This is a genomic window from Streptococcus sp. 4094, from assembly GCF_013277125.1.
Lineage (GTDB): Bacteria > Bacillota > Bacilli > Lactobacillales > Streptococcaceae > Streptococcus.
The window spans coordinates 1-104,497 of record NZ_VMMI01000033.1 but is presented as its reverse complement, the minus strand read 5'-3'; the positions used below and the strand labels follow the sequence as shown (position 1 = coordinate 104,497).

Annotated in this window: 124 protein-coding genes, 4 pseudogenes and 1 riboswitch; of the genes and pseudogenes, 26 read left to right on the top strand and 102 right to left on the bottom strand. The window is 40.2% G+C overall.

Annotation, left to right across the window (positions count from 1 at the left end):
• Positions 1-64 precede the first annotated feature (64 nt).
• From HT721_RS07970 to HT721_RS07725, 51 genes and pseudogenes are all read right to left on the bottom strand, one after another.
• Positions 65-934: a collagen-like protein gene (locus HT721_RS07970; RefSeq protein ID WP_173214428.1), complete on the bottom strand. Its 870-nt coding sequence runs from the start codon at positions 932-934 to the stop codon at positions 65-67.
• Between the two features lie 5 nt (positions 935-939).
• Complete coding sequence (locus HT721_RS07965; protein ID WP_173214426.1) at positions 940-1,260, bottom strand: hypothetical protein; 321 nt, start codon at positions 1,258-1,260, stop codon at positions 940-942.
• 6 nt (positions 1,261-1,266) lie between these two features.
• Positions 1,267-1,743, bottom strand: a complete 477-nt coding sequence (locus HT721_RS07960) for a hypothetical protein (protein ID WP_173214424.1) — start codon at positions 1,741-1,743, stop codon at positions 1,267-1,269.
• 13 nt (positions 1,744-1,756) lie between these two features.
• The gene (locus HT721_RS07955) at positions 1,757-2,194 is read right to left on the bottom strand and encodes a hypothetical protein (RefSeq protein WP_172934639.1); all 438 of its coding nucleotides are present in this window, start codon (positions 2,192-2,194) and stop codon (positions 1,757-1,759) included.
• A gap of 10 nt (positions 2,195-2,204) precedes the next feature.
• Complete coding sequence (locus HT721_RS07950) at positions 2,205-2,357, bottom strand: hypothetical protein (RefSeq protein WP_173214422.1); 153 nt, start codon at positions 2,355-2,357, stop codon at positions 2,205-2,207.
• Positions 2,350-2,946, bottom strand: a complete 597-nt coding sequence (locus HT721_RS07945) for a hypothetical protein (protein ID WP_173214420.1) — start codon at positions 2,944-2,946, stop codon at positions 2,350-2,352. The genes HT721_RS07950 and HT721_RS07945 overlap by 8 nt, the downstream gene beginning before the upstream one ends.
• Complete coding sequence (locus HT721_RS07940) at positions 2,943-3,149, bottom strand: hypothetical protein (RefSeq protein ID WP_173214418.1); 207 nt, start codon at positions 3,147-3,149, stop codon at positions 2,943-2,945. The genes HT721_RS07945 and HT721_RS07940 overlap by 4 nt, the downstream gene beginning before the upstream one ends.
• A pseudogene (locus tag HT721_RS11180) lies at positions 3,142-4,053 on the bottom strand (tail fiber domain-containing protein); the annotation flags it as partial. The pseudogene HT721_RS11180 and the gene HT721_RS07940, both read right to left, overlap by 8 nt.
• A 189-nt stretch (positions 4,054-4,242) precedes the next feature.
• Positions 4,243-4,620: pseudogene (locus HT721_RS11175) on the bottom strand (gp58-like family protein); the annotation flags it as partial.
• Between the two features lie 3 nt (positions 4,621-4,623).
• Positions 4,624-5,025 (bottom strand): hypothetical protein, encoded by a 402-nt coding sequence (locus HT721_RS07930; protein ID WP_050365290.1) that lies wholly within the window; start codon positions 5,023-5,025, stop codon positions 4,624-4,626.
• Between the two features lie 8 nt (positions 5,026-5,033).
• The gene (locus HT721_RS11310; RefSeq protein WP_112445601.1) at positions 5,034-5,822 is read right to left on the bottom strand and encodes a collagen-like protein; all 789 of its coding nucleotides are present in this window, start codon (positions 5,820-5,822) and stop codon (positions 5,034-5,036) included.
• Positions 5,819-7,657, bottom strand: a complete 1,839-nt coding sequence (locus HT721_RS07920) for a phage tail spike protein (RefSeq protein ID WP_173214415.1) — start codon at positions 7,655-7,657, stop codon at positions 5,819-5,821. The genes HT721_RS11310 and HT721_RS07920 overlap by 4 nt, the downstream gene beginning before the upstream one ends.
• Positions 7,657-8,379, bottom strand: coding sequence for a phage tail protein (locus tag HT721_RS07915; RefSeq protein WP_173214413.1), 723 nt, complete (start codon positions 8,377-8,379; stop codon positions 7,657-7,659). Before HT721_RS07915 ends, HT721_RS07920 begins: the two co-directional genes overlap by 1 nt.
• Entirely contained in the window at positions 8,376-11,453 is a 3,078-nt protein-coding gene (locus tag HT721_RS07910; protein ID WP_173229526.1) for a phage tail tape measure protein, read from the bottom strand. Before HT721_RS07910 ends, HT721_RS07915 begins: the two co-directional genes overlap by 4 nt.
• 278 nt (positions 11,454-11,731) lie before the next feature.
• Positions 11,732-12,151 (bottom strand): hypothetical protein, encoded by a 420-nt coding sequence (locus HT721_RS07905; RefSeq protein WP_173214411.1) that lies wholly within the window; start codon positions 12,149-12,151, stop codon positions 11,732-11,734.
• Positions 12,152-12,161: 10 nt separating this feature from the next.
• Positions 12,162-12,743, bottom strand: a complete 582-nt coding sequence (locus tag HT721_RS07900; protein WP_173214410.1) for a major tail protein — start codon at positions 12,741-12,743, stop codon at positions 12,162-12,164.
• 11 nt (positions 12,744-12,754) lie between these two features.
• Positions 12,755-13,078 carry a hypothetical protein gene (locus HT721_RS07895; protein ID WP_173214409.1) on the bottom strand — a complete coding sequence of 108 codons (324 nt, stop codon included), beginning with the start codon at positions 13,076-13,078 and terminating at the stop codon, positions 12,755-12,757.
• Positions 13,075-13,434: an HK97 gp10 family phage protein gene (locus tag HT721_RS07890; protein WP_173214408.1), complete on the bottom strand. Its 360-nt coding sequence runs from the start codon at positions 13,432-13,434 to the stop codon at positions 13,075-13,077. Before HT721_RS07890 ends, HT721_RS07895 begins: the two co-directional genes overlap by 4 nt.
• Positions 13,431-13,733 carry a phage head closure protein gene (locus HT721_RS07885; protein ID WP_173214407.1) on the bottom strand — a complete coding sequence of 101 codons (303 nt, stop codon included), beginning with the start codon at positions 13,731-13,733 and terminating at the stop codon, positions 13,431-13,433. Before HT721_RS07885 ends, HT721_RS07890 begins: the two co-directional genes overlap by 4 nt.
• A 3-nt stretch (positions 13,734-13,736) precedes the next feature.
• Positions 13,737-13,988: a hypothetical protein gene (locus HT721_RS07880; protein ID WP_112445584.1), complete on the bottom strand. Its 252-nt coding sequence runs from the start codon at positions 13,986-13,988 to the stop codon at positions 13,737-13,739.
• 2 nt (positions 13,989-13,990) lie between these two features.
• Positions 13,991-14,260: a hypothetical protein gene (locus HT721_RS07875; RefSeq protein WP_173214406.1), complete on the bottom strand. Its 270-nt coding sequence runs from the start codon at positions 14,258-14,260 to the stop codon at positions 13,991-13,993.
• Positions 14,261-14,271: 11 nt separating this feature from the next.
• Complete coding sequence (locus tag HT721_RS07870; protein WP_173214404.1) at positions 14,272-15,438, bottom strand: phage major capsid protein; 1,167 nt, start codon at positions 15,436-15,438, stop codon at positions 14,272-14,274.
• The gene (locus HT721_RS07865) at positions 15,435-16,010 is read right to left on the bottom strand and encodes an HK97 family phage prohead protease (RefSeq protein ID WP_049543890.1); all 576 of its coding nucleotides are present in this window, start codon (positions 16,008-16,010) and stop codon (positions 15,435-15,437) included. The genes HT721_RS07870 and HT721_RS07865 overlap by 4 nt, the downstream gene beginning before the upstream one ends.
• On the bottom strand, positions 15,994-17,196 hold the full coding sequence (locus HT721_RS07860; protein ID WP_173214401.1) for a phage portal protein: 1,203 nt from the start codon (positions 17,194-17,196) through the stop codon (positions 15,994-15,996). Before HT721_RS07860 ends, HT721_RS07865 begins: the two co-directional genes overlap by 17 nt.
• A gap of 21 nt (positions 17,197-17,217) precedes the next feature.
• A complete protein-coding gene (locus HT721_RS07855; RefSeq protein ID WP_173214399.1) occupies positions 17,218-18,948 on the bottom strand; it encodes a terminase large subunit in 1,731 nt (576 codons plus the stop codon).
• Positions 18,941-19,333 (bottom strand): P27 family phage terminase small subunit, encoded by a 393-nt coding sequence (locus HT721_RS07850; protein ID WP_001118282.1) that lies wholly within the window; start codon positions 19,331-19,333, stop codon positions 18,941-18,943. The genes HT721_RS07855 and HT721_RS07850 overlap by 8 nt, the downstream gene beginning before the upstream one ends.
• A 140-nt stretch (positions 19,334-19,473) precedes the next feature.
• Positions 19,474-19,800 (bottom strand): endonuclease, encoded by a 327-nt coding sequence (locus HT721_RS07845; RefSeq protein WP_033686226.1) that lies wholly within the window; start codon positions 19,798-19,800, stop codon positions 19,474-19,476.
• Between the two features lie 455 nt (positions 19,801-20,255).
• Entirely contained in the window at positions 20,256-20,798 is a 543-nt protein-coding gene (locus tag HT721_RS07840; RefSeq protein WP_049505458.1) for a site-specific integrase, read from the bottom strand.
• A gap of 189 nt (positions 20,799-20,987) precedes the next feature.
• A complete protein-coding gene (locus HT721_RS07835; protein WP_173214397.1) occupies positions 20,988-21,389 on the bottom strand; it encodes a transcriptional regulator in 402 nt (133 codons plus the stop codon).
• A 17-nt stretch (positions 21,390-21,406) separates the two neighbouring features.
• Positions 21,407-21,595, bottom strand: coding sequence for a hypothetical protein (locus HT721_RS07830; protein WP_173214395.1), 189 nt, complete (start codon positions 21,593-21,595; stop codon positions 21,407-21,409).
• A 6-nt stretch (positions 21,596-21,601) separates the two neighbouring features.
• Complete coding sequence (locus HT721_RS07825) at positions 21,602-21,997, bottom strand: helix-turn-helix transcriptional regulator (RefSeq protein WP_173229524.1); 396 nt, start codon at positions 21,995-21,997, stop codon at positions 21,602-21,604.
• Positions 21,990-22,166 (bottom strand): hypothetical protein, encoded by a 177-nt coding sequence (locus HT721_RS07820; protein WP_173214391.1) that lies wholly within the window; start codon positions 22,164-22,166, stop codon positions 21,990-21,992. Before HT721_RS07820 ends, HT721_RS07825 begins: the two co-directional genes overlap by 8 nt.
• On the bottom strand, positions 22,159-22,392 hold the full coding sequence (locus HT721_RS07815) for a DUF3310 domain-containing protein (RefSeq protein ID WP_173214389.1): 234 nt from the start codon (positions 22,390-22,392) through the stop codon (positions 22,159-22,161). The genes HT721_RS07820 and HT721_RS07815 overlap by 8 nt, the downstream gene beginning before the upstream one ends.
• A complete protein-coding gene (locus HT721_RS07810; protein ID WP_173214387.1) occupies positions 22,389-22,814 on the bottom strand; it encodes a YopX family protein in 426 nt (141 codons plus the stop codon). The genes HT721_RS07815 and HT721_RS07810 overlap by 4 nt, the downstream gene beginning before the upstream one ends.
• Entirely contained in the window at positions 22,811-23,302 is a 492-nt protein-coding gene (locus HT721_RS07805; protein ID WP_173214384.1) for a MazG-like family protein, read from the bottom strand. The genes HT721_RS07810 and HT721_RS07805 overlap by 4 nt, the downstream gene beginning before the upstream one ends.
• Positions 23,303-23,310: 8 nt before the next feature.
• Positions 23,311-23,769: a hypothetical protein gene (locus HT721_RS07800; RefSeq protein WP_173229522.1), complete on the bottom strand. Its 459-nt coding sequence runs from the start codon at positions 23,767-23,769 to the stop codon at positions 23,311-23,313.
• The gene (locus tag HT721_RS07795; RefSeq protein ID WP_049515369.1) at positions 23,769-24,029 is read right to left on the bottom strand and encodes a DUF1372 family protein; all 261 of its coding nucleotides are present in this window, start codon (positions 24,027-24,029) and stop codon (positions 23,769-23,771) included. Before HT721_RS07795 ends, HT721_RS07800 begins: the two co-directional genes overlap by 1 nt.
• Positions 24,026-24,220, bottom strand: coding sequence for a hypothetical protein (locus HT721_RS07790; RefSeq protein ID WP_173214380.1), 195 nt, complete (start codon positions 24,218-24,220; stop codon positions 24,026-24,028). The genes HT721_RS07795 and HT721_RS07790 overlap by 4 nt, the downstream gene beginning before the upstream one ends.
• The gene (locus HT721_RS07785) at positions 24,220-24,702 is read right to left on the bottom strand and encodes a DUF1642 domain-containing protein (RefSeq protein ID WP_112445635.1); all 483 of its coding nucleotides are present in this window, start codon (positions 24,700-24,702) and stop codon (positions 24,220-24,222) included. The genes HT721_RS07790 and HT721_RS07785 overlap by 1 nt, the downstream gene beginning before the upstream one ends.
• A complete protein-coding gene (locus HT721_RS07780) occupies positions 24,695-25,006 on the bottom strand; it encodes a hypothetical protein (RefSeq protein ID WP_173214378.1) in 312 nt (103 codons plus the stop codon). The genes HT721_RS07785 and HT721_RS07780 overlap by 8 nt, the downstream gene beginning before the upstream one ends.
• Positions 25,007-25,173: 167 nt before the next feature.
• Positions 25,174-25,341, bottom strand: coding sequence for a hypothetical protein (locus HT721_RS07775; RefSeq protein ID WP_173214375.1), 168 nt, complete (start codon positions 25,339-25,341; stop codon positions 25,174-25,176).
• 15 nt (positions 25,342-25,356) lie between these two features.
• Positions 25,357-25,752: a single-stranded DNA-binding protein gene (ssb, locus tag HT721_RS07770; RefSeq protein ID WP_000609556.1), complete on the bottom strand. Its 396-nt coding sequence runs from the start codon at positions 25,750-25,752 to the stop codon at positions 25,357-25,359.
• An 86-nt stretch (positions 25,753-25,838) separates the two neighbouring features.
• Positions 25,839-26,066, bottom strand: a complete 228-nt coding sequence (locus tag HT721_RS07765) for a hypothetical protein (protein WP_031222755.1) — start codon at positions 26,064-26,066, stop codon at positions 25,839-25,841.
• 9 nt (positions 26,067-26,075) lie between these two features.
• The gene (locus HT721_RS07760; protein ID WP_000975313.1) at positions 26,076-26,750 is read right to left on the bottom strand and encodes a DNA methyltransferase; all 675 of its coding nucleotides are present in this window, start codon (positions 26,748-26,750) and stop codon (positions 26,076-26,078) included.
• On the bottom strand, positions 26,750-26,944 hold the full coding sequence (locus HT721_RS07755) for a hypothetical protein (RefSeq protein ID WP_050234594.1): 195 nt from the start codon (positions 26,942-26,944) through the stop codon (positions 26,750-26,752). The genes HT721_RS07760 and HT721_RS07755 overlap by 1 nt, the downstream gene beginning before the upstream one ends.
• On the bottom strand, positions 26,944-27,837 hold the full coding sequence (locus tag HT721_RS07750; RefSeq protein WP_173229520.1) for a DnaD domain protein: 894 nt from the start codon (positions 27,835-27,837) through the stop codon (positions 26,944-26,946). The genes HT721_RS07755 and HT721_RS07750 overlap by 1 nt, the downstream gene beginning before the upstream one ends.
• Positions 27,828-28,076, bottom strand: coding sequence for a hypothetical protein (locus tag HT721_RS07745; RefSeq protein WP_240149596.1), 249 nt, complete (start codon positions 28,074-28,076; stop codon positions 27,828-27,830). Before HT721_RS07745 ends, HT721_RS07750 begins: the two co-directional genes overlap by 10 nt.
• 65 nt (positions 28,077-28,141) lie before the next feature.
• Positions 28,142-28,462: a hypothetical protein gene (locus HT721_RS07740; RefSeq protein WP_112445619.1), complete on the bottom strand. Its 321-nt coding sequence runs from the start codon at positions 28,460-28,462 to the stop codon at positions 28,142-28,144.
• 85 nt (positions 28,463-28,547) lie between these two features.
• Complete coding sequence (locus tag HT721_RS07735; RefSeq protein ID WP_000370958.1) at positions 28,548-28,805, bottom strand: hypothetical protein; 258 nt, start codon at positions 28,803-28,805, stop codon at positions 28,548-28,550.
• Positions 28,806-28,817: 12 nt separating this feature from the next.
• A complete protein-coding gene (locus HT721_RS07730; protein ID WP_173214367.1) occupies positions 28,818-29,525 on the bottom strand; it encodes an ORF6C domain-containing protein in 708 nt (235 codons plus the stop codon).
• A 72-nt stretch (positions 29,526-29,597) separates the two neighbouring features.
• Positions 29,598-29,741: a hypothetical protein gene (locus HT721_RS07725; RefSeq protein ID WP_173214365.1), complete on the bottom strand. Its 144-nt coding sequence runs from the start codon at positions 29,739-29,741 to the stop codon at positions 29,598-29,600.
• Between the two features lie 117 nt (positions 29,742-29,858).
• On the opposite strand from HT721_RS07725, the gene HT721_RS07720 reads away from it, so the two are divergent.
• A complete protein-coding gene (locus HT721_RS07720) occupies positions 29,859-30,329 on the top strand; it encodes a hypothetical protein (protein ID WP_173214363.1) in 471 nt (156 codons plus the stop codon).
• Here HT721_RS07720 and HT721_RS07715 read toward each other — a convergent pair.
• The gene (locus HT721_RS07715) at positions 30,312-30,482 is read right to left on the bottom strand and encodes a hypothetical protein (RefSeq protein WP_173214361.1); all 171 of its coding nucleotides are present in this window, start codon (positions 30,480-30,482) and stop codon (positions 30,312-30,314) included. The genes HT721_RS07720 and HT721_RS07715 overlap by 18 nt on opposite strands.
• A 162-nt stretch (positions 30,483-30,644) precedes the next feature.
• Complete coding sequence (locus HT721_RS07710) at positions 30,645-30,854, bottom strand: helix-turn-helix transcriptional regulator (RefSeq protein ID WP_173214359.1); 210 nt, start codon at positions 30,852-30,854, stop codon at positions 30,645-30,647.
• Positions 30,855-30,955: 101 nt separating this feature from the next.
• Here HT721_RS07710 and HT721_RS07705 point away from each other — a divergent pair, with 101 nt between their 5' ends.
• The 6 genes from HT721_RS07705 (at position 30,956) to HT721_RS07680 (ending at position 34,820) form a co-directional block, all read left to right on the top strand.
• The gene (locus tag HT721_RS07705) at positions 30,956-31,045 is read left to right on the top strand and encodes a type I addiction module toxin, Fst family (protein ID WP_073177132.1); all 90 of its coding nucleotides are present in this window, start codon (positions 30,956-30,958) and stop codon (positions 31,043-31,045) included.
• 769 nt (positions 31,046-31,814) lie between these two features.
• Positions 31,815-32,165 carry a helix-turn-helix transcriptional regulator gene (locus HT721_RS07700; protein ID WP_173214357.1) on the top strand — a complete coding sequence of 117 codons (351 nt, stop codon included), beginning with the start codon at positions 31,815-31,817 and terminating at the stop codon, positions 32,163-32,165.
• A 9-nt stretch (positions 32,166-32,174) separates the two neighbouring features.
• Positions 32,175-32,558, top strand: a complete 384-nt coding sequence (locus HT721_RS07695) for an ImmA/IrrE family metallo-endopeptidase (protein ID WP_173214355.1) — start codon at positions 32,175-32,177, stop codon at positions 32,556-32,558.
• A gap of 12 nt (positions 32,559-32,570) precedes the next feature.
• Entirely contained in the window at positions 32,571-33,074 is a 504-nt protein-coding gene (locus HT721_RS07690; RefSeq protein WP_173229518.1) for a hypothetical protein, read from the top strand.
• Between the two features lie 14 nt (positions 33,075-33,088).
• Positions 33,089-33,496, top strand: a complete 408-nt coding sequence (locus tag HT721_RS07685) for a DUF4429 domain-containing protein (RefSeq protein WP_173229516.1) — start codon at positions 33,089-33,091, stop codon at positions 33,494-33,496.
• Positions 33,497-33,671: 175 nt separating this feature from the next.
• Entirely contained in the window at positions 33,672-34,820 is a 1,149-nt protein-coding gene (locus tag HT721_RS07680; protein WP_055314763.1) for a site-specific integrase, read from the top strand.
• Between the two features lie 436 nt (positions 34,821-35,256).
• On the opposite strand, the gene HT721_RS07675 is transcribed toward HT721_RS07680, so the two are convergent.
• From HT721_RS07675 to HT721_RS07665, 3 genes are all read right to left on the bottom strand, one after another.
• Positions 35,257-35,613, bottom strand: coding sequence for a hypothetical protein (locus HT721_RS07675; RefSeq protein ID WP_173229514.1), 357 nt, complete (start codon positions 35,611-35,613; stop codon positions 35,257-35,259).
• A gap of 69 nt (positions 35,614-35,682) precedes the next feature.
• On the bottom strand, positions 35,683-37,032 hold the full coding sequence (locus tag HT721_RS07670) for a sensor histidine kinase (protein ID WP_173214346.1): 1,350 nt from the start codon (positions 37,030-37,032) through the stop codon (positions 35,683-35,685).
• Between the two features lie 13 nt (positions 37,033-37,045).
• Positions 37,046-37,783: a LytTR family DNA-binding domain-containing protein gene (locus HT721_RS07665; protein ID WP_173214345.1), complete on the bottom strand. Its 738-nt coding sequence runs from the start codon at positions 37,781-37,783 to the stop codon at positions 37,046-37,048.
• A gap of 295 nt (positions 37,784-38,078) precedes the next feature.
• Here HT721_RS07665 and HT721_RS07660 point away from each other — a divergent pair, with 295 nt between their 5' ends.
• The gene (locus HT721_RS07660; protein ID WP_004257513.1) at positions 38,079-38,408 is read left to right on the top strand and encodes a hypothetical protein; all 330 of its coding nucleotides are present in this window, start codon (positions 38,079-38,081) and stop codon (positions 38,406-38,408) included.
• 62 nt (positions 38,409-38,470) lie between these two features.
• Here HT721_RS07660 and HT721_RS07655 read toward each other — a convergent pair whose 3' ends face one another.
• Together HT721_RS07655 and HT721_RS07650 are read right to left on the bottom strand one after the other, a co-directional pair.
• Positions 38,471-39,520 carry an ABC transporter permease gene (locus HT721_RS07655; protein ID WP_173214344.1) on the bottom strand — a complete coding sequence of 350 codons (1,050 nt, stop codon included), beginning with the start codon at positions 39,518-39,520 and terminating at the stop codon, positions 38,471-38,473.
• Positions 39,517-40,248, bottom strand: coding sequence for an ABC transporter ATP-binding protein (locus HT721_RS07650; RefSeq protein WP_049511542.1), 732 nt, complete (start codon positions 40,246-40,248; stop codon positions 39,517-39,519). The genes HT721_RS07655 and HT721_RS07650 overlap by 4 nt, the downstream gene beginning before the upstream one ends.
• Positions 40,249-40,315: 67 nt before the next feature.
• Between HT721_RS07650 and HT721_RS07645 the strand changes: the two genes are divergently transcribed.
• The gene (locus tag HT721_RS07645; protein ID WP_173214343.1) at positions 40,316-40,726 is read left to right on the top strand and encodes an HIT family protein; all 411 of its coding nucleotides are present in this window, start codon (positions 40,316-40,318) and stop codon (positions 40,724-40,726) included.
• 9 nt (positions 40,727-40,735) lie between these two features.
• Entirely contained in the window at positions 40,736-41,023 is a 288-nt protein-coding gene (locus HT721_RS07640; protein WP_049487998.1) for a hypothetical protein, read from the top strand.
• A 393-nt stretch (positions 41,024-41,416) separates the two neighbouring features.
• Here the strand turns inward: HT721_RS07640 and dnaJ are convergent, their stop codons facing one another.
• The 13 genes from dnaJ to HT721_RS07575 all read right to left on the bottom strand — a co-directional run bounded on the left by dnaJ (position 41,417) and on the right by HT721_RS07575 (position 53,164).
• Positions 41,417-42,553 (bottom strand): molecular chaperone DnaJ, encoded by a 1,137-nt coding sequence (gene dnaJ / locus HT721_RS07635; RefSeq protein ID WP_173214342.1) that lies wholly within the window; start codon positions 42,551-42,553, stop codon positions 41,417-41,419.
• A 199-nt stretch (positions 42,554-42,752) separates the two neighbouring features.
• Positions 42,753-43,385, bottom strand: a complete 633-nt coding sequence (locus tag HT721_RS07630; protein WP_173214340.1) for a DJ-1/PfpI family protein — start codon at positions 43,383-43,385, stop codon at positions 42,753-42,755.
• Positions 43,386-43,804: 419 nt separating this feature from the next.
• Positions 43,805-45,628 carry a molecular chaperone DnaK gene (gene dnaK, locus HT721_RS07625; RefSeq protein WP_000034661.1) on the bottom strand — a complete coding sequence of 608 codons (1,824 nt, stop codon included), beginning with the start codon at positions 45,626-45,628 and terminating at the stop codon, positions 43,805-43,807.
• Positions 45,629-45,887: 259 nt separating this feature from the next.
• Positions 45,888-46,412: a nucleotide exchange factor GrpE gene (grpE, locus tag HT721_RS07620; protein ID WP_000046038.1), complete on the bottom strand. Its 525-nt coding sequence runs from the start codon at positions 46,410-46,412 to the stop codon at positions 45,888-45,890.
• Positions 46,413-46,438: 26 nt separating this feature from the next.
• Positions 46,439-47,473, bottom strand: a complete 1,035-nt coding sequence (hrcA, locus tag HT721_RS07615) for a heat-inducible transcriptional repressor HrcA (RefSeq protein ID WP_173214435.1) — start codon at positions 47,471-47,473, stop codon at positions 46,439-46,441.
• Positions 47,474-47,632: 159 nt separating this feature from the next.
• On the bottom strand, positions 47,633-48,145 hold the full coding sequence (locus HT721_RS07610; protein WP_173214339.1) for a DUF2812 domain-containing protein: 513 nt from the start codon (positions 48,143-48,145) through the stop codon (positions 47,633-47,635).
• A 34-nt stretch (positions 48,146-48,179) separates the two neighbouring features.
• On the bottom strand, positions 48,180-48,755 hold the full coding sequence (locus tag HT721_RS11395) for a DUF2812 domain-containing protein (protein ID WP_173214433.1): 576 nt from the start codon (positions 48,753-48,755) through the stop codon (positions 48,180-48,182).
• Positions 48,755-49,075, bottom strand: a complete 321-nt coding sequence (locus HT721_RS07600) for a PadR family transcriptional regulator (RefSeq protein ID WP_049510185.1) — start codon at positions 49,073-49,075, stop codon at positions 48,755-48,757. Before HT721_RS07600 ends, HT721_RS11395 begins: the two co-directional genes overlap by 1 nt.
• Before the next feature lie 120 nt (positions 49,076-49,195).
• Positions 49,196-50,542, bottom strand: a complete 1,347-nt coding sequence (gene glnA, locus HT721_RS07595; RefSeq protein ID WP_173214338.1) for a type I glutamate--ammonia ligase — start codon at positions 50,540-50,542, stop codon at positions 49,196-49,198.
• Between the two features lie 36 nt (positions 50,543-50,578).
• A complete protein-coding gene (gene glnR, locus HT721_RS07590; protein ID WP_000659547.1) occupies positions 50,579-50,935 on the bottom strand; it encodes a transcriptional repressor GlnR in 357 nt (118 codons plus the stop codon).
• A 76-nt stretch (positions 50,936-51,011) separates the two neighbouring features.
• Entirely contained in the window at positions 51,012-51,539 is a 528-nt protein-coding gene (locus tag HT721_RS07585; protein WP_000119914.1) for an aromatic acid exporter family protein, read from the bottom strand.
• 135 nt (positions 51,540-51,674) lie between these two features.
• Positions 51,675-51,836 (bottom strand): hypothetical protein, encoded by a 162-nt coding sequence (locus HT721_RS07580; protein WP_173229513.1) that lies wholly within the window; start codon positions 51,834-51,836, stop codon positions 51,675-51,677.
• A 131-nt stretch (positions 51,837-51,967) separates the two neighbouring features.
• Positions 51,968-53,164 (bottom strand): phosphoglycerate kinase, encoded by a 1,197-nt coding sequence (locus tag HT721_RS07575; protein ID WP_173214337.1) that lies wholly within the window; start codon positions 53,162-53,164, stop codon positions 51,968-51,970.
• Positions 53,165-53,403: 239 nt separating this feature from the next.
• Here HT721_RS07575 and HT721_RS07570 point away from each other — a divergent pair, with 239 nt between their 5' ends.
• On the top strand, positions 53,404-55,035 hold the full coding sequence (locus HT721_RS07570; RefSeq protein WP_173229511.1) for a Na/Pi cotransporter family protein: 1,632 nt from the start codon (positions 53,404-53,406) through the stop codon (positions 55,033-55,035).
• A 371-nt stretch (positions 55,036-55,406) separates the two neighbouring features.
• Here HT721_RS07570 and HT721_RS07565 read toward each other — a convergent pair whose 3' ends face one another.
• The 11 genes from HT721_RS07565 to HT721_RS07515 form a co-directional block, all read right to left on the bottom strand.
• On the bottom strand, positions 55,407-57,014 hold the full coding sequence (locus HT721_RS07565) for a CTP synthase (RefSeq protein ID WP_061438751.1): 1,608 nt from the start codon (positions 57,012-57,014) through the stop codon (positions 55,407-55,409).
• Positions 57,015-57,250: 236 nt separating this feature from the next.
• Positions 57,251-57,838 carry a DNA-directed RNA polymerase subunit delta gene (rpoE, locus tag HT721_RS07560; protein WP_173214332.1) on the bottom strand — a complete coding sequence of 196 codons (588 nt, stop codon included), beginning with the start codon at positions 57,836-57,838 and terminating at the stop codon, positions 57,251-57,253.
• Positions 57,839-57,965: 127 nt separating this feature from the next.
• Positions 57,966-58,445 carry a GNAT family N-acetyltransferase gene (locus HT721_RS07555; RefSeq protein WP_173214330.1) on the bottom strand — a complete coding sequence of 160 codons (480 nt, stop codon included), beginning with the start codon at positions 58,443-58,445 and terminating at the stop codon, positions 57,966-57,968.
• The gene (locus HT721_RS07550) at positions 58,420-58,839 is read right to left on the bottom strand and encodes a chromosome partitioning protein ParB (protein ID WP_173214328.1); all 420 of its coding nucleotides are present in this window, start codon (positions 58,837-58,839) and stop codon (positions 58,420-58,422) included. Before HT721_RS07550 ends, HT721_RS07555 begins: the two co-directional genes overlap by 26 nt.
• A gap of 27 nt (positions 58,840-58,866) precedes the next feature.
• Positions 58,867-59,517 carry a phosphatase PAP2 family protein gene (locus tag HT721_RS07545; protein ID WP_138704046.1) on the bottom strand — a complete coding sequence of 217 codons (651 nt, stop codon included), beginning with the start codon at positions 59,515-59,517 and terminating at the stop codon, positions 58,867-58,869.
• Positions 59,507-60,070: an ECF transporter S component gene (locus HT721_RS07540; RefSeq protein ID WP_000185834.1), complete on the bottom strand. Its 564-nt coding sequence runs from the start codon at positions 60,068-60,070 to the stop codon at positions 59,507-59,509. Before HT721_RS07540 ends, HT721_RS07545 begins: the two co-directional genes overlap by 11 nt.
• 164 nt (positions 60,071-60,234) lie before the next feature.
• Positions 60,235-60,453, bottom strand: a riboswitch (FMN riboswitch).
• Between the two features lie 59 nt (positions 60,454-60,512).
• On the bottom strand, positions 60,513-61,016 hold the full coding sequence (locus HT721_RS07535; protein WP_173214326.1) for a tRNA (cytidine(34)-2'-O)-methyltransferase: 504 nt from the start codon (positions 61,014-61,016) through the stop codon (positions 60,513-60,515).
• Between the two features lie 192 nt (positions 61,017-61,208).
• The gene (locus tag HT721_RS07530; protein WP_173229509.1) at positions 61,209-62,039 is read right to left on the bottom strand and encodes an energy-coupling factor transporter transmembrane component T; all 831 of its coding nucleotides are present in this window, start codon (positions 62,037-62,039) and stop codon (positions 61,209-61,211) included.
• The gene (locus HT721_RS07525) at positions 62,024-63,706 is read right to left on the bottom strand and encodes an ABC transporter ATP-binding protein (RefSeq protein WP_173229507.1); all 1,683 of its coding nucleotides are present in this window, start codon (positions 63,704-63,706) and stop codon (positions 62,024-62,026) included. The genes HT721_RS07530 and HT721_RS07525 overlap by 16 nt, the downstream gene beginning before the upstream one ends.
• Positions 63,707-63,988: 282 nt before the next feature.
• Positions 63,989-64,534 carry an ECF-type riboflavin transporter substrate-binding protein gene (locus HT721_RS07520; protein ID WP_033684338.1) on the bottom strand — a complete coding sequence of 182 codons (546 nt, stop codon included), beginning with the start codon at positions 64,532-64,534 and terminating at the stop codon, positions 63,989-63,991.
• A 15-nt stretch (positions 64,535-64,549) separates the two neighbouring features.
• Positions 64,550-65,398, bottom strand: coding sequence for an S-adenosyl-l-methionine hydroxide adenosyltransferase family protein (locus tag HT721_RS07515; RefSeq protein WP_173229505.1), 849 nt, complete (start codon positions 65,396-65,398; stop codon positions 64,550-64,552).
• A 188-nt stretch (positions 65,399-65,586) separates the two neighbouring features.
• Here HT721_RS07515 and trkA point away from each other — a divergent pair, with 188 nt between their 5' ends.
• Positions 65,587-66,936, top strand: a complete 1,350-nt coding sequence (gene trkA / locus HT721_RS07510) for a Trk system potassium transporter TrkA (protein WP_173229503.1) — start codon at positions 65,587-65,589, stop codon at positions 66,934-66,936.
• Between the two features lie 3 nt (positions 66,937-66,939).
• Entirely contained in the window at positions 66,940-68,379 is a 1,440-nt protein-coding gene (locus HT721_RS07505; RefSeq protein WP_173229501.1) for a TrkH family potassium uptake protein, read from the top strand.
• 124 nt (positions 68,380-68,503) lie between these two features.
• On the opposite strand, the gene HT721_RS07500 is transcribed toward HT721_RS07505, so the two are convergent.
• From HT721_RS07500 to HT721_RS07480, 5 genes are all read right to left on the bottom strand, one after another.
• A complete protein-coding gene (locus HT721_RS07500) occupies positions 68,504-70,183 on the bottom strand; it encodes a PTS transporter subunit EIIC (RefSeq protein WP_173229499.1) in 1,680 nt (559 codons plus the stop codon).
• 69 nt (positions 70,184-70,252) lie between these two features.
• Positions 70,253-71,665 carry a 6-phospho-beta-galactosidase gene (gene lacG, locus HT721_RS07495; protein WP_173229497.1) on the bottom strand — a complete coding sequence of 471 codons (1,413 nt, stop codon included), beginning with the start codon at positions 71,663-71,665 and terminating at the stop codon, positions 70,253-70,255.
• A gap of 9 nt (positions 71,666-71,674) precedes the next feature.
• Positions 71,675-72,019 carry a PTS lactose/cellobiose transporter subunit IIA gene (locus HT721_RS07490; protein WP_000836780.1) on the bottom strand — a complete coding sequence of 115 codons (345 nt, stop codon included), beginning with the start codon at positions 72,017-72,019 and terminating at the stop codon, positions 71,675-71,677.
• Between the two features lie 167 nt (positions 72,020-72,186).
• Positions 72,187-74,073 (bottom strand): DUF4838 domain-containing protein, encoded by a 1,887-nt coding sequence (locus HT721_RS07485; protein ID WP_173229495.1) that lies wholly within the window; start codon positions 74,071-74,073, stop codon positions 72,187-72,189.
• Between the two features lies 1 nt (position 74,074).
• Entirely contained in the window at positions 74,075-75,397 is a 1,323-nt protein-coding gene (locus HT721_RS07480; RefSeq protein WP_001059751.1) for a PTS sugar transporter subunit IIC, read from the bottom strand.
• A gap of 167 nt (positions 75,398-75,564) precedes the next feature.
• Between HT721_RS07480 and HT721_RS07475 the strand changes: the two genes are divergently transcribed.
• The 3 genes from HT721_RS07475 to HT721_RS07460 all read left to right on the top strand — a co-directional run bounded on the left by HT721_RS07475 (position 75,565) and on the right by HT721_RS07460 (position 78,703).
• On the top strand, positions 75,565-76,788 hold the full coding sequence (locus tag HT721_RS07475) for an ROK family transcriptional regulator (protein WP_173229493.1): 1,224 nt from the start codon (positions 75,565-75,567) through the stop codon (positions 76,786-76,788).
• A gap of 1,080 nt (positions 76,789-77,868) precedes the next feature.
• Positions 77,869-78,153: a hypothetical protein gene (locus tag HT721_RS07465; protein WP_000384127.1), complete on the top strand. Its 285-nt coding sequence runs from the start codon at positions 77,869-77,871 to the stop codon at positions 78,151-78,153.
• Positions 78,146-78,703: a DUF6036 family nucleotidyltransferase gene (locus tag HT721_RS07460; RefSeq protein WP_000359824.1), complete on the top strand. Its 558-nt coding sequence runs from the start codon at positions 78,146-78,148 to the stop codon at positions 78,701-78,703. The genes HT721_RS07465 and HT721_RS07460 overlap by 8 nt, the downstream gene beginning before the upstream one ends.
• A 366-nt stretch (positions 78,704-79,069) precedes the next feature.
• On the opposite strand, the gene pflB is transcribed toward HT721_RS07460, so the two are convergent.
• Positions 79,070-81,394: a formate C-acetyltransferase gene (gene pflB, locus HT721_RS07455; protein WP_000260628.1), complete on the bottom strand. Its 2,325-nt coding sequence runs from the start codon at positions 81,392-81,394 to the stop codon at positions 79,070-79,072.
• 238 nt (positions 81,395-81,632) lie between these two features.
• On the opposite strand from pflB, the gene dinB reads away from it, so the two are divergent.
• The gene (gene dinB, locus HT721_RS07450; RefSeq protein WP_173229491.1) at positions 81,633-82,694 is read left to right on the top strand and encodes a DNA polymerase IV; all 1,062 of its coding nucleotides are present in this window, start codon (positions 81,633-81,635) and stop codon (positions 82,692-82,694) included.
• A 32-nt stretch (positions 82,695-82,726) separates the two neighbouring features.
• Here the strand turns inward: dinB and HT721_RS07445 are convergent, their stop codons facing one another.
• Both HT721_RS07445 and HT721_RS07440 read right to left on the bottom strand, forming a co-directional pair.
• Entirely contained in the window at positions 82,727-83,572 is an 846-nt protein-coding gene (locus HT721_RS07445) for an undecaprenyl-diphosphate phosphatase (protein ID WP_050242207.1), read from the bottom strand.
• A 61-nt stretch (positions 83,573-83,633) separates the two neighbouring features.
• A complete protein-coding gene (locus HT721_RS07440) occupies positions 83,634-85,523 on the bottom strand; it encodes a DUF2207 domain-containing protein (RefSeq protein WP_173229489.1) in 1,890 nt (629 codons plus the stop codon).
• A 138-nt stretch (positions 85,524-85,661) separates the two neighbouring features.
• Between HT721_RS07440 and HT721_RS07435 the strand changes: the two genes are divergently transcribed.
• Positions 85,662-87,227 carry an ABC transporter substrate-binding protein/permease gene (locus tag HT721_RS07435; protein ID WP_173229487.1) on the top strand — a complete coding sequence of 522 codons (1,566 nt, stop codon included), beginning with the start codon at positions 85,662-85,664 and terminating at the stop codon, positions 87,225-87,227.
• Positions 87,227-87,967 (top strand): amino acid ABC transporter ATP-binding protein, encoded by a 741-nt coding sequence (locus HT721_RS07430; RefSeq protein WP_000189477.1) that lies wholly within the window; start codon positions 87,227-87,229, stop codon positions 87,965-87,967. Before HT721_RS07435 ends, HT721_RS07430 begins: the two co-directional genes overlap by 1 nt.
• 106 nt (positions 87,968-88,073) lie before the next feature.
• On the opposite strand, the gene HT721_RS07425 is transcribed toward HT721_RS07430, so the two are convergent.
• The 10 genes and pseudogenes from HT721_RS07425 to rpmB all read right to left on the bottom strand — a co-directional run bounded on the left by HT721_RS07425 (position 88,074) and on the right by rpmB (position 96,625).
• On the bottom strand, positions 88,074-88,289 hold the full coding sequence (locus tag HT721_RS07425; protein WP_001130036.1) for a hypothetical protein: 216 nt from the start codon (positions 88,287-88,289) through the stop codon (positions 88,074-88,076).
• A gap of 106 nt (positions 88,290-88,395) precedes the next feature.
• Positions 88,396-88,509: pseudogene (locus HT721_RS11165) on the bottom strand (SPFH domain-containing protein); the annotation flags it as partial.
• A 538-nt stretch (positions 88,510-89,047) separates the two neighbouring features.
• Positions 89,048-90,298, bottom strand: coding sequence for a threonine ammonia-lyase IlvA (gene ilvA, locus HT721_RS07420; RefSeq protein WP_173229485.1), 1,251 nt, complete (start codon positions 90,296-90,298; stop codon positions 89,048-89,050).
• 50 nt (positions 90,299-90,348) lie between these two features.
• Positions 90,349-90,705, bottom strand: a complete 357-nt coding sequence (locus HT721_RS07415) for a hypothetical protein (protein WP_001027897.1) — start codon at positions 90,703-90,705, stop codon at positions 90,349-90,351.
• A gap of 83 nt (positions 90,706-90,788) precedes the next feature.
• Entirely contained in the window at positions 90,789-91,811 is a 1,023-nt protein-coding gene (ilvC, locus tag HT721_RS07410; RefSeq protein WP_000290683.1) for a ketol-acid reductoisomerase, read from the bottom strand.
• Positions 91,812-91,876: 65 nt separating this feature from the next.
• Complete coding sequence (gene ilvN / locus HT721_RS07405) at positions 91,877-92,353, bottom strand: acetolactate synthase small subunit (RefSeq protein WP_001253803.1); 477 nt, start codon at positions 92,351-92,353, stop codon at positions 91,877-91,879.
• Entirely contained in the window at positions 92,346-94,046 is a 1,701-nt protein-coding gene (locus HT721_RS07400; RefSeq protein WP_060805182.1) for an acetolactate synthase large subunit, read from the bottom strand. The genes ilvN and HT721_RS07400 overlap by 8 nt, the downstream gene beginning before the upstream one ends.
• Before the next feature lie 200 nt (positions 94,047-94,246).
• Complete coding sequence (locus HT721_RS07395; protein ID WP_173217927.1) at positions 94,247-95,914, bottom strand: DAK2 domain-containing protein; 1,668 nt, start codon at positions 95,912-95,914, stop codon at positions 94,247-94,249.
• 2 nt (positions 95,915-95,916) lie between these two features.
• Entirely contained in the window at positions 95,917-96,282 is a 366-nt protein-coding gene (locus tag HT721_RS07390) for an Asp23/Gls24 family envelope stress response protein (protein ID WP_050089938.1), read from the bottom strand.
• Positions 96,283-96,436: 154 nt separating this feature from the next.
• Positions 96,437-96,625 (bottom strand): 50S ribosomal protein L28, encoded by a 189-nt coding sequence (gene rpmB, locus HT721_RS07385; protein WP_001140948.1) that lies wholly within the window; start codon positions 96,623-96,625, stop codon positions 96,437-96,439.
• Between the two features lie 203 nt (positions 96,626-96,828).
• Between rpmB and HT721_RS07380 the strand changes: the two are divergent.
• Positions 96,829-96,990: pseudogene (locus HT721_RS07380) on the top strand (helix-turn-helix domain-containing protein); the annotation flags it as partial.
• A 130-nt stretch (positions 96,991-97,120) separates the two neighbouring features.
• Here the strand turns inward: HT721_RS07380 and HT721_RS07375 are convergent.
• Positions 97,121-97,387 carry a glycosyltransferase gene (locus tag HT721_RS07375; RefSeq protein WP_240147164.1) on the bottom strand — a complete coding sequence of 89 codons (267 nt, stop codon included), beginning with the start codon at positions 97,385-97,387 and terminating at the stop codon, positions 97,121-97,123.
• Positions 97,388-97,889: 502 nt separating this feature from the next.
• Positions 97,890-99,434 carry a peptide chain release factor 3 gene (locus tag HT721_RS07370; protein WP_173218060.1) on the bottom strand — a complete coding sequence of 515 codons (1,545 nt, stop codon included), beginning with the start codon at positions 99,432-99,434 and terminating at the stop codon, positions 97,890-97,892.
• 213 nt (positions 99,435-99,647) lie between these two features.
• On the opposite strand from HT721_RS07370, the gene gatC reads away from it, so the two are divergent.
• The 6 genes from gatC (at position 99,648) to nusB (ending at position 104,378) form a co-directional block, all read left to right on the top strand.
• Positions 99,648-99,950, top strand: a complete 303-nt coding sequence (gatC, locus tag HT721_RS07365; RefSeq protein ID WP_000705419.1) for an Asp-tRNA(Asn)/Glu-tRNA(Gln) amidotransferase subunit GatC — start codon at positions 99,648-99,650, stop codon at positions 99,948-99,950.
• A complete protein-coding gene (gene gatA, locus HT721_RS07360) occupies positions 99,950-101,416 on the top strand; it encodes an Asp-tRNA(Asn)/Glu-tRNA(Gln) amidotransferase subunit GatA (protein ID WP_054393237.1) in 1,467 nt (488 codons plus the stop codon). The genes gatC and gatA overlap by 1 nt, the downstream gene beginning before the upstream one ends.
• Positions 101,416-102,858 (top strand): Asp-tRNA(Asn)/Glu-tRNA(Gln) amidotransferase subunit GatB, encoded by a 1,443-nt coding sequence (gene gatB / locus HT721_RS07355; RefSeq protein ID WP_173229483.1) that lies wholly within the window; start codon positions 101,416-101,418, stop codon positions 102,856-102,858. Before gatA ends, gatB begins: the two co-directional genes overlap by 1 nt.
• 130 nt (positions 102,859-102,988) lie before the next feature.
• Positions 102,989-103,549 (top strand): elongation factor P, encoded by a 561-nt coding sequence (gene efp / locus HT721_RS07350; RefSeq protein ID WP_000568643.1) that lies wholly within the window; start codon positions 102,989-102,991, stop codon positions 103,547-103,549.
• A 21-nt stretch (positions 103,550-103,570) separates the two neighbouring features.
• Positions 103,571-103,960 carry an Asp23/Gls24 family envelope stress response protein gene (locus HT721_RS07345; protein ID WP_050242198.1) on the top strand — a complete coding sequence of 130 codons (390 nt, stop codon included), beginning with the start codon at positions 103,571-103,573 and terminating at the stop codon, positions 103,958-103,960.
• Positions 103,953-104,378, top strand: coding sequence for a transcription antitermination factor NusB (gene nusB / locus HT721_RS07340; protein ID WP_173229481.1), 426 nt, complete (start codon positions 103,953-103,955; stop codon positions 104,376-104,378). Before HT721_RS07345 ends, nusB begins: the two co-directional genes overlap by 8 nt.
• The last annotated feature ends 119 nt before the right edge of the window (positions 104,379-104,497 follow it).

Genomic DNA, 104,497 nt, shown 5'->3' with positions numbered 1-104,497 from the left:
GCTAAAAAGCCTGTCGCAAAAGCGATAATAAATTCATTAAATTGTGTCATGTGTTGTTTCCTTTCTATTTTGGTTCATACACATCATAGATAGTATTGGGGTCTTTCGTTCTGATAGCTTCATATTGAGCCTTTGTACCAACCCAATATTTCAAGGCTTGCCCACCGTTTTGGTTGATGATGTTTTGGCCGGGCGCACCATCTGCTCCTCTAGGCCCTTGAATGCCCTGCAGTCCTTGTTGCCCTCTTTCGCCTTGGACACCCTGCGGACCACGTTCTCCTGCAGCGCCTCGTTCGCCATCGTTGATATTATCCAAATGAGTGAAAGCAGAGGCTTTTAAACCTCTGTAATTCACTTCAATACGGACTTCAAACCAGCCACCAGAGCGCTGAGTAGCGTTCCACTGGCCAAATTTACCATTTGCATCAGGCGTTTGATTTCTCAAAACACCCCAGCTATTATTCCCAAAACCACGGTAGTAATAATCAAGAGTATAGCCACTCGTGACTGCTTCGCCATCGTAGAATACATCCGCAAACAGATTCAATTGGCTAGTAGAGCCATTCTTATAAGAACCCTCAATACGAACGCTGGCATTCAAACTATGCCCATTTTCCCCTTTTAAGCTTTCTCTCTGGCTGGAGGTCAGATTGTCAAATGACGGGCGATTTTCCAAGGCGGAAATCCTAGCCTTGATGGGGATATCATTGTACAACTCCCATTTTTGAGTGTAAGTAGACAAGTCTTGGTGGGAGGTCAAGTAGCCTTTCTCTTCCAGCTCCGCTTTTGTAACGAGGGTTTCTGGATTGACTCTCGGTCTACTCTCAAGAGAGTCCAGTCTTTCCTGAACCTCCCTATCCTTTAGCTCTGAGTCTTCTTTGATCGCCTTGACATCCTCACCGATTGCTCTTGCTAGATTTTCAAGGTTACTCATAGCACTCACGCTTTCGCTGCGTTATAAGTTGCGACCAAATCAACATTGGCAATCTGGTCTACACGTCCGCTGACTTCAGTTACTTTGCCAAGAAGTGCGCTATTTTCATCTTGTCCCATACTTGTGATTTTTTCCGCGATTTCTTTCAGTGTGTCAAGATTTTCAGGCGTTCCCTCGCCCAAGATTTCAGCCTTAACCTCGGATTTAGCTTGAGAGATAGCTTGGTTCATGTCAGACGTGCTGACTTTCGTTTTCAGCTCTTCGTTTACCTTTTTGTTATCTTCCCCCAATGCCTGCGCAAATGCTGTTAATTTTGTAGTATCCATTTTGTGTTACACCTTTCCTAAATTGTAATAAAAGAGTAGGTCTGGCAATTCCTGACCTACTGGGCTCTCGCCTACAGTTCTACCTGCAAGCTGTTTTTCGACTTCTTTTGCAATATCCAGCTCTTTTAAAGCATGGACTTCTTCTGTGACCAATTCCTTATCTGAGGCGACTATCTGGATATGGACAGATTTATCACTGGGGAAAACATAGCCTCCAGCCGTGATTTCCAAGCGATAACTCCCAATGGGCAAGATAGCGTCCAGATGAAAACTCACACCTTGACTGGTAACAGCTACCTGCTTCTTCCACTGGTAGCCCTCCTTGGTCAGACTGATCAGCGCCTCCTCCCCTTCCAGAGAGGAGATGACTTGGTAGTCTTCGTCTAAGAGGGCAAAACCAAAGGTGGAAGCTAAGTCCCCTTGCTTAATCAGGTGACCACCGTCAATTTGCCGCAAATTGGTCATATTGAGATTACAGACCATTCTGCACCTCTTTCTAATCATCTACTAAGATGTCTTCCTTAATCTCCAATTTCCCAAAATCGCTGAATAAGCGGTCTATGTAGCCATTACCTCCTAAAGCCTTGTAGCTTTTGTGCAGACTTTCCACTAGGGAAAATTCGTCTTTTGAAGTGAACCCTCTACGAATAGCCCGTCGCATATCACGGTCAAGGCGCAACTTCATGGTATTTAGATGCGCCTCATCGTGTACTTTCAACTTCTCTTGTACTTCATCGATTTTAGAATTGCTATCTTTAGCGGTAGTCTGGACATCTTTGATCTGTTTCTTGACTTCGCTCAACTCTGAAATGATTTGGTCTGTCTGTTCCTTTGATTTCTTCGGCAATTTGTAGCTGAGCCAAGCTATAATAATCGGTGAAGCTGCTGATAGCACGTTCATGAAGAAATGCTCTATTGATTGTAAGACGTCCATAAGCACCTCGCTAGCCTGCCAGATGGCTCAAACCACGTCGCTTCAATTCCTTGCGCACACGGTCTTTCCAGCGTTTATGTACCCATGAAAAATCAACTGCTTCACGTTCCAGTAGGTTGATGTACATATCGATTTTTGCTTGGTCTAGTGTAATCTTACTCATTGCTGCTACCTCCATTGTCTTCACTAGGGCTCTCTTGGTTTGTCGTTTCAGAAATGTCATCTTCTTTCTCGCTTTCTTTCTTATCTTCTACCGCTGGGGTTGGTTGTGTAGGTGCTTCTGCTACTGGTTGTTCAGTAGTTGGCTGCGCTGGGGCTGGTTCTGCTTCATCAGCTTGGTTTTCTGTGTCCGTAGCCTGAGAGTCGTTCTCTCCTGCCTCCTCTTTCTCTGCCTGGTCAGGCTCTCCTTGAGCTTCCAGCTCTTCCAATCGCGCTAAGATATCCTCAATATCCTGAGCGTTCTGGAGATTGACCTTCTGCATGCCATCCATGAGCTGGTTGGCTTTCTCCAGCGCTTCCGTTGTTTTAGCCAACTGTTCTTGGTTTTTGACAATAGCGCTTGTTGGGTCAAGTTCGGTGCGAACCAATTCCAAAACCGCTTGGATAAGGGCGTCCTCACTATCCTGTGTGTGGTTACCTAGCAATTCGCACTGCTCATAAGAATAGCGCCCCTTGTTTTCCATCTTGATGGCGACAACTGTTACATTTTCCCCACCTTTCAAGTAGGGCTTGATTGCAAGTTCATAGCTCATTTGTTAGCTCCTTTCATTTTTGCTTGCGTTTCGTCAAATAGTTCTTTGAGGGCTGGTTCATATTCCAGCACCGCCTTAAAGGCCTGCAATTCAGCTAAAGCCAGCGTATAGTGCGCTTCTAAATGCGCACAATTCAATTCACTTTCTCTCAAGCGGTTAGCGAGCGACTCAGCTACTAGCTTATCGATTGTGTTGTTATCCATGTGTGTTCTCCATTTCTTTGATTTTCTGGTCTAGTTCTTGGACAGCCTTCAGCAAGTAGGGGACGAACTTTGAATAGTTGATAGACAGATAAGATGTTACTTCATCTGTTTCAACTGCATGAGGGACTACCTTCTGGGCTTCCTGCGCAATCAAACCAACCTCTTCGTGTTTCTGGCTCTCGATGAAATCAAAAGAGACCATGTTCAATGCTTGGATTTTATCCAAGGCATTAACTGGACTCTCTTTAATATTTTCTTTCAAGCGCCTATCTGAACTCGAAGTGATACCAGCTTTTTCACGAAAAAGCCCAGTAGTAAGTTGGTTCCACCAAACGGTTCTATTCCTACCTCCAGCTGGATTGCCACCTTCTCCATAAATGTCCTTATTCCCCATTTCAATTCCGTTTTTGAAAAAAGGAGATTTTTCAAAATGCACTCCGCCATAAAAGTTAGCATTTGATGTTTGGGAAAAATCCGTTTTACCGTGAAAGTCTGCTCCGTTTCTGCAATACATATTCCCTGATGTTGTTACATACCAAGCATTAGGCCCAGGTCTATCCCAACTATAGCCCCAATTAGCCCAAAAAGCAGTATTCTCCCCATTATAACTTCCGCCTTCGCCGTTTCCCATACCAACTGAGAATTGGTTGATACCAGAAATCCAGCGACCTCTTCCTTGGTCAAAACGACCAATGGTGAAACCTCCAATTTCACCCTGATAGGCTTGTAGGAAGGTTGAGCTAGATACAACAGATTCAATCTTAGTCGCAAAGATACGTTTAGATGTCAGCTTGTCAATCAAGGCATCTCTAGCGGTCAGATTCCGAATCAAGGCATCATCTACGCTGATTTTATCGCCTGTAATAGCCCCAGCTTGGATATGTTCAGCAGTGACAGAACCAGCGGCCATCTTCCTAGCTGTTACAGCACCATCTACCAACATATCTGACTGTACTCGAACGTGTGGAGCGATGATATCAACGCCTCTTGGACTTGCGGAAATAGTAGAAGCTAACTGCTCACCCGTTAAGGTAGTAGCTCCAATTGTCACACCTTCAGGCGTCACTTGTACCCTCGCACTGTTAGCAGCGTCTCGCACTTCCTGCCTGATTTCTTTGGCAGTCTGAGCGATGGCACTCTTGATATTCTCATCAAAGAACTGGGTCAGCGCCCCTTGGTTGTTCTGCTGGATTTTGCCCCAGAGAGTGCTGTTTGGGTCTCTCAATTCCAGTTCAATAGAACGCATATCCTTGAAGAGACCTGACAGGGTACGTTGCGTGATGGTAGGTTCTACAAAGCTTGTAGGAAAATCCCCCTGCTCCAGCTGAATATCCGTCAGCACCGTGTCACCCACACAACCCATGTGGTGCAGTTTCAGCAGCTCATCTCGTGTCCGTGGCTGAAAGACCTTATAATACCGCCCGTTCTGCTCAAGAGCAGGCAAACGGACGTTTTGAATGGTTATGTCCATGTGTTACCTCATTCTGTCATATAAAACAATATCTTTATAATCATCTCTAAACCAGTTTCGTGTCAAATCAGATAAAGCTTGACGCTTGCTTGATTCATCTACTCCTGCATCTTCGTTTTGACCTAGTAAAAACATAAAAGATGGACTAGGTGTTGATAAATTATAAGCATATACCTTAACAAACTTTTCTTCTATTCTCAAATAGTAGTACCCTGATTTTAATCCTTCATATCGGTACAAGAATCGAGTACGGCAATCTAAAGCAGCTGACTGATAGTTAATATTTGATATAGTCAATGACAAAGCATTTACAATTCGAAATCTGTATTTTTTCCAGATTAGCTTATCTCCTATATATCTTTCAACAACTTCCTTACCACCTACATAAATTCCTTCTCTAGCCATACTACCTCCTATTGACTAAAAATATCGTAGATAGTATTACTATCCTTGTTAGGAATCGCATCATATTGAGACCTTGTACCAGACCAATATTTCATTGGTTGCCCACCATTCTGGTTGATGATGTTTTGACCGGGCGCTCCGTCACGTCCTCTAGCTCCTGCCGGTCCTGCTGGACCCGTTGCACCATTCGCCCCTCTTGCACCGTCACTAACATTGTCAAGCCGTGTGCTAGCAGCTGCTTTAATGCCGTTGTGCGTTACAACGATGTAGACCTCAAACCAACCTCCAGAACGCTGAGAAGCATTCCACTGGCCAAACTTTCCATTTGCATCAGGCGTTTGGCTCAGCAAACTTTGCCAGTTGTTATTCCCAAAACCTCTGTAGTAATAATCAACAGTATAGCCACTGGTTAACCGTGTTCCGTCATAGTAGACGTCCGCGATCAAATTCAACTGACTAGTCGCACCGTTTCTGTAACTTCCCTCGATACGAACATTCGCATTTAAGCTATGACCGTTATCGCCTCGCAACCCCTCTCTCTGCTGGGTTGTCAGGTTCTCGAACCGCATAACACCGTCCGCTCCTCGTGGTCCTGTTTCCCCACGTTCTCCACGGTCACCTTTTGGTCCTGTTAGATATTGAAGAACTGAAAATCGGTCACGGCCATTTCCGACCTTGACCTTGCCTGTATCGCTCTCGATACCTAACTCGCCATCAAGTAAGACCAGAGTGCTACTTGCCCAATCACTCGCTGACATGCGCTTGTGCTGTACCCTTACTGGGATTGTCTCCGTCATGTTCTACCTCCGTCAAAAATAAAAGTTGGACTCTCGCTCCAACTTCCCTCATATCTTGCATTTTGTCCATCAGCAACCGTCTTGTAGACTGGCGCTAGTTCAATCCGTCTTGTCTGATTATCAATCGTCACAGACTGCTCTACGTTCTGATACCAGTCCCCTGAGAAAGTCAGACGATAGGCACCGTAGTAGACCGCCAAGACCTGCTCCTCTTTCTGGGTCAGGTCTTTGTCAATCACTGGCATGACTGTATTTGCAGGCGCAAGATGAACGTGTCCACCATAAAATAGATTCTTATTGACTACAACAGTCACGTCTGTCTTCCCATAAGGCGTGCAGGTTGCTGACCAGCTGATGACGTACTGCTTCCCTAGTTCAAAACCCTCTCCATTGTGTCCGACCTCTACGAAATCCGTTCCATAGCTAATTTTCTTAGCCGTGCCACCTTTGAGGCGATTCTTGTTGTACTGGGTATTCCCGTCACCGCCAATCAGGCTAGCATTGACCCTTGCAGTTTCACTGACCTGTTCCAGTTTCTTGCTTAGTTCAGCGATTGAGTCCGCACCACTCATCAGCTCCTCACGGATTCGCTTCACGAACTCAGGACGCTCTTTCTCCATTTCCTCGTGGATTTTAGCGCCAAATTCTTCCGCCTTAGCCTTGTACTGCTCGATGGCATCCGTGATAGCTTTCTCACGCTTGGCAAATTCAGCATCAAAAGCACGGTCAGCGTTTGCGATCGCACGCTCAAGCATAATGTCAAATTGTGTCTCTTGTTTGTCCAAGATTGCATTTGCTACTGCTGATACTCCGCCACCATTTCCTCCTGATTTCACTTTATCGTCAAAGGTAATGGTCAGATAGGCTCCTTGGCCGTTGTTTGCTAAACAGTCATACTCATAGGCAATTGCTTTCTTATAAACGTCTACATTGTGCTTATAACTTTTCAGGTTTACTGTATCGCCCATGTGAACAGTTTGCCCATCAAGTTCATATGCTTCTATCTTGATGGCATCTGTAGCCTTATCTATGTGTTCGTTAGTAAATTTAGCGCTAGCCCACTTTGTCAACTCATCAACGGTCTGAATGTTATTATTGGTATAACTTCTTTCGTTGATGTAAGGGTAGGCACCAATTAAGGGACTATCAACCGTTACGGCAATCGTTGTGTCTTCTTCTGCTCCTTCTGCCTTAAAAGTAGACTTGGCATGGATCCGAGTAATAACATTTTGTGAGTTTTTGGTTCGTTGATAGGATTTTAAGTTTTTGTGAGTAGAGATGATAACACCTCTGTCCTCTCCTCTATTTCGCTTGATTGAGATAGCGAAATTATCCCGAACCATCTCTCCTTCCCATGTTCCCACAATTGAGTGAGCGCCATCCATTAACACGCTGTAGAGTGTTTCTACTTCTTTCGTGTTTATGGTGCGCCTGTCCGTGATATCACTGGTAAATGAAAAATCATTGATAGGAGACTTAGCAACTTGTACCAATTGAGAAAGAGCCTGCCAACAACTCTGCTTGTTGACAGACAGAGGATTGATAGACCGCTGCATGACATCATCAGTGATATGATAAGCAGTGATTTCTAAATGATCATCATTCTCTACTGGCTTCTTGATACGGAACAGCTGAGGTCCAATCACAGGCGCTGGCGCCTTTATCAACATATCCTCACGGAAAAGCTGATAAATCTCAGAGTCCGTGATAGGGTAGCGAACAGTAAGGATGAAATCCCCGTTCATTTGCTCTTTTATGACTGCTGAAGTCGCTTCATGCAGTGGAATACCGTTCCATTTAACATTACGAGTATCACTTTCAAGCAAATATAACATTACGCCCACCCCCAAACTGTCTCAATCGTCATGGAACTAATACCAGCACCCAAGACAATCCCAACATCTTGTTTCTTGATAGGGTCAATCGTGATAAAATCCCCTGTCCACTTAATTCTGGAACCTGTTCCGTCCAAGAAACTAGGATTGTTAGGGTTATTTACCATGATAGCTCTTCCAGACAGTCTTTCTAAGCGAATGACCTGCCTGTCCACTGTGAAACTAACCTCTGTCGTACTTTGACCAGTTAAGGTAATTGTCGGGAAAGCTAAAGCAGAGCCCTTGGTTCTTAAAGTTCCGCTTCTTGAAAAGGTCTGATTGTCTGTGACTTTGAAAAATTTTGTAGGATGACACTCAAATGTGACTTTGAGCGCATAATATCCTGCACGATTTCTAGTAGTCTCAGAAATCTTTACCTTGTAACACCACATCTTAGTAGTCTTGACACGTTCGCTTTCAAGCCAAAAGTTCTCTCTGGCAAAGAGAGCCAAGAAACGGTTCAAGTCCTCTTCTTTTGGTTTGACTAAGTGAAGCGTGTAGGATTTCTCAACCATCTCTCTATGATGATTGGTTTGTAGGATGGCTCCGCTAATCCCGTCATGCTCCCATAGTTTTGTCTTACTATTGGCAATCACGATGGATGGCGCTTCTTCTACAATGACGTCAAAAGAAAAAGAGGAGGTGGCTACACCATCAATCACTAATTCATTATGTTTGATCATGCAATTCCTCCTCTAAGTTGTGTTTTCCTTTGCAGTTCATCCGCAATCTTTTGAGCGACAACGTCAGCAATACGATTGATATCCATCTCTTCACTGATGTTATTTCCACTAATGCTGACATTGATAACAGGAGACAGACCTCCCATTGTTTGAGCGATTCCACGACCGATAGCTCCCAAGGTTCTTTCGTTCAGTGGTAAGACAGCCTCATTTCCAGCTTCTCCACCAACCATCAAGCTATTTCCATTTGAACCGAAAACAGTCGGCTTGGTCAAGATACCGCCCTTGGCATACCACTCTACGCCAATACTTGGCAACCCGTTACTCAACCAGTCAACTGGGTTGAGAGAGCCTGAAATACTAAAGTGTGGTAGAGGGATATGAGGCCATCTAAATTCAAAGTTAAAGAATCCCTTAATAGCTTCAATTGCACGACCAACTAAATCCTTAGCCCCGTTAATAGCATTGCCGATTGTATCTTTAATGCCATTCCAGACACTGCTTGCAGTTGACTTGATACCATTCCAAATGTTGCTAATCGTATCTCTTATACCGTTAAAGACACTTGAGACTGAGCTTGAAATACCATCAAATATTCCTGAAAGAGTGGACTTGATGCCGTTCCAAACATTTGAAGCAACCGTTGATATGGTGTTCCAGATGTTAGACAATACCTGCGCTATGCCATTAAAGATAGTCCCAATGACACTTGCAATCCCATTCCAGATTGTTTCTCCAACACTCTTGATGGTTTCCCAAGCGCCCGACCAGTCACCAGTAAGGATCTGCATCACTGCCTTGATAATACCCAAAACAACGTTGATAGCTGTTTCAACTACCGTTTTAATCACTTCCCAAACTGTAGACGTGATAGTCTGAATGGTGTTCCATCCTCCTTCTATAAGTGGACCTAGAACAGTCATAACAGCGCTAATGATAGCGGAAATGCCAGTCCAGACTGCGTCCGTAATAGAACGGATTAGCTCTTGGTTTTCAGTCCACCAAGTTACAACAGTTCCAAAAATACTCATGATGAAATTTGAAATTTCACCTACAACAGTATTGATGACAGATGAAATAGCCTCCCACACAGCTGTGACAGCGTTGCGGAATCCTTCATTCGTTTCCCATAAGTATTTCAAGACAATAACAACTGCTGAAATAGCAGCTACAATACCTGCTACTATTCCAATGATTGGTAAAGCGGCAGTGATCATTGCCCCTATCGATGTTGTAAATATAGCTTGCAGAGAAAAGAATATAGGCGCTAAAACTCCTACAGCGGTAACCACAGCTCCTATAATTACTATAAATTCTTTAATCGGACCAGGTAATCCGCTGAACCATTCAGCTACTTGCTTGACAATATTCCCCAGCATTTCAAATACTGGCGCTAGTACTTCAGCAATCGAAGCACCAAGTTCAGACATAGCCAAAGTAACTGAATTTTGAGCTGTCGTGAATTTATCAATTGGATCTAATGTGTCTTCAAAAGTGGTGCTAACTGTTCCAGCGGCATTCTCAGCTGTCCCAGCAAAAGTTGTAAAATCAAAAGCACCCCGTTTAATTGCATCAATCATTTGAGGTGCTTTTTTTGATCCAAAAATCTCCATAGCAAGTCCCATGGCTTCTGTCTCATTACTTGTATTTTTGATTTTTTCGATAGTTTCTGTTAAACCTTGTTTTAAAGTCTTGCCTTCCTTTGCATAACTTCCAGCAGCTTTAGTCATCCCTGACAAAGCTGCTGAAGCATCAATACCGCTTGTTTCGAACTGGCCTAAAAGAGAAACCCCCTCATCAAAACTAAGCCCTAACATCTTAATCTGTGGTGCGCCCTCTATAGCCTTCTTCATAAGGTCATCTACTGATACGCCGGTCAACTGTGCAACATAGGTAGTGCTATCAAGAACTGTAGAGAGATCTTGAACACCAAGCCCATACGCTTCTATGGCTTTCCGGGATGAAATAGTTGAATTTGTAACATCAGATCCATTTATTTCAGCGAATTTTATCATTTCTATGGAGGCATCTTTAAGAGCATCGCCTGTCAATCCAAATTGCGTGTTGACTTCGCCGACCGCTTCGCCAGCCTTACTAAAATCTGTTGGAATTGTTGTTGCGATGCCTGAAGCAATATCTTGCATTTCTTTCAAGCCATCCCCAGTCGCGCCAGTTTTAGTAACAATGATATCCATACCTTCATCTACTTGACGAAAGGCTTCCAGAGCATTTTTCCCAAAATCAACTAGTTTTTGACTTATCTCAGATAGCTTTTCAGAAAATTGGTTTAGTAACTCAGCTTTCAAGAGGTTGTTAGTCTCTCCGAGACTATCTCCAGCTTGTTTCCCACTGCTGGCTAGTTTTTCCATTTCCTGACCAAGATCAGCGTAAGCGGTCTTAGCTTGATTCAGCTCCGCTTCCATCTTGTTAGCTTCAGCTGAGTTTTCACCATACTGTTCTTTTGTTAGACTTAACTGTTTCTCAAGGTTTTCAATTTGACTAGCGACAATTTCGGACTGTGCACCAATCTTCTTTTCAGCCAGTGCTAACTTGTCAGCTTCGCTAGCGTTGGCACCCATCTGGCTTTCCTGCAGTTTAAATGAACTGACAACTTTTTCAGATTCACTGGCAAGTAGTTTTTGTTCATTCTGCAATTCTTTCAGTTGGGTTTGGTTATTCTTGGTTGCATTCCCATTACCCTCAAGAGCTTGATTGACACTAGCTAGTTTTCCCTCATATCCTTTTAGGACATTTTGAGTCACTTCTACTTCACGCTGGAAAGCACGATACTGATCTGCGCCAATATCTCCTTTTTTGAACTGTTCTTCAACTTGAGATTGAGCTTGTCTTAAGGTTTCTAGTTTTTCCCGAGTGGTTCCAACTTGCTTCTGTAAGACTTCTTGTTTTTGGGTTAGTAAAGTAACATTCCCAGTATCAAACTTTAAAGCCTTATCAATTTGTTTCAGCTCTTTTGTTGCGTTAGCAGACTCTTGATTGACACCTTTTAACGCTTTTTGTAAGGGCTGGGTATCGCCATCAATTTCAATTTTTATCCCTTTGATATTTCCTGCCATATTTCCTCCTTTCCTTAAAAAATAAGGAGCGGCTGAGAGGATTTCTATGACCAGAACACTAGCCAACTCAAGGAACTTGTCCTCACAATCGCTCTCTCAGCACTCACTTTTTCTCTAAAATGCATCAAAATCAGCTTGGGTAGCCTTCCGACTACCCGTTTTGTTTTCGCTACGCAAGTTAACATAATCTGTCTGATAATCCAAAGCCATTCCGATAGAAATGTTCTTGAGATCATCGATAGATAAGCCAGTTTCCTTGCAACAAGATAGATAAGATTCTACCGTGAAGGCTTCTTCACTTGCTGTTTCTGATGTGTCTGTTTCTTTTTTGTTTGTAGTACCGTATTCAACATTTCCATCATTAGCGGACAAACTTCGTCAAGAGGAAATTCTTCCATCTCCATAAAGAAATCATCAAACGGTTTAATTTTAGGATTGCCAGATTTAGCAAATACCCAAAATAGACGATAGAAAAAGGTAATATCAAAATCTTCTAAAAGAGATAAATCGACACTTTCCGCTACCAAATCATTACCTTTTTCCAATTGGTTCAATTGAGCTACCAATTGCTTATTTTTCAAAAGTCCTAAAAGGTCCTTGAAAAAATCCTGCCCAAACTCGTTCTTGTAAGCGATTGGAGTATAGGCATTTGTTGCAAGCTCATAGCGCTTATTGCTGATTTTAATACTTCGACGCATTCTTTACTCCTTATCCTAGAGATGTTGGCTCATAAACGCTAGTAAACCAAGCGTCATACACTTCTTTCTTGTCTGCAGACGTAATCGAACGTTTCACTACGCTATCAAGCGGACGTGGTGAACCCTTAAAGCTAAGTTCACGTTCATTGACAGTTGTTCCACTCTTAGTACCAGAGCCGTTTGATGGACGACTAGCAGAGCAGTAGTAGATAACGTAACGAGTCTTATTTTTATCTCCTGAAAATTCAAACATAATAGCAAACGGTTTAGTTGAAGCATCGCCTTTTTCAGTCAATACTCCTGTTTGCTCATCCTTGAGTTCTCCTAGAATTTTCGTCGCAAACTCTTCCGTGATATGCGGCACTTTCAATTTCCCTTCATATCCTTCGTTTGAGTTCATGAAGTGGTAGTCCACATCGTCTGCTTGGATTGCTTTCGATTCTCCTTTTGGTTCTAACTCCAAGTTCATAGCTCCAGGGAAACGGAAAATTTGCCCGTAGCTAATGACTTTTGTCTCACTGTTGATACTTTCGATTGGTGCGATATGCACGTTTTTCAATCCATAGGTTACTGTATTTTCTGTTTTTGTCATCTTCTTCTCCTTTAGTACAAATAAACAGTATAAGGCTTGACAGATAGCCTTTCTGTTGGGATATAGCTTTCTTCTGATACCTCAAAAACAAGTTGATGTTTAGACAACAACTCTTCCAAGATCTCTTCCAAATCTTCGTCTTTACGTTCAAAGATAAGCTCTACAGTCACAGATTTAATCTGGTATTTCTGTTCGTTGTCTGCTCTCTTGATATCTGGATGTGATTCAAAGTAGATAAGGTAAGGTGTTTGAGGAACGTGTCCAATTTCAAATGCACGATAGGCTATAGGTAGATTCGCTTGACTTAGAATATCGACAAGGTCAGATAATTTCATTTTTGAATAGCCTCCTTCACTTTCCGTTCAAAGGAATTGATTAGCTTTTCTTCTACAGGTTGGATATGAGGAATAGCACGACTGCGACCTCCATTCCTTAAGACATGGTCATTTTCAAGTAGGTGAGTCAATTGAGGTCTTGTAGCATTATGGATTACGTATGAGCCTTTTGCGTTTTTCTTAAGACGCCATCCTCTTCCATACTTTCCTTTATTCTTTGGGCTTGTCGCTTTCAAAGTCGCAACAGCTTCATCACCTAACTCTTGTGCGATAGCGTCAATCTCATCTTCTAACTCACTAGAATATTCGCTCAGTGCTTTAGCGATTTCTGCTGAAAGGTCACCTGTTGAACTCATGGCAATTCCTCCATCAAGGTCAACTCCAGAATTTCTAAACCAATCGGAAATGTTTTGAGAATACGATACCGTTTCCCATTAAATTCCGCTTCTTCCTCGTTGTTATACTCAAAGCTATGAATATCAAGGATAAGTCTTGGTCTAAGTCCAACCTGGCTAGCCTGATAAAATTCAGAACGAGCAATGGAACGCTTACGACATAAAATAGTCAACCGCTTTTCTTCAAATAGAGGTTGGTGTAATTTATCTAGTCCTGTTTTAATCTTAGAAATTAGTGTAATTTCATTGTTCCACGCCATGACTTACCTCAATTTCAAATTATGCAATCGCCATAAAAGGTGGCGTGGCATATCCACCCCACCCTCATAGCGAAAGGCTGCAAAATCAACTACAAACATTTGGTCTTCTGGGCTGTCTAAGTCAAGTAGAACTCCTAAGTTATCTTCCAGTTCTGTTTTGACAGATTCGATGATTTTCTCCAAGGGCTTATCGCGTAGTTTTGTTGCTATACCCAATTTTAGCTTAAGCAATTCTAATAATTGAGCATTGTCCATAACTACTCCTCGTCTCCCTCTTCAGTTTTCACATCTACTACCTTTGTTTCTTCCTTTTCTACTTCTGTAGTTAATGTGTCATCTTTCGACATATCCTTATCTTCTACATTCATCAAAAAAATAGATCCTGCACTATTTGCCCCATTTAGCAGAGTCTCCGCAAACTCTTTATCAAGTTTGTGCTTAGCTCTAGGGTAATTATCCCCAACCTCATAGCAATGTTTCTTTGGGTCTCGTAAGTCCTTAAAAGGACGGATTACCTTATATACCATTTACTACCTCCTTACAAAACAGCATCTGTATAGGTCACATAAAATCCTGCATCGCTATCTACCTTGACTACATCAAAACGATTAGCAGTTGCCAAATACTGACCGTAGATTTTATCATCTTGCCATTTGACAGTTGTCTGAGCACGGTCAAACAATGTCGCAAACTCTCCAACGTCACCGATGAAGGCTTTCATCTCACCTTTGGCATCTCCAATGATGTTATCAGGATAAACATCGATTACACGACCAGCGAACTTGTAGCCAGTTGGAGATGTGATATCTGTTTGGAGCATATAGCGACCGTCCTTGTCCTTGATTTTATCAAGAGCAGCGAACATAGATTGGGTACATACAATAGTTGCATCGTAGTACGGTTTCAATTCCACGTTGAGAATATCTTTCAAGCCGTCCAAACCAGCTGCGCTTTTAGCTGTAGCTGTCTTGAGAACTTTAGCGATCTCTTTATTCTTAGTAATACGTTCTTGGTTCTTAGCTTGTTTAGCAACTAATCCCATGACATCGTAGTCAGCGTCATCAATCAATTCTTGAGATACTGGCAAATGACCACGACGTGTTTTGATTTCATAGTTCACCTTTGTAAAGGTTGGTTTAGCCAATTCAGGGTTTTCTTCCAACTCTTCAACAGTGTTCATTGTTTGATCAGTCAATTTTACAACTGCCCATTTACCGCTTGCATTCTTGACATTAACGATGTTGACCAATGAAGTCAAATCTGTCTTGTCTTGTTTCGCTTCTTTAGGCGTCATCAATTCAACAGGGATGATTGCTTCCCCTTCAGCGGATTTGAGACCATCAGCACGCACTTCTTTTGTTCGAAGGTAGTGATTAAATGCTTCGCGTTGTTCCAATGTTTTGCCTCCTCGTTTCTCAGTTTTACCTGGTGTTGGTGCTTTTCGATTTTGCTCCTCGATTTGTTTTTCCAACTCTTCAATTTCTTTTTCCAACTGCGCTTTTTCAACTTCTTTTTCTTCAATTTCCTTTTGAAGACCGTCCACAGTCTTTTCAACTGCTGAAACTTCTTCATCAGTTTCAGCACGATCCAACTTTTCTAACTCAACAACCGAACGTTTGTTCAATTCTTCGATAGTTTCTTCCAACTCAACTACCTTAGTTGCTTTTGCTCGCATACGAGCACCAAAGATTAACGCCTTATTCATAGCTTAAATTTCTCCTTAATTTCTTTCTTGCGCTTATCTAGCGCTTCACGATTAGCACGACTCTGACTTTCAAAGTCTTTTTGTCGTGCAGCAATTTCCGTTTGTGGATAGGCTGGGAAAGTACATGGGCTCACTTCAAAGATTTCTAGTTCTAAGACAGTGTCCAGATACGAACCATCTTCACGTTCCTCTGTTTCGATTTTTATCGGGATAAAGCCAAAGCTACATCCGATAACATCTCCACGCTTGACACGGGCATAGGCTCCAACCGCTTGAGGATCATCCTTGTTAATGATGATATCCCCAAAAAGACCAACATCATCAACACCCAGTGTCAGAGTTCCGTTACCTGTTCGACCGAGAACAAGACTATCATCGTGGTTAAATAAAGCTCTGATATCAGCGTCTGTGATAGCTTTTTCAACTCCAGCACGCTTGATAACTTCACAGTAGCCTGGCCACAATTCCGTCTCCTCGTCAAACTTGATAAAGTAGCCACTCAAAATCAAATCACCAGAGTCTTCTTCCCTCGTTTGAAATTGAGTGGCACGATAACTATTCCGTTTCTGCATTCTCTTCCTCACCTCCTTTCAGTTTGTTTTGATCTCCTAGTTTCTCTTGAGGGAGAAAGTTTTCAAGAACAATCAACTCTTCCATCTCAGGATCAGGAGCCATCCCTAGCCAATCCCTCCACTCATTACGACGCATTGCAGCACTGTTTGCCATTTGTTGAGCAACAGCAGACAACTCCGTAATGTTGTAAGAGAAGAGTGAACGAGGATTTAGCTTAAAATAACGATTGCTGGATACCAACAAGTCCCTTGTTAGAGTTTGGGTTATGGTAGTAGCGATACTCATGACAGTCGTATTTACAAAGTTGTTATACTCTGTCTTGTTGAACTCTCCCACGCCCAAAATAAAAGCAGGTACTCCTAATAGCCCTGCAACGGTTCTTTTATCTAATTCCACAGACTCGTTTAAAGCGATATCCGTTAGACTAAGCGGTTTTACCTGCTGGATGTCCAGCAATGCCTCTGGAACAATCCATGGAGCGCCAACCCTGCTAGTACTTAAATACTTCTCAGCGATACGCTCACGCCCTTGCTCCGAATCTAGTTCAGCACTGGACGAGTCTACTTTAACGATAAGACTAGGAATGTTCTTACCGTTCATAAAGCTTTTTTTAGTCTTCGTAGCCATGTTCAAACTTTGAACCACATCTGTCAACGTCACCCTAAAACCAGTACCAATGTATGGAATATCTGGATCTGGATTGATGACAAAGTGGACTACTTCATCAGGGGAATACTCTTCACCCCTAAATGAGATTACATAGGAATCCTTATCTGTTTGGAATGAAACCTCTCTCATCGGAAATGGTCTTAAATTAGAAATATAATCCGTAACAGGTTCATATTCCACATGTAAGACAGAATTTCCATCGCCGTATAGAAGCAAATCGCGCACAATCTTGAAAATCCATGACTTCCTTGTCATATGTTCGCAGGGATTGATGTCAATCTTTCTAGCAAGCCCATCACGGATTCTGATATCACCTTTATCTGTATTTTCCATCAAGTGGATGGTCATATTAGAGACCAAATCAGCAATCTTATTAACCGCTGTCACCACATCTGGATTTCTGGCCAAAGGTACATACGAATCCATCAGGTTTGACAACCCTAAATCTGAATGACTCAGCATGTTGATTGGCTTACTTGGCTTGTTTCGTTTCCAAAACTTTTCAAAAATACCCATGTTTCCTCACCTCCTTTCTCTCTAATCAAAGAATCTCATCACATCGCCACCCTTGCCAAGATTAGCAAGAGCCTGTATACAAGCAAAGACGCTGGCATCAAACAAGTCAATCCTTGCAGTACCACCGTCTCCATCTAATTTTTCGTATTGCACAGCGTCATCCACCTTTTCAATCGCTCTAACATTGCTCACACAGTATTCATAAGCGTCAGAATGAAGATAGTAAAATTCCTTGTTCTTGACTTTGAACTCAATCCGTCTGAACCCCTCAGATTTCAGATAGAATAACTGAGGTTGGTCAATCATCTTGAACTTAGCCTTTTTCATCTTGGCCAAAAACTCACGACCAAACTTCCTATCCATTCCCACAGCTTGGATTTTAAATCCACGCTCACGCATACTGATGAACCATTTGACGATATCATCATAGAGAACGGTAGGAGTGTTGCTCATCGTCAGCCAGCCATCAGATTGCCAGCCAAAAAGTGGAATCCCATCATCATTAGCCTTCTTCTGAGCATTAATCCGAGGAAAGAAAGCATGTGTGATACAGATATCAACATCTTTCTCACCATCATTATAGACACCGTAGAGAGCAGCTGCTGTTAAGTCATGTAATCTTGACAAGTCCGCACCACCATACCAACGAATCGGCAAGCGTGCCAGCTCTTCTAAACTCCAATCGTAGCAACTATCCGACGCAATGAACTCATCAGGATTAAAATAAGCGTTCATAGAGTTAGTGAAGATATTCAGGGTCTTATTGAAAAACTCGTTTCGAGTCTGAGGATCATTCATAGCCTGCTCTGCTTCTTCCTTGAGAGCCTTGAGCGAAACCGTGACACCCCATGACGGATTAGCCATCTTGAGGATGTTCTCGTCCAGATAGTCTACTACATCACCATCAGCAGATTGATTAGCCTTGCAGATGAAGATGAAAAATGAATCATCAGTGACCAATTGCTTGAGCACCTTTTGACAGTATTTCAGACGGTTAGCAAGGAACCCAGTAGGAATATCCCCAGCTGTAGAGATAACAAAAAGCATACTGTTACGGTATGCCGACATTGTTTTTTTCATAAGACCATGCTTCTTACTGTTTCGCATAGTATGAGCTTCGTCCAAGATGATAACATTCCCATTCAAAGAGTCCAATCGGCTCTCATCATTCGCTAGAGCTTGGATAAAGAAAGAACCCTCATCACCAAAGTTAGCAGTAATAGAGTGTTCCTGGTTATTGTCCTTGATACGAATGTTCTTATCATTCCATCGTTCAACGTTGAACCTTAAAAAACCAAAAGCTTCCATCGCTTGCTTGACTGAGTTAGCAACGATATAGCATTTCGAACCGCTATCCGTGTCCAGAATCTGATAAGCAAGTGCAATTGCAGCAGTAAACGAGGTCTTTCCATTCTTCCGAGCAAGCATAATAAGCGCTTCTTTGAACCTGCGCTCATTCGTCCCTTTATAGTAAAATCCAAACAGGTTCACAACTACAAAATGTTGCCAAGGTTGCAAGAGTAATGGCTTGTTACGGATAGATACCGCAAACATATCATCGCCCTGCTGATGAACTATCACGTTCTCGATAAAGTGAATAACAAAATCCACCATATCCTCATCCATCTCAAACGCTGGATTTTCTAAATCACGGAAAAAACGTTCAGCAGCAAAAATGTTCTCTTCGCAATGTTCTTCTCGGTGAGTTAAGACGTGTTGAGCGTATTCTTTTGCTTTATCAAGATTACCCATTGCCAGTCACTCGCTTCTTCTTGATTTCGTTCTTGAACTTCAGGACCTCAGTAAGAACTGACTCACCCTCTTGTTCTACTACCTCACCGAGCGACTTAGGATTCATCATCAACTGATTAGAGTAGCTGAGAATGTCTTTCCTCAAAATTTCCATAGCTGTCAAGATTGGAACTTTGCGCTCATTTTCAGCACCAGCCTTATTGACGTAGGTGTCTGTTACTGGATAACCCATGTCAGCATAATCTTGAGCAAGTTTCTGATACTGATAGAGCATTCCTGCAAAAATATCAATGATCATTTCGAACTCTTTACGATAAGTGCCCAAGTCTTTCATCTGCTTGACTACTTTTGACTTAATCGACTTCGCTGTAATTGGTTTAGCCAAAAACTACCTCCTTTCGTCAAAATCGCTTAGTTTTTACCCCCTTTTTGTTTGAAGGCCCCCGACTTGGAAAAAGTTCCCTTCACCGGTTCCCAGAGGCTTCGAAAAAATTTTTTTGAAGTGGGGGGGATAAAAAATTTTTTTCATTTTTCATTTTTGTTTTTGAAAAAATTTAAAAATTCTTTTTTTCTTTTCTTCTGCCAATAAATTCCATTTCCGATTATCTTATCGTTGTTGCGGTCATGGAACGTATTATGTTTGCGGTTGGTCAGCGGCAAACAATTCCAAGATACATACTCAAGTTCCGGATACTCAGATACTGGGTAAATATGATGAACCATTTCAGCTGGAACTGACTGCCCATATCTTAGACTTTCTTGGCAAAGGTAATCGTGTTGTCTCATGACCTTGTCACGGAACTTGTTCCACTTCCTTGTCTTCAAGCTCTGTCTGACTGGTTTGTTGTACATGATATATACTCCTTTGCAAAACAAAAGGACAGGCTCTTGACCTATCCCATCTCATACAAGAAATCTATGCTACCATAATAAACCTTTTTTTGTGAGACTTCAAGATGTCTTTTGTCTCATCTTTTATTTATCAAATCATAGACTAATACAAAAAGAAAAACGAACGGTAAAAAAATAAATCGCAGCCCTTCAGCAAGGAAGTCTAATACATCTCTTTTTGTATGATCAAAAAAAATGACTAAAATAATTAGGGTAAAAAAATAAACAACTAGATATCCTAGAAATAATCTCAATGTTCCATCCTTCAACTATACCAATTTTATCCCTCACTTTCACATATCTTATATTTTGTTAAACTCACTCTAAATCTCAAACCCTTACTAAGCATGGGTTTTAAAGAGTTTCATTTTTTCAGTTTATGCTTAACTCATTATGTGAAAGTAATATCTAAAAAATTAAATGACAAAGTTCCGTAAAGCATCATCAAGCTCTGCTTGTTCTATCCCTATGTATCTCAAGGTTATTGCAGGTGATGAGTGATTGAACATTTTCTGTAATGTCCCTACGTCCTTTGTCTTGTTGTAATATTTATAGCCGAATGTCTTGCGCATTGTATGTGTGCCGACATTATCAATGCCAAGCTCTTCAGCAGCCTCATGAATAATTTGATAGGCTCTCTCACGAGTGATTGCTTTATTTTTCCCTTGCCTACTCTTGAATAAGAAATGATGAAATGGTTTGTCTTCGACATATCTTCTCATTTCTTTCTTGAGTTCTTTTGTCATCCGTCTTGTTATCTGCTTGCCAGTCTTCCGTTCTCTCAGCTTGATGTGCCATCCCTGGACATCTTTAACTTTCAAGGTAAGTATATCTCCGACTCGTAAACCAGTATTCAGACCTGTGATGAATAGCATATAATACATCTCATTCCATTCTCTGAGATAATCTTTCATAGCTTGAATGTCATCATTATCTTTTATCGGTGATACAAATTCCATAACTGCCTCCTTTCTACAAAACAAAAAGCCAGCTGGTTGCTGACTCATGATGTTCCTCTGTTAAACAACTTTTCTGGAAAAAATAGGATGACTCCAACATGTGATTTGTGTTTTTGTTTTCAGAAGTTCATGCTATCATAATAGACCTTTTTTTGTGAGACTTCAAGATGTCTTTTGTCTCAATCTTATTTACAACTCACCTTTCAAAATAGCGTACTGCTCTAGGATAATCCTTCTACGTCGATAGATTGTAGCTTTGCTCATGAATTTCTGTTCTGCTATTTCTTCCCATCTCAGTTGAGGATATCTCCAGCGCAGATTAAAGATTTCCTTATCTTCATTAACTAGATTGATCAGTAGTTTGTTAATAATCCCTTTAAATCCTTCAAGAAATTTTAAAGTCGGATCATCCGCGATTCTGATTGCGATAGTTTCGGTAGGCTTGCTTATTCCTACAGTAGGCCCATTTTGGGCATCTGGGTTTCTGGTTTCTAATTCTAGCCTTCTTAAGTCTATTGTGCGTTGAATGTTTTGAAATTTGAAAAGTTCTCTGTCTAACGTTTTGAGTTCTTCGTCGCTCAATTTTTTCAATTTCCACCTCCAAGTTTTTAAAAAAATGTAAACAAGTTATCAAATATCTGAGAGAAAGCCTTGCGAATATTAGAAAATGCCTGGTTAATCATTTTAGCTATATCTTCAATTTCTTCAGGACTTAACTTCCGTAGTTGTTTGGCTAATTCTTCTTGCTTTTCTTGTATCTGCCGTTTAGCTATCTTTTTCTTAATTCTTTTGTTCATTGACTTTTAATTCCTTTCTTGGATCTCAATCCCAAAAAACGTACAGATATCTTCGATGGCAAACTCTAAAATACTTGCACCGTTCTCCCAATTATTGATTGTTGAAACGGAATAGCCTAACTTATCGCTTAACTCTTTCTGAGTCAGTCCACGCTCTAGCCGTTTTGTTTTCAAAATGGTATTGAACTCTTTGGGGACTATATCGAATAAAATTGATTCCTCAACTCCTAACTCTTCAGCTATTCGTTTTCTAAAACGTTCAGGCGGTACCTTGCCTCTTTCCCAACTACTAATCGTGTTTGCGGAAACACAGAGCACTTTCCCAGCTTGTGTTTGTGTCAATCGCCTTGATTTCCGCCACATCCGTAATTGTTCTGGGAATTTTTTGTTTTCTCTATTCATCATCCACCTCAATCTTTACGACTGCCCTACCATTCGGATTTCTTCTTTGTGTAGATGCAAAAGTGTAATACTTCAACATCCTTTCAGCGATTCCTGTTTCTTTGCTGATTTCAGTAAGAGTGCCCAATGTTATGAATGCATCACCTTGATACAAAGCGTATTCACTCATGTTCCATCTCCTCAATCAGCCAGTCAAGGTTCTTTCTGGCTTTCTTCAGGTCTTCAAGACCGTTTTTCTTCTGAAATCGCAGTTGATACTTCAAGGCATTTCCAAGATAAAAGCCTTTCAGCTGTTCTGGTGTCATGAAATTCCTTAAAGCATCGATAGATTCCATACCATATCTACCTTGGTAGTGGCTTGGTTTGTTGATGTTGTCAATTATTTCTGGGTTCATTCCTTATCCTCCAAAAGTTCTGGGTTTTCGTAGATATTGCCAATGACTTCATAATTCTTGCGAATATCTTCATAGTCCATAGCTTGAAACCATTCATCATCATCACAACTAGAATTAAGGTGAAACCCGATATTTTTTATTTTATATCCAAAATCTTCCTCATAAATCCATTTACCAAATTTGACTACGCTGGGCATTCCACTATTCCTAGAAACCACATCCCCCTCGAAAATCTCCACCCCGTTCTTATCCTTGAGTCCTGTTGATTGCATGAGGATCAATTCTGACTTTTCGATAGGAATAAGAAGTTTGGAGTCCGATGTTGGTTTTTCCATGTTGCAAATCAAGCCGTTATCTGTGATAAAAAAATGTTCTACGAATTTCTTTTCTACGCTATCCCACACTCTAAATTTTGGTGTCATGCCAAATCCTCCTCCTTCACAAAGCTGCCATCAATCCAACGACCCTTGCGATCTTTGATTTCTTGGTATGCCAGTTCAAAACACTCTTCAAAATCATAACCTAGCGACTTGCTGATTGATTTTAGATGACCAATCAATAGAGTCAATGATTTTATACGTAAGGTCATAAGTTTCAGATGTTGTTCTGTTTGAATGTTGCTAATACATGTATTTGCGTACGCGAATGATGTCATAATATCGTTCTTTCTAACATTCTTCGACTCTTCAAAAATACTATCCAAATCCACTTTGCTCAACAATCCCAGACCGACAATCACGACTGCGCAATCTCCAATGCTATCCTTGGTCAGCTTCTCATTCTTCTTGAGATAGCCTGCGCACAACTCACCGAACTCTTCGCTAAGTTTTAATGACTGCTTGTCTAGTCGTCCACCATTTTCTAAATCACGGTCTATAAACCATCGTTTGACTTGTTCTAGTGTGTTCATGATAACTCCTATCTTTTCGTTATTCTTGGTAAAATTTCATTCACGATGAATATATAATTAGGTGCAAGAGTTGCTTTTAAAACAATTGCAAGAACTAATGTTATCAAGCTTGCGCTTGATGAAATGCAACTAATTTTTAGTGGTATTTTTAAGTCCTTTCTTTTCCGTTCAATGCGTTCTAATTTAATTTCTTCCTCGGTTTTTCCTGTACGTATATCATAGGAATAAACAAAACCACCATCGTATGTAAAATATATGAGAGTTAAAACTGCTAAAACTACTGCAGAAACACTAAATATTATAATTGACATGATTTGAAAAAGACTGAAGAGATCATAAATCATCTTTTCTTTAACGAACATTTCATAAATCTGTGGTGCATTCCCTTTAAATGTTGTAAGCAAAGAACTTACTTCATCAACAGTCATATTTAGCATTTTTGCTAAAGCTTGTAAAATATCGTCCATTAGAGTAACACCTCATCCCCAACTTTCACTTTCTCGTACACATCCTTAGTAACCACGAACACCCCGTAATCACGAATCGTAAGTGTATATAGCTTCCCATGTCGCCCTTTCTCGACGACCTTACCGAATATCTCTGCGCCTGCGTTATCCGCCTTGTAGATAACCATCGGCTTCTTCTCTTCCAAATCTCGAATCCTGTCCATCTGCCAGATATTTAATCCGGCAGACAATAAAATCCAGATTGCGATAAAACGTTTCATTCTGCGACCTCCTTGATTTTAACAAATAAGATCTTGCTGGGATTGAGCAACACAATCTCAGGACCAAGATTGATTTCAAGAAGTTGCTTGTTTTCATAACGAAATTTTAATTCATTGATAAAATCATCTCTATTTGTTTTGAATTCTATTTGCTCGCCTCCTAACCCTATGATAAACGTTATTTTCTTCATCACTCCACCTCCTCAATCTCAATCCCTGGGCAATCGAATACCCAGCCGAAATCCGCTTCTTCTAGTTGTTTTTGGGTAAAATTCGTAGCTAGTCCACCCAGAGAGAAGAATAGTTTCTTATCCCCAGCATTATAATATAGCGGTTGTTTTGTTGTTTTCATCACTACTGTATACCGCTTTTCTTCCTCGACCTCATAGCCTAAAATCCAAGCTAGTGCGAATGTTTCTTGATTATCTGCCCATTGCAGCCACTTTTTAATCTCGGTATTTTCTTCAAAGATACTCATTGCTCCAAATAGAGAACGCCCTATATTTTTTGAATGCGTTATCCAATCTGCCACAAACTGAGGTACTTTGACCGGTTTTGGTTCGTCAAGACTTTTAATAAGCTCCTCTATATATACATAAACTGCCCAGCCAGTAAGTCTTATGAGGGTTTCTTTCTGTACCTCAATCCTTTTTAACGCTTCCTGCTTATTCATCTTCCAATTCCTCGTTATATTTTTCTACCAATTCATGCAACCACGACCAAGGTTCGGTTTCTTCACTGATTGGGTCAACTTCCCTTTCTTGCAACCAAGCTGAGAAGTTAACCACATTATCAATGTAGATTGTGTTGTAATCGCCCCAATCCCAAACCGTTAAATAAATTTCTGTTTCAGTTCCATTTTCATCTTCAACCGTTATTGAACCATTTTCAACCCACGCTGTACCAAAACACAATTCGCAAGTGCCAGTCTGTTCTTCCTGAAAATCTGAATGGTATTCTGTCACTTTATATTTCATTTTCCAACTCCTTTATTCTCTTCTTCCATCCTTTCACTTTCTTTTTAAGCACGTCACGTTCCTCAGACCTGCTAAAAGCAAGTGATTTAACACACGGCTCAGATAGTTCAACTATCCTTGCCTTCGTCTGCTCGATTGTTCGTTTCAATCCGTCGATGACTGTCTGTTTATCGTACTTCATCTTCTAAAAATCTTTCAATAGCTTCTCTATAGGAGACTTTCGCCAAGCCGTCTAAGTCGTTCAGTGCTTCAATATAGTCTGGACGACCTTGCCCATACTGCTTTTTCAAAAACTCAACAAAGAGATGAATTTCCTGATAGGTTAATCCAATCATATTTATCACTTCCTGCTAAAACGGAAAATCATCTTCTTCAAGGGCGTATCCTGGCATTTGTTCCTCAATGTTCGAACGGTTAGCTGTATCATCACGCTTTTCAAGTCGCTCAAAACCATCTGCGACCACCTCAGTCAGATAGACCCTGCGCCCCTCCTGATTCTCGTAGTTCCTTGTCTGGATGCGACCCGTCACACCGACCAGATTACCCTTCTTGCACCATTCTGCGAATAGCTCCGCCTGCTTGCGCCACATCATACAGTTGATGAAGTCTGCCTCTCGCTCGCCGTTGGCTCCCTTGAAATTCCGATTGACCGCCAGAGTAAAGGTAGCAACCGCCACATTCGACGGTGTATGTTTTAATTCAGGGTCTTTCGTCAAGCGCCCCACTAACGTAACATTATTAATCATCTTTCTTTTCCTTTCCTGTCGCACATTCCACAACTGAGTAACCGATAAAAAAGCACAGAAAAGTTATTCCAAATTCTTTAATAAATTCAATCATTTTCTTCTCCTCCTGAAAAAGTTGCTAAATAGTAACAATCCTTCGCACCATAGTCAAACCGTGTCGTCCGCTGACCAATGTGCTTCTGAAACCTTGGCTGAGTGATAGCCGAGAAAGCCCACTGATGATCTTCCATTTGCTCAATGAGATCATCGACATTGTCAAACGTCCCAAGGTAAAACTTGCAGTGCCCGTTGTAGACGAAGTAAAGCTCTAACATCAATACCTCCTAAAATAACTTCAACTGCTTCTCATAAGCATCAAGTCTCTGTTGAGCGAGGTTGAAAATACTTTTATCAATCTCGCATCCAACATAGTCAAATCCTAGCTCTCCGCAAGCAATCAAGCTACTTGCTGAACCGACGTGAGTATCAAGTATTTTATCGCCTTCTTTTGCGTAAGTTTGCAATAACCAAAGGTAAAGGTTGACTGGTTTTTGTGTCGGATGGATTCTAACCTCATTCAATGCCTTATTTCCTTGTTGTATATGACCTTCAGAGATTGATTTACCTTGCATCATACCATTCCACATGTAACGAAATAGCCTAGTACTATCATGATAACTGCAGTACGCTATCTCACAATCTGAAAAACTTGATTGACCATTAACTTTGTCCCACACAATACGGCCAGAACCAAAAGAATAGTCGAAGTAGTTCACACCCCAAATAATTTGATTTTTAGATACCCTGAAAAGTTCATCAAAATAATCTCTGTTTGGAATTTTCCACTCTGAGATTTCGCCATAGAGTCTGCTTACACCTATTGGACTGATTTTCCGTCCGTAAAATTTCCTTTTTTCTGGACCAGAAAAATATGGTGGATCAACAATAGCTAGGTCAAAGTAATTATCAGGATATTGTTTCATGATGTCCATGCAGTCACCATTTAAGAATTTCATCATCACTCCACCTCAACAGGGTAAAAGTTCCCAAAGGAACCCCTCAAAGCCTTTCCAACCTGTAAGGCTGCCGCCCGAGAAACAAACCGCATGGCTTTCTTCTCCTCAGAACATGAAATGTCCAAGCCAGTCACTCCGATAACTGCGGACCTCAGAAAGGGCTTGTCCTCTCTTGTACCATGCTTTAAAATAAACATCAGACACCTCCATTCTCAAGCCTTTCAAGTAATTCACGTTTCCGTTTTTCAAGCTCTTTCTTGTCCTCCTCACTCGTGGTATTCACATAGTTAGGTTGAGACCATTCAGGAACGTTAGATTTTGCTTGTCCTTGGCGATTGCTGATCTTACTTTCTCTGTATTGACGCTCACGTTCATCTACTGCTGCAATCGTCAAGACCCCGTCTTTTTTCCAATTCGTCAAAATTGCTTTAATATAGCTAAAATTTCTTTTACCATTGTCAGCAGCAAGACCAATTGCTTTCAGGACAACTTTCGCTTCCATGCCGTCCAAGGTGATGAACTCTTTCAAGATTTCAAATTGAGTTCCATCCAACGGAGCAATACGAGATTGATATTCTTCCACGATGAGCTCGACTGGATTTTTATCTTTATCTATATCTTTCTCTATCTCTTTCTCTATCTCTTTATCTATCTCTTTATCTATCTCTTTATCTATATCTCCGTTGCAAGTTGTTGCGATAGTGTTGCAATGCAACTTTTGTAATTCTCTGTGCTTACGACTTCTACGAGTGCTCGCTGTTTCACTCCCAACCATCTCAGGAACCTGTTCTAAGAAATAATCACGGTCAGAGTTTCTAGTCAGCAATCCTTTGCTTTCTAAAAAAATCAATGTAATTTTAATATCTTCAACATTTTCGTCAATGACAAGAGCAATTTCCTCAGCTAGATTGTCTGCAAGTCCATCATAGTAAATATGCCCTCCGTCTTCCAAGCTAATTAACATCATTTTGAGATAAATGATGGTATGTGTATCTCCACCAGCAATCTTACGAAGTAGTTTCATCTCCTTTGACTTAAAGAAGTCTTGAGCAAGCTGGATCCAGAAATACCGCTTGTTTTTTAACGCCATAATCTCACACCCCACTTCCTACGGTTAGCGCGATACTTCATTCGCATATCCTCATAGATGTGTCTGCCTTCTAGCGCCATCTTCTCGACCTTTAACAGCTTATTTTCAGATACCACATCACGGTAGTCCTTGGCTAGTTTTCCATAGTCGGTTAGGTATTCTTTGATAAGTGAAATTTTCCTGTTCTCGTCCTCTAAATATATTTCAAAGTCAGACTTTTCTTCATCAGACGATAACATTTCTTTATTCACTCTCTCGTGCCATAACAGCCATTCAATCAATTCTTCCATTTCTGCCCTCCTCATTACAAAAGTCTGATTGCAGACTGTTTCGGCTCTGGTAAGGCTAATGGCTCAGGGCGTAAGCCTACAGGTGGTTCATTGTCGTAGGTAAAACCCTTGAACTCTCTACGGATATTCTTGCGGATTTCTTGACGCTGTGCCTCTCTACCACGTTCGTATGCATGGTTGTAGCCTTGGATAATCATAGACGCAAATTCTTGCTCTTCTCGTCTTTCTTTTTCCTTACGATCCTCTTGCAATTTTATATGACGGCAAAGCCCTGCAAATCCAATCAGCAAAGCTCCAGCACCCATCAGCTGGTCTAAAATCGGTGGTTCAAACATTTTTATCTCCTTATGCTCTTTTTGTGTTATAATATAGTCAAATAATTTTGCTAAGACCTTGTCCAGAAGCCTTTTAGTAAAGTTATTATATTTGATTAGAGAGCCATTCTTTGATGGCTCTTTTTGACCATTTCTTACCAGGTAATTCCTTTGGAAATCCCTTTAAGTAACGATAATTATCTGAAAATGTGGCATACTTAATTCCTAGAAAATCACATGTAGTGTTCACATCCATCAACTCTGGATAGTGGTCACTATCTTTTTCGATTTCAACCAATCTAGTGATTGTGTCCTTGATAATGGATTTAATCCATTCAGATAGTGAAAGTAGAACATTGTCCATCTTCTTCCCCTCTTACCCTTCGTCAAATGAGTTCAATTTCATGATTTTCATCTTGGTATTGGTGCTTGGCTCCCACGTCATCCAGTAAGCTAGAGCAGCATCCGCATGCTTCTTGGGTAGCAGGTCATAGCGACTAATATTAAAATGATCCTTGAAATCAATCTCAGCTTGTCTAAATACCGACTGAGCAAAATTCTTATCTGCATAAGCTGGGCTATCAATACCACCCAGGCATGCCACAACCCTAGCCTTACGCTTCTTCAGGAGAGATTGAGCATAGCTTGGATGAATCGGTTGCTCACTCTTGAGGTAGTCGATGTCTTCAATCATGCTAGCTTGTTGCTCACGCAATTTCTTCTGTCCAGTAAATAGAGCAATGAAGGCATCCTCATCCAAGTCCTCACGGATAAATCCCCCCTGCTTGCGAATAGCTGGCAAAACCTCTGATGTCACCCAACGTTTAAACTCTTTCGCTTGAGGTAATTTACTGGATAAGATAAGAGAGTAGAGACCAGATTCGTTGATAACGGTAACGCCTCTATTTCCAAAAGTACCGTTTTGGTAGTTTTGACGATCTTCATCATCTACGTGACGGTTAATATCTCGACTACCGTTTTGGTACCCCAGAATATCCGCCACATCTTTCCCGACGAACCAAGGCTCGTCATCAATTGTCAGAGTACGGACTTCCTGCCCGTGAAAATTAAAAATTTCGTTCATAATGTTCCTTTCGCGATATAATTCAGTTAGTTATTTTTGTTGAGCGCCTGACATTGTTAGGTGCTTTTTAGTTTAAAAAGTTTTACTTTCCATCGCCCTGAGTTCTATCTCATGGCTGACTTGTCTAAATAGCTTCTCACACGCTATTTTAGCCTCTCTGTACGTTGTGTTTTCGCTGATGAAGTAATCAGCAAGTTCGATGATTTTATCTTCCATTCAACCTCCTATATCAGCCTCAAGACTGATGTAATATCCTCCTAAATTGCTATAATAATCTTGACTAGGACCTCTCACCGTTTTAGTCAACATTCCAACAGAAAGGAGGAAAATAAAATGAATCTAAATCAAATTCGTATTTTAGAAGCTTGTCATAAATTTTTAATTGGTCTTACGGAATTTAAGGATGAATTACAAAATGATTCCCTCGTCTACCGATTCCAAGATAAAAATATTACCTTTGTAACCTATCAAGAATACAGGAATTTATCTTTTATCGATTTCAAATTAAAATATGATTATCTGGATGATTCTATAACCTATTTAGATAATAGAGAAGAATTGATAAGTGCATTCCCAAGCGAACACGAACTAAGAGCCTTGAATAGAGTGTCTGATATGGAACAAGCTCGTATTCAGATTTTTAAGTTGCTATCACAAGCTAGTATTGAAATACTAACTGAAAAAAATTCAAATGCAAAAAAAGATTATTTTGGTTACCAGTTCCGTAATCTCGAAACAAAAGAATCATATCCAATTTATCTGTTTCCAGAAAATACTAATTTTGAACTAGTTGCCATCATTTGATAGGATATCTGCTTCAAAACGAAACCAATTCAGCTCATGAGCAAGCTCTTCAAGCTCGTGAGCTTTTTTATTGAACTCTTTGACAAGATCATTAAATTTCTCCATATTCGTAATATTTACTTTAACTTCAAGGGTCATTGAATTTTTAGCCATTCTTCTTACCTACTTTCTTTATCTAAAATTTTTCCAAATAGATTTATTGTTTTTATATTCCCACAATCAATCTTATCGATATTCAATAATAACTCAGGGTCTGCCTTTACAAAGGTGGACTATTTTTGTCCACTATACGGATATCGTCTTGGTCTCATTTTTCTACTCCTCAAATTTCTCCCACGACTCGCTAATTCTCAACTTCTTGTTAATACGAAGCTTCAAATCATCGCTCCCTTTTCCATCCTTAAGCAACTGTGTGATGGCTGACGGACTAACGCCTACGACGGTAGCTAGGTCCGTCTGCGACCACCCACGTTTTTCAATTCGCTCTTTTACAAGCTCAATCCATTTAAGATGTTGTTGGCTCATGTAACCTCCTCCTTTTTGAAAATAAAAAATGCCCTATCTAACTGATAGAGCATGTGGTATAATAGTGACGGCACATCTGCCTTAGAAGGGAGGTGGAGCCTATGGTAGATTACATCTTCACAAATATTATTCTACCCTTGGTAGTCGGTATCATCCTGATAGTCATCGAAAAATGGCTAAACAAGAAATAGCGACCAACCCACCTTTCTAGCGTAGACTAGAAAAAGCCCTTGCTTTTGTGGTTATCAGCAGGGGCTTTTTTGTAGTTATAGTAGACTACATCTTCACTTCCCCTATATTATCTCACATCTATTTTCAGTTGTCAAAAGAAATCTCTGACAAGCTGAATTAGAAATGTGATATAATAGTGACGGCGTTAGTCACAAATCCCCGCTGTTAACCATACAGCTAAGGAGGTGAAAAGCGTGGACACGATAATTTCTTTTCTTTCCCATCCGCTAGTTGTCGCACTAGCCCCAGTCATCTTGACCTGGCTACTAGACAAACATAGCGATGAGGATTAACGCCTTGCACTCCACAATCTGGCGATGTGGGGTGTTTTTTACGTACCAAAAAACCTCCAAGCTGGCGACTTAGAGGTTAAGCGTGAACACGTTGCTAAGCAACATCTTTCTTTTCTTCTCCCCTATTATCTCACATGCTCTATTCAATTGTCAAGGAACAGAGTTAAAGAGTTAGTAAATTATTTTATAAAACGCTTGACAAATTTAATGTATAGTATTAAAATGAAAGCATAATTAAAAACCTTGATAAAACCTTATATCTATCAACTTATTTGCTCGCCAAAGCTATTTATTTTTTAGATAAGTTTTAACTTTGTTTTTTACTAACTCATTAACTTACAAAAACTATTTTAATACTTCGCATTAACTTTGTCAAGTGTTTTAATGAGAAATATTAAATATTTTTTGTCATGTTCTCAGAAAGGTTGAAAAATCAATGTTTCAGACATTTGACAGAATTAAAGAACTTGCCAAAAAGCAGGGACTTTCAATAAATTCATTGGAAGAAAAACTTGGTTACAGTAGAAATACTATTTATAATCTAAAAAATTCAAAACCATCCACTGAACGAATTTCAGAAATCGCTGACTACTTCAACGTATCCACCGACTACCTGCTCGGACGAACAGATAACCCAGTTATCGCTAGGGATACCGTCACAAAAACAGAAATAGACTTCAAAAAGGACGCAGCAGAAAGCTTCTTTTACGATGGACACGAACTCAACGACGAGGATTTAGACCTCATCTCCTCACTACTAGAAGCTCGTATGAGAAATAGAAAGTAATACTTGCCTATGACAACACCCGAACAAGTCTGTTCTGAACAAGGTATCGATCTAGTTTATTTTGATGGTAGAGGTTCCCACAATAAAGGACTTTACAACCAACCCTACAATCTCATAGCGGTAGACACTTACCTAGATGATATTGAGAAAAAGAAAGTCATCTATCACGAGATAGGGCACAAAGACCACAACCCGGAGCAGTATAAACGAAGACGAGAAGAATACGAACTCCAAGCAGATAGAAACATGATCCACTACCTGCTAAAAGAAGAGCTAGAAACGATGGATGACATCACTAATTTCAACTACCTCCACTTCATGGAGAAATACAACCTCAAAACCATGACAAATGAAATCATGGTAAAAGAGGAATATAAGTCACTAGTTGGATAAAGGAGAAAAAACATGAACAAAAGAAAAAATTCTAAGCCAATTTATAAGCGAGTATGGTTTTGGGGACTGATAGCTTTTTTGGCTATTGGTGTGACAAATAGTATTTTAAAGAACCCATCTAAAAATACTGCAACCAAATCTGAAAAAACATCAACAGCAGTTGAACAGAAATTTAAAATGACTAAAGAGTTAGGCGAAGATTTTGCCTTGTATTTTAAAGACAACGCTGAAATTATTGATAAAGGGGAAAAGATTGATTTTGTTTCTGGAGGCGACGATAAATATATTTCAGTGCGAATTGGAGAAAGCTGGAAAAATGAAAGCCCTAGCCGCAAGATCTATATTTCAAATGAATTTCTAAAAGCTAAAAATACTATCTTTGAAAAGTGGGCTCAAGAAAAAGGTTACAATGTTGATGTGGAAAAAGATACACCTCAACTACTTGTTTATACCTCAGACTCTGATAAAACTCAAATATCTCAAGAGTACAGAGGAGAAATGAAAATACTAAAATAAACGGAGGAAATATTATGGCGTTATTTGGTAAAAAACAAAATGAAGTTTTAGAAATCGAACTTTTTACAGAGGAACCTAATGAACGAATTTTTGAGTTTAAAAAATCAAAAACTGTTGTAAGAATCGATGATTATTTTATCAGGATTGCAAGAAAGTCAAATGTATCTAATGTTCTTCTTCATGGTCTTGATGGCGAAAAGTCAATTCTCCTCTCTGAGATTACAGCATACCAATTGAAAGAACCTGGCTCAACTGTTGGCTATCTTCAACTTGTTTACCCTGGTTCTTCTGATACAAAAGGTGGTGTGTTTGATGCCGTAAAAGATGAAAACACCGTAACCTTTACCAAAGATGAAAAAGCATCTATTTTGGAATTGAAGAAAGCCATAGAGAAAGCTTTAAAAGATAAAGTCAAGAAATAACAAAAAAAGCCCCACAATCGCCCTCGCCAAAGTTTGATTGTGAAGCTCACCCTTATAAAAAATCAGCCATTAAAAAGGCCTCTTTTCTATACCCTATTTTACACCATGAAAGGGGTGATGTCAATATTCTCAATGTTTAGACCTTGTCCAGAAGCCGATAAACAAGGAGAATACAATGAAATATAATAAAACAAAATACCCAAATATCTATTACTATGAGACTGCTAAAGGCAAGCGTTACTATGTCAGACGTTCTTTTTTCTTCCGAGGTAAAAAAAGAGAAAAAAGTAAAAGTGGTTTCACAACTCTCCCTCAAGCTCGTGCAGCCTTGGCAGAGATTGAGCAACAAATCCAAGACCAAGAATTAGGTATCAATACTAATCTAACTCTTGATCAGTATTGGGATATCTATTCTGAAAAGAGATTGTCAACAGGGCGCTGGAATGACACTTCCTACTACCTCAATGATAATCTCTATAAGAATCATATCAAACCCAAATTTGGTTCTATCCAGCTTAAAAATTTGGATAGAAATGAGTATGAACTCTTTATCGCTGAAAAATTGCAGAACCATACCAGATACACTGTTCAAACTCTCAACTCAAGTTTCATGGCATTGCTGAATGATGCCGTGAAGAATGGGAATATGCTCTCAAATCGCTTGAAAGGTGTCTTCATCGGCCAAAGTAATATCCCTGCTGCTAACAAGAAAGTGACTCTCAAAGAGTTCAAGACTTGGATAGCAAAGGCAGAAGAAATTATGCCAAAACAGTTCTACGCTCTTACCTATCTAACAATTTTTGGATTGAGAAGAGGAGAAGTCTTTGGATTGCGCCCTATGGATGTCACTCAGAACGACAGCGGACGGGCTATACTACATCTTAGAGATAGTCGAAGCAATCAGACCTTGAAAGGGAAAGGAGGACTTAAAACGAAAGATTCAGAGCGATATGTCTGCCTTGATGATATCGGAACAGACCTTATCTATTATCTGATAGCTGAAGCTTCTAAGATTAAGCGAAAGTTAGGAATTATCAAGGAACAGCACAAGGATTATATAACTATCAACGAGAAAGGTGGTCTCATCAATCCAAACCAGCTGAATAGAAACTTCAATCTAGTGAATGAAGCAACAGGATTGCATGTAACACCTCACATGATGCGCCACTTCTTCACGACTCAAAGCATTATTGCAGGAGTTCCGCTTGAACAATTAAGCCAGGCGCTGGGGCATACAAAGGTTTATATGACCGATCGTTACAATCAAGTAGAGGACGAACTTGCTGAAGCGACAACAGACCTATTTCTTAGTCATATTCGCTAAAAAATCCCCGCCAAAATCTCAAAAATTCCCCGCCAATTCCCCGACCAAAATCCGAAAAATACCGAAAAATATCGAAAAATGATTTTTAGAATAGTCCCAAAAAGCCTGAAATAGAGCCAAAAAACTCCACCTGATTAGGTGGAGTTAAGGGAGATTATTATGAAATCCATAATTACCTCCAAGTACACAAGCTCAAGTCTTTAAACAACCATAATAGCCAATTGTAACATTGTTTTTGCATTCACGAGGAATTCCTCTTTTTACTTTCGTCCTATTGCAACCTTAATAAGGTTAGTATACTACTATTTTTTAAAATTTTCCATCCAAATCATAAATGGTCATCAAAACATCTTGAATTGTTAACAAATTTAAAAAGCAAGCATGAACAACATACTTGCCCTATGGGAATTTAACAATAATCGAAAACTATTCACCCTTACTTTCGTCTGTTCTGATAGATTCTCATGATTGCAACTAGGATACAGGCTGTCCCACCTGCCAAAACCAGGAGGGTAATGATAATGTTGAGGATTTCAGGCGTCCTCTCTATTCTGTTGACAATACGGACTAAAGACAATACTGTCAATAAGAGTAAAGCTACTGACCCTGTTCGAATTAAAGAAGCCATTCGGTTCTCAACCGCATATAAGAATGACGGTAACATAACACAGGCTATAGCAATCACAAACAGATTGCTCCCCGTTTCTTCTCCCTTGTTCACCACAGAAATCATGAGAAGATTCGATGCTATGATCAACGCAGAACAGATGACAAAATAGGATTTCTTATTCATATAGGATACCTCACATACTATAGTATTTTAATTGATAACTGCATACAGTACTTCTGCTTCATAAATCTTCTAATCATCAACCGACATCAAGTGAATCGTTAAAACCTGACGAAAGACTTGATTTTGACAGGTGGTATTTAGACTGGTATTGGGATGGCTTTCCACAATTTTCATGACGGTATAGAGACCAACTCCTCTCTCCTCCCCTTTAGAACTTGCTCCAAAAGAAAAAATCTCCGAAATATCGATGCTCTCTTCTTTGATGGAGTTTTCAATGATAAAGGTCTCCTGTTCTCCATTTTTTAAAAAGGCAATTGAAACATGAGGTTGACTGGCCTCTACACTGGCTTCAATAGCATTGTCACAAAGGATAGACACAATGGTTAGAAAATCAAGCAAGCTCATCCCCTCTACCTGAATCTCCTCAGGAACTTCGACATTAAAGATAATCTTCTTATCTCTAGCTTTTAAAAACTTTCCTGCTAGGAGACTTTTGAGGGCTTTATCACGAATATTCACTAATCTGCCCAGGTCATATTTGTTGTCCTGCAATTTTTCACTGGAATCCTTTAAAACAGAGTCGTAAACCTCTTTTATCTGCTCCATATCCTCCTCTTCAATGCCCAGACGTAAACTAGTCAAGAGGTTGCTATAATCATGCCGAAAGCTCCGTACTTCCTTGTAAAGTTCCTCTATATGCCGACTATAGCGTTCCATATCTCTATAGCGCAAGGTCTGTTCTTGGTTCAGTTTCTCCTGAAGTTTTTCCTTCAAATAGGTATCTAATTTCTTGATAACCCCCATAAAAAAGAGTAGATAAAATACCAGAATGAAATGGCGAACAGTCGTTGATTGTATACCTTGTACATATTCAAAATAAGACAGACTTTGCATCACTAGATAGTAAGCCCCCATTATCCAGTTAATCTTAGTCAGGGACTTTTGAAAATCTTTATCGGGAATCTCCTTTCTCAAACTAGTAAAATCATAGTCTAACCATTTCAAAAAGGCTAGAGAAATAAAGCAAATGAAAATTTTTATACATAACCAAATAAAAGAGCGGTCATCATACACATGCCCTTGCCCTAAAAATGGAAGCACAAAATAAGAAATACCTCTATAAAAGAGATTCACCAATATCATTGGAAAGAGACCATAAAAGAAAAGGAGTTTTTTAGGAAGTCCTCTTAACAGTAATAAAGATAAACCAATGCCGTACAAGGGTTCCATAAAATAAGATAGGTAAGTATTTCCTACTATATAGCTAATCGTTACAAAAACAACTGCTAAAAGCAGCTTAAAAAGAAAGGACTTAAAAACTCTCTCCAGAGTTAGAACAATTCCATCCACCTTAAAAAATATAAACAATTCCAATCCAGATATCAAAAACACATATACTATCTTCCAAACTAATTCCATTCCAGCACCTCACTCAATGTAAGTTATTGATAGCTTCAGACACTTCCCTGACCTTATAACGCGCGATCATACAGCTTCCACCATTGGGAAAGTAAAGAAGTTTTTCTTTCTTATCCAAACGAACCACATTGGCAGGATTGATCAGAAAAGAGCGATGGCACTGCAAGAGACGGGGTTCCTGCTTGAAAACCTCCTCTAAACTCGCTGTAAATTCCAGCCTATCCGTTTTAGTATAGAGAATAACACGATGGGCTCTGGGCGACGTTTCGAGATAGTAAACCTCTTTAAAAGGATACTGGAATTGGGCAAATTTTGATTTAAAGTAAAAGCAATCTTCCGCCAGACTTTTACTATCTTGACTATTGGCATAGAGGAGGGCTGTCTCAATCCGAGATTCAAATTCCTCTGCCGACAAGGCCTTGTCAATGTAGTCCAAAGCAGACACTTGGTAGCGAAAAGACAGGGGCATAAACTCTGAGTGAGTCGTCACAAAGACGATGAGGGCATAAGGATCCCGATCCCGAATCTTTCTAGCCACTTCCAGACCCTTCATCTCCTCATTTCGAATCTCAATGTCCAAAAAGAATAGCTGATGGGCTCCCTTCTCATACACCTCTGCCAGCAGTTGAGCTGGCTTACCAAAAACTTCAAAAGAACTCGGAGTGATATGATGTTCCTTCAAAAGTTTCTCAATCGTCGTTTCAATCCTAGTCTGTTGGGAAAAATCATCTTCTAAAACAAATATTCTCATCTTCTTACTCTCCTTGTTTCGATTTCTTCCTAAAAAGAGAATAGCAAAAATACTATGATACAAGCCTACCAAATCCTAAACAGGCCTTTAACGCTCCTGAAGGGTAGCTTGTTCCTCAAATAAGCATGATAATCTTACCACTATTTTATCATAAAATCTTAACAGTACCATTCAGGAAATTTCAAGGGCAATTAAAGATTTGATGGTGAAAAAGAAGATAAAAGTGATAGACTGACAGTATCAAAACACAGTTGCTAGAACCAAGACTAGCACCCAGATTAAAGGAGGAATTCTCATGACAGATACAGACCCCATCAAAAGAGCTCAGACTTTGATTACTGACTTAAACAAAGCCTATCAAGCATGCAAACAGGCAACCGCTGACGACGTCCGCTTTCAGGAGCAATTAAACTCTATTCTTGGCTTTCTAGCCAAGGCTGAGACAGTGGATAATCGAGTCTTGATTGAACTGGAAAAATTTTACCAGACTTCCAGTCTTCTCATGGGACTCAGCGCTCTCAATCCAGATGCTCCTACTCGCGCTGCTTGGCGGGCATATGACCGCTTCCACTTTGACCAGGTCAAGACCAAGTTGAGTCTCTACGGGCCAACCATTATCCTGTAGCAACTAAAAAGAAGCTGAGACAAACTGAACTCAACTTCTTTTTTAATATCATATAAGCAATGTTAGTCCTGCATCTGACGTTTTACTTGATAAGGTAAGTACAAGACTAGTAAAACCAAACCAGCAACCAGCAAGGCTAAAAGAGCTAGTTTTTCTTGAAAGGTAATCAACCCAACAACTAATTCCACAAGTAAAACAAAACTGGTCAATCCTCGGACTACCGCCTGCAAGCCTTTTTCCTTTTGCCCCTTGTCCAGCGGAAAGAGTTGGGTCAAATACTGGTAGTCAAAGGCATGGTAGAGAGCCAGCAACTGAAAGAGCAAGAGGTAGTTAAAGAGCACTACCACTGCTGTCGCAATCCAAGCTTGCTCGATAAAGACCTGCGCCAGTATGGAAAGCAAGAGCAGACGGAGACTGAGCGCAAAGAGGTCTCCATTTCGCAAATAAGATCGCAGATAGAGATTTTGCCAAATCTTCCCAGGCACCTTCTGAACAGCCTTTAGGATAAAGTCCAGATAGGCACGACGCTTGACGCTGTTTGAAATTCCCTTGACCTGCGTAAAGAGGGCAAAGAAACGAAGCAAGACTTGTTTGCGCTTGCTTTCTTGGGAAATGACATAGTCCCAGTCCAGTCCAGTTTCAGTGAAAAATTTACTAACCTTTTGACGAAAGAGGAAATATTTACCTACTCCCAATAAAAGCACATAGACCAGAAAAACAGGCAAGCCATAACCCATTGCCAAAAATAAAGGCGCAAATAACAGCAAGAAAAGGGTCTGGACAAAGAGCCAAAAGACTAGGGAAATGCCAGTTTGACGCTTGAGATGGAGTTTGATTTCCTCTTCTCCAACTAAGAGAAAGAGCTTGTCTGGAGCCTCCATATAAGTGGCAATTCCACCCCAAAGCAAAAGTAAAACAGACGTAATTCCTACAAATAAAAGGATAGGCAAATGATTTTCAGGAAAATGTTGTAAGAGTTGACTGTACTGGTAGGCTAGAAAGCCCAGCAGAACAAGCAGGAACAAGACAAAGTGGTCATTGAGAACATAGCGCAGATAACCGACACACTCCTTACGAAAAGCCTGCTTTCTCTTTAAAAACAAGTCTTTCATAGCTCCTCCTCTTTGGTCAGAGCCAAGTAAATATCATTCAAACTAGCCTCAGGCATGTCAAAGGCTTCGCGCAGTTGCAGGAGATTTCCCTTGGCACGCACCTCTCCCTTATGAAGAATGACAAAAGCATCACACATCTTCTCCGCCGAATCCAGCACGTGTGTACTCATGAGAATGGATTTGCCCTTTTGCTTTTCCACTTCCAAAAGCTGAATCAAGTCCGCAATCGCCAACGGATCGAGACCAAGGAATGGCTCATCCACGATGAAAAGACTCGGATCCACCACAAAAGCACAGATAATCATGACTTTCTGCTTCATCCCTTTTGAAAAATGAACAGGAAACCAGTCTAATTTCTGGTCCAGACGGAACATTTTTAACAAGGGCTCTACTCGCTCAAAAGCCACTTTCTGCTCAATACCATAAGCCATGGCAACCGTTTCGATATGCTCTCTGAGGGTCAATTCCTCATACAGACTAGGTGTCTCAGGAATGTAGCCAATTTGCTTGCGGTAGCTCGTTGCATCTTCTTGCAGGGTCAAGCCATTGATATTGATAGAACCACTATAAGGTGTCAACAGACCGATAATCTCATTGATTGTCGTTGATTTTCCAGCACCATTGAGACCAATCAGACCGACCAGCTGCCCACTTTCAACAGTAAAAGACACATCTTTCAAGACAGGGATATGGACATAGCCACCTGTCAGGTTTTTAATTTCTAACATATTTTCTCCAAATCTGGTATAATGTAGCTATATTATATCAAAATTCAATACAGTAGAGGTAGATTTTATGTCAGATTGCATTTTTTGTAAAATCATCGCAGGGGAAATTCCTGCTTCAAAAGTATATGAAGATGAGCAGGTTCTTGCCTTTCTTGATATCTCTCAAGTGACACCAGGACACACCTTGGTCGTACCCAAAAAGCACTATCGCAATCTTTTGGAAATGGACGCTACTAGCGCCAGCCAACTCTTTGCCCAAGTACCAAAAGTAGCTCAAAAAGTCATGAAAGCTACCAAGGCTACTGGTATGAATATCATTACTAACTGTGAAGAAATCGCTGGTCAAACAGTCTTTCATACCCACGTTCACCTCGTGCCTCGCTACAGTGCGGACGATGACCTCAAGATTGATTTTATCGCCCACGAACCAGACTTTGACAAACTTGCTCAAATCGCTGAAACCATCAAAAATGCCTAAGGAGTTGCCATGAAATTATCCAACCTATTGCTATTTGCAGGAGCTGCAGCCGGAAGTTATCTGGTCACAAAAAATCGCCAAACTATCACAGATGAAGTCTTGAACACTACTGACCGCGTTCAAGCTATCAAGGATGATGTGGATATTATCCAAAACAGCCTGCAAATCATTGACCAACAAAAAGAACTCATCAAGGAATACCAAGAAGACCTGACTTACAAGTTTAAAGTCTTGGAAAAGGATATCCAGACTAGACTAGCTGTGATCAAAGAAACACAGGAAACTGAAGATAAGTAAAAGAGCCCGACGGCTCTTTTCTAAAAGGTAAACAAGTTATATTCCATCAACTATACATCATAATTTAGAAAACTCATACACCATTTCACAACTAATACTCTTCGAAAATCAAATTCAAACCGTGTCAACGTCGCCTTGCCGTACTCAAGTACAGCCTGCGGCTAGTTTCCTAGTTTGCTCTTTGATTTTCATTGAGTATAAATCGAATACTTCCCCAGACTTTCCGCCGTAATGAAAATACCTGAAACAGCTTGGTTTCAGGCGTCCAGAAACTTTGAGACCTAGGTTCAAAGTTTAGGTATGTAACTTCGAAGAAGGTCACTACCGTCCATCATTACTTAAGGAAAGTCTTAAAAATCTACAAGCAAAAAGAGCCAGTCGGCTCTTTTTACTTTATTCTCCATCAAAGGCATCTTTAATATGGTCAAAGAAGCCTTTTTTCTTTGGATTGACTTTTAAATCACCAGCAGCTGCGAATTCTTTCAGCGCTGCTTTTTGACGGTCGTTCAAGCCTGTCGGTGTTACGACATTAACAGTAACGTATTGGTCACCAACTGCACCACCACGAAGGCTAGGAGCTCCCTTGCCACGTAGACGGAATTTCTTACCAGTCTGAGTTCCCTCTGGGATAACCAATTCAACATCACCGTGAACAGTTGGGATATCTACTGTATCACCAAGAGCCGCTTGGACAAAGTTGAGGTTGAGATTATAGAAGATAGTAGTTCCTTCACGTTCAAACTTGTCGCTAGCTTCCACAGAAACCACTACATACAAGTCACCATAAGGTCCACCGTTAAAGCCTGCTTCACCTTGGCCTGCTAGGCGAATTTGTTGGCCGGTTTCCACACCAGCAGGGATTTTTACATGTACACTATGGGCTTGTTTTTCATGACCTGTTCCGTGACAAGTTGTACATGGATCTTTGATTTCTTTTCCGCGACCATGACAGACATCACAGGTTACTTGGCGACGCATCATACCAAGCGGAGTCTGCGTATCGACGTTAATGACACCAGCGCCATGACAGCGTCCACAAGTAACTGGACTTGTTCCTGGCTTAGCACCAGAGCCATTACATGTACTACAGCTTGCTTCGCGATTGTACTTAACCTCTTTTTCAGCTCCAAAAATAGCTTCTTCAAAGGTCAAATTCACACGATACTGGAGGTCATTCCCTTGACGAGGAGCATTTGGATTGCGTGAAGCACCGCCTCCGCCAAAGAAACTTGAGAAAATATCCTCAAAACCACCGAAGCCACCTGCCCCGTCGAAACCGCCGAAACCGCCAGCACCACCAAAACCGCCATTGGCACCCGCAGCACCATATTGGTCATAGGCAGCCCGTTTTTGGTCGTCACTCAAAGTCTCATAGGCTTCCTGAACTTCCTTGTATTTTTCCTCAGCACCAGGCTCCTTATTGATATCTGGGTGATATTTTTTCGAAAGCTTACGATAAGCCTTTTTGATCTCGTCTGCCGAAGCGTTTTTTGACACCCCCAGACGATCATAAAATTCAGTATTGTTCATACAAGATACCAAGACCGTAAAATTCGACTGAAAAATAGGAAATCTGACGCCGGGGCGATGCTCCTAGGCAGATTTATCTTTTTTCCGAGAATTTAGGTCGGGTTCAATTCCTTTCTGTTATATTGAGTAAGAAATTCTGGAACCCGTGTTCAATTACTCGAACACTCCTTGTTCCTTTCTATAATTTTCATATAAATCTTTAGAGGCTGTTTTCTATACTCTGCTTCACTTGATCAAACTCTTCATCTGATAGAGTAAATATCAAATCCTCTTCAGCATACCCGTTCTGTTCTTTAAAATAGTTGTCCGTATTCTCCGCCAACCCTAAACCGAAAATCACTTTTCTTGCAAACTCTTGATGTGCAAAACCGATAGCCGTAATGATTTGTTTATCTTGTACAAGAACTTTCGGTTGGAAATTCTCACGTGGCAGAAATTCAAAATAGTCAAAGAAGTTTTGCCAAATTCCACCTGTAAATTTCGTGTTGTTCAACAAGCCTGCTTTCGCCAATAAAAGGGGCGCTGAAGAAATGGCTGCAATTAGGATATCTTGCTCATCAAGACTTCTCAAAAACGAGATCAATTTCTCATCTTGTATAGCAGGACCTATATTTACCATTCCTGGCAAAATCACACAAGAATAATCTTCTATACGGATTTGATCCAATGTTTTCGTCGGTTGACAGGGCAAACCATCCTCAGAGACCACCATCGAATTCTCAGAAGCTACATAATCAATCGTGATATCAAAAGACAGAGCTAAAGTACTCGTTAAAGTAGTTATCTCATAAAGAGAAAAATTAGGATAAATGACACAAAGTACTTTTTTCATAAGCTACACCCTCTATTTTATCGAAAAACAGAGGCTGGGTTGCAACCTCTGGATTTCTTCCTATCATTACAACGTTCAAAAACAAAGTCGATTATACTTTGTTTTTGAACTAGTAAGGCGTTTAGGCAAGTCGCCATAGCGATTGCAGTCGAATGACAAACTCTTTAGCCATTTGTCATTCTTAACGAGTTAGGCTTAACTGAGTTTCGGCTAAAAACTTCGGAAAAAAGATAAGCCATCTTTTGTGCATCGCACAAGGCGATGGCTTCCTATTTTTCTTTCGTTTTCTTAACGCCTCAACATCTTACCGAATCGAGCACGCCCTAACCTCTTGGTGAAAAAGACAAATCTTTCTAGAAACTAAAGTTTCTGCGTCAGATTTCCTATTTTCACTGTGAGGTTTTAACGGGCTTTGCATCTTATTTTTCCGTAAACTCTCCGTCTACGACGTCATCGCCTGCGTTTCCTGTTGCTTGTGCGCCTTCTGCTCCTGCTTGAGCTTGTTGGGCTGCTGCGGCTTGTTCGTAGAGTTTAACAGCAAGGCCTTGAGCTTTTTCATTCAATGCTTCAAGTTTTGCTTTCATATCGTCCAAGTTGTTGTCTTCTTGAGCTTTCTTAAGGTCATCAAGGGCAGCTTGGGCAGCGTCACGTTCTGCGTCGAATCCTTTGCCTTCAGTTTCCTTGATTGTCTTTTCAGTCGCAAAGATCGCTTGGTCTACTTCGTTACGAAGGTCAACTTCTTCTTTACGTTTCTTATCTGCTTCAGCGTTTGCTTCTGCATCTTTCATCATGCGGTCGATTTCTTCGTCAGTCAAACCTGAGTTAGATTGGATAACAATAGTTTGTTCTTTTTGAGTTCCAAGGTCTTTGGCCTTAACAGACACGATACCGTTCTTGTCAATGTCAAATGTTACTTCAATTTGAGGAATTCCACGAGGTGCAGCTGGGATATCTGTCAATTGGAAGCGTCCAAGAGTCTTGTTATCTGCTGCCATTGGGCGTTCACCTTGAAGAACGTGGATATCAACGGCTGGTTGGTTGTCTGCTGCAGTTGAGAAGACTTGTGATTTAGATGTTGGGATTGTAGTGTTGCGATCGATAAGTTTTGTGAAGACACCACCCATTGTTTCGATACCAAGTGACAATGGTGTTACATCAAGAAGGACAACGTCTTTAACATCACCAGTAATGACACCACCTTGGATCGCAGCACCCATGGCAACAACTTCATCAGGGTTTACTGATTTGTTTGGTTCTTTACCAGTTTCAGCTTTAACTGCTTCTACAACGGCTGGGATACGAGTTGAACCACCAACAAGGATGACTTCGTCGATTTCTGACAAACTCAAACCTGCATCTGAAAGGGCTTGACGAACTGGAACTTTTGTACGTTCTACAAGGTCACGAGTCAAATCGTCAAATTTCGCACGAGTCAAGGTCATTTCCAAGTGAAGAGGTCCAGCTTCACCAGCAGTGATAAATGGCAAGCTGATTTGAGTTGAAGTTACACCAGAAAGGTCTTTCTTCGCTTTTTCAGCCGCATCTTTCAAACGTTGCATTGCCATCTTGTCAGTAGACAAGTCAATACCGTTTTCTTTCTTGAATTCTGCTACTAAGTGGTCGATGATTTTTTGGTCAAAGTCATCACCACCAAGTTTGTTGTCCCCTGCAGTTGACAATACATCGAAGACACCGTCACCCAATTCAAGGATAGAGACGTCAAATGTACCACCACCAAGGTCAAATACCAAGATTTTTTCTTCTTTGTCAGTCTTGTCCAAACCGTAAGCAAGGGCTGCTGCTGTTGGTTCGTTGACGATACGTTCTACTTCAAGACCAGCGATTTTACCAGCGTCTTTTGTTGCTTGACGTTGAGCATCGTTAAAGTAAGCTGGAACTGTGATAACTGCTTTGGTTACTTTTTCACCAAGGTAGTCTTCAGCGTAGCCTTTCAAGTATTGAAGAATCATAGCTGAGATTTCTTGTGGAGTGTATTCTTTTCCATTTGCAGAAACTTTTTCAGAAGTTCCCATCTTAGATTTGATAGAGATAACTGTATCTGGATTTGTAACTGCTTGACGTTTTGCAGCATCACCAACGATGATTTCGCCGTTTTTGAATGAGACTACAGATGGAGTTGTGCGGTTTCCTTCTGGGTTTGCGATGATTTTGCTTTCAGTTCCTTCAAGAACTGCAACTGCTGAGTTTGTTGTACCTAAGTCAATACCGATAATTTTAGACATGTGTTTTTCTCCTTAAATTTTATATTCGAATTTTGATTTTTTGATATTCCCCTTAAGTGGTGGGGACGTGAGCAACTCCCTACGGGATTTCATCACTTATTTTTGAGCCTATTGTCTCAAAAATCCCCTATTTCAGTAGCAAAAGCTACTGAAACTTTCACCACGGCGGGCAATATCTTCCTTGCAAGCCTCCGGCTTGCCTCTTATCTTTCTTCATAGTTTAGTGTCGTTTCGGACAAGTTTTTTCAAGCTATCTAGCCTAGTTATAAACAACCACCATTGCTGGGCGTAGGATGCGGTCATGGAGTTTGTAGCCTTTTTGGAAGACTTGGGCGATGGTATCTGCTGGGTGTTCATCGTCTGCTGGGAGAGTTTGGATGGCCATATGATAGTTATGGTCAAATTCGCCGTCAGCTGCGATTTCTTCGATTCCTTCTTCTTTCAAAGCGTGAATCAAGCTTTCTTGCACCATTTCCAAGCCCTTCTTCACATCATCTGTCAAACCTTCAACTGCGAGTGCACGTTCAAGGTTATCCAAAGAAGGGAGAATCGCTTTTGCCAAATCCTGGCTACGATAACGTTGCAAGTTTTGACGCTCTTCATTGGCACGGCGTTGAATGTTTTGCATTTCTGCATGAGCGCGAAGGTATTTATTTTCGAACTCATCTGCACGTTCATTTGCCAAGTCCAATTCAGACTTCTCAGGAGTTGTTTCTTCTACCGTTTCCACAACTTCCTCTTCTTGGACTTCTTCTACTTCTTCATTTTTTATATCTTGGGCCATTTTCGCCTCCTTTAATGATTTCAATCTTAATGTACTTCGTAATGATTACTGCTGAGGTAGCGGTAAAAATCTGTCAACTTCATGGTCAAAACACGGTTGACCACATTGACTTGGTTGATTAGCTGTTGGTAATCCAGATTAACAGGACCGATAATGGCTAGAATTCCAACTCCCCGATAAGGAATGAGGAACTTGCTACTAATCACCGCTAGGTCAGCTAGACAGGACTCTTGACTGTCTGCAACACGGACGTTTTGCATCTGATCCTCATGCAACCCCTCACGAATCTCCAGGGCCACCTTTTGCGGTTGGTCAAAGAATTGATAAGCTGCCAGATTAGCAAAATTCAAGAGATTAACCTTGCCCGCCACCACAATGTTTTCGTTGAACATTTCCTTAAAAATGTGTTCAAAGAGATCGATAACATTATCCGTCGTTGTGAAGTAACGCTGGATAATCTGAGGAATCTCCGTCCGAATCTTGTAGTGAATATCTAGAACGGTGTGGCCGAGGAAACGTTCCTGAATGATGCTCTTCAGTTTCAGCAAATCCTCCTGCAAAAAGTTCCTTGGAATCAGAAACTGACTGGTAACCGTTCGTGACTCGTCTAGGGTAAATACTGCCAAGGCTGTATGTTGCCCCAAAACAACGATATCAAAGGCTGTCAAACGTTGCCTGCTCGGCTCAACATCCAGTGATACTACCGTACAGCCACTCAAGTCTGTCAGCAGGTTAGCAGCCTCTTGCAGAATATCCTCCAATTTGAAGAATTCCTGATCAAAGGCTTTGACAATCTCATAAACCTCATTTTCAGCCAGTCGGTCAAAATCCAGTGAGTGTTTCACATAGTACTGAAAACCAGCAACACTTGGCATCCTACCACTTGATGTATGAGCCTTTTCAAGCAAACCTTGCTTTTCTAGAGCCGCCATGTCATTACGAATGGTTGCGCTGCTAGAGTTAATAGACTCTTGCAAGGCTTTGGATCCGACAGGTTCGTGCGTTTTGGTAAAGATGTCAATAATGAGATTTAAAATATCCTGCTGACGCCCTGTAACCACCTCATCACTCCTCTCTGTCTGATCAATTAGCACTCGATACACTTAAGTGCTAACTTATGATTCTATTATACACCCTTAGAAGAGAATGTCAAGATAAAAACTCAAAAATTAGCACTCTTTTATCAAGAGTGCTAAAAATCGGTCTGAAGACCTAGAAAATTACTGTTCATCTACTTGGTATTTCCTTTTAAGTCTTAAAAAACCATAGATTAGATAGGAAATCAAGAGAGCATATAAAAGAAAAATAACGAAGAAAGACATAGAAAGTTCTTCTTTAAATAAACTCATACAAACAACCAAACCACCTAAGAAAGTAGCTGTACAGGAACGAAGTCTAGATCGCATAACTTCCCACCTGAGATTCTTACTCATATAGACTTGATCCTCTGAAAGTATATCAGAAGCCGATTTACGAAGAATCGAACAAAAACCTGTTTCTATCAATTCCCAACCTCTATTTCTAAAATCTTGCAGTTCATGCTTATATTTTTTAAGAAACCTAGAATCATAGATACAGTAGATGACATCGTCTGGTTGACATTGGTCAAAATAGAACAAACCAAAACGACTAGTTCTATATCTCCAACCTTTCAAGTGCATCTCATGTAAATAATCTTCTTCCTTATCCAAATCAACAATGGTGAAAATTCGAAATTGTAGTTTATTTTTCATTATCTTACCCCAAAATTAGAAAACATGCCTGGTGTTATTTATTAGATAATTCTTTCCACTTTTGACTCAATCTGCAAAGAATATAAGAAATCTGAATCGCAAAAACTATTAATAAAACACCATCTATTATGAAAATTAAAAACAATGCCCAACTGAAAGAACTAACTCCACTGACAAACTTTGAAAAAATCGGTAGTAGAGCTAAAAAGAGAAGCAAAATAGGAAGCATCCGCCTCGTTAAAATCCGTTTGACCATAGCTAACTTCCCGGCCGCGTCATTATAAATTTCAAACTCGGCATCCGACTCAATTCCAGAACGAAGCTTTCTAAAGTAGGAAAACCCATTAAAGTCTGTAATATGCTCCCAGCCACAGTCTTTAAATAATTGTAAATAGGAGGCTCTATCTGATTTTTTCATAGGATAAAAGTCCAACTGATATGATACCTGCTCAGGCTGACACTTTTCAAAGGTATACTTAACTGCAACTACTAAGTTAGAATAGGTTACTTCTTTGAGTTTCCAGCCCTCAGCATGCATTTTTCTAAGATATAATGCCTCTCTATCATAATCCGCAATGGTAGCAATTCTATAAACAACCTTCTTTTCCATCATCTTTCCTCCAGACTGTTTCTATAGAGCCGTTCAATACGCTTCAATTCAATATCTAAGACTTTTCGTCCCAAGTCTGTAATCTGATAGATTTTCCGTTTTTCCTCTTCACGGACAAAGGAAATCAAACCATCCTTTTCCATTTTTGACAAGGTTCCATACATAGTCCCAGGACTAATCGAAACTTGAGAATCTGTCATCTCCTTGACCTTTTGCGTAATACTATAACCATGACCTTCCTTTTGCAGACAGAACAAGATATAAAAACCCGTTTCCGTCATCGGAAGATAAACTCGACGAATCTTATCCGTTAATTCCATTTGCATTCACCTCCTATTAAATTCGATATATCGCACTTCGTTATATAAAATATATCACACCTCGATATAAAATACAAGAAAAAAAGACCGCCCTCAGGCAATCTTTCTTCTATATTAGTATTAGTAAAGGTCTAAATAATTATCAATTTCCCATTGTGAAACGAAGGTTGCATAACTTGCCCATTCGATTCGCTTGGCTTCAAGGAAACTAGTATAGATATGTTCTCCCAGAGCTGCTCTGACAACTTCATCTTCAGTCAGAGCTTTCAAAGCGTTGTGAAGAGTTGATGGAAGGTCTGTAATACCAGCTTCCTTACGCTCTTCTGCTGTCATGATGTAGATATTTTCTTCGATAGGAGCTGGCGCTTCGATTTTATTTTCAATACCATGCAAACCAACTTCCAAAAGAACCGCCATAGCGATGTATGGGTTTGCCATCGGATCCACTGAACGCAACTCAAGACGAGTTCCCATACCACGTGAAGCAGGCACGCGCACAAGTGGCGAACGGTTACGACCAGCCCAAGCAATGTAAACAGGCGCTTCATAACCTGGAACCAAACGTTTGTATGAGTTAACCGTTGGATTCATGATGGCAGTATAGTTGTAGGCATGCTTAATCAATCCGCCAAGGAAATGGTAGGCCGTTTCTGACAACTGCATTCCTTTTGGATCATTTGGATCAAAGAAGGCGTTATTTCCTTCTGTATCAAACAAGGACATATTACAGTGCATACCTGATCCGGCAATACCAAATTTTGGTTTGGCCATAAAGGTTGCGTAAAGTCCGTGTTTGCGAGCAATGGTTTTAACAACAAGTTTAAAGATTTGAATCTTATCACAAGCACGGAGAACTTCATCGTACTTGAAGTCAATCTCATGTTGTCCAACCGCAACCTCGTGGTGACTCGCTTCTACTTCAAATCCCATTTTGGTCAAGACATTCACAATCTCACGACGTGTATTGTCCGCAAGGTCAGTAGGCGCCAAATCAAAGTAGCCACCCTTGTCATTCACTTCAAGTGTTGGATCTCCATTTTCATCCAACTTAAATAGGAAGAATTCTGGCTCTGGACCAAGGTTGAAGGATTTGAATCCTACTTCTTCCATGTGACGAAGAGCACGCTTCAAATTGCCACGAGGGTCACCTGCAAATGGTTCACCTTCTGTTGTATAGACATCACAGATCAAACCTGCAACACTTCCATTTTCATCTCCCCAAGGGAAGACTGTCCATGTATCCAAGTCTGGGTACAAGTACATATCTGACTCATTGATACGTACAAAACCTTCAATAGAAGATCCATCAAACATAGCCTTATTTGACAAGACCTTATCTAATTGTTCATCTGTAGCAGGAATTTCGACGTTTTTCATGGTTCCCAAAATATCTGAAAACATGAGACGAATAAAGGTAACATTTTTTTCCTCGACTTCACGACGAATATCTGCAGCTGTGATTGGCATGAGTTTTCTCCTTAATGTATGACTACTTGCGGTTGCCTAACCGCGACCAAAAGGTGACTGTACTGAAGCAAAGCGACCCTGTTGGAGGAGTTCATTGTGAAGTGCACGGCGCACCTCAGTCTGACTCACCGCTTTCTTGGATTTCGCTTCACGTTCAGCATATTTTTTCTTAATGGCAGCGATATTATAACCTTCAGAGATATAATCTTTGATTTCAAGCAGACGATCCATGTCATTCAAGGAATACATGCGACGGTTCCCTTCGTTTCGATCAGGCTTAATCAACTCTTGATCTTCATAATAACGAATCTGACGCGCCGATAGATCGGTCAACTTCATAACACTGCCGATAGGAAAAACAGCCATATTTCGGCGAAATTCTTTTTCCTTCATTTACAATTTCCTTCTTTCTGTCTATTATAGTCTAAAAAAAGACAAACGTCAATTGATAATGTTATAAAATATAACATTATTTTTCTTTTTTCTCTAAAAAGAGTCGAATACGATCAATATCGTAATTTACGAGAATTGCGACAAAAACTCCCATGAACGTTTCTGATACACGCGCAAATACGTACAAAATTGTCTCTCCACTCGGAATCGATAGGGTAATGATTAACATAGCCGCTACACCACCAATAACCCCTGCTTTGTTATTCATGGCTACATTTGTCATAATGGTTAACATGGTGCAGATTGGAACAACTACCAAGGTCACCCAAAAGGCTTCGTGGAAAAAACTATTTATTAGGAAGAAAACCAAGGCATAGAGGCCACCGATACTATTTCCTAGAATACGCGAAGTCCCAAAATGGACACTCTTATCAAAACTCTCCCTCAGGCTAAAAACGGCTGTCAAAGCACCGATTTGAAGACCTTTCCAGCCAAAAAAGCCAAAAATCAAGAGAACTAGAAAAACAGCAATACCTGTTTTAAAGGTTCGCATACCAAGTTTAAACTGGGATTTATCGAATTTATATTTTTTAAAATAACTCATAATCTCAACTTTCTATTTCCATTTTATCATAAATCGGTGATTTTTATGAGTAATAGTTGAGAGGAAGCGTTTTTATTTTAAGCAAAAGAAAAGAGGAACTTTCATCCCTCTCTTCTTTGATTCATTTAGTTAATCTTATTTTTCTGTCAAGGCTGCAAGTCCTGGAAGCACTTTATACTCAATGAAAATCAAAGAGCAAACTAGGAAACTAGCCGCAGGCTGTACTTGAGTACGACAAGGCGACGTTGACGTGGTTTGAAGAGATTTTCGAAGAGTATTACCTTCAAGAAGCTCCATTGATGCCCCACCACCGCGTCACAAATACCTCCACTAACACAAAAAGGTGACATAGCCACCTTTTTGTTAACGTTTCAGTTTTGTTCCTTTTTCTACAAAATCAGGATTTTGTAGAGACTAACGGGCTGAAATTATTTTTCTGTAAGTGCAGCCAAACCTGGCAATACTTTACCTTCGAGAAGTTCCATTGAAGCACCTCCGCCCGTAGAGATCCATGAGAACTTGTCTGCACGACCAAGGTTGATCGCTGCGGCAGCTGAGTCACCACCACCGATGATTGATTTAACGCCTGGTTGTTTCACGATAGCGTCCATCACACCGATTGTTCCAGCTTGGAAGTCTGGGTTTTCAAATACACCCATAGGTCCGTTCCATACAACTGTTTTGGCACCAGTCAAAGCTTCGTCAAATTTAGCGATAGATTTTGGACCAATGTCAAGACCAAGGAAGCCTTCAGAAACTGCTTCACCTTCAGTGTCACGCACTTCAGTGTAGCCAGCAAATGCGTTAGCTTCTTTTGAGTCAACTGGCAAGATCAATTTACCATTTGCTTTTTCAAGAAGAGCTTTCGCAACATCCAATTTGTCTTCTTCTACAAGTGAGTTACCGATTTCGATACCTTGTGCTTTGTAGAATGTGTAAGTCATACCACCACCGATAAGGACTTTATCAGCTTTTTCAAGCAAGTTTTCGATAACACCGATCTTGTCTGAAACTTTTGAACCACCAAGAATGGCTACGAATGGACGTTCTGGAGTTTCAACTGCTTCTTGGATGTAGGCAATTTCGTTTTCAAGAAGGAAACCAGCAACTGCTTTTTCAACGTTTGCTGAGATACCAACGTTAGATGCGTGTGCACGATGAGCTGTACCGAATGCATCGTTTACGAAGATACCATCTCCAAGTGATGCCCAGTATTTACCAAGTTCAGGATCGTTTTTAGATTCTTTCTTGCCTTCAACATCTTCGTAACGAGTGTTTTCAACCAAAAGAACTTGTCCATCTTCAAGAGCGTTGATAGCTGCTTCCAATTCAGCACCACGAGTAACACCTGGGAACACAACATCTTGACCAAGTTTTGCTGCCAAGTCTGCTGCTACAGGAGCAAGTGATTTACCAGCTTTATCAGCTTCTTCTTTCACACGTCCAAGGTGAGAGAAAAGAATTGCACGTCCACCTTGTTCGATGATGTACTTAATAGTTGGAAGAGCTGCTGTGATACGGTTGTCGTTAGTGATTACGCCATCTTTCAATGGTACGTTGAAGTCAACACGAACGAGGACTTTTTTACCTTTCAAGTCAACGTCTTTAACAGTAAGTTTTGCCATGTTACAAAAACCCCTTTATTTATTTTATTCGAAACTATTATATCACACTTTGGAAATATAAGGAAAGATTTCACAAGATTTTTCGATATTTAATCTTTGTGACATGCTAGAGTATATTATTTTTGCTTTTTCTCACGAATTTTCTTTCTAAAATCTTAGCTTAACACTTGTTAGATTTACTTTTATCCTTTAAAATAGAATAGGAGATATTCCGCGATTATTTTTCGGAGGAAAAAGAAATGTCCATTAATTGGCAGGAAATTTTATTTCACTTTTTAGGTGGTCTGGGACTATTCTTATATAGTATCAAGACCATGGGAGACGGTTTGCAACAAGCTGCTGGAGATCGCCTTCGTTTTTACATTGACAAATATACTAGTAATCCTTTCTTTGGAGTTCTGGTTGGTATTGGGATGACTGCTCTCATTCAGTCTAGTTCTGGTGTAACAGTCATTACAGTCGGCCTGGTCAGTGCCGGTCTCCTAACCTTACGTCAGGCTATCGGGATTGTCATGGGGGCTAATATTGGGACAACTGTCACATCCTTTCTTATTGGATTTAAACTAGGTGACTATGCCCTGCCTATGCTCTTTATCGGTGCTGTCTGCCTCTTCTTTACAAAAAATCGAACAGTCAATAATATCGGACGCATCCTCTTTGGTGTCGGTGGTATCTTTTTTGCCCTCAATCTCATGAGCGGTGCAATGGCTCCACTCAAAGATTTACAGGTCTTTAAAGACTATATGATTGAGCTAAGTAAGAATCCTGTTTTGGGTGTCTTTGTCGGTACCGGCTTGACCTTACTGATTCAAGCTTCCTCGGCTACCATCGGGATTTTACAAAACCTCTACGCCAGCAATCTCATTGACCTGCAAGGAGCTTTGCCAGTTCTATTTGGTGACAATATCGGGACGACCATTACAGCTATTATTGCTTCTCTTGGAGCCAATATCGCCGCCAAACGTGTTGCTGGTGCCCATGTCGCCTTTAACGTGATTGGTACGGTTATCTGTATTGTCTTCCTTGTACCTTTCACTGGCTTGATTCATTGGTTTGAATCTACGCTAAATCTAGCACCGGAAATGACCATCGCCTTTGCTCACGGAACCTTTAATATTACCAATACCATTGTCCAATTTCCATTTATCGGAGCTTTGGCTTACTTTGTAACCAAGATTATTCCTGGAGAGGACGAGGTTGTCAAATACGAACCCTTATATCTTGATGAACACTTCATCAAACAAGCCCCATCTATCGCTCTCGGAAATGCTAAGAAAGAGCTCTTGCACTTAGGAAACTACGCTGCCAAAGCCTTTGACCTTTCCTATAAGTATATCATTGACTTGGATGAAAAAGTTGCTGAAAAAGGGCATAAAACCGAAGAAGCAATTAACACCATCGATGAGCAATTAACACGTTATCTCATTGCCCTTTCAAGCGAAGCTCTCAGCCAAAAAGAAAGTGAAGTGCTCACCAATATCCTTGATTCCTCCCGTGATTTGGAACGGATTGGAGACCACGCGGAGGCTCTACTCAATCTGACTGACTATCTTCAACGGAAAAATGTTGAATTTTCTGATGCCGCCTTGAAAGAATTAGAGGAAGTTTACCGTCAAACTAGTGACTTTATCAAAGATGCTCTGGATAGTGTGGAAAACAATGATATTGAAAAAGCACGCAGTCTTGTAGAACGCCATGAAGCAATCAATAAGATAGAACGTGTTCTCAGAAAAACTCACATCAAACGCCTCAACAAAGGCGAATGTTCAACACAAGCCGGGGTAAACTTTATCGATATCATCTCACACTACACTCGTGTATCAGACCACGCTATGAACCTTGCTGAAAAGGTTTTTGCAGAACAAATCTAAGAACCAAAAAGCTATCCTGAATGGGATGGCTTTTTGCTTTTCCTAAGCAAGACTAGGCTGAATGAAACTGAAAGAGTATTCTGCAGATATAGTGGATTAAGTTAAAAAAGTATAGTGTATTGAATCTATAACAGTACACCTTGACTGCTAAAATATTTCTATAAATTGATTTGGCTTTCCGAATTTAATTTGTTCAGATTTTATTTCATTTCAATATACTGATAAATCCATTCACTAGCACAGGGCAAGAGGGAGTCGCTATTGATTTCAAGGGTAGCAGGTACACACAGAGGACTCCTACATCAGATATACTGCAATATCCATCGTATGTAAAAAAACCTCTGAGATTCTTCTCAAAGGTTCTGATTTTGCTAATTGCTGTTCTCGACTGCTGCAGTAATAAAGGCAGTGTAGAGTTCTTCTGGTCGATTTGGACGGCTTGACAGTTCAGGGTGATACTGACACGCTACAAAGAATTTATTTTCTGGAATTTCCACGATTTCGACTAAACGATTATCTGGAGAAACTCCTGAGAAGACAAAGCCTGCTGCCTCAAACTGCTCACGGAAGGCGTTGTTAAACTCATAGCGGTGACGGTGACGGCGTTGCACCACTTCTTGATTGTGATAAGCAGCTGCTGCCTTAGAGCCACGTTTTAGTTTAGACGGATAAAGTCCCAAGCGAAGGGTTCCTCCCATATCCTCAACATCAATCTGATCACGCATGATATCAATGATAGGGTATTTTGTTTCTGGTGCAAGCTCTGCAGAATTGGCACCTTCAAGACCTAAAACGTGACGAGCAAATTCAATACAAGTTAACTGCATTCCCAAGCAGACACCTAACATTGGAACATCATTTTCACGCGCATAGCGAATGGCTTGGATTTTCCCTTCCGTACCACGTTGACCAAAACCACCTGGTACGATGATTCCATCCGCATCAGACAAAAGCTCTGCCACATTCTCTGCTGTCACATCATTGGCATTGACCCAATTGATTTTAACTTCTGCATCGTTGGCATAACCAGAGTGTTTCAAGGCTTCGACCACTGAGATGTAGGCATCTTGCAACTCCACATACTTACCAACAAGGGAAATTTTGACTTGTTTCTTGAGGTTCATGACCTTATCCACCATGGCTGACCATTCTGTCATATCTGCTACTGGTGCGTCTAATTTCAAATGGTCACAAACAATTTGGTCCATCCCTTGTGCCTGCAAGTTCAGTGGAATTTGGTAAAGGTGTTCAACATCCAACGATTCGATAACGGCTTCTGGTGCCACATCACAGAACTGGGCCAGTTTGTTTTTAATTCCTTGACCAGCTGGCTCTTCTGTACGAATAACCAACATATTTGGTTGGATTCCCAATCCACGCAATTCTTTTACAGAGTGCTGAGTTGGTTTGGTCTTCATTTCACCAGCAGCCTTGAGGTAAGGAAGCAAGGTTGTATGGATGTACATAACATTATCCGCCCCCACATCTGCCTTCATCTGACGAAGGGCCTCTAAGAATGGCAAGGACTCGATATCTCCTACTGTTCCACCAACCTCTGTAATAATGACATCAGAGTCGGTCGTTAGAGCGGCACGCTTAATTTTTTCTTTCAAGGCATCTGTAATATGAGGAATAACCTGAACAGTTGCCCCAAGGTATTCTCCACGGCGTTCTTTACGAAGAACTTCACTGTAAATTTTACCAGTTGTCACGTTGGAATATTTGTTAAGATTGATATCGATGAAACGTTCATAGTGCCCCAAGTCCAAATCTGTCTCAGCTCCGTCATCTGTCACAAAAACTTCCCCGTGCTGGTAAGGACTCATAGTTCCCGGATCTATATTGATATAAGGGTCAAACTTTTGAATGGTTACTTTGAGACCACGATTTTTCAAGAGACGGCCTAGACTCGCTGCCACAATCCCTTTCCCAATAGACGATACGACACCACCAGTTACAAAAATATATTTCGTAGACATAGATTCCTCTTTCTAAAATGCTCAAGACCTTGTTAACTACGAGGGGACATAGAAAACAAGACCCTACTAATAAGAATAATCTGGGACGACTGCACCAGATTCACAACTAAAATACAAGAAGATAACTTCTTGAAAAAACAAAAATAGCTCCCTAAGAACTAGGGAGCCCCGACCTCTAAAAGAGGTGCCCGAACAATATGATACCTAAAAATAGGATAATTGTCAATAGCTAACTTTTATTCCTCGATGTTTTCAGCATCATCATCTGAAAACTCGTCGTCGTCTTCGTTGAGATCCACGTCTTCACCCAAGTCATCAGGAGCGATTTCGTTGATTTCTGCATCGTAAGCTTCCACTTCGTTTTTCTCATCATCTGGATTTTCATCATCGTATGAAAGAGCTGGATCTGCTTCATATGCATCTTCGTCTTCTGGATCATCTGCATTGTAGTCAATAGCATCTGAATCACCATCCATGAAGGCATTGACACGTTTTTTCTTAGCTTTTGGTGCTACTTCATCGTCGTCACTTTCTTCAAGAGCGATAATTTCTTCGTCGATTTCGTCCACACCATACCATGAACGAAGACCCCATTTGTTGTCCCCAAGAGAGATGAAGCTACCGTCAAAGTTCAACTCTGTGTAGAACAAAGGCAAAGCTTCGCGGATATCGCTGTTTGATGTTCCAAGGTAGTTTTGAATTTCGTTTACAAGATCGCTAAAATGCATCTCGTGATCGCGACCACGAAGTTCCAAGATAGCACGCGCTACCTCAATCATAGATAGTTCACTTTTTTCTTGCCCAGCAAATACTTCTAATTCCAAAGCGTTTCTCCTCATTTATACTACTATCGCCAGAGTAAACAGACTCTGACCTCATTTTATCATTTACTCTTTATTTTACGATAATTTTGCAGAATAGTCAAAGATTAAGGGGGAGAAAGTGGCAGGATTAGACTAATTTCAATATAAAACTCATTCCTTTTTCTGTTGTTCCATCTTCCACAAATCCAAGCGACTTGAAACACCTCCTAGAAGCATGATTGTAGGTGTAGATTTCCTTGACTCTCAATTCTTTCCATCCTTTTACTCGAGCCAATTCAATCAAAGCACTCAGAATCTTTTTTCCAAGTCCTCGATGTTGGTAAGCGGAATTCCCAATCACAATGGGGAGATTATCCTGAGTTAGTGTAACATCCCCAATTGGAAACCATTCTCCCTTCTCCTTGACTTCAATCCAAAAAAGTTCACCATGCTGATCCAAATAGGAATACATGGCTTCCAAAGTTTCTTGACTGTAAGGAAGCTTCACCCCATCTACGAGGTAAACCAAGTCCACATTCTGATACCAAGCAAAAGCTTCCTCACAATGATTGACCTTACAATAAGGAACAAGACGTAGTGAATTATCTATTTGTAAAATCCGTTTCATCTGCTTTCCTTTTCAACAAAAGAGTTGCTGCTTGATTAAAACCATCACACCAGTTATACCATTTTGCTTCATACTCATCTTGAGCTAAGATATGATTTTTTAAATCCAGAACAGAGTAAATTTTTCTTTCTTCGCAGGCTTGCGCATAGAGATGATATAGTTCATCACCACCATCTCTATCCCACTCAGCAGAAATCGTATTCCTACCTGCCAATAAAGCCTGATAAGCCCTGTGATGCCCATCTGTAATCAACAAGCAATCTCCAAAGGCAAGAATACTGATTGGATCGACTTGGATTGTTTCTGCCGACTGGTAAAGCATCTGAATATTTTGCAACGTCTTTTCTGATAAGTATAGTTGAGTCGGATGAAGATCTGCTATATTGACTTTCATTTCTTTCTCCTCAAGGGAATTTGATACTCACTTCTGCTTGCCTTTAAATCGCCATTGGAAGCGTAGCTTGTCATAGAAGGGAAATTCGATAAACAAGACTCCCAAGCCCACACAGAGACTGGCAAGGACATCTGATGGATAATGAACTCCCAGATAGACCCTTGATACCAGCACACTGACTAGGTAGAGACCTAGCACAATTTGCATGATTTTTCTCCAGACCGGATTTTTCATCCGTTGACTGAGAATGACAATCAGAGAGCCGACCATCAAGGTTACAGCCAGAGAATGACCACTTGGGAAGGAAAATCCCTTCTCCTCAACCAAGTGTAAAATAGCTGGTCGTGGGCGCTGGTAGATGTTTTTAAAAGTCACGATTAAAAGTCCTGCTAAAGCCAGATTTCCCAGCATGAAGAAACTTTCTATCTTCCATCGCTTACGATAAAAGATAAAGGCTACGATGGCAACCCAAGTGATAATCACTGGAATATCAATCAAGCGTGTGATGGCTCGGAAAAGAATAGTCAAGTAATCTGGTAAGTCTCCTCGAATGGCAGTCTGAATCGATTGATCAAAACCGACCAGCGTTTCAGGGTAAAATTTGACCATGTAGCCAAGAATAACGAAAAGTAAAAGGGCAAAACTGCCCTTCATTAAAAATGTTTGTTTATCTCTCATAATGTTTTAAGGTTGGTTTCAAGAGAACATACAACAACCAGAATGAAACGGAAAAGATTACACCCTCAATCAAGTTAAAAGGTAATACCATGGTCATTAGGTAGTTGGAAAGTCCCAAAATTTTTCCAATATCAAAGTTAGCAAACTTAGCGTACAAAGGAACAGCATAAACATAGTTGAGAACCAGCATAGCCACGGTTAAACCAATAGTCCCAGCTAGAGATCCTAGTAGGAAACGAAGGGTTGTCCGTTCCTTTTTCCAAATCAAAGCAAATACGATGACAAAAACTCCCAAAGCTACGATATTCATTGGCAAACCAATGTAAGTATTCACTCCCTGGCTGTTAAGAAGCAACTTCAAGAGTGAGCGAAGCAAGAGAACTCCTAGAGCAGCAGGCAAATCCATGACCACCAAGCCCACAAGGACTGGCAAGATACTAAATTCGATCTTGAGGAAGGATGCCGCTGGCAAAAGCGGAAAGTCAAAGTACATCAGCACAAATGAGATGGCTGATAGAATTGCAATGGTCGAAAGTCGACGTGTGTTTGTCATAACAGGTTCCTCCAATTTTCTATAAAATCAGAAGAAGTTAGAAAGGATTCCTCTATCTATTCTCACTTTTTATATCCCAAAAGTTCCCTCTCACTCTATTAAAGAAAACAAAAGCAAGCGGTTACAATCTAGCTATAAATCTATCAGAACAGACAAAGCTATTCTTTCGTCTTCTCCCATCCAGACTATACTGTCGGTTGTGGAATCTCACCACATCAGCTTGCGCTCGCGGACTTATTTGGCTAAGATATTTTAGATTTATCTAGGCGTCGCAGTCGAAGATAATACTTAAAGTATATCGAGACAAGACAACGACGAGAAAGCTAAAATAGCTAGTCAAATTTACCGCCGGTCGGGAATCACACCCTGCCCTGAAGACTCTTTTATCATAACAAAAAACGCTTGCAAGCGCAAGCATTTTGTTCATTTTCATTTTCATTTTTTATTTCAATTTATCCACTTCATAGGTATGAACAAGCTCAAGACCTGCAAAATTCTGCTGGCGAAGAGCCTCATAGACAATCATGCAGACGGTATTAGACACATTGAGACTGCGGACATGTTCATCATTCATAGGAATACGGAGAGCTTTCTCAGGATGTTCGCGCATAAAGTCCTCAGGCAAGCCCTTGTCTTCACGTCCAAAGAGAAAATAATGGTCTTCGTTAGTCGATAAATCCGCATCAGAATACACTTTTTCCGCAAATTTAGAAATCAGATAGAGTTTGCCCTGCATCTGAGACATGAAATCTTCTAAACTGTCGTAAAAATAAATCTCTAGCTTATCCCAATAATCCAATCCAGCTCGCTTCATCTTGCGGTCGTCAATAGGAAAGCCCATTGGCTTGATGATGTGGAGGGGAGAATTGGTCGCAGCGCAAGTACGCGCGATATTTCCTGTATTTTGTGGAATTTGTGGTTCAAATAATACAATGTGATTTGTCATGACTTGCTTCCTTTTACCATTGCAAAAAAATAGCCACACTGCCCGGAGTCAAGCTCAGCAAACAGCGTGGTTAAGGCATCGTTAACTTACCTCACAACAGGTTTGAAGTAAATCAGCGAAACTACTTTCTTAGTATAACACTTTCAGAATCATTGTCAATAGAAACGACTTGATTTTTTCAATTTTTTCAAGCTATTTCCAAGGGTTGTAAAATCGTCCCTGATTCTGCAAGATAAGTAGTAAACTAGTTACTAAAAACAAGGCTGCAAAGAGCAAGGTAAGATAGTCTCCTTTTTTCAAGGCCTGATAACTATACCAAGTGCGTTTTTTCTCTTTTCCAAAGCGGCGAAGCTCCATGGCGGTCGCAATGGTATCAATGCGTTCTAGCGAGCTAAAAATCAAGGGAGTGATAATGCGCAGATTGCCTTTGATTCGTTGCATGAGAGAAGCTTTCTTGGATAATTCCATCCCACGCGCTTCCTGAGACATCTTGATAGTAAAGAATTCTTCCTGCAAATCTGGAATATAGCGCAAGGTCAGGCTGACTGAATAGGCAATCTTATAAGGCACACCAATTTGATTTAAACTGGAAGCAAACTGACTAGGATGAGTTGTCATCAAAAAGATAATAGCCAGAGGAATAGTGCAAAGATACTTAATGACCAGATTTAGCAGATAAAAGAGTTCTTGGCTGGTCAGAGTGTAGGCTCCGATTCCCTGCCAAATCACACTTCTCTCTCCGTAAAGTCCAACCCCATACTCGGGAGAAAAGAGATAGACCATCAAAACGTTTAAAACGGCAAATACCGTCGCAAAAACGGTTACAAAGGAAACATCTTTAAAACGGATTTGTGACAAATAGAGGAGAAAAACCGAAAAGATAGCAATCAGAACAAGCAGTCTGGTATCATAGCTAATCATGGCCGCCAATGACACGAGGATGAAAAAGAGAAGTTTTCCAGCTCCTGACAAGCGATGAATCACAGTATCTCTATGCTGGTAACCAATTAATTTAGCTTGCATCCTTCTCTCCTTTCTTTGTAAAATGCCGTTAAAGCAAGTGGATCCACGTCGAGTTTCTTAGCCAAGTTGAAGATAGAAGTCTCTTTTAAATTGGCTTTTACTAACAGCTCAGGATTGCTCAACAGACTAGCTGGATCGGTATCGGCAATCAATTCCCCATCCACCATGACAAGAGCCCGGTCTGAATAATCTAGCATCAATTGCATATCATGGGTAATCATGACAATGGTATGCCCTTTTTGATGCAACTCTTCGAGAAAGTCCATAATTTCAGTATAGTTCTTCTGGTCTTGACCTGCTGTTGGCTCATCTAAGAGGATAATTTCAGCCCCCAAGACCAAAATCGAAGCAATGGTCACACGTTTTTTCTGACCAAATGACAGGGCAGAAATGGGCCAATTACGGAATTCATAGAGACCACAGATTTTCAAAGTTTCATAGACTCTCGTTTCAATTTCCTGATCGTCCACACCTCGCAAACGAAGTCCCAGAGCCACCTCATCAAAAATCATATTGCTTGAAATCATTTGATTAGGATTTTGCAGCACATAGCCTAGTCGTTCCGCTCGCTCTGCAACAGAATCTCCTTTTATATCCTGTCCTTCCCAAAGATAGTGGCCTTCAGTCTGGATAAAGCTACTTAAGGCCTTGGCTAGAGTTGACTTCCCTGCTCCATTTTTTCCGACAATGGCAATTTTTTCACCCTTTTTAATATCTAAATGAATGAATTTTAAAATCGGTCTATCATCATAAGAAAACGACACGTCCTCTAGTCTAAAGAGTGACTGCAATTCTGGGGTTTCTTTTACCAGTTCTGTCCGCAACTGAACCTGACCTTTTGAGATAGACAAGTTATCCAGATCTGCTAATTGTTCTTCCTTGACTAAATCCACACCCAATTGACGGAGAGTGGTTAGATAAAGGGGTTCTCGGATTCCATTTTGGGTCAACAAATCAGTCGCCAATAACTGATCAGGACTCCCATTAAAGAGGATGCGGCCATCGTTTATCAAGACAATCCGATCCACAGGGCGATGCAAAACATCCTCCAAACGATGCTCGATAATAAGAGTCGTCGTCCCCTCCTCCTTATGAATCTGATCAATCAATTCGATAATATCCTGACCTGACTTGGGATCCAGATTGGCGAGTGGCTCATCAAACAAGAGAATCGGACTCTCATCAATCAAGACACCAGCTAGACTGACCCGCTGCTTTTGTCCACCTGACAAATCCTGAGGACGCTGATCCAGTAAAAGAAGAAGGTCCAGCTTTTCAGCCCATTTATGAACACGACCTTTCATCTCATCTAGGGCTGTTACATCATTTTCCAGAGCAAAAGCCAAATCCTCTGCCACGGACAAGCCGATAAACTGCCCATCTGTATCCTGCAAAACCGTGCTAACCAGATGAGACTTATCATAGATACTCATATCAAAAGCAGCTTGACCCTTGATCAAAAATTCTCCAGACGTCTGACCCTTGTAAATATTGGGAATAATCCCATTCAAACACTGACCCAAGGTAGATTTACCTGACCCAGATGGCCCAACAATTAAGACTTTCTCTCCCTTGTAAATGGTCAAGTCTATCCCTTGCAAGGTCGGTTCTTGTTGTGTTTCATACCGGAAAGAGAAATCCTTCCACTCAATTATAGCTTCTTTCATCTTACTCTCTTCATTCGCTTCTTCTACTCAATGAAAATCAAAGAGCAAACCAGGAAGCTAGCCGTAGGTTGCTCAAAACACTGTTTTGAGGTTGCAGATAGAGCTGACGCGGTTTGAAGAGATTTTCGCAGAGTATTAGACTTCTATTTTATCATAAATCAAGCCCTTCTTGCAGTCTCTTCTCTTAAAAACTTAGCACCAAGAAGATTCCTATCCTAGCTTACTTGCCTAACTAATCTATAAACATCGAAAAAGACTGGTTGCCCAGTCTTCCCCATCATTTTAGTCCTTTTTCAAACTTCCTGAACGAGTCTGCGTACGTGAATAAGCTATCAAAAGAAGAGTTCCTGCGATAGCAATAGTCACAGCGTTAGCAATACCTGCAACAATCCCTTGGGCAAATACTTTTTCTGCCGCTTCTTGATAAATCACAACATCTCCAAGTGGTGCCAAGACACCCCAAACAAGAGCATTTGCAATAATCTGAATGAGGTTAAAGAAGACAATATCCTTTAACTCAAAAACTCCTTGTGTTACTCGAATGTATTTTCTAAAGAGTCCTACAGCTAGACCAAAGAGACCGCTAGCAATAATCCAAGTCCACCAAAGACCGTAGCCAGCAAGAGAGTCCTTCACCGCATGCCCAATTAAACCAACAAGTAGACCAACTAGAGGGCCAAAAATGATAGATAAGAGGCTCTGTACCGCATACTGAAGCTGGATGCTTGTATTTGGAACAGGTGTCGGAATGCTGATCATCCCGATAACAACAAAGAGCGCAGCTCCAACACCGATAGCAACAACTTGTTTAATTGATTGATTTTTCATCTATATTCTCCTATTTTATAATTCTATTTTCTTTATTTCAATGGTCCAAGATGAACCGACACCTACATTATAGGCCTTGGCAAAAGAACCTTGATTGATAGCCAGACCTAAACGATAGAGAGAGTTGATGTAAAGGATTGGTTGCCCAATTCTCACATCTGCAAATGATTTGCCATAAACAACCTGATTTTGATAGACCAGCATATCAGCATGATAGATAGTCACTTCAAAACGGTCACCGAATGCTGGTCCCAGCTTGTAAAATTCTTCTCGCGTGATAGAGGTCCAAAGCGAACCAAAACGCACATCCAGAATATCAATAGCTCCCTTTACCAGATGCTCTTCTATGATTGTCTCTACGACTGGAAGCTCCACAATCTGATCCACACTGAGCTCTGGCCCCACTTCCTCAAAACTAATGTGACCGCTGGCCAGTTTAGCACCAGTATAGGCATAGACATCACGACCGTGGAAGGTATAAGAATGCTCTGTATTTTGACGTCTATTGGCCACTTCAGAAATTTCACGAATAGCTACAATGCCAACGTGTTTCTTGATAAAAGAAAGCGTTCCATTATCTGGCGTGACAATGTATTGATTTTTTGCAGTCTTGGCAACCACACTCTTACGTTTCGAGCCGACACCTGGATCGACAACCGATACAAAAGTCGTTCCCTCAGGCCAGTAATCCACCGTCTGAAAGAGACGATAGCTCCCCTCAAAAATATTATAAGGCGTGATATCGTGCGTCAAATGATGAATTTTTAAGGTTGGAGATTCTTCTAAAGCCACTCCAATCATAGCCGATACCGCACCATCAACCAGACCAAAGTCTGATTGTAATACCAGTAAATTATTATTCATTTTATCTCCTTGTATATCCTTTATCATACCATATTTCAGAGAAAGGTGCTAATAGCTATTTCAATTGATTAGGGTATAGTTTTACCTTATAGCAGATTTCCGCTAAAAGTTCTCCCTTATTGGCTAGTAGGTGCATTTTTTCTTGAAAAAAGGTATGATAGTTACATAATGAAGAAGTAGGTTTTATTATGAAAATTATCCTTGTCGGAGGGGGAAAAGTTGGTTTTGCCCTCTGTCGCTCCTTGGTTGCAGAAAAGCATGATGTTTTGCTGATTGAGCAAGACGAAGCTGTTCTCAATCATATTGTCAGTCGCTTTGATATCATTGGTATCCTTGGTAACGGGGCCGATTTTGCCATTCTTGAGCAAGCCAGCGTCCAAGATTGTGATATTTTTATCACCCTGACTGAGTACGATGAAGTCAACATGATTGCAGCCGTTCTAGCCAAGAAAATGGGAGCTAAAGAAACTATCGTTCGGGTGCGAAACCCTGAATATTCTAACTCTTATTTCAAAGAAAAGAATATTCTCGGTTTTTCTCTTATCGTTAACCCTGAGCTCTTGGCTGCCCGCGCTATCGCCAATATCATTGACTTCCCCAACGCCCTATCTGTCGAACGTTTCTTTGGGGGACGGGTCAGCTTGATGGAATTCACTGTTAAATCCTCCAGTAGTCTTTGCCAAATGCCCATTTCTGATTTTCGGAAAAAATTTGGCAATGTCATTGTCTGTGCGATAGAAAGAGATCATCAAATTATCATTCCAAGCGGTGACATGACTGTACAGGATAAAGATAGAATCTTTGTCACTGGTAACCGTGTTGACATGATGCTCTTCCATAATTATTTCAAGTCTCGTGCCGTGAAGAGTCTTCTTATTGTTGGAGCTGGTAGAATTGCCTATTATCTACTAGGTATCCTCAAAGACAGTCGTATCGATACTAAGGTCATTGAAATCAATCCCGAAATCGCCAGCTTCTTTAGCGAGAAATTCCCAAATCTCCACATCGTTCAAGGAGATGGAACCGCAAAAGATATCCTGCTGGAAGAAAGTGCTCAACACTATGATGCCGTTGCGACTCTAACAGGAGTCGATGAGGAAAATCTGATTACCTCTATGTTCCTTGACAGGGTAGGTGTACAGAAAAATATTACCAAGGTCAATCGTACCAGTCTCCTCGAAATTATCAATGCGCCTGATTTTTCAAGTATCATCACCCCTAAAAGCATCGCTGTAGATACAATCATGCACTTTATTCGTGGTCGTGTTAATGCCCAGTATTCAGACCTTCAAGCCATGCACCATCTAGCCAATGGCCAAATCGAAACCCTGCAATTCCATATCAAGGAAGCCAATAAAATGACTGCCAAACCTCTTTCTCAACTGAAACTGAAAAAAGGGGTTCTTATTGCAGCCATCATTCGAAAGGGCAAGACTATTTTCCCAACTGGGGAGGATATGCTGGAAGTTGGAGACAAGCTCCTAGTAACAACCTTGTTGCCAAATATCACCAAGATTTATGACTTGATCGCGAGGTAAGAAATGAATAAAAGTATGATTCGTTACCTCCTTTCAAAGTTACTTTTGATTGAAGCTGTTCTTCTTTTGGTTCCTGTGTCTGTTGCTATCTATTACCGTGAATCGAGCCAAGTCTTTACAGCCCTATTTACAACGATTGGGATTCTCGTATTACTAGGTGGTTCAGGGAGTTTACAGAAGCCAAAAAATCAACGGATTTATGCCAAGGAGGGAGTCTTGATTGTGGCCCTCTGTTGGATCCTTTGGTCTTTCTTTGGTGGTCTCCCCTTTGTCTTTTCTGGACAAATCCCTAGCGTTATAGATGCCTTTTTTGAAATCAGTTCTGGCTTTACAACTACTGGAGCAAGTATCTTGAACGACGTTTCGGTTCTCAGCCGTTCCCTCCTCTTCTGGCGAAGTTTTACCCACTTGATTGGAGGGATGGGAGTGCTTGTTTTTGCACTTGCTATTATGGATAATGCCAAAAATAGCCACCTAGAAGTGATGAAGGCTGAGGTTCCTGGTCCCGTCTTCGGTAAGGTTGTATCCAAACTCAAAAATACTGCCCAGATTCTCTATCTCCTTTATCTAGCTCTCTTCTCCCTCTTTGTCATCATCTATTATCTAGCTGGCATGCCCCTATTTGATAGTTTTGTCATTGCCATGGGGACAGCAGGTACAGGAGGATTTACCGTCTATAACGATGGAATTGCCCACTATGGTAGCTCACTGATTACCTATCTGGTTAGTATCGGAGTTTTGGTTTTTGGAGTAAATTTCAATCTCTACTACTACCTCATGCTCCGTCGCGTCAAGGCCTTCTTTGGTGACGAAGAACTTCGAGCTTACTTGGTCATTGTTCTGCTTTCTACAGGCTTGATCAGCCTCAATACCCTCTATCTCTACCCAGGATTTTCCAAGAGCTTTGAAATGGCCTTCTTCCAGGTTTCCAACATCATTACAACAACTGGTTTTGGATACGGAGATATTACCAACTGGCCCCTCTTCTCCCAGTTTATCCTTCTCTTCCTCATGGGAATCGGTGGTTCTGCTGGTTCAACTGCAGGTGGACTCAAGATTATTCGAGGCCTCATCCTTTCAAAAATTGCCAAAAATCAAATTTTGTCAATCCTATCTCCCCACCGTGTTTTGACTCTCCATGTGAATAAAACGGTGATTGACAAAGATACCCAGCATAAGATTCTCAAGTACTTTGTCATCTATTCTATGATTTTGCTAGCACTTATCTTTATTGTCAGCCTAGATAGCAATGATTTCCTGGTCGTTACCAGCGCTGTCTTTAGCTGTTTCAATAATATCGGACCTATTCTAGGAACCACTTCTAGCTTCTCAATCTTTAGTCCCATCTCAAAAATTCTCCTCTCCTTTGCAATGATTGCAGGCCGCTTGGAGATTTATCCAATCCTACTTCTCTTTATGAAGAGGACTTGGTCTAAGAGATAAAATACAAAATCCCTCTTTTTACAATTGTGAAAGAGGGATTTTTATATTAAAAAGGGGGAACGATTTTAAATCCCATCTTTTCTTTACGCATAGTCCTTACTTAAAGAAAAGATGGAAAAACTGACTACATAACTTGGTAATGCTCCAATACAAATTGTAAGGCTTTACTTGGATTCTTTGTTAAATGAATATATTCCATTCCTCTGGTAGCAACTATCTGAATACCTAATCTTTCTGCATCCACCTTCATCTCTCTATAATAACTCCGAACTTGTGGGGCCAGAATAATTAAATCATAAACACCCATAATATCATAATGAGCTCCGTACGCTCCTGAATTCGCAATCACTCTAACTTCTGCTAATTGAGCGCCCTCGTTAATTGCATTGGCTAATTGCGCACTTGTTCCAGACCCTGCACAAAGAACCAGTACTTTCAACTCCTTACTTTTTATTTCATCTAACTCACCAGGCATTATTTCACTTGTATCCTCCTCTAAAATAATATCATTTGAGCTTGCAACATCTTCTTTCATCAGTAACTGTCTATCATACGCTCTACAGAATGGCAAATAAATCAATATGTCGACAACTAAAATCAAAGATAAAAATACAAAGGAGATAGGTTGAAAATTCGTTCCAATTAACAATCCCAAGGGTCCAGGAAAGGCCCAAGGTAACTGGATATAAAATCCATTCATTCCAAAGAAATCAATAAAGACCTTTCCTAGAAATACATTCACTGGTGGAGTCAGCAAAAAAGGGACAAAAAGATAGGGATTCAAAATAACAGGCATACCAAATAGAAGAGGTTCATTTACCGCAAATAAAACAGGAGTAATTGTAGCTTTACCTACCGATTTTAATTGTTTAGACCGCATAAAGAAAATCAAAATAAATGGTACAACAAAGGTAGCCCCCGTTCCTCCGATAGCAGCGATATAATTCCCGAAATTAGGGGTTAAAGAATGATAAGGGAACTGCCCATTTGCAAGAAGTTGAGCATTCTCTTCCATATTGCTTAGTTGTAAAGCTGTAACAGCAGGTAAGACAATAGATGGTCCATGAATTCCAACAAACCAAAGCAAAGCACACATAAACCAAATCAACATCATAGCAGGATATGATTCTGCCCCCTTAAAAATAGGAGTCAATAGTTGTTGAAATACTTGGGCAAAAGGAACATCTAAACTAAACCGAGATACAATATCTAACAAACCACTAATAAGTAAAACAAAAGAAAAAGGAAAAATATCTCTAAAAGCTTGTGATATAGCCCCAGGAACTTCCTTAGGTAAATGAATAGTAATGTCTCGCTTAATACAGAATCGGTAAACATTTACAGTAATAAAGGCACTGACAAACGAAGTTATCAATCCTTGAGATCCTAAATAGTTTGTCGACAAACTTGTAGATCCCGTCTTCTCATCAACTACAAGCGTTACAGTTAATACCAGATAACTACATATGGCTGCCAACATTACAGAAGTATCATTTATTACCTTTCCAGGAGGCATTTTTCTATTAACATTTCCAGCCAATGACTTTGCAACTGTCCCTGAAACAATAACACCCAAAACTCCCATGGTTAGCATATACACTTTCCTCATCCAGACAATAGCTGGACTCGGTAACTCTACTCCGAAATTTTTAGGAATCATAATAATAATCATCAAAAAGCTTGAAAACATAATTAAAGGCATAGTAGCAATGAATCCATCTTTAATAGCCATCATATAATTATTAGTAGAAATTTTTTCAAATTTCCCTTGTTGCTTTTCAATGGCAGCGACTAGCTTATCCATAAAAACTCCTCCTGTAAAAAATTTAAGCTCATAGTTAAAACATATTAAACATCAGTCAAATCGCTAACCTTAATTCCGTTTTAGCCCTTTTACCCAAAGAGCACTTTTCTTAATATATCTCTTCTGTGTTTCATAATCAACAAAGAAAAGACCATATCGCTTATTGTAGCCATTCGCCCAAGAAAATTGATCTTGCAAAGACCATATAAAATAGCCTTGAATATTGACTCCCCTATCTCGAGCCTCTAAAACTTTGTGTAAATGTTGCTCAATATAACGGATTCTCTTACTGTCATCAATAATATCATTCTCGCCCTCTGGCTTAACCTCTTTAAGGGCTGTACCATTTTCAGTTAAATAAATGACAGGATGTTGAGGATATTCTTCTTTGATACGAAGTAACATATCAAATAAGCCTTGAGGATAAATATTCCAATCCCAATCTGTTGTCGGAATCCCAGGCTTTTTTACAAATTCACCTAGAGTATTTAATTTAAAAGAGGACCGTCCTTTTATTCCTGTTGAATTAAATTCTTGTCTATTTTCACCTTTGTATTCACGAATAAATTCTGAACGATAATAATTCATCCCAAACATCGTATTAAGAGGTGCAGCTCTTTTCATAATTTCTAAATCACCATCTTCAATAATAAAGCTAGAATTATTAGCTTCCAATATTTGATTCAAGTGAAAAAGCGTGTCATCACTGTAGTAGCCCAAAAAAGTTCCATCTAATAGAAATTTATTATTATAAACATCATACCGTTTAGCTGCCAAAATATTTTCTTTTTGCCCATCAATAGGATATCCTGGCTTTAAGGCATGAATACAACCTACCTTTCCCTCAATCCCTAATTGATGAAATTCGAGGACTGCAAGAGCATGCGCCAACAACATGTTATGATTCGATTGAATTGCTTCAGATAATTGAAAATGATGATTCGGAGGAAACTGACCTCCTATATATTGACCTGCGGCAAGAGACATCAGTTCATTGATTGTAAACCAATGCTTGACTTCTGTAAATTCTTGGAAACAAAAACGAGCATATCGTATGAAACGATCAATATTCTCTCTATTCAACCAATCCCCTGTTTCTAACATTTTCTGAGGCGAATCAAAATGATGTAAAGAAACAAACGGAATCACATTATGTTTTAAGCAGGACTGAAAGACTCTATGGTAATACTGAACAGCCAATATATTCGGCTCCCCATCTATATCAGGAAATATGCGAACCCAGGAAATAGATAAACGCAAAGCCTGCAAACCATGTTCTGCCGCCAAGGCTATATCTTCTTCGTAACGATAATAAAAATCACTAGCTGGATCTGGTAAGAACGGACTATTTTCTTGCAAATAAACATCCCACATATTTATTCCTTTGCCATCTACCCTAGTTGCACCCTCTACTTGATAAGCAGCGGTAGCAGCTCCTAATAAGAACTCCTTCGGTAAGGCTTTAACCTGTAAATTTTCCATGACTAATCCTCATTGCAAACCAATATGTTCTTCAATCTTTCGAATTCGTTCATATTCATCAATAAAAAACTTTACCTGATCATACAATAGCATCGTTGTCATCAAAGTATCTTGACCATGAATCATGATAAAACTCACTTCAAAATTATCTCCAGATGCCTCCTCCGCTAATAAATTAGTCTGTTCTCGATGGGCAGACACTATTGAGTCGTTTGCAGACTCAACCAATTCTCTTGCCTGTTCAAAATATCCATCTCTCGCAAACGCCAAAGCATCCATCAAATCTGACCTTGCATCTCCTGCGTAAGCGACAATTGTAAAACCAAGCATATTTATTTCTTCTTTTGATTTCATCTTTCTTCCTCCTCAATCTTGATCCATCTTTCACACATCATTATTAAAATGACTTCGCTACGATACAAATAGAAAGTCGACCCTAAATATCTTAAAAATCCTTAAATTTCATAATATTTAGGATCAATCTTCTCTGAATACCTTAGTTCATTTTCTATACTTATGATTTATAAGTGGAAACCAGCATAATTTTTTGCTACTTCAATTACACGATAAACATCCAAATTAGATTGGAATAGCAGTTCGTGCCCACGGATATAATTCAACACATTTCTCCATTCATCTTGAGCTTGCCTTGTTTTTCCGGTTGCTTGAAGATATAAAGCCTTCGCCATCTTAACAACATATTCACGATGATAACTGAGCTGTTTCCATTCATCCTTTTGACTATTTAATAACTTAGAAATATTTTCCTCAATAATTGGTAAAAAATTATCAGCTAGATTGTAAGCTATATAATAATGATTCGCTAAAACATCATTTTGACGGCTGCCAATTGCATTAAAATAATCACAAGAGGAATAAATGGATAATTTTTCTAAATATTCAACAACAGACTGCCAATTTTCCCCATACAAAGCAGAAAAGTATTCTTCAATCAATTCTTCATAACTTCTTGTCTTCTTCCAGAGCATTTGCCCCATAACATAATTAGGAAAATTATGAGGGAATCCGGCACGTAATTCTTGACACGAAATGTACCCGTTCAAATGTAGGTTTGAAAGATAAGATACATCTTTGTAAATAGTTTGACTAATTTTCATATAGCCTAAATCGCCATAATGAGCACGCCCTAAAGGATAGTCATATACGAAACTATCTCCTTTAAATGTTTTTTGCCACTCAAAAAGATAAGATAAATTTTCCTCAAGAGAATTCGGAAGTATAATTTTATTACGCATATAAGGTTTAGGAGCAGGTATGGAATTGTCAAAATCTACATCTGCATAACTCATTTCAAATGTTCTTGTAATAGGTGCAAACATCATGGTAAAGCGTTCAGGATTATCTAATTTTTCTTTCTGAGGCGCCCATAACAACTCATGATAAAGTAGGAAACAAATCTTTGTATCTAATCCCTCACTCCTTAAAGCCCTATCCAATTGATTGAGAATACGAATATACTGATCCGAAACCAATTCTTGTCTACAGTTTTCGCATTCACAAATATTATTACGAGCATCCGACAACCATACATGTAAGTAATTCACATCAGGTCTTTTCTTGGCATAATCCGTAATAATTTCTACCATCTTATCCGCCACATCTGAATTTGAAAAATCCAGACTGGTCAAAATCGGAGCCGTATTAAATAATTCTCGTTTCCCGTTTATTTCAGCGACATACGGTTTCTTCTCCTCTGAAATACTAAGACCTGATTCCCAGCCAAATTTTGAAGAGTAACCTAAAACCTCACCTGTCCATCCATGACCAACACGATGATGAATAAGACCTCTTTTTTGCAATTCTTTATCCAACCTATCACTCAATTCTTGTACTAATTCATTTGAGAATTTTTCTTTATTTAGGTATGGATTAAACTCATGTTCATACCAACGTTTCAAAAAAGAATAGGGATTTTCAAACTGAATGAAAAAACTGTTCATCCCAATCTTAGGTAGCCAATCAATGAAATCTAGTATATTTTCAAATGAATCTGCTCCCTCTATACATACTCCCCTATGATAGTAACTGGCTGTTTCATCTATAGATAGCTCTTTATCTAAAAAATCTTCAAATCTTAACTCTGGAATAAAGTCATGTCCGCGCCCTGGTCTAGTATACACAACACCAAATTCATGAAACATTCGGTAAATTCCAATAAGTAAACCTACAATTGTATTGGACTCAATTCTCCCCTTACCCTTATTTAATGAGATGAAAATATGGTCTTTTCCATCTTCTTCATTGACTAATCCTACAAAAATATCCGCTTCCTTCTCCTCGACAAGTTCTATATCGGTATTAAATACCTGGTTCATATAGTAACTCAATTCCTCTAAGGCAAAGCTAGAATAAGTATTTTTCTGCTGATCAAATACTCTGATAACCATCTTATTCCCCTCCAACAGTAGCTTTTTCTTTTTCAAGATTGCGTTTATCTGCAATTTTGAAGAATGGATAATAAATTGCTACAGAAACCAAAATCAAAACAACTTGTAATAGAGCTCCTCGCCAACTAGCCCCTGTCGCAAGGAATCCTCCTATGATCGGTGGCATTGTCCACGGAAGGATTACACCTGTTGTATAAGGTACTAATCCTACAGCCATTGATACATAGGTAATCAAGGCATTGATTGTAGGAGTAGCAATAAACGGAATCAGCATAATCGGATTTAAAACCGTTGGAAACGTAAATAGAATAGCTGTATTGATATTAAAGATAGACGGTATAATAGCTAGCTTACCTAATGTTTTATTAGCACGACTCTTACTAAATAGGAAGAGACAAATCGCAAGACCAATAGTCGCTCCACCGCCACCAATAAATACAAATAAATCTTTAAACGGTAATGTAATAATGTGTTGTAGGGTTTGTCCTGCAGCCACAGCTTCTTGGTTTTCTGTAGTAAATTGTAACCAAACTGGGTCTACAAAAGCATTTAAAACTTGTCCCCCATTAACTCCACAGAACCAAAAGAATGAGTTTACAATAACACATAGAATCATACCTGGAAGCGTTCCTGCAATTAACTTAAGCGGTGTTCCAACAATTGCACCTAAAAGTCCGTTGAGACCTCCTGCAACTCCTGCCGCTTCAAGACCTTTTAAGACCAGAGCCCACAAAACAAAAGTAGTAAAACCAGGTAAAAGAGCTGAAAATGATTTACTTACTACATCTGGGACACCACTTGGCATTTTTATCGTAATTCCGCGCTGGATAAACATACGATAAATCTCTGCTGTAACCAATCCAATGGTAATCGCCATAAATAAAGAAGATGCATTCAGGCTAGAAAATGGTATTGCGCCGCCAAATAACTGCTTGACCTGCTCCCCATTTTTATCATAAACCATACTCGAAAAACGAGGTGCCATCAATACAAAACTGGATAAGGCTATGATCCCTGCCGACGGACCATCTGTACCATATCCTTCCGACAACCTGTAGGCAATACCGAAACAAGCGACCAAGGAGATAATCGCTACTGTTGACTGATTCATAGTTGTCAAGATACTTAGCAATCCAACACTATTCAGCCAATTTGTAAAAGCCTCTTGAGGCCAACTGATTAGAATAAGAAATAAAGAGCCGACTAAAATCAAAGGCATTGCCATCATAAATCCTTCACGAATAGCTTTCAAATGCCGTTGGTTGCCAACTTTTTCACCAAACGGAGCGACTTTCGTTTCTAAAAACGTTAAAATATTGTTCATCACCGGAACTCCTTTTTTTATTTTTTATAAATTAAATATACCACTAACAGAAAGCGTTGTCAATATATTTTTTACTGTTTTTACAATATTTTTTTCTTTGTATAGAATAATAATTTTAATTGATTTTTTCTTATGTTTAATATAAAATAAACCAAAGGAGGAAACAAATGATTACAAAACAATCAGCCTTTTTACACAATAGAGCCACTATACTGGAGTTTCTATATCGAAATCCAGCAACATCCCGTACAGATATTGTTAATGAAACAGGACTTACTCCAGCAACAACGACTAACATCATAAAAGAGCTAAGCGAACAATCCCTCATATACGAAACTGGTGATGAATTTAGCGAGTTTTCCGGATCTGGAAGACGTAGAAAAACTATTTCTATTACAGATAATATTCCGTATGTTGTTGGAGGTATTGAAATAAACGTCCTAGGTATCTTTCTCAGTCTATGTGACTTACAAGGGAAAACTCTTTTCGAGACAGAAATTTTGAATGAAGATTATCCTATTTCAGAAATCAATTCCACCATTACCAATATGATAAAAACAGCTACAAAGTATGTCCCTTTGGAGACAAAATTACTTGGATTTGGCTTATCAATACCTGGACATTATAACAAAGACTCCGGAAGCATCATTACAAACAACCCCATATGGGAATCATTTAATTTATTAAATGTAATTAAAAAATTCGATTTTCCTTTTATTGTAAAAAATAATATCGATTGTATGGCTATAGGACAATACCTTTTTAACCCACACAATACCCCCGATAATTTTATTTTCCTACACGCTGGATTAGGTATTTACACTTCCTTTTTCACAAAAGAAAAAATAGGAGCCTCTAAAAATCCTTATATCGGAGAAATTGGACACACCATTGTCGAATTGAATGGGCAATATTGTGAATGCGGAAAAAAAGGTTGTTTACAAACATATATTTCTGATGCTTGGTTAATCAAACATGCCCAATTATTATTTAAAAATTCTCAACTAACTGTACTAAAAAGCCTTGTAAAGACTGAAAAAGACATTCATTTAGATACCCTTTTAACAGCTTACAACTTAGGCGACTCTGCTTTACGCCAACAAATTGATAAAGGAGTCAATTTATTGGCCACTTCTATTGCAAATCTTCTCCTCATCAATCCTGCTGATAAAATCTATATCAACAGTCAATTGCTTAATTATCAACCTTTCACTCATGAAGTCAGGGATAAAATCCAAGATCAACTCCACTTTGTTCCCTTTACTCGTAATATAGAAATTGAAATTTTACCTTACAACAAACATCGTGGAAGTATAGGAGCTTGTGCATTAGCTATCGTTGCTTTTTTCATAGAGCATAGCAATGTATTACAAGATATTATTTCACCTTAATATATATTAGAAATCTATAGACCTGTTTAAATCAACTATAACCTGTAGTAAATATCTCGTATTTAGACAATATGAAAACAAGACAACTTCCATATAGGAAACCGCCTTCTCGCTATGCTGCATGAAACTGTAAAAGTGGATAAAAGTGATAGCGGTAGTCAAATCAAGAAGCATCATAACTCTAAAAAGTCACAATATATAAGTTCATCCTCGGAAAAATATCATTCTAATTATTGAAATGCCTACATGAAAAGAAACGTTAAATGCTCATAAAACAACGAATACAGGTATCAAAACTGTGACAAAACAAGTCCCTAAATTTACTAAAGACACTGCTCAACTTTACACCTGTAAATGGTTGTTGTATAATAAAGTTACAAAGATGTACGACCACACTGTTGTAAATCATAGTGTTCGCGAATATATTACTGATAGCATTTCTACAAATACAATTGAAGAGGCTGGATAGGGTTTAAACGAAATATGTCAGTGTTTTGGCATTCCTAGCCTTCATATCATTTAAAGAATTGTATAGATAAAATTTTTCCCAATACAGACACTCGTAACAACTGCTTCATTTTTCTACCAACATATTTAGGAACAAGATAAGATACAAGAGGATCAATCCATAAATCAGTTCTATACCAATCTAAGACAAATAAGCTAAAAAAACGATTGATAATAAGCAAATGGATTCCAAATTTTCTCTATCTCCTCATTTTAATAAACAATACTAGTGTAACTATCCTTCCAGTCAGAAGCTTGTCAAATCACACCGAAAATTCTTCTAAAATTTATCTCGTTAGGCAATTAAGCAAAAACTCAACGATAGTACAAACATTATCATACAGGATTGACTTCCTAAATTATATACTTTAGTAAGGTTCTTGGATAAGAAAAAAGGTTCATTTTACATTTCTAAACACTCTTTTCTAAGATGAAAAACAGAATTTTTCGATTGTGATTTAAAGCAACAAGATAATTTTCAGTATCATCCTATAGATACGAGCTAATTAAGAAAAACTACATTTTTAAATATAAACTACAATAAGATAAACTAAATTTCATAGGAGGAAGACAATGGATTGGTACGATTATATGATACAGGCATCCAAACAATCACAATTCAACGCAAGCCATTGGTTTCGCTATTTGCGAAAAGTTATTTTTGAAGACTATTCTTATTTAACAAACCAAGATATAGAAAAGTTGCTAGACTCCAAAGAACTAACCCATTTTCAAAAAATTAGCTTGAAGTATGCCTTTCAAGAGCATACTCCAACTCATAAATATGTGATTTCATTAAATAAACCTGCTAAGTTAACCAATGTTCAAAAATTGATGGAGAAATACAAGCATGGATAAAATGAAACCGGTATTCCAAGCCCTAAATAAGGAATTAATTCAGGAAAATCTGACTTTAACAATTATCTGTGTCGGTGGTTATGTCTTAGAATATCATGGTTTACGTGCCACACAAGATGTTGATGCTTTTTATGACCAAAATCAGAAAATCAATGAAATTATTGCTCGTGTAGGAAAACAGTTTAATCTTAACACCCACGAAGAGTTATGGCTCAACAATCATGTTGCAAATATGAACAAACAACCTCCCTTAAGTTTATGTGAATCCTTGTACTCATTTGAGAATCTGACCGTTTTAGTAGTCCCTATTGAGTATGTGTTAGGAATGAAGATGATGAGTATCAGGGAGCAGGATTTGAAAGATATTGGTGCAATTATTAAATACAAAAACTTTCATTCACCATTCGATACCTTTAAATATTTAAAAGACATGGGATTTGATACTATTGACCTCTCTGTTCTCTTAGAAGGTTTTAGTTATGCTTATGGTATGGATTGGTTAGAAAAATTTTTTAAAGAAAATCAAGATAAACTTCGCGAATTTTATTAACAGTATCAAACAAGATGATTGTCAATTAGCCAGTCGTCTTGTTTTTATGATGAAATGAAATAAAAACTGAACAAATCGCTTAGAGAATTCCAGTCAATTTCTAGCACTGTTTGAGACGTTTTAGTGGACTATAGTAAAATGAAATAAGAATAGGACCAATCGATCAGGACAGTCAAATCGATTTCTAACAATGTTTTAGAAATAAAGGTGTACTATTCTAGTTTCAATCTATTATATTTCAGATTCAGTCCACTATTCTTTCCCAAAAACATTGCATATTGCTCCGAAGGAATTGCTCACACTATCCCAAACACAAAACCCTCAGTCGACTGACCGAGGGTTCCTTTTTATTATTCAAAAACTTGATTAGCTCAATGCATCCAAGGCGTCATCCATTGAAAGAACTTCGTGGAAGACACGTTGTGTCAATTCAGTTTTTTGTTCTGGAGTGAGGTATTTAGTGTTTACACAGTATCCAGAGATACGTACGATAACATCTTCACCTGACATGATCTTTTCGTAAACATCGTTCAAGTCCATAACGTTCAAGTTAACGTGTTGTCCACCGTTTTCGAAGTAACCATCAAGGATTGTTACCAAGTTATCAACTTGTTCGTCACGAGTCTTACCAAGAGCACGAGGTGATACTTGTGTAGTCAATGAGATACCATCAGCTGCATAACTAAAGTCAAGGCTAGAAAGTGAGTTCAAGTTTTGCAACCATCCACCTTTAGCTTTGTTAGATGGGTTAGCACCTGGTGAGAAGAATTCAAGTTTAGACAAGTTCACAGAACCATCTTCGTTGAGGTATACACCTTTGTGGACTGGTGAGTTACCAGTTTGTTTAGAATAAGCAACGTTAGATGTGATTGTCAAAAGTGATACAGTAGCTTCTGCGTCTTTGTAAAGTTTGTGGCTACGTAGACGAGTTGTGTAAGCTTCGATCAACCATTCTGCCAATTCGTTTGAACGTGGGTCATCTTCACCCCAACGTGGGTATTCACCGATTGTTTCGTAATCGTAGATGTAGCCATTTTCATCACGAATTGGTTTAACTGTAGCGTATTTAATCGCTGACAATGTATCAACTGTGTTGGCGAATCCACAGATACCGAATCCCATGTTGGCACGTTGTTTAGTTGGCAAGAAGGCCATTTGAACAGCTTCGTAGTTGTACTTATCAGTCATGTAGTGAATGATGTTCAAAGCATCGACGTAAGTGTCTGTCAACCAGTCAAGAGATTTTTCAAAGTTAGCTTTAACTGATTCAAATTCAAGAACTTCGTCACGGATTGGTTCGATGTCAAATACTTTGTAGTCTTTGTGAACATCGTCGTAACCACCGTTCAAACCAGTAAGAAGGGCTTTCAATACGTTTACACGAGCACCGAAGTACTGGATGTTGTGGCGTTGTTCTTCGTTTTCTGGGTCAAGTGGAGACACACAACATGAGATACAGCTCATTTCACCATATCCGTCTTTAGCCATTGTTGTTACACCTTCATATTGGATAGAAGAGTGTTTGTGGCTCATATGCATACAGTAGCGACGGAAGTTGTATGGCAATTTGTCAGTCCAAAGAACTGTCAAGTTTGGTTCTGGAGAGTTACCGATGTTGTCAAGAGTGTTCAAGAAACGGTAGTCCATCTTAGTAACACGGTGACGACCGTCGTTACCCATACCTGCCATAGAAGTTGTGATGAATGTTGGGTCACCTGAGTACAATTGGTCATAAGCTTTTGTACGAGCAAATTTAACTGTACGAAGTTTCATAACGAAATCATCAACGAATTCTTGGATTTCTGATTCAGTAAATGTACCACGAGCAAGGTCACGTTCTGCAAAGATGTCCAAAACGATTGGTACACGTCCTAGAGATGTAGCAGCACCGTTGATAACACGGCAGACAGCCATGAAGGCGATGTTAACCCATTGGATAGCTTCTTTAACGTTCATAGCTGGTTTGCGAACATCAACTCCGTAAAGGTCACCCAAGCGAACAACTTGTTGCAATGCTTGGTATTGAAGATTGATTTCTTCACGAAGACGGATTGTTTCTTCATCGATTTCTTCGATTGCATTCCAGTCGTTTACTTTTTCTTGCATCAAGTAGTCTGCACCGTAAAGAGCAAGACGTGCGTAAACACCGATGATACGTCCACGTGAGTATGCATCTGGAAGACCAGTTACAGTGTGAGCGTGACGTGCGCGACGAATATTTGAAGTGTAGGCACGGAAGATACCGTCGTTAACTGTTGTTACGTATTTAGTGAAGATTTCGTGAACAGCTGGGTCTGGTTCGTATCCATTTTCTTTCAAAGTAGTTTCAGCCATACGGATACCACCTTTTGGCATGAAGTTCAATTTGAAGAGTTCATCGTTTTGGATACCGAAGATAACTTCGTTTTCTTTATCGATAAATCCTGCTGGAATGTCAGCGATAGATGTTGGACGAGTGTCCATTGGGAAACGAGTTTCTTCGTAGTGTGCCTTCGTTTCTTCTACAATTTTTTTGATGTGAAGTGAACGTTCTGTTGGTCCAGCAAGGAAGCTTTCATCTCCATCGTAAGGTGTGTAGTTAGCTTGTACGAAGCGTGATACACTTGCTTTTTCTTTCCAATCTACGCCTTTGAAGCCTTCCCAAGCTTTGTCAAAAATATCTTGTGCTTCAACAACTGTTTTAACAACCATGTTAATGTCCTCTTTTTTCTTTCTAGTAACAACCATCTGTTACATTCATGAGTCAAGTATACCATACAGTAACCGATTTCAACAAGTGAAAATTCCCTATTTTTACACTTTCTTTTCTAAAACAGTCTACATTTTATTTCAAACTGTATTATATTTTTGAAAAAATAAAGTCCTTTTTTCTTTTTTTCAGAAAAAAAGGTATAATAAAAGAAAATAAGCGGTAAAAAGGGGGCTAGACATGTTGATTTTTCCTTTGTTAAATGATTTGTCAAGAAAAATCATCCATATTGACATGGATGCCTTTTTTGCTGCAGTGGAAATCAGGGATAATCCTAAACTCAGAGGAAAACCTGTCATTATCGGAAGCGACCCTCGGCAAACAGGTGGACGTGGTGTCGTTTCCACTTGTAGCTATGAGGCTCGAGTTTTTGGTGTCCATTCAGCCATGAGCTCCAAGGAAGCCTACGAACGTTGTCCCCAGGCAGTCTTTATCTCAGGGAATTATGAAAAATACAAGACTGTGGGACTCCAGATTCGAGCTATCTTTAAGCGCTATACAGATTTGATTGAACCTATGAGTATTGACGAAGCCTATTTGGATGTAACAGAAAATAAACTTGGGATTAAGTCAGCGGTCAAAATCGCTCGTCTCATTCAAGAGGATATCTGGCAGGAACTCCATCTAACTGCTTCTGCTGGCGTTTCTTATAACAAATTCTTAGCTAAAATGGCGAGCGATTATCAAAAACCACATGGTCTGACAGTGATTCTACCTGACCAGGCTGAGGATTTTCTCAAACAAATGGACGTGGCCAAGTTTCATGGAGTAGGAAAAAAGACGGTGGAACGGCTTCATCACATGGGTGTTTTTACTGGTGCTGACCTACTTGAAGTTCCTGAAGTGACCCTAATAGACCGCTTTGGTAGACTGGGCTATGACCTGTATCGAAAGGCTCGTGGTATTCACAATTCCCCCGTCAAATCCAATCGCATCCGTAAATCAATCGGCAAGGAGAAAACCTACGGGAAGATTCTCCGTGCCGAGGAAGATATCAAAAAAGAGCTGACTCTTCTATCAGAAAGAGTCGCTCTCAATCTCAGTCAGCAAGAAAAAGCTGGAAAAATTGTTATTTTGAAAATCCGCTACGAGGACTTTTCAACTCTTACCAAACGAAAAAGTCTGACTCAAAAAACACAGTATGCTAGTCAGATAAGCCAAATAGCCCTGCAACTCTATGAAGAGTTAAGCGAGAAAGAAAGAGGTGTCCGCCTGTTGGGGATTACCGTGACTGGATTTTAAAACCTTGAAGAGCTGCCCCTTCAAGGTTTTTCTTATACAAATAAACGAACAAAACTATACAGTAGCAAAACACTACCAAGCACGATACGGTATTTACCAAAAAGGGTAAAATCGTGTTTTTTCACATAGCTGGTCAAGAAACGAATAGCGACCATGCTGACTGCAAAGGCGACTCCCATCGCAACCAAGAGCAAGAACAATTGCCCAAAGCTCAAGAGCTGTCCTGCTTTCACAAATTTGAAAATCTTTAATGCACTAGCTCCAAACATAACAGGAATTCCAAGATAGAAAGTAAATTCTGTCACAACAGAACGACTAGTTCCATTCAACAAACCACCGACAATCGTTGCTCCTGAACGGCTAGTCCCTGGTAAAAGAGCAAGAACTTGGAAGAGTCCGATATAGAAAGCTGTCGTATAAGGAAGCTTGTCCAACTCTGTTACACTTGGCTCGATAGCACGCGCTTTATTGCGCTTTTCCAAATAGATAAAGGCAATCCCGTAGATAATCAACATGAGAGCAACAGAAACCATGTTATGGAAGTGGGTGTCAAACCAATCATCAAATTTAAAGACACCAAGCAAAGGCAAGGTCGCAATCAAGACCTTCAACCATAGTCTCCAAGTCTTACGAACTTCCTGCTTATCCTTAGTCGGTTTGAATGGATTGAGCTTGTTAAAGTAAATAACCATGACCGCCAAAATCGCTCCCAGCTGAATTACAACATTAAACATGGACACAAAGGCTTCATTCTGATTTTGGTATTGGATAAACTCCTCTGCTAAAATCAAGTGCCCTGTACTGGAAATAGGCAACCATTCCGTAATTCCTTCAACAATTCCGAAGAAGATAGATTTTAAAATTTCAATAAGATACATAGATTACTCCTTTTTTCTATCTTCCATTATAGCATACTTTTTCAGTCTATGGCAGTTCTCTTTAAAAGGCACCGATACTTCCACCGCCTCCGCCTCCGGAGAATCCACCGCCAGAACTTCCACTTCCAGAAGATACGGAATAGGTGCTTGCTGTGTTTGCGATGCTGGCATAATGGCTCATTTGCGCACTTGAATGATAAAACATACTGTGCCAGCCATAAGCTACATAGAGATTGATATCTGGATTTTCCACTTGAATATGGTGAACCTTCATCAAATGGCTGACCTTGTCCGCATAGCCAAATAAAGTCGCATAGACCAAAAGGCGATTCCAGACCACAATACTTTCCAACTCTGCCTGATCCAATCGCGCAATCTCCCGCAACATATTTTCAAAACTGGTCCAGAGATAGTAGACTTCTGCTCCTGCTTCATTTAGGACACCATCACGATTATTTAGTCGAAGCTTCCAATAATAGAAAACAGCCAACACCAAACCTAGAAAACCAAGTATTGGCAAGAGGAGGTAAAGATAGCCATAAACATCCAAACTGTACAAGAACAAACCAAATCCGATAAATAGGGGCAAGATAGTCAAGACCCCCATACCCACTTGCAAGGCCTTTTCCCCACCAGTTAAAGGACGATAATAATCTGGGAGCCCCCAGAAGGTAACTCGATTTCTCACTCCTTCTTGCATCTGGTTCAATACTTCTTCAAAAGAAGATTTGAGTTGACGCCCCCTTGCTTGAATCCGTTTTTCATCAGAGACTTTTGCTCTACGATAAAGACTATCAGATACCTTGTAATCCGCAAACAAGTTGGAAAGAGTGGCTTCTTTTTTTCCTGAAAAAGCCAGATTTAGACAGTCTTTCTCAAAACTGGACAAACCATCTTCTTTGACCAGCCTCAAACCAACTGCATCTCCTTCTGAAATAATAGACACATTCCCACGGTCTATCACATCTAACAAAGTAGCTTGAATAAGTTGGTCAAAGGTGAATTTACCTGCTCCTTTGATTAGAGGACTCACTTCCTCCAAGGAGGTCGAGTAAACCGCCTCTGATAAAACCATAGGCTCTAATTCCATTGGTGGTTCATAAAGACGATGATTTTTTGCATATTTAACTGAAGGAGTGGTCTTTCTTCTATAAATAAAATAAAAGCAGACACTCAATAACAAGGAGATAGAAAGGATCGAAGGGAAGACCCAAGTAAGGAGTTGTTTACTCTGATCTTTTTCTCTAACAATCGAGTCTTCTATCTTATTAAACTCTTCTAAACGATTCCCTTTCACCCCCTGATCCCTAGCGCTAGTAAAATCGGTCCGAGGCCAGTAGGCATGCAATTCAACTCCACGCTTAGCCGGAAGATTGTCTAAACGAATAGTATAATCAAGGTTACTCTTTTCAACCGTTCCCTCTCTAAAAAGTTTGCCTGTATGGAAAAAGAGTTTTTCAGCACCATTATCTCCCCTTACATGAAATTCAAACTTTCCAATAGCCCCTGAACTATCTGTTAAAGGTTGCCAATTTAATTCAGCAATGTCATCATAAAGGAAAAGCAAATTCTTTAAGTTCCATGTAAGGTCAACTTCAACTGTGTCGCCTTCCTGGCCTGGATTATAGACTTTAACAGTATAACCATCCGTTTCTTCTGTCACTTCGCTAGTAACATCTGCTAGTTCAGCACCATTTTTCGCAGCCTGAACCTTTGGATGAGGATCAATGTCAAATCCACTAGGCATCTTGCCTGCACGACCAAGTCCTACGATTTGGCCCTTAAAGTCCTCCTCAAACTGGTAAACTATCTTCTGTCTAAATTCTGCTGTATTGTCTGCATGAATATACAAATCACCTTGATAAGAGTTTATCTTGAAATCAATGGCGAAAACAGAAAGTGGCAGAAGGCAAAACAAGCCAAACATCAGTAAGAAAAAAGTTTTTTTCATCAACTAAGCCCCCTTTTTATCTTTGCTATCATTATATCATTTTTTCTCAAGTAAGGGCTTACCTATATTGAAAAATAGAGTTTTTTTCGATAAAATAGGAGACAGTTATTTTTTAATAGATTAGAAATAGGAGAAATCATGAGAAAAATATACTTATCTATTTTCACAAGTCTCTTGCTGATGCTGGGACTTGTCAATGTTGCTCAAGCCGATGAATATTTACGCATCGGGATGGAAGCAGCATATGCTCCCTTTAACTGGACCCAGGACGATGATAGCAATGGGGCTGTCAAAATCGATGGGACTAACCAGTATGCTAACGGATACGATGTCCAAATTGCCAAGAAAATCGCTAAGGACTTAGGTAAAGAACCTTTGGTTGTTAAAACAAAGTGGGAAGGTCTAGTTCCTGCCCTTACTTCTGGTAAGATTGACATGATTATCGCAGGTATGAGTCCTACTGCCGAGCGTAAACAAGAAATTGCCTTTTCGAGCAGTTACTACACTAGCGAACCAGTTCTACTGGTCAAAAAAGATTCTGCCTACGCAAATGCTAAATCTTTAGATGACTTTAACGGTGCAAAAATCACTTCTCAACAAGGGGTCTACCTTTATGATTTGATTGCACAAATCCCAGGTGCTAAAAAAGAAACTGCCATGGGAGACTTCGCTCAAATGCGCCAAGCACTTGAGGCCGGTGTCATCGATGCCTATGTTTCTGAACGCCCTGAAGCTCTGACTGCCGAAGCTGCTAACTCTAAGTTCAAGATGGTTCAAGTAGAACCAGGTTTCAAAACTGGGGAAGAAGATACAGCTATCGCCATCGGACTTCGTAAAGATGACAATCGTATTAGCCAAATCAATGCCAGCATTGAAACCATTTCAAAAGACGACCAAGTTGCCTTGATGGATCGTATGATCAAGGAACAACCTGCCGAAGCTACAACAACTGAAGAGACTAGCAGTAGTTTCTTTAGCCAAGTCACTAAAATTCTTTCGGAAAACTGGCAACAACTCTTGCGTGGTGCTGGTATCACTCTTTTAATCTCTATCGTCGGAACCATCATCGGTCTCATCATCGGTCTTGCCATTGGTGTTTTCCGTACTGCTCCTCTCTCTGAAAATAAAGCCATTTATGGATTACAAAAACTAATCGGCTGGATCCTCAATGTCTACATTGAAATTTTCCGTGGTACCCCAATGATCGTTCAATCGATGGTTATCTACTATGGAACTGCCCAAGCTTTCGGTATCAACCTTGACCGCACACTGGCTGCTATCTTCATCGTTTCAATCAACACTGGTGCCTACATGACTGAAATAGTACGTGGTGGTATTCTGGCAGTTGACAAGGGACAATTTGAAGCTGCGACTGCTCTTGGTATGACTCATAACCAAACCATGCGTAAGATTGTCCTACCTCAGGTTGTTCGCAATATCCTACCAGCAACTGGTAATGAATTTGTCATCAATATCAAAGATACATCTGTATTGAACGTTATCTCTGTTGTCGAACTTTATTTCTCAGGAAATACCGTGGCAACACAAACCTATCAATACTTCCAGACATTTACAATCATCGCCGTGATTTACTTTGTCCTCACCTTCACCGTAACACGTATCCTACGCTTCATCGAGCGCCGAATGGACATGGATACCTATACTACAGGTGCTAACCAAATGCAAACGGAGGATTTAAAATAATGACCCAAGCAATCCTTGAAATTAAACACCTCAAAAAATCCTATGGCCAAAACGAAGTGTTAAAAGACATTTCTCTCACTGTCCACAAGGGAGAAGTTATCTCTATCATCGGAAGCTCTGGAAGCGGAAAATCAACCTTCCTACGCTCCATTAACCTACTTGAAACGCCAACTGATGGACAAATTCTTTATCATGGACAAAACGTCCTCGAAAAAGGCTATGACCTCACGCAATACCGTGAAAAGTTGGGGATGGTGTTCCAATCCTTTAACCTCTTTGAAAATCTCAACGTGCTTGAAAACACAATTGTCGCTCAGACAACTGTCCTTAAACGCGAACGTACAGAAGCTGAAAAGATTGCCAAAGAAAACCTAGAAAAGGTCGGCATGGGGGAACGCTACTGGCAAGCCAAACCAAAACAACTCTCAGGTGGTCAAAAACAACGTGTCGCCATCGCTCGTGCCCTTTCAATGAATCCAGACGCTATTCTCTTTGATGAACCAACATCAGCTCTCGATCCAGAAATGGTTGGAGAAGTCCTCAAAATCATGCAAGATCTGGCTCAGGAAGGCTTGACCATGATTGTTGTAACCCACGAAATGGAATTCGCCCGTGATGTCTCTCACCGTGTTATCTTCATGGATAAGGGTGTAATCGCTGAAGAAGGCAAACCAGAAGACCTCTTCACTAATCCTAAAGAAGACCGTACAAAAGAATTCCTTCAACGCTATCTCAAATAAAAAGAAAAGGCTGCATCAACCGTGCAGTCTTTTTGCTGTCCAAAATGAAAAGGCAGATTCTCTATCTCTACTACTTGAGGGTCAAGAATCCGCCGTTATCCAAAGATTAATCTTCAAATTTTTCATGATTTTTTTCATAGAAATCAATTAGGCCTAGGGCTGTTTCAAATGAAATATTTTTTACTTTTGCACGACCCTGCGCCAGAGCAATGATAGACATTTCACGTGCATTCGTTTCTTTAGAGATACGGTAGCCTGTGATTTTCTTATCACGAACCCAGCCAACAACTGATTCTACTTTTTCAAAGTTTGACTTAGCCATGTTTTTCTCCTATTTTCTTCTTTACAATATTTAATTGTATACGTTTTTACTACTTTTGTCAATAAAAAAACATATATTCAACAAAAATAATTAGTTCAGAATTTTCTTACTTCCTTTTTAAAGCCGATAATATATAGGTTTTGCTAGCCTCTACACCATAAATATTTGCTAATAAAAATATTGTATTATTACCCTCTTGAGGTGCAAAATTATTCAAGCTTTTAAAAAAATGCTTCCCTATTTCCGTAAGATAGCTTATTTCTTCGATTTAAGAACTGAAGATGACAGCCCTAACCTTTAGAAATCAAAGCCTTCACTAGCTCAAAAACTCCTATCTTTCTTCCTCAAGAAATCATCTGATAGATAGTTATTCCTTATATTATTCAAACTCATCACGCATTTGGATATTGAGGTGCTAGCCTAGAAGCAGACACCCGATTCTCTAAACCATCCTTAATAAAGATGACAAGACAGATAAGCTCAGTCAGTTGCTCATATATCCTTTTAATATGGTATATTTGTCAATAAAAAGAAATCAAATCACATCTTAAAGACCGTGTGAGTTTACTTTTCAAAATAGACGGGAAATCAAAATGAAGGATGGAAATCTGATCCAAACATCATAAGTGCTATAATGAACAGAAGTAAGAATTGCACGATAAGTTTCCTAAAACCATAGGAATCGCCCCCTTTCTTCATCTTCATTATAGCACCTATACATCAGTTGTGCAAATAATATGATATTTTTTTATTAGTCCTCAGACAAGCATATTATAAAGCGTTTCATTCCCATTTAAGTTAATATAAGTTGGATCAAAACCTTCCATTCTACGGATTAAACCTGCATAATCATGCTTATCTGCTAAGGCAATACCAATCAATACTGGGCCTGTCCCCTTGCTAGCTCGTTTGATATACTCAAAACGTGTGATATCATCATTTGGCCCCAAGATATCATTTACAAACTCACGCAAAGCTCCTGGACGCTGTGGGAAGTTGACCACAAAGTAATGCTTGATCCCATCATAAATCAAGGCACGTTCTTCCATTTCTGGCATACGGTTGATATCATTATTTCCTCCAGAAATGATACAACAAATGGTTTTCCCCTTGATATATTCAGCTAAAACTTCTAAAGAAGCGATACTAGCCGCTCCAGCAGGTTCTGCAACAATCCCTTGCTTGGAGTAGAGGTCAATCAAGGTTTCAGAAATCAATCCCTCATCAACACCTACTAAGGTTTGAACATGTTGACGGGTTGCTTCATAGGTCAACTGTCCTACCTTTTGCACAGCAATCCCATCCGCAAATTTGTCAATTTCTTTGAGTTTGACTGGACCACCAGCTTCAAAAGCAGCCTTCATAGAACGCGCTCCATTAGCCTCTACTCCGATAACCTCAATCTCTGGACTTGTTTCCTTGATATAGGTAGAAACCCCGGCAATGAGACCGCCACCACCAACAGGGACCAAGACAGCATCAAAATCAATCGATTCTTTTCGAGCTTCTTCTAAAATCTCATAAGCAACCGTCCCTTGACCAGCTTGAACATGGGCATCATCAAAGGGATCAATAAAGGTACGATTTTCAGAGACTGTAAATTCTTGAGCTGCTTTAGCTGAGGCATCAAAGGTATCTCCAACTAGTTTAATGGTCACGAAATCCCCACCAAAAAAGCGAACCTGCCCAATTTTTTGTTGCGGAGTAGTAATGGGCATAAAAATAGTAGCAGGAATTTTCATCTCATTACAAGTATAGGCAACTCCCTGCGCATGATTTCCCGCAGAGGCGCAGACTACCCCACGCTCACGCTCTTCCTTGCTGAGCTGAGAAATAGCATAATAGGCACCACGAATTTTAAAAGAACGAACACGTTGGGCATTTTCCTTTTTCAAATAAATCTTAGCACCATACTTCTCCGATAAATAATGGTCATAATCAAGCGGTGTATTCACAACCACACCGTTCAAGACCTTGTGAGCCTTGATGATATCTTTTGAACTTAACATATAAAACCTCTTTTTCTATAAAAAACAGTCACTAATGACTGTTTTTTTAGTTATTCATCTCCAAAAACTTCAGCAACACTTTCATGATATTTATGAGCCATACGAATAGAAAACTCTTTAGGAAGTTCATAACGATTTGTGGAAATCCAATCATATAACCATTCTGCCAAACTTTCTTCACTATCATTACGATGGAAGATAAAATAGTTTAAAATTTCTTTATATTCTACATCATTCAAATCCAGCGTGTCTACAAATTGACTACGAGGAACAAAATTAGAATCTAATTTTCTTAGTTGATCTGTCAATTCTCCCAATTGTAAATCCAACTGAAAAAATAATTTTTGCAGTTGCCTATCAGTTTCATCACATCCTGTCTTGATAGAAAACAAATTGGTAATATTCATATGATTTTAACCCCTAAATAAGTATATCTAATATCCCACGAATAGCTGAAGCTACTATTTTAGCAAAATTCTTTGCTTTCTAATTAGTTATAGATTTTGAATGCATCATCGTCGTTTTTACCAACGAATGGCATTGCTTTACGCAATTCTGCACCAACTTTTTCAATTTCAAGGTTAGCTGCTTGTTCACGGTAAGCAGTCAATTTTGGACGTCCAGCTTTATAGTCATTTACAAAGTCATTTGCAAATTTACCATTTTGGATGTCTGCCAAGACAGCTTTCATATTTTCTTTAACTTGCTCAGTGATTACACGTGGACCTGATACATAGTCACCATATTCAGCAGTGTTTGAAATAGATTGACGCATTTTCTTGAATCCACCTTCGTAGATCAAATCAACGATCAATTTCATTTCGTGAAGAACTTCAAAGTAAGCCAATTCTGGAGCGTAACCTGCTTCTGTCAAGACTTCGAAACCTGCTTCGATAAGGGCAGTCAAACCACCACAAAGTACAGCTTGTTCACCAAACAAATCTTCTTCAGTTTCTTCTTTGTAAGTTGTTTCAAGAAGACCTACACGAGCTGCTCCAACACCTTTACACCAGTCCATAGCAATGTTTTTAGCATTTCCTGTTGCATCTTGGTAAACTGCATAAAGAGCTGGAACACCAAATCCTTCTTCATAAGTACGGCGCACCAAGTGTCCTGGTCCTTTAGGTGCACACATAAAGACATCTACATCTGCAGGAACTTTGATAAATTCAAAGTGGATGTTGAAACCATGAGCAAATCCAACTGCGTTTCCAGCTTCCAAGTTTGGAGCGATTTCTGCTTCGTACAATTCTTGTTGGATTTCGTCTGGTGCCAAAATCATGATAACGTCAGCCAATTTAGTAGCTTCTGCTACTGTGTAAGTGTCAAATCCATCTTCTTTTGCTTTATCAAAAGATTTACCTGGACGTACACCGATAATAACGTCACGACCTGAATCACGCAAGTTTTGAGCATGCGCATGTCCTTGTGAACCATAACCGATAACGGCAATTTTTTTACCGTCAAGTGCTGCTACTTTAACATCTTTTTCGTATTCCATTTGAACTGCCATAGTTTTTCTCTCTTTTCTATTATTTATTGCCTTTTAGGCTGGTTTAACAAATTTAAGTTGGATTTTTAATCGCGGGTAAATCCAGTTGCACCCGTACGAGCGATATTGCGAATACCGTATGGTCGAATGACTCGCAATAGAGCTTCACTCTTTTCAGCATTTCCTGTCATCTGAATGGTAATCGAGCTTGGCGCTACGTCTACCACTGTTGCACGGAAAGGTTGAATAATGGCTAGAATCTCAGCTCGCTTCTCAGCTGGCGCTGACATCTTAACCAAAATCACCTCGCGCTCCAAGTGTGGTTTATCCGTAATATCTCGAATGCGAATCACATCAATCTGACGATTAAGTTGCTTGATGATTTGCTCCACTTCATCATGTGAAGCTACATCAATAATAATGGTAATACGCGATACATTCGGATCTTCTGTTGCTCCAACAGAGATGCTTTCGATATTAACCTGACGACGAGATAGGACACCTGTAAAGCGATTGAGGACTCCTGAACGATTTTGTAGTTTTGCTGTTAACATTCTACGCATGGAACTTCACCCCCAACATCTCATGATTACTCTTACCAGCTGGTACCATTGGTAACACCTGTTCCTTACGAGAAATATCTACCTCGATTAGCATAGGAACATCCTCCGTGATGACTTCAAGGTCTTGAGCCAAGGTCTCAGGATTGTCAAACTTATAGTTTTTAATGCCATAAGCCTGTGCCATCAATTGGAAATCAGGAAGGGTATCAAAGACCGACTCTGACGTTCTGCCTTCATAGAAGGATTCCTGCCACTGGCGAACCATTCCAAGTGAGTGGTTGTTCAGCATAACCACCTTGATTGGCACCTTGTAAATGTTCAAAATCGCCAATTCCTGATTAGTCATTTGGAAACCGCCATCCCCAACAAACAAGACTACTTCCTTATCTGGGTTAGCAATTTTAGCCCCGATTGCTGCTGGAATTCCAAATCCCATGGTTCCTAAACCACCTGAAGTCACTAACTGACGTTCATTTTGGTAGGGATAATACTGGGCTGTCCACATTTGGTGTTGACCTACGTCTGTGACCACAATGGCATCTCCGTTAGTTAATTCACCAATTCGTTCAATAACAGCTTGCGGTTGAACTACACGCTCTTTCTTATCATAAGAACGAACGCGGTTCTTGTCTTTGGTAACTTTTTCAATCCATTTCTCAGTATTGTTATGAACTGTTGGTTCTGCTAGCAACATTTGCAAGGCTTTCTTAGCATCTCCAACTACAGGAATATCTGCACTGATAATCTTACCAATCTCAGCTGGGTCAATATCAATGTGAGCAACCTTAGCATTCTTAGCAAAAGTCTTTGGATTCCCCGTCAAACGGTCATCGAAACGGCAACCAATACTAATCATAAAGTCCGCTTCCGTCATGGCAATATTAGCTGCGAATGACCCGTGCATGCCTCCCATTCCAAGGAAGAGTGGATGACTCGTTGCAATCGTTCCTTGTCCCAAAAGACTGGTTACCACCGGAATTTGATAGCGTTCTGCAAATTCATTTAATTCTGCAGCAGCTTCAGCATAACTAATTCCACCACCAGCTAGCAAGACTGGCTTTTTAGCCTTGGATAATTGCTTCAAGATTTTCTTGATTTGCATATCATTTGGCTCAAGAGTCGGCTGATAGCTTGGTAGGTTCACTTCTGATGAATAGATGAAGTCTGTTTCTAAAGCAGATACGTCTTTAGGTAGGTCAATTACAACTGGCCCTGGACGGCCTGTAGTTGCGATATGGACAGCTTCCGTAATGATACGAGGAATATCAGCTGTCTCACGAACTTGGTAATTGTACTTAGTGATTGGCATGGTAATTCCCACGATGTCTGCCTCCTGAAAGGCATCCTTCCCAATCCCTGCTCGCGCCACCTGACCTGTAAAGACCAAAAGGGGAACACTATCGCTCATGGCATCCGCAATCCCTGTAATGGCATTTGTTGCTCCCGGTCCGCTAGTAACGACGGCAACACCCAACTTTCCAGTTGATTTAGCATAACCTTCAGCTTCATGCAGACAGCCTTGCTCATGGCGTCCTAGAATGTGGCGAATGCCTTTAAAATTATATATCGCATCATAAAAAGGCAAGACTGCACCACCAGGATAGCCAAAGATGGTATCAATTCCTAAATCACGAAGTGTTTCCAAAACTAGGTCAGACCCCGTCTTAGGAGATTCTAAACTGATTTTCTCCATTGTTCCCCTTTCTTTCCTCTTAAAAATAACTTGTTACTATCATACCACTTTTTCAAAATTTTTCAAGACAAAAGAAGAAATTTTCTGAATTTTCTATTTTAACGTTTATTTATGAATGTTATTTTGGTTTTTATTTAAAAGATACCGATTTCATTATTTAAAAAGAAAAAAAGAACTGATTTCTCAGTCCTTCATTAATCTTATTCTACACTAAATAGGTATGGGTAAACAGGTTGTTGACCTTGGTGAATCTCGACTTCAACGTCTTCGAATTCTTCTGCGATTTCTTGAGCAATTTCATTGGCAAGTTCTTCGCTTCCGTCTTCACCGACATAGAAGGTTACGATTTCACTATCTTCATCCAACATATGTTTCAAAGTTTCTGTCAAGGTTTGGTGCATGTCAGGGTTTGACACGAGAATTTTCCCATCCACCATACCTAGATTATCATTTTCATGGATTTCTAAGCCATCAATGGTTGTATCACGCACAGCTGTTGTGACGCTTCCGCTAACGACATCGCTAAGAGCAGCTGTCATACGCTCTTGGTTTTCTTCGATGGACTTACTTGGATCAAAAGCAAGAAGACTTGTCAAACCTTGAGGAAGAGTGCGAGCTTCCACCACTACTGCTGGTTGCTCCAAAACTTCTGCTGCAGATTGAGCTGCCATGAAGATGTTTTTGTTGTTTGGCAGGAAGATAATGTTACGAGCGTTGACCTGTTCAACAGCCTTGATAAAGTCTTCTGTTGAAGGGTTCATGGTTTGACCGCCTTCGATAACATAATCCACACCTTGAGAACGGAAGATATCTGCTAGACCTTTACCAGCCACCACGGCAATCAAAGCATACTCTTTTTCTTCAGCTGGCTTGCTAACTTGAGCAGCTTCTTTCTCAACCTGTGCTTCGTGTTGGTTACGCATATTGTCAACTTTTACCTTGACCAAGCTACCATATTTGAGACCTTCTTGCATGACAAGTCCTGGATCTTCTGTATGGACATGGACTTTGACGATTTCATCATCATTGACAACGAGGAGAGAATCTCCAAGTTCATTCAAGTAGTTACGGAATTCATCGTAGTCAAAATCTTTGGCATAGGTTGGACCTTGCTTAAGAGCTACCATGATTTCAGTACAGTAACCAAAGTTGATGTCCTCAGTCGCCACATGACCAGCCACAGACTTGTGGTGCTCTGCATTGATCATTTCACTCATGTTGGCAGGAGTGGCTACAAAGTCCTCAGATGCAATATATTCGCCAGTAAGGGCTGAAAGGAAACCTTCGTAGATGAAAACCAATCCTTGACCACCCGAGTCCACAACGCCAACTTCCTTCAAGACTGGAAGCATGTCTGGTGTTTTAGCTAGAGCTGTTTTAGCACCTTCTAAAGCTGCGCGCATGACTTCAACAGCGTCATCTGTTTGCTCAGCTTTTTTCTTAGCACCGATAGCAGCACCACGAGAAACTGTCAAAATCGTTCCTTCAACTGGCTTCATCACTGCCTTATAGGCAACTTCCACACCTGATTGGAAGGCAAGGGCCAAGTCTTGACCTGTTAACTCGTCTTTATCCTTGATCGCTTGTGAAAATCCACGGAAAAGCTGAGACGTAATAACTCCTGAGTTCCCCCGCGCACCCATCAAAAGACCTTTGGCAAGAATGCTCGCTACCTCGCCAACTGTAGAAGCTGGCTTGTCTGCAACTTCTTTAGCACCATTTTCAATGGTCATTCCCATATTTGTCCCAGTATCTCCATCTGGAACAGGGAAGACGTTTAATGAATTGACATATTCAGCTTGCTTATTCAAGCGAGTTGATGCAGCCTGCACCATTTCTTGAAATAAGCTAGTAGTAATTTTTGACACGGTTATTCTCCTACAACTTTGATATTTTGAATGTAGACATTTACAGTCTGAGCAGTAATTCCAAGCTGGTTTTCCAAGCTAAAGGCAACACGCTCTTGAATGTTTTTTGACACTTCACTAATCTTTGTTCCGTAGCTCAACACGGTATACACATCAACTGCAATGCTTCCATCTTCGGCTGCCTTTACGACGACACCTTTGGAATAATTTTCCTTACCTAGAAGGGCTTGGAAATTATCTTTGAGGGCATTTTTACTAGCCATACCGACCACACCAAAAATCTCAGTTGTTGCACCGCCTACGACAGTTGCAATCACTTCATCTGTTAGTTCGATTTGACCATCTTTTGTATTAATTTTTACAGTCATCCTTTTTACCTCAACTAGTTGATACTCTATTTTATCATATTTCAGCCCAAGTGTAAAAGCAGAATACTGTATCAGCGGATATTTACTCTGCTTTTAAAATGATTTTTTCGCTATGACAAAAGAAAAAGACCCTGAGGTCTCCTTGCTTTTATTATTAAACGCGTTCAACTTTACCTGATTTCAAAGCACGAGCTGAAGCCCAAACTTTTTTAGGTTTACCATCGATAAGAACAGTAACTTTTTGAAGGTTTGGTTTTACGGCACGTTTTGTTTGGTTCATCGCGTGTGAACGGTTGTTTCCTGATACAGTCTTACGACCTGTAAAGTAACATACTTTAGCCATTGTGTTTTCCTCCTATTAGATCTAATATAGCGGATGTGCTAGCACCACATACCGTACTATGTTATCACACTTTCTTCATTTTTGCAAGGGAATTGGAAGATTTTTTTATTTATTGTGATTCGAATGCGATAATGTCTTTAGTAAATCGAACGTGAAAATGTCCCATTTGGTAGAATAGTCATATGAAAAGGATCCAACTGAATATGAATGAAACGAAAAAATATCTTGTGATAAAAGCTATAGACCAAGGAAAGAAAACAAAGAATCGAGCCTGTGTCGAACTCAATCTTTCTGAAAGACAAATCAATCGTCTGCTACTAGTCTATCAACAGAAAGGAAAAGAAGCCTTCAGACACGGAAACAGAGAATTGGAAGATTTTTTATTTGTGTCTTAAATCAGATTTTACGTGACATTTTCTGCTCTTCACATGTCATTGTTGATTAACAAAAAACAACATTGAAAATAGGTGTATAAAAATCATCTCTAACTACTACTCAGGAGATGCCTGTTAAGTCTAAGTACCACAGCTCATCTATCGGTTTTCTCACTATAATATCCAAGTCTAAATACAATACACGAACCTCACTTACATACTTAGGGATAAAATACCTAAATAAGGTAGCGTAAGAAAGTCCCTCAAAGGGTAAACGATAATCTTTCAGAATACTACTGTCAATCGGAAAATCATCATTAAAAATATAAAACTTCCGATTATCATAACGAATACACAGGGACTTTATTGTTGTTTCAACTTTATTCATACTGAGCATTACCTGCGCCTAAGACAATCGCTTTTTTCTCGTCTCTCATTCTCTATCTCATTTCTTTTTTATTCCCATCATATGTTTGGGGAGCTTACTTTCCATTATGACGGCAAAGCGTTTAGATAAGGCTATTTTTTACACCACGACACGGGGCTTGGCAAATCGATTCCATTTGCCAAACGTAGTTAGTAAAGCAGTTAGCTAGACCACTCACTACCAGTTACGACGGAAAGTTTTACGAATCTATACCATTCGTGGACTTTGCCTAGTGAAGCGTTTAGGTAAGGCTATTTTTTACATTACGACACGGAGTTTTACAAATCGATCCTATTTGCCAAACGTAGTTAGTGAGGCAGTTACCGCTTGCTAACTGTTACGACGTAAAGTTTTACGAATCGATATTATTCGTAAAACTTTACTAGTGGAGCGCCTAGCCAAGTTCCATAGAAACTTGGCGTTAGTTACTTAGATTGTTACACAATCAAGTAACTTTGGCGATCTACATTTTTTCTTCCAACTCTACATCTGGATACTTGTCCGCAAACCAACGGAGGGCAAAGTCATTTTCAAAGAGGAAGACTGGTTGGTCAAAGCGGTCTTTAGCCAAGATATTGCGACTTGACGACATGCGTTCATCCAAGTCCTCAGGCTTGATCCAACGAACGGTCTTTTTCCCCATTGGGCTCATGACGACTTCCGCATTGTACTCGCCCTCCATACGGTGCTTAAAGACTTCAAACTGGAGTTGACCTACAGCTCCCAGCATATACTCGCCTGTTTGGTAATTCTTATAAAGCTGAATAGCCCCCTCTTGCACCAGTTGCTCAATCCCCTTGTGGAAGGATTTTTGCTTCATGACATTCTTGGCAGAAACTTTCATGAAAATCTCAGGTGTAAAGGTTGGCAGTGGTTCAAATTCAAATTTGTTTTTCCCAACTGTCAAGGTATCCCCAACTTGATAAGTACCTGTATCGTATACACCGATAATATCACCCGCCACGGCATTGGTTACATTCTCACGACTTTCCGCCATAAACTGAGTAACATTTGACAGCTTAGCTCCCTTACCAGTACGAGGCAGGTTGACACTCATACCACGCTCAAATTCGCCTGATACGATACGGACAAAGGCAATACGGTCACGGTGACGAGGGTCCATGTTGGCTTGGATTTTAAAGACAAATCCTGAGAAATCCTTGTCGTACGGATCCACAACTTCACCGTCTGTTTTCTTGTGTCCATGTGGTTCTGGAGCAAACTTGAGGAAGGTCTCAAGGAAGGTCTGCACACCAAAGTTTGTCAAAGCTGAACCAAAGAAGACAGGTGTCAATTCTCCAGCAAGGATAGCTTCCTCTGAAAACTCATTTCCAGCTTCATTTAAAAGTTCAATATCATCTTTGACTTGCTCGTAGAAAGGATTGCTACCAAAAAGCTTATCCCCATCTTCTAAACTAGCAAAACGCTCATCCCCCTTGTAGAGCTCCAAGCGTTGATTATAGAGGTCATACAAGCCTTCAAAAGCTTTCCCCATCCCGATTGGCCAGTTCATCGGATAGCTCGCAATGCCCAATACTTCTTCCAATTCTTGCAAGAGGTCCAGTGGCTCACGACCGTCACGGTCCAGCTTGTTCATAAAGGTAAAGACTGGAATGCCACGGTGTTTCACAACCTCAAACAATTTCTTGGTTTGCGCCTCGATACCCTTGGCAGAGTCCACAACCATGACCGCAGCATCCACCGCCATCAAGGTACGATAGGTATCTTCTGAAAAGTCCTCGTGCCCTGGGGTGTCTAGGATGTTGACGCGCTTGCCATCGTAATCAAACTGCATAACAGATGAAGTCACCGAAATCCCACGTTGCTTCTCGATATCCATCCAGTCAGACTTGGCAAAAGTCCCTGTTTTCTTTCCTTTTACGGTACCAGCCTCACGAATCTCACCCCCAAAGTAGAGCAACTGCTCCGTTATGGTTGTTTTCCCCGCGTCCGGGTGGGAGATGATGGCAAAGGTACGACGTTTCTTAATTTCTTCTTGAATATTCATAAGTTCTCTTTCTTTAGATTCTCTATTTTCCTTGTTTCGATAGCTAAGAATGATTTTTACATTGGATTTTACCATTCCTTTCAACACTCCATTATATCGGATTTTAGCATTTTTTTCAATTTCTATTTCTTTTCACTTATCCCTCCCTTATTTATAGGAAAATATGGTAAAATAGAACAGACTAAAAATCATCATTTCACGAAAGGATGCAAGATGAAAATTACGCAAGAAGAGGTAACACACGTTGCCAATCTTTCAAAATTAAGATTCTCTGAAGAAGAAACTGCTGCCTTTGCGACTACCTTGTCTAAGATTGTTGACATGGTTGAATTGCTGGGCGAAGTTGACACAACTGGTGTCGCACCTACTACGACTATGGCTGACCGCAAGACTGTACTCCGCCCTGATGTGGCCGAAGAAGGAACAGACCGTGATCGCTTGTTTAAAAACGTACCTGAAAAAGACAACTACTATATCAAGGTACCAGCTATCCTAGACGATGGAGGAGATGCCTAATGACTTTTAACAATAAAACCATTGAAGACTTGCACAATCTCCTTGTTTCTAAGGAAATTTCAGCAACGGAATTGACCCAAGCTACGCTTGAAGATATCAAGTCTCGCGAGACAGCTATCAACGCTTTTGTTACCATCGCTGAGGAGCAAGCCCTTGCTCAAGCCAAGGCTATTGACCAAGCTGGAATCGATGCTGATAATGTCCTTTCAGGAATTCCGCTTGCAGTAAAGGATAACATCTCTACAGACGGTATTCTCACAACTGCCGCCTCAAAAATGCTCTACAACTACGAGCCTATCTTTGATGCGACAGCCGTTGCTAATGCCAAAGCTAAAGGTATGATTGTTGTTGGAAAGACTAACATGGACGAGTTTGCCATGGGTGGTTCAGGTGAAACTTCTCACTACGGTGCCACTAAAAATGCTTGGGATCGGACCAAGGTTCCTGGTGGTTCTTCAAGTGGTTCAGCCGCAGCTGTAGCCTCAGGACAAGTCCGCTTGTCACTTGGTTCTGATACCGGTGGTTCTATCCGCCAACCTGCTGCCTTCAACGGGATTGTTGGTCTCAAACCAACCTACGGAACGGTTTCTCGTTTCGGTCTCATTGCCTTTGGTAGCTCATTAGACCAGATTGGACCTTTCGCACCAACTGTTAAGGAAAACGCCCTCTTGCTCAACGCTATTGCCAGCGAAGATGCCAAAGACTCTACTTCTGCTCCTGTCCGCATCGCCGACTTTACTTCAAAAATCGGTCAAGACATCAAGGGCATGAAAATTGCTTTACCTAAGGAATACCTAGGAGAAGGAATTGACCCAGAGGTTAAGGAAACCATTCTGAATGCTGCTAAGCACTTTGAAAAATTGGGCGCTATCGTCGAAGAAGTCAGCCTTCCTCACTCTAAATACGGTGTTGCCGTTTACTACATCATCGCTTCATCAGAAGCTTCATCAAACTTGCAACGTTTTGACGGTATCCGTTACGGCTACCGCGCAGAAGATGCAAGCAACCTTAATGAAATCTATGTAAACAGCCGTAGCCAAGGTTTCGGTGAAGAAGTGAAACGCCGTATCATGCTAGGTACTTTCAGCCTTTCATCAGGTTACTACGATGCTTACTACAAGAAAGCTGGTCAAGTCCGTACCCTCATCATTCAAGATTTCGAAAACGTCTTCGCGGATTATGACTTGATTTTGGGTCCAACTGCTCCAAGTGTTGCTTATGACTTGGACTCACTCAACCATGACCCAGTTGCCATGTACTTGGCTGACCTTTTGACTATACCTGTAAACTTGGCAGGACTGCCTGGAATTTCGATTCCAGCTGGATTCTCTCAAGGTCTACCAGTCGGTCTGCAATTGATTGGTCCTAAGTACTCTGAAGAAACCATTTACCAAGTTGCTGCTGCCTTTGAAGCAACAACAGACTACCATAAACAACAACCCGTGATTTTTGGAGGTGACAACTAATGAACTTTGAAACAGTCATTGGACTTGAAGTCCACGTAGAGCTCAACACCAATTCAAAAATCTTCTCACCTACTTCTGCCCACTTCGGAAATGACCAAAATGCCAACACCAACGTGATTGACTGGTCTTTCCCAGGAGTTCTGCCAGTTCTCAATAAGGGTGTAGTCGATGCTGGTATCAAGGCGGCTCTTGCCCTCAACATGGACATCCACAAAAAAATGCACTTTGACCGCAAGAACTACTTCTACCCTGATAATCCCAAAGCCTACCAAATTTCTCAGTTTGATGAGCCAATCGGTTACAACGGCTGGATTGAAGTGGAGCTAGAAGACGGTACAACTAAGAAAATCGGTATCGAACGCGCCCACCTAGAGGAAGATGCTGGTAAGAACACCCACGGTACAGATGGCTACTCTTATGTTGACCTCAACCGTCAAGGGGTACCATTGATTGAGATTGTATCTGAAGCCGACATGCGCTCGCCAGAAGAAGCCTACGCTTACCTAACTGCCCTCAAGGAAGTCATCCAGTACGCTGGCATTTCTGACGTTAAGATGGAAGAAGGTTCTATGCGTGTGGATGCCAATATCTCTCTTCGTCCGTATGGTCAAGAAAAATTCGGTACCAAGACAGAGTTGAAGAACCTCAATTCCTTCTCAAACGTCCGCAAGGGGCTTGAATACGAAGTCCAACGTCAAGCCGAAATCCTACGCTCAGGTGGTCAAATCCGCCAAGAAACACGCCGTTACGATGAAGCTAACAAGGCAACCATCCTCATGCGTGTCAAAGAAGGAGCTGCAGACTACCGCTACTTCCCAGAACCAGACCTACCTCTCTTTGAAATCTCAGACGAGTGGATCGAGGAAATGCGTACTGAATTGCCAGAGTTTCCAAAAGAACGCCGTGCGCGCTATGTATCTGATTTTGGCTTGTCAGACTACGATGCTAGCCAGTTGACGGCGAACAAGGTCTCTTCTGACTTCTTTGAAAAATCTGTTGCCCTTGGTGGCGATGCTAAGCAAGTCTCTAACTGGCTTCAAGGAGAAGTTGCTCAATTCTTGAACGCCGAAGGTAAGACTCTCGAACAAATCGAATTGACACCAGAAAACTTGGTTGAAATGATTGCCATCATCGAAGACGGCACTATCTCTTCTAAGATTGCCAAGAAAGTCTTTGTCCACCTAGCTAAAAATGGCGGTGGTGCGCGTGAATACGTGGAAAAAGCAGGTATGGTCCAAATCTCAGATCCATCTGTCTTGATTCCAATTATCCACCAAGTCTTTGCCGATAACGAAGCCGCAGTTTCCGACTTCAAGTCAGGCAAACGTAACGCAGACAAGGCCTTCACAGGCTTCCTTATGAAAGCAACCAAAGGCCAAGCCAACCCACAAGTCGCCCTTAAACTCCTTGCACAAGAATTGGCGAAGTTGAAAGAAGATTAATATGTAACAAAAACCAGCCCTGAGGTTGGTTTTTTCGCTCCTACCATCTCCCAATAACTATTTTGGCTTTATTTCCAGAAGATTTTATGGTAAAATGAAGAGTAATAATATTTATTAAAGAGGTAAAAACATGATTGAAGCAAGCAAATTGAAAGCTGGTATGACATTTGAAACTGCAGACGGAAAATTGATCCGCGTTTTGGAAGCTAGCCACCACAAACCAGGTAAAGGGAACACAATCATGCGTATGAAATTGCGTGATGTCCGTACTGGTTCTACTTTTGATACAAGCTACCGTCCAGAAGAAAAATTCGAACAAGCTATTATCGAAACTGTTCCAGCTCAATACTTGTACAAAATGGATGAAACTGCCTACTTCATGAACACTGAAACTTACGACCAATACGAAATCCCAGTCGTAAACGTTGAAAATGAATTGCTTTACATCCTTGAAAACTCTGATGTGAAAATCCAATTCTACGGAACTGAAGTAATCGGTGTAACTGTACCAACTACTGTTGAATTGACAGTTGCTGAGACACAACCATCTATCAAAGGTGCTACTGTTACAGGTTCTGGTAAACCAGCAACTATGGAAACTGGACTTGTTGTCAACGTTCCTGACTTCATCGAAGCTGGACAAAAATTGATCATCAACACTGCAGAAGGAACTTACGTTTCTCGTGCCTAATCTCTAGAAAGAGGTCATTCTATGGGAATTGAAGAACAATTTGGCGAAATCGTTATCGCTCCACGTGTACTTGAAAAAATCATTGCCATCGCAACGGCTAAAGTTGATGGTGTCCACTCATTTTCAAATAAATCCGTATCTGATACCCTATCAAAACTCTCTCTTGGTCGTGGCGTCTACTTAAAAGAAAGCAATGAAGAGCTAACTGCCGACATCTATCTCTACCTTGAGTACGGTGTGAAAGTACCTAAAGTTGCTATGGCTATCCAAAAAGCTGTTAAGGACGCTGTTCGTAATATGGCTGATGTGGAACTTTCTGTTGTCAATATTCACGTTGCGGGAATCGTTCCGGATAAAACACCAAAACCTGAGTTGAAAGATCTGTTTGACGAGGACTTCCTCAATGACTAGTCCACTATTAGAATCCAGACGTGAACTTCGTAAATGCGCTTTTCAAGCTCTTATGAGCCTTGAATTCGGCACAGATATGAAAACTGCTTGTCGCTTTGCCTACACACATGACCGTGAAGATGCAGATGTGCAAATCCCTGCCTTTCTTCTGAACTTGGTTTCTGGCGTTCAAGCTCAAAAAGACGAGTTGGATAAACAAATCAACCAGCACCTCAAATCAGGCTGGACAGTTGAACGCTTGACCTTGGTCGAAAAAAACTTACTACGCTTGGGTATCTTTGAAATCACATCATTTGATACACCTCAGCTGGTAGCAGTCAATGAAGCTATTGAACTTGCTAAGAATTTTTCAGATCAAAAATCAGCCCGCTTTATCAACGGACTGCTTAGTCAATTTGTAACAGAAGAAAATGAATAATCGAAAAGGTGTTTGGTCTTCCAAGCACCTTTTTACTTTCCCCTCTGCACAGAGTAATACTCTTCAAAAATCTCTTCAAACCACGTCAGCGTCGGCTTGTCGTATAGATGTTACTGACT

What these genes read in the sequence shown, in the direction of transcription:
- HT721_RS07895 (WP_173214409.1), bottom strand. Translation starts at nt 13,078, where the DNA reads ATGAAATTATCTGACCTTGTCGATATTCTAAGTCAAGCGAATCTACCT.
- HT721_RS07860 (WP_173214401.1), bottom strand. Translation starts at nt 17,196, where the DNA reads ATGGGTATTTTTGAAAAGTTTTGGAAACGAAACAAGCCAAGTAAGCCA.
- HT721_RS07655 (WP_173214344.1), bottom strand. Translation starts at nt 39,520, where the DNA reads ATGAAAGACTTGTTTTTAAAGAGAAAGCAGGCTTTTCGTAAGGAGTGT.
- HT721_RS07670 (WP_173214346.1), bottom strand. Translation starts at nt 37,032, where the DNA reads ATGGAATTAGTTTGGAAGATAGTATATGTGTTTTTGATATCTGGATTG.
- rpmB (WP_001140948.1), bottom strand. Translation starts at nt 96,625, where the DNA reads ATGGCTAAAGTATGTTACTTTACAGGTCGTAAGACTGTATCAGGAAAC.
- HT721_RS07725 (WP_173214365.1), bottom strand. Translation starts at nt 29,741, where the DNA reads ATGGAAGATAAAATCATCGAACTTGCTGATTACTTCATCAGCGAAAAC.
- HT721_RS07815 (WP_173214389.1), bottom strand. Translation starts at nt 22,392, where the DNA reads ATGAACCCAGAAATAATTGACAACATCAACAAACCAAGCCACTACCAA.
- HT721_RS07690 (WP_173229518.1), top strand. Translation starts at nt 32,571, where the DNA reads ATGAACAAAAGAAAAAATTCTAAGCCAATTTATAAGCGAGTATGGTTT.
- HT721_RS07440 (WP_173229489.1), bottom strand. Translation starts at nt 85,523, where the DNA reads ATGAAAAAAACTTTTTTCTTACTGATGTTTGGCTTGTTTTGCCTTCTG.
- HT721_RS07345 (WP_050242198.1), top strand. Translation starts at nt 103,571, where the DNA reads ATGGGAATTGAAGAACAATTTGGCGAAATCGTTATCGCTCCACGTGTA.
- HT721_RS07865 (WP_049543890.1), bottom strand. Translation starts at nt 16,010, where the DNA reads ATGCAGAAACGGAATAGTTATCGTGCCACTCAATTTCAAACGAGGGAA.
- lacG (WP_173229497.1), bottom strand. Translation starts at nt 71,665, where the DNA reads ATGGAAAATTTACAGGTTAAAGCCTTACCGAAGGAGTTCTTATTAGGA.
- HT721_RS07375 (WP_240147164.1), bottom strand. Translation starts at nt 97,387, where the DNA reads ATGAATAAAGTTGAAACAACAATAAAGTCCCTGTGTATTCGTTATGAT.
- HT721_RS07660 (WP_004257513.1), top strand. Translation starts at nt 38,079, where the DNA reads ATGACAGATACAGACCCCATCAAAAGAGCTCAGACTTTGATTACTGAC.
- HT721_RS07430 (WP_000189477.1), top strand. Translation starts at nt 87,227, where the DNA reads ATGACCCAAGCAATCCTTGAAATTAAACACCTCAAAAAATCCTATGGC.
- HT721_RS07530 (WP_173229509.1), bottom strand. Translation starts at nt 62,039, where the DNA reads ATGCAAGCTAAATTAATTGGTTACCAGCATAGAGATACTGTGATTCAT.
- HT721_RS07950 (WP_173214422.1), bottom strand. Translation starts at nt 2,357, where the DNA reads ATGAGTAAGATTACACTAGACCAAGCAAAAATCGATATGTACATCAAC.
- HT721_RS07945 (WP_173214420.1), bottom strand. Translation starts at nt 2,946, where the DNA reads ATGAGCTATGAACTTGCAATCAAGCCCTACTTGAAAGGTGGGGAAAAT.
- HT721_RS07640 (WP_049487998.1), top strand. Translation starts at nt 40,736, where the DNA reads ATGAAATTATCCAACCTATTGCTATTTGCAGGAGCTGCAGCCGGAAGT.
- HT721_RS07710 (WP_173214359.1), bottom strand. Translation starts at nt 30,854, where the DNA reads ATGAGCCAACAACATCTTAAATGGATTGAGCTTGTAAAAGAGCGAATT.
- HT721_RS07705 (WP_073177132.1), top strand. Translation starts at nt 30,956, where the DNA reads ATGGTAGATTACATCTTCACAAATATTATTCTACCCTTGGTAGTCGGT.
- HT721_RS07940 (WP_173214418.1), bottom strand. Translation starts at nt 3,149, where the DNA reads ATGGATAACAACACAATCGATAAGCTAGTAGCTGAGTCGCTCGCTAAC.
- HT721_RS07425 (WP_001130036.1), bottom strand. Translation starts at nt 88,289, where the DNA reads ATGGCTAAGTCAAACTTTGAAAAAGTAGAATCAGTTGTTGGCTGGGTT.
- ssb (WP_000609556.1), bottom strand. Translation starts at nt 25,752, where the DNA reads ATGATTAATAATGTTACGTTAGTGGGGCGCTTGACGAAAGACCCTGAA.
- HT721_RS07545 (WP_138704046.1), bottom strand. Translation starts at nt 59,517, where the DNA reads ATGAGAGATAAACAAACATTTTTAATGAAGGGCAGTTTTGCCCTTTTA.
- HT721_RS07800 (WP_173229522.1), bottom strand. Translation starts at nt 23,769, where the DNA reads ATGGACGATATTTTACAAGCTTTAGCAAAAATGCTAAATATGACTGTT.
- trkA (WP_173229503.1), top strand. Translation starts at nt 65,587, where the DNA reads ATGAAAATTATCCTTGTCGGAGGGGGAAAAGTTGGTTTTGCCCTCTGT.
- HT721_RS07970 (WP_173214428.1), bottom strand. Translation starts at nt 934, where the DNA reads ATGAGTAACCTTGAAAATCTAGCAAGAGCAATCGGTGAGGATGTCAAG.
- HT721_RS07475 (WP_173229493.1), top strand. Translation starts at nt 75,565, where the DNA reads ATGATTACAAAACAATCAGCCTTTTTACACAATAGAGCCACTATACTG.
- HT721_RS07755 (WP_050234594.1), bottom strand. Translation starts at nt 26,944, where the DNA reads ATGTTTATTTTAAAGCATGGTACAAGAGAGGACAAGCCCTTTCTGAGG.
- dinB (WP_173229491.1), top strand. Translation starts at nt 81,633, where the DNA reads ATGTTGATTTTTCCTTTGTTAAATGATTTGTCAAGAAAAATCATCCAT.
- nusB (WP_173229481.1), top strand. Translation starts at nt 103,953, where the DNA reads ATGACTAGTCCACTATTAGAATCCAGACGTGAACTTCGTAAATGCGCT.
- HT721_RS07490 (WP_000836780.1), bottom strand. Translation starts at nt 72,019, where the DNA reads ATGAAATCAAAAGAAGAAATAAATATGCTTGGTTTTACAATTGTCGCT.
- HT721_RS07775 (WP_173214375.1), bottom strand. Translation starts at nt 25,341, where the DNA reads ATGATTGGATTAACCTATCAGGAAATTCATCTCTTTGTTGAGTTTTTG.
- HT721_RS07740 (WP_112445619.1), bottom strand. Translation starts at nt 28,462, where the DNA reads ATGTTTGAACCACCGATTTTAGACCAGCTGATGGGTGCTGGAGCTTTG.
- HT721_RS07875 (WP_173214406.1), bottom strand. Translation starts at nt 14,260, where the DNA reads ATGGTATATAAGGTAATCCGTCCTTTTAAGGACTTACGAGACCCAAAG.
- HT721_RS07745 (WP_240149596.1), bottom strand. Translation starts at nt 28,076, where the DNA reads ATGTTATCGTCTGATGAAGAAAAGTCTGACTTTGAAATATATTTAGAG.
- HT721_RS07415 (WP_001027897.1), bottom strand. Translation starts at nt 90,705, where the DNA reads ATGAATATTACCAATTTGTTTTCTATCAAGACAGGATGTGATGAAACT.
- HT721_RS07790 (WP_173214380.1), bottom strand. Translation starts at nt 24,220, where the DNA reads ATGAAGAAAATAACGTTTATCATAGGGTTAGGAGGCGAGCAAATAGAA.
- HT721_RS07555 (WP_173214330.1), bottom strand. Translation starts at nt 58,445, where the DNA reads ATGAAACGGATTTTACAAATAGATAATTCACTACGTCTTGTTCCTTAT.
- HT721_RS07910 (WP_173229526.1), bottom strand. Translation starts at nt 11,453, where the DNA reads ATGGCAGGAAATATCAAAGGGATAAAAATTGAAATTGATGGCGATACC.
- HT721_RS07930 (WP_050365290.1), bottom strand. Translation starts at nt 5,025, where the DNA reads ATGGCTAGAGAAGGAATTTATGTAGGTGGTAAGGAAGTTGTTGAAAGA.
- HT721_RS07785 (WP_112445635.1), bottom strand. Translation starts at nt 24,702, where the DNA reads ATGAATAAGCAGGAAGCGTTAAAAAGGATTGAGGTACAGAAAGAAACC.
- HT721_RS07780 (WP_173214378.1), bottom strand. Translation starts at nt 25,006, where the DNA reads ATGAAATATAAAGTGACAGAATACCATTCAGATTTTCAGGAAGAACAG.
- HT721_RS07505 (WP_173229501.1), top strand. Translation starts at nt 66,940, where the DNA reads ATGAATAAAAGTATGATTCGTTACCTCCTTTCAAAGTTACTTTTGATT.
- HT721_RS07890 (WP_173214408.1), bottom strand. Translation starts at nt 13,434, where the DNA reads ATGAGTTCAACAGGTGACCTTTCAGCAGAAATCGCTAAAGCACTGAGC.
- grpE (WP_000046038.1), bottom strand. Translation starts at nt 46,412, where the DNA reads ATGGCCCAAGATATAAAAAATGAAGAAGTAGAAGAAGTCCAAGAAGAG.
- HT721_RS07585 (WP_000119914.1), bottom strand. Translation starts at nt 51,539, where the DNA reads ATGAGTTATTTTAAAAAATATAAATTCGATAAATCCCAGTTTAAACTT.
- HT721_RS07480 (WP_001059751.1), bottom strand. Translation starts at nt 75,397, where the DNA reads ATGAACAATATTTTAACGTTTTTAGAAACGAAAGTCGCTCCGTTTGGT.
- HT721_RS07845 (WP_033686226.1), bottom strand. Translation starts at nt 19,800, where the DNA reads ATGTACAACAAACCAGTCAGACAGAGCTTGAAGACAAGGAAGTGGAAC.
- HT721_RS07550 (WP_173214328.1), bottom strand. Translation starts at nt 58,839, where the DNA reads ATGAAAGTCAATATAGCAGATCTTCATCCGACTCAACTATACTTATCA.
- ilvN (WP_001253803.1), bottom strand. Translation starts at nt 92,353, where the DNA reads ATGCGTAGAATGTTAACAGCAAAACTACAAAATCGTTCAGGAGTCCTC.
- HT721_RS07525 (WP_173229507.1), bottom strand. Translation starts at nt 63,706, where the DNA reads ATGAAAGAAGCTATAATTGAGTGGAAGGATTTCTCTTTCCGGTATGAA.
- HT721_RS07765 (WP_031222755.1), bottom strand. Translation starts at nt 26,066, where the DNA reads ATGTTAGAGCTTTACTTCGTCTACAACGGGCACTGCAAGTTTTACCTT.
- HT721_RS07870 (WP_173214404.1), bottom strand. Translation starts at nt 15,438, where the DNA reads ATGAATAAGGCGTTAATCTTTGGTGCTCGTATGCGAGCAAAAGCAACT.
- HT721_RS07600 (WP_049510185.1), bottom strand. Translation starts at nt 49,075, where the DNA reads ATGGAATTAACGGATAAGATTCGTCGAGTTTATCTTCCGATGACGGAA.
- HT721_RS07570 (WP_173229511.1), top strand. Translation starts at nt 53,404, where the DNA reads ATGTCCATTAATTGGCAGGAAATTTTATTTCACTTTTTAGGTGGTCTG.
- dnaK (WP_000034661.1), bottom strand. Translation starts at nt 45,628, where the DNA reads ATGTCTAAAATTATCGGTATTGACTTAGGTACAACAAACTCAGCAGTT.
- dnaJ (WP_173214342.1), bottom strand. Translation starts at nt 42,553, where the DNA reads ATGAACAATACTGAATTTTATGATCGTCTGGGGGTGTCAAAAAACGCT.
- HT721_RS07920 (WP_173214415.1), bottom strand. Translation starts at nt 7,657, where the DNA reads ATGTTATATTTGCTTGAAAGTGATACTCGTAATGTTAAATGGAACGGT.
- HT721_RS07400 (WP_060805182.1), bottom strand. Translation starts at nt 94,046, where the DNA reads ATGGAGAAAATCAGTTTAGAATCTCCTAAGACGGGGTCTGACCTAGTT.
- HT721_RS07580 (WP_173229513.1), bottom strand. Translation starts at nt 51,836, where the DNA reads ATGGAGCTTCTTGAAGGTAATACTCTTCGAAAATCTCTTCAAACCACG.
- ilvA (WP_173229485.1), bottom strand. Translation starts at nt 90,298, where the DNA reads ATGTTAAGTTCAAAAGATATCATCAAGGCTCACAAGGTCTTGAACGGT.
- HT721_RS07665 (WP_173214345.1), bottom strand. Translation starts at nt 37,783, where the DNA reads ATGAGAATATTTGTTTTAGAAGATGATTTTTCCCAACAGACTAGGATT.
- glnA (WP_173214338.1), bottom strand. Translation starts at nt 50,542, where the DNA reads ATGCCAATCACAGCTGCAGATATTCGTCGTGAAGTCGAGGAAAAAAAT.
- HT721_RS07695 (WP_173214355.1), top strand. Translation starts at nt 32,175, where the DNA reads ATGACAACACCCGAACAAGTCTGTTCTGAACAAGGTATCGATCTAGTT.
- HT721_RS07720 (WP_173214363.1), top strand. Translation starts at nt 29,859, where the DNA reads ATGAATCTAAATCAAATTCGTATTTTAGAAGCTTGTCATAAATTTTTA.
- HT721_RS07805 (WP_173214384.1), bottom strand. Translation starts at nt 23,302, where the DNA reads ATGAACACACTAGAACAAGTCAAACGATGGTTTATAGACCGTGATTTA.
- HT721_RS07750 (WP_173229520.1), bottom strand. Translation starts at nt 27,837, where the DNA reads ATGGCGTTAAAAAACAAGCGGTATTTCTGGATCCAGCTTGCTCAAGAC.
- HT721_RS07390 (WP_050089938.1), bottom strand. Translation starts at nt 96,282, where the DNA reads ATGACTGTAAAAATTAATACAAAAGATGGTCAAATCGAACTAACAGAT.
- gatB (WP_173229483.1), top strand. Translation starts at nt 101,416, where the DNA reads ATGAACTTTGAAACAGTCATTGGACTTGAAGTCCACGTAGAGCTCAAC.
- HT721_RS07435 (WP_173229487.1), top strand. Translation starts at nt 85,662, where the DNA reads ATGAGAAAAATATACTTATCTATTTTCACAAGTCTCTTGCTGATGCTG.
- HT721_RS07960 (WP_173214424.1), bottom strand. Translation starts at nt 1,743, where the DNA reads ATGGTCTGTAATCTCAATATGACCAATTTGCGGCAAATTGACGGTGGT.
- HT721_RS11395 (WP_173214433.1), bottom strand. Translation starts at nt 48,755, where the DNA reads ATGGAAAAGAAGGTTGTTTATAGAATTGCTACCATTGCGGATTATGAT.
- HT721_RS07465 (WP_000384127.1), top strand. Translation starts at nt 77,869, where the DNA reads ATGGATTGGTACGATTATATGATACAGGCATCCAAACAATCACAATTC.
- HT721_RS07900 (WP_173214410.1), bottom strand. Translation starts at nt 12,743, where the DNA reads ATGACAAAAACAGAAAATACAGTAACCTATGGATTGAAAAACGTGCAT.
- HT721_RS07485 (WP_173229495.1), bottom strand. Translation starts at nt 74,073, where the DNA reads ATGGTTATCAGAGTATTTGATCAGCAGAAAAATACTTATTCTAGCTTT.
- HT721_RS07675 (WP_173229514.1), bottom strand. Translation starts at nt 35,613, where the DNA reads ATGAATAAGAAATCCTATTTTGTCATCTGTTCTGCGTTGATCATAGCA.
- HT721_RS07685 (WP_173229516.1), top strand. Translation starts at nt 33,089, where the DNA reads ATGGCGTTATTTGGTAAAAAACAAAATGAAGTTTTAGAAATCGAACTT.
- HT721_RS07680 (WP_055314763.1), top strand. Translation starts at nt 33,672, where the DNA reads ATGAAATATAATAAAACAAAATACCCAAATATCTATTACTATGAGACT.
- HT721_RS07520 (WP_033684338.1), bottom strand. Translation starts at nt 64,534, where the DNA reads ATGAAAAATCAATCAATTAAACAAGTTGTTGCTATCGGTGTTGGAGCT.
- ilvC (WP_000290683.1), bottom strand. Translation starts at nt 91,811, where the DNA reads ATGGCAGTTCAAATGGAATACGAAAAAGATGTTAAAGTAGCAGCACTT.
- HT721_RS07700 (WP_173214357.1), top strand. Translation starts at nt 31,815, where the DNA reads ATGTTTCAGACATTTGACAGAATTAAAGAACTTGCCAAAAAGCAGGGA.
- HT721_RS07795 (WP_049515369.1), bottom strand. Translation starts at nt 24,029, where the DNA reads ATGAAACGTTTTATCGCAATCTGGATTTTATTGTCTGCCGGATTAAAT.
- HT721_RS07445 (WP_050242207.1), bottom strand. Translation starts at nt 83,572, where the DNA reads ATGTATCTTATTGAAATTTTAAAATCTATCTTCTTCGGAATTGTTGAA.
- HT721_RS07715 (WP_173214361.1), bottom strand. Translation starts at nt 30,482, where the DNA reads ATGGCTAAAAATTCAATGACCCTTGAAGTTAAAGTAAATATTACGAAT.
- HT721_RS07810 (WP_173214387.1), bottom strand. Translation starts at nt 22,814, where the DNA reads ATGACACCAAAATTTAGAGTGTGGGATAGCGTAGAAAAGAAATTCGTA.
- HT721_RS07915 (WP_173214413.1), bottom strand. Translation starts at nt 8,379, where the DNA reads ATGATCAAACATAATGAATTAGTGATTGATGGTGTAGCCACCTCCTCT.
- HT721_RS07575 (WP_173214337.1), bottom strand. Translation starts at nt 53,164, where the DNA reads ATGGCAAAACTTACTGTTAAAGACGTTGACTTGAAAGGTAAAAAAGTC.
- HT721_RS07880 (WP_112445584.1), bottom strand. Translation starts at nt 13,988, where the DNA reads ATGGACAATGCTCAATTATTAGAATTGCTTAAGCTAAAATTGGGTATA.
- HT721_RS07730 (WP_173214367.1), bottom strand. Translation starts at nt 29,525, where the DNA reads ATGAACGAAATTTTTAATTTTCACGGGCAGGAAGTCCGTACTCTGACA.
- HT721_RS07965 (WP_173214426.1), bottom strand. Translation starts at nt 1,260, where the DNA reads ATGGATACTACAAAATTAACAGCATTTGCGCAGGCATTGGGGGAAGAT.
- HT721_RS07825 (WP_173229524.1), bottom strand. Translation starts at nt 21,997, where the DNA reads ATGAATAGAGAAAACAAAAAATTCCCAGAACAATTACGGATGTGGCGG.
- HT721_RS07540 (WP_000185834.1), bottom strand. Translation starts at nt 60,070, where the DNA reads ATGACAAACACACGTCGACTTTCGACCATTGCAATTCTATCAGCCATC.
- HT721_RS07650 (WP_049511542.1), bottom strand. Translation starts at nt 40,248, where the DNA reads ATGTTAGAAATTAAAAACCTGACAGGTGGCTATGTCCATATCCCTGTC.
- HT721_RS07645 (WP_173214343.1), top strand. Translation starts at nt 40,316, where the DNA reads ATGTCAGATTGCATTTTTTGTAAAATCATCGCAGGGGAAATTCCTGCT.
- HT721_RS07760 (WP_000975313.1), bottom strand. Translation starts at nt 26,750, where the DNA reads ATGATGAAATTCTTAAATGGTGACTGCATGGACATCATGAAACAATAT.
- HT721_RS07735 (WP_000370958.1), bottom strand. Translation starts at nt 28,805, where the DNA reads ATGGACAATGTTCTACTTTCACTATCTGAATGGATTAAATCCATTATC.
- HT721_RS07460 (WP_000359824.1), top strand. Translation starts at nt 78,146, where the DNA reads ATGGATAAAATGAAACCGGTATTCCAAGCCCTAAATAAGGAATTAATT.
- HT721_RS07500 (WP_173229499.1), bottom strand. Translation starts at nt 70,183, where the DNA reads ATGGATAAGCTAGTCGCTGCCATTGAAAAGCAACAAGGGAAATTTGAA.
- HT721_RS07820 (WP_173214391.1), bottom strand. Translation starts at nt 22,166, where the DNA reads ATGAGTGAATACGCTTTGTATCAAGGTGATGCATTCATAACATTGGGC.
- HT721_RS07565 (WP_061438751.1), bottom strand. Translation starts at nt 57,014, where the DNA reads ATGTCTACGAAATATATTTTTGTAACTGGTGGTGTCGTATCGTCTATT.
- HT721_RS11310 (WP_112445601.1), bottom strand. Translation starts at nt 5,822, where the DNA reads ATGACGGAGACAATCCCAGTAAGGGTACAGCACAAGCGCATGTCAGCG.
- gatA (WP_054393237.1), top strand. Translation starts at nt 99,950, where the DNA reads ATGACTTTTAACAATAAAACCATTGAAGACTTGCACAATCTCCTTGTT.
- gatC (WP_000705419.1), top strand. Translation starts at nt 99,648, where the DNA reads ATGAAAATTACGCAAGAAGAGGTAACACACGTTGCCAATCTTTCAAAA.
- glnR (WP_000659547.1), bottom strand. Translation starts at nt 50,935, where the DNA reads ATGAAGGAAAAAGAATTTCGCCGAAATATGGCTGTTTTTCCTATCGGC.
- HT721_RS07535 (WP_173214326.1), bottom strand. Translation starts at nt 61,016, where the DNA reads ATGACAAATCACATTGTATTATTTGAACCACAAATTCCACAAAATACA.
- HT721_RS07955 (WP_172934639.1), bottom strand. Translation starts at nt 2,194, where the DNA reads ATGGACGTCTTACAATCAATAGAGCATTTCTTCATGAACGTGCTATCA.
- efp (WP_000568643.1), top strand. Translation starts at nt 102,989, where the DNA reads ATGATTGAAGCAAGCAAATTGAAAGCTGGTATGACATTTGAAACTGCA.
- HT721_RS07855 (WP_173214399.1), bottom strand. Translation starts at nt 18,948, where the DNA reads ATGGGTAATCTTGATAAAGCAAAAGAATACGCTCAACACGTCTTAACT.
- pflB (WP_000260628.1), bottom strand. Translation starts at nt 81,394, where the DNA reads ATGGTTGTTAAAACAGTTGTTGAAGCACAAGATATTTTTGACAAAGCT.
- HT721_RS07370 (WP_173218060.1), bottom strand. Translation starts at nt 99,434, where the DNA reads ATGAATATTCAAGAAGAAATTAAGAAACGTCGTACCTTTGCCATCATC.
- HT721_RS07610 (WP_173214339.1), bottom strand. Translation starts at nt 48,145, where the DNA reads ATGAAAAATAAACTACAATTTCGAATTTTCACCATTGTTGATTTGGAT.
- HT721_RS07830 (WP_173214395.1), bottom strand. Translation starts at nt 21,595, where the DNA reads ATGAACAAAAGAATTAAGAAAAAGATAGCTAAACGGCAGATACAAGAA.
- HT721_RS07630 (WP_173214340.1), bottom strand. Translation starts at nt 43,385, where the DNA reads ATGAAAAAAGTACTTTGTGTCATTTATCCTAATTTTTCTCTTTATGAG.
- HT721_RS07515 (WP_173229505.1), bottom strand. Translation starts at nt 65,398, where the DNA reads ATGAATAATAATTTACTGGTATTACAATCAGACTTTGGTCTGGTTGAT.
- HT721_RS07840 (WP_049505458.1), bottom strand. Translation starts at nt 20,798, where the DNA reads ATGGAATTTGTATCACCGATAAAAGATAATGATGACATTCAAGCTATG.
- HT721_RS07905 (WP_173214411.1), bottom strand. Translation starts at nt 12,151, where the DNA reads ATGCGTCGAAGTATTAAAATCAGCAATAAGCGCTATGAGCTTGCAACA.
- HT721_RS07885 (WP_173214407.1), bottom strand. Translation starts at nt 13,733, where the DNA reads ATGGCGTGGAACAATGAAATTACACTAATTTCTAAGATTAAAACAGGA.